The organism is Nocardia terpenica (assembly GCF_013186535.1).
Lineage (GTDB): Bacteria > Actinomycetota > Actinomycetes > Mycobacteriales > Mycobacteriaceae > Nocardia > Nocardia terpenica.
This window is the reverse complement of sequence record NZ_JABMCZ010000002.1, coordinates 1479831-1591976: the sequence shown is the minus strand read 5'-3', so window position 1 is coordinate 1591976 and position 112146 is coordinate 1479831. Positions and strand designations below refer to the sequence as shown.

The 112146-nt window shown below is 66.6% G+C and carries 126 protein-coding genes, 3 tRNA genes and 3 pseudogenes (2 of these 132 running past the window's edge); 67 read left to right on the top strand and 65 right to left on the bottom strand.

All coding sequences use genetic code 11. The features are described 5' to 3' along the window. The 5 genes and pseudogenes from HPY32_RS44670 to HPY32_RS19150 all read right to left on the bottom strand — a co-directional run. Positions 1-648: the 5' portion of a TOBE domain-containing protein gene (locus HPY32_RS44670; protein WP_171982991.1), read on the bottom strand. Its footprint begins 174 nt before the window's first position; the window shows 648 of its 822 coding nt (coding positions 1-648); it begins with the start codon at positions 646-648; its stop codon lies beyond the left edge, outside the window. Continuing rightward, a pseudogene (locus HPY32_RS43925) lies at positions 640-1401 on the bottom strand (sulfate/molybdate ABC transporter ATP-binding protein); the annotation flags it as partial. The gene HPY32_RS44670 and the pseudogene HPY32_RS43925, both read right to left, overlap by 9 nt. Continuing rightward, positions 1401-2261 carry an ABC transporter permease gene (locus HPY32_RS19160; RefSeq protein ID WP_067584743.1) on the bottom strand — a complete coding sequence of 287 codons (861 nt, stop codon included), beginning with the start codon at positions 2259-2261 and terminating at the stop codon, positions 1401-1403. The gene HPY32_RS19160 and the pseudogene HPY32_RS43925, both read right to left, overlap by 1 nt. Positions 2262-2493: 232 nt before the next feature. Then, positions 2494-3252, bottom strand: a complete 759-nt coding sequence (gene modA / locus HPY32_RS19155; RefSeq protein ID WP_067579330.1) for a molybdate ABC transporter substrate-binding protein — start codon at positions 3250-3252, stop codon at positions 2494-2496. Continuing rightward, positions 3249-3647 carry a TOBE domain-containing protein gene (locus HPY32_RS19150; RefSeq protein WP_067579332.1) on the bottom strand — a complete coding sequence of 133 codons (399 nt, stop codon included), beginning with the start codon at positions 3645-3647 and terminating at the stop codon, positions 3249-3251. Before HPY32_RS19150 ends, modA begins: the two co-directional genes overlap by 4 nt. A 139-nt stretch (positions 3648-3786) precedes the next feature. On the opposite strand from HPY32_RS19150, the gene HPY32_RS19145 reads away from it, so the two are divergent. Then, positions 3787-4602, top strand: coding sequence for a hypothetical protein (locus HPY32_RS19145; RefSeq protein WP_067579334.1), 816 nt, complete (start codon positions 3787-3789; stop codon positions 4600-4602). Here the strand turns inward: HPY32_RS19145 and HPY32_RS19140 are convergent. Continuing rightward, on the bottom strand, positions 4599-6014 hold the full coding sequence (locus HPY32_RS19140; RefSeq protein WP_171982990.1) for a CCA tRNA nucleotidyltransferase: 1416 nt from the start codon (positions 6012-6014) through the stop codon (positions 4599-4601). The two genes, HPY32_RS19145 and HPY32_RS19140, sit on opposite strands and share 4 nt — an antisense overlap. Before the next feature lie 192 nt (positions 6015-6206). Between HPY32_RS19140 and HPY32_RS19130 the strand changes: the two genes are divergently transcribed. The 8 genes from HPY32_RS19130 to HPY32_RS19095 all read left to right on the top strand — a co-directional run bounded on the left by HPY32_RS19130 (position 6207) and on the right by HPY32_RS19095 (position 19461). After that, a complete protein-coding gene (locus HPY32_RS19130; RefSeq protein ID WP_231951361.1) occupies positions 6207-6899 on the top strand; it encodes an NUDIX hydrolase in 693 nt (230 codons plus the stop codon). Continuing rightward, positions 6896-9733, top strand: coding sequence for a DUF6049 family protein (locus tag HPY32_RS43920; RefSeq protein WP_067579339.1), 2838 nt, complete (start codon positions 6896-6898; stop codon positions 9731-9733). Before HPY32_RS19130 ends, HPY32_RS43920 begins: the two co-directional genes overlap by 4 nt. A 1015-nt stretch (positions 9734-10748) precedes the next feature. Further along, positions 10749-14747, top strand: coding sequence for a murein biosynthesis integral membrane protein MurJ (gene murJ / locus HPY32_RS19120; protein WP_231951532.1), 3999 nt, complete (start codon positions 10749-10751; stop codon positions 14745-14747). 250 nt (positions 14748-14997) lie between these two features. Continuing rightward, complete coding sequence (gene sigM, locus HPY32_RS19115; RefSeq protein WP_067579341.1) at positions 14998-15576, top strand: RNA polymerase sigma factor SigM; 579 nt, start codon at positions 14998-15000, stop codon at positions 15574-15576. A gap of 178 nt (positions 15577-15754) precedes the next feature. After that, complete coding sequence (locus HPY32_RS19110; protein WP_067579343.1) at positions 15755-16591, top strand: RsmA family anti-sigma factor; 837 nt, start codon at positions 15755-15757, stop codon at positions 16589-16591. 113 nt (positions 16592-16704) lie between these two features. Next, a complete protein-coding gene (gene trxB, locus HPY32_RS19105) occupies positions 16705-17691 on the top strand; it encodes a thioredoxin-disulfide reductase (RefSeq protein WP_067579345.1) in 987 nt (328 codons plus the stop codon). Positions 17692-17714: 23 nt separating this feature from the next. Further along, the gene (gene trxA, locus HPY32_RS19100; RefSeq protein ID WP_067579347.1) at positions 17715-18041 is read left to right on the top strand and encodes a thioredoxin; all 327 of its coding nucleotides are present in this window, start codon (positions 17715-17717) and stop codon (positions 18039-18041) included. Between the two features lie 220 nt (positions 18042-18261). After that, positions 18262-19461, top strand: a complete 1200-nt coding sequence (locus HPY32_RS19095; protein ID WP_067579349.1) for an N-acetylmuramoyl-L-alanine amidase — start codon at positions 18262-18264, stop codon at positions 19459-19461. A gap of 24 nt (positions 19462-19485) precedes the next feature. On the opposite strand, the gene HPY32_RS19090 is transcribed toward HPY32_RS19095, so the two are convergent. From HPY32_RS19090 to rpmH, 9 genes are all read right to left on the bottom strand, one after another. Further along, positions 19486-20232, bottom strand: a complete 747-nt coding sequence (locus HPY32_RS19090; RefSeq protein WP_067579351.1) for a GNAT family N-acetyltransferase — start codon at positions 20230-20232, stop codon at positions 19486-19488. Positions 20233-20451: 219 nt separating this feature from the next. Beyond that, on the bottom strand, positions 20452-21450 hold the full coding sequence (locus tag HPY32_RS19085) for a ParB/RepB/Spo0J family partition protein (RefSeq protein WP_067579354.1): 999 nt from the start codon (positions 21448-21450) through the stop codon (positions 20452-20454). Positions 21451-21454: 4 nt separating this feature from the next. After that, on the bottom strand, positions 21455-22444 hold the full coding sequence (locus HPY32_RS19080; protein WP_373686639.1) for a ParA family protein: 990 nt from the start codon (positions 22442-22444) through the stop codon (positions 21455-21457). Positions 22445-22885: 441 nt separating this feature from the next. Next, positions 22886-23605 (bottom strand): 16S rRNA (guanine(527)-N(7))-methyltransferase RsmG, encoded by a 720-nt coding sequence (rsmG, locus tag HPY32_RS19075; protein ID WP_067579358.1) that lies wholly within the window; start codon positions 23603-23605, stop codon positions 22886-22888. Positions 23606-23718: 113 nt separating this feature from the next. Next, a complete protein-coding gene (locus HPY32_RS19070) occupies positions 23719-24273 on the bottom strand; it encodes a Jag family protein (RefSeq protein WP_067579360.1) in 555 nt (184 codons plus the stop codon). A 76-nt stretch (positions 24274-24349) separates the two neighbouring features. After that, complete coding sequence (yidC, locus tag HPY32_RS19065) at positions 24350-25474, bottom strand: membrane protein insertase YidC (protein WP_067579363.1); 1125 nt, start codon at positions 25472-25474, stop codon at positions 24350-24352. 4 nt (positions 25475-25478) lie between these two features. Next, a complete protein-coding gene (yidD, locus tag HPY32_RS19060) occupies positions 25479-25868 on the bottom strand; it encodes a membrane protein insertion efficiency factor YidD (RefSeq protein WP_082870684.1) in 390 nt (129 codons plus the stop codon). Beyond that, positions 25865-26281: a ribonuclease P protein component gene (gene rnpA, locus HPY32_RS19055; RefSeq protein ID WP_082870685.1), complete on the bottom strand. Its 417-nt coding sequence runs from the start codon at positions 26279-26281 to the stop codon at positions 25865-25867. Before rnpA ends, yidD begins: the two co-directional genes overlap by 4 nt. A gap of 85 nt (positions 26282-26366) precedes the next feature. Continuing rightward, on the bottom strand, positions 26367-26510 hold the full coding sequence (gene rpmH / locus HPY32_RS19050; RefSeq protein ID WP_072754329.1) for a 50S ribosomal protein L34: 144 nt from the start codon (positions 26508-26510) through the stop codon (positions 26367-26369). 679 nt (positions 26511-27189) lie between these two features. Here rpmH and dnaA point away from each other — a divergent pair. From dnaA to HPY32_RS19015, 7 genes are all read left to right on the top strand, one after another. Continuing rightward, a complete protein-coding gene (gene dnaA, locus HPY32_RS19045; protein WP_373686655.1) occupies positions 27190-28836 on the top strand; it encodes a chromosomal replication initiator protein DnaA in 1647 nt (548 codons plus the stop codon). Between the two features lie 756 nt (positions 28837-29592). Beyond that, a complete protein-coding gene (gene dnaN, locus HPY32_RS19040; RefSeq protein ID WP_067579367.1) occupies positions 29593-30762 on the top strand; it encodes a DNA polymerase III subunit beta in 1170 nt (389 codons plus the stop codon). A 45-nt stretch (positions 30763-30807) separates the two neighbouring features. Further along, a complete protein-coding gene (gene recF / locus HPY32_RS19035) occupies positions 30808-32007 on the top strand; it encodes a DNA replication/repair protein RecF (protein WP_067579369.1) in 1200 nt (399 codons plus the stop codon). A gap of 168 nt (positions 32008-32175) precedes the next feature. Continuing rightward, a complete protein-coding gene (locus tag HPY32_RS19030; RefSeq protein WP_373686638.1) occupies positions 32176-32763 on the top strand; it encodes a DUF721 family protein in 588 nt (195 codons plus the stop codon). Between the two features lie 476 nt (positions 32764-33239). After that, entirely contained in the window at positions 33240-35285 is a 2046-nt protein-coding gene (gene gyrB / locus HPY32_RS19025; protein ID WP_067579371.1) for a DNA topoisomerase (ATP-hydrolyzing) subunit B, read from the top strand. A gap of 132 nt (positions 35286-35417) precedes the next feature. Beyond that, positions 35418-37922: a DNA gyrase subunit A gene (gyrA, locus tag HPY32_RS19020; RefSeq protein WP_067579373.1), complete on the top strand. Its 2505-nt coding sequence runs from the start codon at positions 35418-35420 to the stop codon at positions 37920-37922. Between the two features lie 46 nt (positions 37923-37968). Continuing rightward, entirely contained in the window at positions 37969-38919 is a 951-nt protein-coding gene (locus tag HPY32_RS19015; protein ID WP_067579375.1) for a DUF3566 domain-containing protein, read from the top strand. 876 nt (positions 38920-39795) lie between these two features. Here HPY32_RS19015 and HPY32_RS19010 read toward each other — a convergent pair. Together HPY32_RS19010 and HPY32_RS44665 are read right to left on the bottom strand one after the other, a co-directional pair. Further along, positions 39796-40236, bottom strand: a pseudogene (locus tag HPY32_RS19010) (NUDIX hydrolase); the annotation flags it as partial. Positions 40237-40269: 33 nt separating this feature from the next. Then, a pseudogene (locus tag HPY32_RS44665) lies at positions 40270-40440 on the bottom strand (GntR family transcriptional regulator); the annotation flags it as partial. 234 nt (positions 40441-40674) lie between these two features. On the opposite strand from HPY32_RS44665, the gene HPY32_RS19005 reads away from it, so the two are divergent. The 7 genes from HPY32_RS19005 to HPY32_RS18975 all read left to right on the top strand — a co-directional run bounded on the left by HPY32_RS19005 (position 40675) and on the right by HPY32_RS18975 (position 46970). Then, positions 40675-41460: a GntR family transcriptional regulator gene (locus tag HPY32_RS19005; protein ID WP_067584756.1), complete on the top strand. Its 786-nt coding sequence runs from the start codon at positions 40675-40677 to the stop codon at positions 41458-41460. A 234-nt stretch (positions 41461-41694) separates the two neighbouring features. Beyond that, a complete protein-coding gene (locus HPY32_RS19000; RefSeq protein ID WP_156673954.1) occupies positions 41695-42015 on the top strand; it encodes a hypothetical protein in 321 nt (106 codons plus the stop codon). Positions 42016-42400: 385 nt separating this feature from the next. Continuing rightward, positions 42401-44095 carry a replication initiator gene (locus HPY32_RS18995; RefSeq protein WP_309247533.1) on the top strand — a complete coding sequence of 565 codons (1695 nt, stop codon included), beginning with the start codon at positions 42401-42403 and terminating at the stop codon, positions 44093-44095. A 14-nt stretch (positions 44096-44109) separates the two neighbouring features. Beyond that, positions 44110-44307, top strand: a complete 198-nt coding sequence (locus HPY32_RS43915; protein WP_067579381.1) for a helix-turn-helix domain-containing protein — start codon at positions 44110-44112, stop codon at positions 44305-44307. A gap of 4 nt (positions 44308-44311) precedes the next feature. Beyond that, positions 44312-45547, top strand: a complete 1236-nt coding sequence (locus tag HPY32_RS18985) for a tyrosine-type recombinase/integrase (protein ID WP_082870687.1) — start codon at positions 44312-44314, stop codon at positions 45545-45547. A gap of 209 nt (positions 45548-45756) precedes the next feature. Beyond that, positions 45757-45830 (top strand) — tRNA-Ile (locus HPY32_RS18980). A gap of 222 nt (positions 45831-46052) precedes the next feature. Beyond that, entirely contained in the window at positions 46053-46970 is a 918-nt protein-coding gene (locus HPY32_RS18975; protein ID WP_067584762.1) for an alpha/beta hydrolase fold domain-containing protein, read from the top strand. Positions 46971-46984: 14 nt separating this feature from the next. Here the strand turns inward: HPY32_RS18975 and HPY32_RS18970 are convergent. Continuing rightward, positions 46985-47057, bottom strand: a tRNA-Ala gene (locus HPY32_RS18970). Positions 47058-47202: 145 nt separating this feature from the next. Here HPY32_RS18970 and HPY32_RS43910 point away from each other — a divergent pair. From HPY32_RS43910 to HPY32_RS18950, 5 genes are all read left to right on the top strand, one after another. Beyond that, complete coding sequence (locus tag HPY32_RS43910; RefSeq protein WP_216676145.1) at positions 47203-47310, top strand: DLW-39 family protein; 108 nt, start codon at positions 47203-47205, stop codon at positions 47308-47310. 35 nt (positions 47311-47345) lie between these two features. After that, positions 47346-47421, top strand: a tRNA-Ala gene (locus tag HPY32_RS18965). Between the two features lie 131 nt (positions 47422-47552). Continuing rightward, positions 47553-48980: a tyrosine-type recombinase/integrase gene (locus tag HPY32_RS18960; protein ID WP_067579383.1), complete on the top strand. Its 1428-nt coding sequence runs from the start codon at positions 47553-47555 to the stop codon at positions 48978-48980. A 265-nt stretch (positions 48981-49245) separates the two neighbouring features. Then, on the top strand, positions 49246-49863 hold the full coding sequence (locus HPY32_RS18955; protein WP_067579385.1) for a hypothetical protein: 618 nt from the start codon (positions 49246-49248) through the stop codon (positions 49861-49863). A gap of 148 nt (positions 49864-50011) precedes the next feature. After that, positions 50012-51031 (top strand): GAF domain-containing protein, encoded by a 1020-nt coding sequence (locus HPY32_RS18950; protein ID WP_067579387.1) that lies wholly within the window; start codon positions 50012-50014, stop codon positions 51029-51031. 538 nt (positions 51032-51569) lie between these two features. On the opposite strand, the gene HPY32_RS18945 is transcribed toward HPY32_RS18950, so the two are convergent. After that, positions 51570-52280, bottom strand: coding sequence for a helix-turn-helix domain-containing protein (locus HPY32_RS18945; protein WP_156673956.1), 711 nt, complete (start codon positions 52278-52280; stop codon positions 51570-51572). A gap of 146 nt (positions 52281-52426) precedes the next feature. Between HPY32_RS18945 and HPY32_RS18940 the strand changes: the two genes are divergently transcribed. The 9 genes from HPY32_RS18940 to HPY32_RS18905 all read left to right on the top strand — a co-directional run bounded on the left by HPY32_RS18940 (position 52427) and on the right by HPY32_RS18905 (position 55203). Then, positions 52427-52690 carry a helix-turn-helix transcriptional regulator gene (locus HPY32_RS18940; RefSeq protein WP_067579392.1) on the top strand — a complete coding sequence of 88 codons (264 nt, stop codon included), beginning with the start codon at positions 52427-52429 and terminating at the stop codon, positions 52688-52690. Then, on the top strand, positions 52687-52959 hold the full coding sequence (locus HPY32_RS18935) for a hypothetical protein (RefSeq protein WP_067579394.1): 273 nt from the start codon (positions 52687-52689) through the stop codon (positions 52957-52959). The genes HPY32_RS18940 and HPY32_RS18935 overlap by 4 nt, the downstream gene beginning before the upstream one ends. A 191-nt stretch (positions 52960-53150) precedes the next feature. Then, positions 53151-53321, top strand: coding sequence for a hypothetical protein (locus tag HPY32_RS18930; RefSeq protein WP_156673957.1), 171 nt, complete (start codon positions 53151-53153; stop codon positions 53319-53321). Next, entirely contained in the window at positions 53318-53443 is a 126-nt protein-coding gene (locus HPY32_RS45710) for a hypothetical protein (RefSeq protein ID WP_269456470.1), read from the top strand. Before HPY32_RS18930 ends, HPY32_RS45710 begins: the two co-directional genes overlap by 4 nt. Continuing rightward, positions 53440-53964 (top strand): hypothetical protein, encoded by a 525-nt coding sequence (locus tag HPY32_RS18925; RefSeq protein WP_156673958.1) that lies wholly within the window; start codon positions 53440-53442, stop codon positions 53962-53964. The genes HPY32_RS45710 and HPY32_RS18925 overlap by 4 nt, the downstream gene beginning before the upstream one ends. Then, positions 53945-54232 (top strand): helix-turn-helix domain-containing protein, encoded by a 288-nt coding sequence (locus HPY32_RS18920; protein ID WP_082870688.1) that lies wholly within the window; start codon positions 53945-53947, stop codon positions 54230-54232. Before HPY32_RS18925 ends, HPY32_RS18920 begins: the two co-directional genes overlap by 20 nt. Next, a complete protein-coding gene (locus HPY32_RS18915) occupies positions 54232-54588 on the top strand; it encodes a hypothetical protein (protein ID WP_156673959.1) in 357 nt (118 codons plus the stop codon). The genes HPY32_RS18920 and HPY32_RS18915 overlap by 1 nt, the downstream gene beginning before the upstream one ends. Beyond that, positions 54542-54988: a RusA family crossover junction endodeoxyribonuclease gene (locus tag HPY32_RS18910; RefSeq protein WP_067579402.1), complete on the top strand. Its 447-nt coding sequence runs from the start codon at positions 54542-54544 to the stop codon at positions 54986-54988. The genes HPY32_RS18915 and HPY32_RS18910 overlap by 47 nt, the downstream gene beginning before the upstream one ends. Continuing rightward, positions 54988-55203 (top strand): hypothetical protein, encoded by a 216-nt coding sequence (locus tag HPY32_RS18905; RefSeq protein ID WP_067579404.1) that lies wholly within the window; start codon positions 54988-54990, stop codon positions 55201-55203. The genes HPY32_RS18910 and HPY32_RS18905 overlap by 1 nt, the downstream gene beginning before the upstream one ends. Positions 55204-55250: 47 nt before the next feature. Here HPY32_RS18905 and HPY32_RS18900 read toward each other — a convergent pair whose 3' ends face one another. Continuing rightward, positions 55251-55889, bottom strand: a complete 639-nt coding sequence (locus HPY32_RS18900) for a hypothetical protein (RefSeq protein ID WP_067579406.1) — start codon at positions 55887-55889, stop codon at positions 55251-55253. A gap of 651 nt (positions 55890-56540) precedes the next feature. Between HPY32_RS18900 and HPY32_RS46815 the strand changes: the two genes are divergently transcribed. From HPY32_RS46815 to HPY32_RS18875, 4 genes are all read left to right on the top strand, one after another. Beyond that, positions 56541-57613, top strand: a protein-coding gene (locus HPY32_RS46815; RefSeq protein WP_444939652.1) for an IS630 family transposase whose coding sequence is annotated in 2 segments (ribosomal slippage) — positions 56541-57078 and positions 57078-57613 — 1074 coding nt in all. Because the reading frame shifts where the segments join, the coding sequence is not laid out codon by codon here. A 51-nt stretch (positions 57614-57664) separates the two neighbouring features. Then, positions 57665-57832, top strand: coding sequence for a hypothetical protein (locus tag HPY32_RS18885; protein ID WP_156673960.1), 168 nt, complete (start codon positions 57665-57667; stop codon positions 57830-57832). Positions 57833-58210: 378 nt separating this feature from the next. Further along, a complete protein-coding gene (locus HPY32_RS18880; RefSeq protein WP_067579408.1) occupies positions 58211-58852 on the top strand; it encodes a hypothetical protein in 642 nt (213 codons plus the stop codon). A gap of 58 nt (positions 58853-58910) precedes the next feature. Beyond that, positions 58911-59465 carry a hypothetical protein gene (locus HPY32_RS18875; RefSeq protein ID WP_156673961.1) on the top strand — a complete coding sequence of 185 codons (555 nt, stop codon included), beginning with the start codon at positions 58911-58913 and terminating at the stop codon, positions 59463-59465. 52 nt (positions 59466-59517) lie between these two features. Here the strand turns inward: HPY32_RS18875 and HPY32_RS18870 are convergent, their stop codons facing one another. Next, entirely contained in the window at positions 59518-59790 is a 273-nt protein-coding gene (locus HPY32_RS18870) for a hypothetical protein (protein ID WP_067579411.1), read from the bottom strand. An 84-nt stretch (positions 59791-59874) separates the two neighbouring features. Here HPY32_RS18870 and HPY32_RS18865 point away from each other — a divergent pair, with 84 nt between their 5' ends. Then, positions 59875-60066 (top strand): hypothetical protein, encoded by a 192-nt coding sequence (locus tag HPY32_RS18865; protein ID WP_156673962.1) that lies wholly within the window; start codon positions 59875-59877, stop codon positions 60064-60066. Between the two features lie 35 nt (positions 60067-60101). Here HPY32_RS18865 and HPY32_RS18860 read toward each other — a convergent pair whose 3' ends face one another. Further along, entirely contained in the window at positions 60102-60485 is a 384-nt protein-coding gene (locus HPY32_RS18860) for a helix-turn-helix domain-containing protein (RefSeq protein WP_067579415.1), read from the bottom strand. A gap of 455 nt (positions 60486-60940) precedes the next feature. Here HPY32_RS18860 and HPY32_RS18855 point away from each other — a divergent pair, with 455 nt between their 5' ends. The 8 genes from HPY32_RS18855 to HPY32_RS18820 all read left to right on the top strand — a co-directional run bounded on the left by HPY32_RS18855 (position 60941) and on the right by HPY32_RS18820 (position 66154). After that, positions 60941-61084, top strand: coding sequence for a hypothetical protein (locus tag HPY32_RS18855; protein ID WP_156673963.1), 144 nt, complete (start codon positions 60941-60943; stop codon positions 61082-61084). Positions 61085-61089: 5 nt separating this feature from the next. Next, positions 61090-61641: a hypothetical protein gene (locus tag HPY32_RS18850; protein WP_156673964.1), complete on the top strand. Its 552-nt coding sequence runs from the start codon at positions 61090-61092 to the stop codon at positions 61639-61641. Beyond that, positions 61638-61940, top strand: coding sequence for a hypothetical protein (locus HPY32_RS18845; RefSeq protein ID WP_067579418.1), 303 nt, complete (start codon positions 61638-61640; stop codon positions 61938-61940). Before HPY32_RS18850 ends, HPY32_RS18845 begins: the two co-directional genes overlap by 4 nt. A 78-nt stretch (positions 61941-62018) precedes the next feature. Next, positions 62019-63059: a hypothetical protein gene (locus HPY32_RS18840; RefSeq protein ID WP_067579420.1), complete on the top strand. Its 1041-nt coding sequence runs from the start codon at positions 62019-62021 to the stop codon at positions 63057-63059. A 407-nt stretch (positions 63060-63466) separates the two neighbouring features. Then, positions 63467-64432, top strand: coding sequence for a hypothetical protein (locus HPY32_RS18835; RefSeq protein WP_156673965.1), 966 nt, complete (start codon positions 63467-63469; stop codon positions 64430-64432). 130 nt (positions 64433-64562) lie between these two features. Continuing rightward, the gene (locus HPY32_RS18830) at positions 64563-65012 is read left to right on the top strand and encodes a hypothetical protein (protein WP_156673966.1); all 450 of its coding nucleotides are present in this window, start codon (positions 64563-64565) and stop codon (positions 65010-65012) included. Next, entirely contained in the window at positions 64952-65494 is a 543-nt protein-coding gene (locus HPY32_RS18825) for a hypothetical protein (RefSeq protein ID WP_156673967.1), read from the top strand. Before HPY32_RS18830 ends, HPY32_RS18825 begins: the two co-directional genes overlap by 61 nt. Before the next feature lie 159 nt (positions 65495-65653). Next, on the top strand, positions 65654-66154 hold the full coding sequence (locus HPY32_RS18820; RefSeq protein ID WP_067579428.1) for a hypothetical protein: 501 nt from the start codon (positions 65654-65656) through the stop codon (positions 66152-66154). Between the two features lie 80 nt (positions 66155-66234). Here the strand turns inward: HPY32_RS18820 and HPY32_RS18815 are convergent, their stop codons facing one another. From HPY32_RS18815 to HPY32_RS18765, 11 genes are read right to left on the bottom strand one after another with little or no spacing between them, the layout of a single operon-like run. Then, the gene (locus HPY32_RS18815; protein ID WP_082870690.1) at positions 66235-67002 is read right to left on the bottom strand and encodes a PE-PPE domain-containing protein; all 768 of its coding nucleotides are present in this window, start codon (positions 67000-67002) and stop codon (positions 66235-66237) included. 31 nt (positions 67003-67033) lie between these two features. Next, positions 67034-68929: a hypothetical protein gene (locus HPY32_RS18810; RefSeq protein WP_156673968.1), complete on the bottom strand. Its 1896-nt coding sequence runs from the start codon at positions 68927-68929 to the stop codon at positions 67034-67036. 39 nt (positions 68930-68968) lie between these two features. Next, positions 68969-69316: a phage tail fiber protein gene (locus HPY32_RS18805; protein WP_067579434.1), complete on the bottom strand. Its 348-nt coding sequence runs from the start codon at positions 69314-69316 to the stop codon at positions 68969-68971. A 50-nt stretch (positions 69317-69366) separates the two neighbouring features. Next, complete coding sequence (locus tag HPY32_RS18800) at positions 69367-69699, bottom strand: LtfC-like domain-containing protein (RefSeq protein WP_067579437.1); 333 nt, start codon at positions 69697-69699, stop codon at positions 69367-69369. Next, positions 69696-70088, bottom strand: coding sequence for a hypothetical protein (locus HPY32_RS18795; protein ID WP_067579439.1), 393 nt, complete (start codon positions 70086-70088; stop codon positions 69696-69698). The genes HPY32_RS18800 and HPY32_RS18795 overlap by 4 nt, the downstream gene beginning before the upstream one ends. Beyond that, the gene (locus HPY32_RS18790; protein WP_067579442.1) at positions 70089-70409 is read right to left on the bottom strand and encodes a hypothetical protein; all 321 of its coding nucleotides are present in this window, start codon (positions 70407-70409) and stop codon (positions 70089-70091) included. Then, a complete protein-coding gene (locus tag HPY32_RS18785) occupies positions 70409-71302 on the bottom strand; it encodes a glycoside hydrolase family 25 protein (protein ID WP_067579444.1) in 894 nt (297 codons plus the stop codon). The genes HPY32_RS18790 and HPY32_RS18785 overlap by 1 nt, the downstream gene beginning before the upstream one ends. A gap of 41 nt (positions 71303-71343) precedes the next feature. Next, entirely contained in the window at positions 71344-72819 is a 1476-nt protein-coding gene (locus tag HPY32_RS18780; protein ID WP_067579446.1) for a hypothetical protein, read from the bottom strand. After that, complete coding sequence (locus HPY32_RS18775) at positions 72816-73298, bottom strand: phage gene 29 protein family protein (protein WP_067579448.1); 483 nt, start codon at positions 73296-73298, stop codon at positions 72816-72818. Before HPY32_RS18775 ends, HPY32_RS18780 begins: the two co-directional genes overlap by 4 nt. A 40-nt stretch (positions 73299-73338) precedes the next feature. Then, positions 73339-74991 carry a Gp37-like protein gene (locus HPY32_RS18770; RefSeq protein ID WP_067579450.1) on the bottom strand — a complete coding sequence of 551 codons (1653 nt, stop codon included), beginning with the start codon at positions 74989-74991 and terminating at the stop codon, positions 73339-73341. A 39-nt stretch (positions 74992-75030) separates the two neighbouring features. After that, positions 75031-75813, bottom strand: coding sequence for a phage tail protein (locus HPY32_RS18765; RefSeq protein WP_171982925.1), 783 nt, complete (start codon positions 75811-75813; stop codon positions 75031-75033). 82 nt (positions 75814-75895) lie between these two features. Here HPY32_RS18765 and HPY32_RS18760 point away from each other — a divergent pair, with 82 nt between their 5' ends. Further along, positions 75896-76216, top strand: coding sequence for a hypothetical protein (locus HPY32_RS18760; protein ID WP_171982924.1), 321 nt, complete (start codon positions 75896-75898; stop codon positions 76214-76216). Here the strand turns inward: HPY32_RS18760 and HPY32_RS18755 are convergent. From HPY32_RS18755 to HPY32_RS18740, 4 genes are all read right to left on the bottom strand, one after another. Beyond that, positions 76188-80717, bottom strand: coding sequence for a hypothetical protein (locus HPY32_RS18755; RefSeq protein ID WP_067579453.1), 4530 nt, complete (start codon positions 80715-80717; stop codon positions 76188-76190). The two genes, HPY32_RS18760 and HPY32_RS18755, sit on opposite strands and share 29 nt — an antisense overlap. An 86-nt stretch (positions 80718-80803) precedes the next feature. Further along, on the bottom strand, positions 80804-81502 hold the full coding sequence (locus HPY32_RS18750) for a hypothetical protein (RefSeq protein WP_156673971.1): 699 nt from the start codon (positions 81500-81502) through the stop codon (positions 80804-80806). A gap of 167 nt (positions 81503-81669) precedes the next feature. After that, positions 81670-81999 (bottom strand): hypothetical protein, encoded by a 330-nt coding sequence (locus tag HPY32_RS18745; RefSeq protein ID WP_067579457.1) that lies wholly within the window; start codon positions 81997-81999, stop codon positions 81670-81672. A gap of 1 nt (position 82000) precedes the next feature. Next, a complete protein-coding gene (locus tag HPY32_RS18740; RefSeq protein ID WP_067579458.1) occupies positions 82001-82210 on the bottom strand; it encodes a hypothetical protein in 210 nt (69 codons plus the stop codon). A 493-nt stretch (positions 82211-82703) separates the two neighbouring features. Here HPY32_RS18740 and HPY32_RS18735 point away from each other — a divergent pair, with 493 nt between their 5' ends. After that, complete coding sequence (locus HPY32_RS18735) at positions 82704-82895, top strand: hypothetical protein (RefSeq protein WP_067579460.1); 192 nt, start codon at positions 82704-82706, stop codon at positions 82893-82895. On the opposite strand, the gene HPY32_RS46175 is transcribed toward HPY32_RS18735, so the two are convergent. The 21 genes from HPY32_RS46175 to HPY32_RS18640 all read right to left on the bottom strand — a co-directional run bounded on the left by HPY32_RS46175 (position 82896) and on the right by HPY32_RS18640 (position 96530). After that, positions 82896-83819: an Ig-like domain-containing protein gene (locus tag HPY32_RS46175; protein WP_197696348.1), complete on the bottom strand. Its 924-nt coding sequence runs from the start codon at positions 83817-83819 to the stop codon at positions 82896-82898. Between the two features lie 52 nt (positions 83820-83871). After that, entirely contained in the window at positions 83872-84282 is a 411-nt protein-coding gene (locus HPY32_RS18725) for a phage tail termination protein (protein ID WP_444939656.1), read from the bottom strand. Between the two features lie 113 nt (positions 84283-84395). After that, complete coding sequence (locus HPY32_RS18720; protein ID WP_067579467.1) at positions 84396-84707, bottom strand: hypothetical protein; 312 nt, start codon at positions 84705-84707, stop codon at positions 84396-84398. Positions 84708-84737: 30 nt separating this feature from the next. Continuing rightward, positions 84738-85112, bottom strand: coding sequence for a hypothetical protein (locus HPY32_RS18715; protein ID WP_067579468.1), 375 nt, complete (start codon positions 85110-85112; stop codon positions 84738-84740). A 4-nt stretch (positions 85113-85116) separates the two neighbouring features. After that, complete coding sequence (locus HPY32_RS18710; protein ID WP_067579470.1) at positions 85117-85599, bottom strand: hypothetical protein; 483 nt, start codon at positions 85597-85599, stop codon at positions 85117-85119. Between the two features lie 13 nt (positions 85600-85612). Beyond that, positions 85613-85792 carry a DUF7427 family protein gene (locus tag HPY32_RS46810; protein WP_444939653.1) on the bottom strand — a complete coding sequence of 60 codons (180 nt, stop codon included), beginning with the start codon at positions 85790-85792 and terminating at the stop codon, positions 85613-85615. Positions 85793-85888: 96 nt separating this feature from the next. Then, positions 85889-86086 carry a hypothetical protein gene (locus HPY32_RS18705; RefSeq protein ID WP_067579472.1) on the bottom strand — a complete coding sequence of 66 codons (198 nt, stop codon included), beginning with the start codon at positions 86084-86086 and terminating at the stop codon, positions 85889-85891. Further along, positions 86086-87009, bottom strand: a complete 924-nt coding sequence (locus HPY32_RS18700; protein WP_067579473.1) for a major capsid protein — start codon at positions 87007-87009, stop codon at positions 86086-86088. The genes HPY32_RS18705 and HPY32_RS18700 overlap by 1 nt, the downstream gene beginning before the upstream one ends. Positions 87010-87076: 67 nt before the next feature. Next, positions 87077-87916 (bottom strand): hypothetical protein, encoded by an 840-nt coding sequence (locus HPY32_RS18695; protein WP_067579475.1) that lies wholly within the window; start codon positions 87914-87916, stop codon positions 87077-87079. Between the two features lie 154 nt (positions 87917-88070). Next, complete coding sequence (locus tag HPY32_RS18690) at positions 88071-88868, bottom strand: phage minor capsid protein (protein ID WP_156673972.1); 798 nt, start codon at positions 88866-88868, stop codon at positions 88071-88073. A gap of 192 nt (positions 88869-89060) precedes the next feature. Beyond that, positions 89061-90719 (bottom strand): phage portal protein, encoded by a 1659-nt coding sequence (locus tag HPY32_RS18685; RefSeq protein WP_067579478.1) that lies wholly within the window; start codon positions 90717-90719, stop codon positions 89061-89063. Between the two features lie 171 nt (positions 90720-90890). After that, positions 90891-91307 carry a hypothetical protein gene (locus HPY32_RS18680; protein WP_067579480.1) on the bottom strand — a complete coding sequence of 139 codons (417 nt, stop codon included), beginning with the start codon at positions 91305-91307 and terminating at the stop codon, positions 90891-90893. 16 nt (positions 91308-91323) lie between these two features. Beyond that, positions 91324-91869, bottom strand: a complete 546-nt coding sequence (locus tag HPY32_RS18675) for a VIT1/CCC1 transporter family protein (protein WP_067579482.1) — start codon at positions 91867-91869, stop codon at positions 91324-91326. Continuing rightward, positions 91857-92279: a DUF1003 domain-containing protein gene (locus tag HPY32_RS18670; protein ID WP_067579484.1), complete on the bottom strand. Its 423-nt coding sequence runs from the start codon at positions 92277-92279 to the stop codon at positions 91857-91859. The genes HPY32_RS18675 and HPY32_RS18670 overlap by 13 nt, the downstream gene beginning before the upstream one ends. Before the next feature lie 6 nt (positions 92280-92285). Further along, positions 92286-92537, bottom strand: a complete 252-nt coding sequence (locus HPY32_RS18665; RefSeq protein ID WP_067579486.1) for a hypothetical protein — start codon at positions 92535-92537, stop codon at positions 92286-92288. A 391-nt stretch (positions 92538-92928) separates the two neighbouring features. Beyond that, the gene (locus HPY32_RS18660; protein ID WP_067579488.1) at positions 92929-94263 is read right to left on the bottom strand and encodes a PBSX family phage terminase large subunit; all 1335 of its coding nucleotides are present in this window, start codon (positions 94261-94263) and stop codon (positions 92929-92931) included. Beyond that, complete coding sequence (locus tag HPY32_RS18655) at positions 94260-94820, bottom strand: helix-turn-helix domain-containing protein (protein WP_067579490.1); 561 nt, start codon at positions 94818-94820, stop codon at positions 94260-94262. Before HPY32_RS18655 ends, HPY32_RS18660 begins: the two co-directional genes overlap by 4 nt. Then, entirely contained in the window at positions 94820-95161 is a 342-nt protein-coding gene (locus tag HPY32_RS18650; RefSeq protein WP_067579492.1) for a P27 family phage terminase small subunit, read from the bottom strand. Before HPY32_RS18650 ends, HPY32_RS18655 begins: the two co-directional genes overlap by 1 nt. Before the next feature lie 75 nt (positions 95162-95236). After that, the gene (locus HPY32_RS45705; RefSeq protein ID WP_269456471.1) at positions 95237-95359 is read right to left on the bottom strand and encodes a hypothetical protein; all 123 of its coding nucleotides are present in this window, start codon (positions 95357-95359) and stop codon (positions 95237-95239) included. Positions 95360-95443: 84 nt separating this feature from the next. Further along, positions 95444-95833 (bottom strand): hypothetical protein, encoded by a 390-nt coding sequence (locus HPY32_RS18645; protein WP_156673973.1) that lies wholly within the window; start codon positions 95831-95833, stop codon positions 95444-95446. Beyond that, positions 95817-96530: an adenine nucleotide alpha hydrolase family protein gene (locus tag HPY32_RS18640; RefSeq protein ID WP_082870692.1), complete on the bottom strand. Its 714-nt coding sequence runs from the start codon at positions 96528-96530 to the stop codon at positions 95817-95819. Before HPY32_RS18640 ends, HPY32_RS18645 begins: the two co-directional genes overlap by 17 nt. 621 nt (positions 96531-97151) lie before the next feature. Here HPY32_RS18640 and HPY32_RS43900 point away from each other — a divergent pair. From HPY32_RS43900 to HPY32_RS18585, 11 genes are all read left to right on the top strand, one after another. Then, the gene (locus HPY32_RS43900) at positions 97152-97964 is read left to right on the top strand and encodes a hypothetical protein (protein ID WP_067579495.1); all 813 of its coding nucleotides are present in this window, start codon (positions 97152-97154) and stop codon (positions 97962-97964) included. An 84-nt stretch (positions 97965-98048) separates the two neighbouring features. Next, a complete protein-coding gene (locus tag HPY32_RS18630) occupies positions 98049-98780 on the top strand; it encodes a DUF2786 domain-containing protein (protein ID WP_067579497.1) in 732 nt (243 codons plus the stop codon). A gap of 66 nt (positions 98781-98846) precedes the next feature. After that, a complete protein-coding gene (locus HPY32_RS18625) occupies positions 98847-99047 on the top strand; it encodes a hypothetical protein (protein WP_156673974.1) in 201 nt (66 codons plus the stop codon). Continuing rightward, complete coding sequence (locus HPY32_RS18620) at positions 99023-99160, top strand: hypothetical protein (protein WP_156673975.1); 138 nt, start codon at positions 99023-99025, stop codon at positions 99158-99160. Before HPY32_RS18625 ends, HPY32_RS18620 begins: the two co-directional genes overlap by 25 nt. 71 nt (positions 99161-99231) lie before the next feature. Further along, the gene (locus tag HPY32_RS18615; RefSeq protein ID WP_067579498.1) at positions 99232-99462 is read left to right on the top strand and encodes a hypothetical protein; all 231 of its coding nucleotides are present in this window, start codon (positions 99232-99234) and stop codon (positions 99460-99462) included. After that, entirely contained in the window at positions 99462-99683 is a 222-nt protein-coding gene (locus tag HPY32_RS18610) for a hypothetical protein (protein ID WP_067579500.1), read from the top strand. Before HPY32_RS18615 ends, HPY32_RS18610 begins: the two co-directional genes overlap by 1 nt. Positions 99684-100082: 399 nt before the next feature. After that, entirely contained in the window at positions 100083-100346 is a 264-nt protein-coding gene (locus HPY32_RS18605; protein WP_067579502.1) for a hypothetical protein, read from the top strand. A gap of 861 nt (positions 100347-101207) precedes the next feature. Beyond that, on the top strand, positions 101208-101594 hold the full coding sequence (locus HPY32_RS18600) for a WDGH domain-containing protein (RefSeq protein WP_067579503.1): 387 nt from the start codon (positions 101208-101210) through the stop codon (positions 101592-101594). Then, positions 101591-102355, top strand: coding sequence for a hypothetical protein (locus HPY32_RS18595; protein WP_067579505.1), 765 nt, complete (start codon positions 101591-101593; stop codon positions 102353-102355). The genes HPY32_RS18600 and HPY32_RS18595 overlap by 4 nt, the downstream gene beginning before the upstream one ends. A gap of 539 nt (positions 102356-102894) precedes the next feature. Continuing rightward, entirely contained in the window at positions 102895-103227 is a 333-nt protein-coding gene (locus tag HPY32_RS18590) for a hypothetical protein (protein ID WP_067579507.1), read from the top strand. Further along, entirely contained in the window at positions 103224-103583 is a 360-nt protein-coding gene (locus HPY32_RS18585) for a GNAT family N-acetyltransferase (protein ID WP_067579508.1), read from the top strand. The genes HPY32_RS18590 and HPY32_RS18585 overlap by 4 nt, the downstream gene beginning before the upstream one ends. Before the next feature lie 140 nt (positions 103584-103723). Here the strand turns inward: HPY32_RS18585 and HPY32_RS18580 are convergent, their stop codons facing one another. From HPY32_RS18580 to HPY32_RS18565, 4 genes are all read right to left on the bottom strand, one after another. Beyond that, positions 103724-104746 (bottom strand): LpqN/LpqT family lipoprotein, encoded by a 1023-nt coding sequence (locus tag HPY32_RS18580; protein ID WP_067579510.1) that lies wholly within the window; start codon positions 104744-104746, stop codon positions 103724-103726. Continuing rightward, positions 104746-105543 carry a hypothetical protein gene (locus tag HPY32_RS18575; RefSeq protein WP_156673976.1) on the bottom strand — a complete coding sequence of 266 codons (798 nt, stop codon included), beginning with the start codon at positions 105541-105543 and terminating at the stop codon, positions 104746-104748. The genes HPY32_RS18580 and HPY32_RS18575 overlap by 1 nt, the downstream gene beginning before the upstream one ends. A gap of 122 nt (positions 105544-105665) precedes the next feature. Continuing rightward, positions 105666-106730, bottom strand: a complete 1065-nt coding sequence (locus tag HPY32_RS18570; protein WP_067579514.1) for a hypothetical protein — start codon at positions 106728-106730, stop codon at positions 105666-105668. Between the two features lie 6 nt (positions 106731-106736). Beyond that, positions 106737-107105, bottom strand: coding sequence for a hypothetical protein (locus HPY32_RS18565; protein WP_067579516.1), 369 nt, complete (start codon positions 107103-107105; stop codon positions 106737-106739). A 461-nt stretch (positions 107106-107566) separates the two neighbouring features. On the opposite strand from HPY32_RS18565, the gene HPY32_RS18560 reads away from it, so the two are divergent. Genes HPY32_RS18560 through HPY32_RS18545 form a run of 4 tightly spaced genes read left to right on the top strand, consistent with a single transcriptional unit; the run spans position 107567 to position 110811 of the window. Then, positions 107567-107956: a hypothetical protein gene (locus HPY32_RS18560; protein WP_067584768.1), complete on the top strand. Its 390-nt coding sequence runs from the start codon at positions 107567-107569 to the stop codon at positions 107954-107956. Then, on the top strand, positions 107953-108558 hold the full coding sequence (locus tag HPY32_RS18555) for a DUF3558 domain-containing protein (protein ID WP_171982923.1): 606 nt from the start codon (positions 107953-107955) through the stop codon (positions 108556-108558). Before HPY32_RS18560 ends, HPY32_RS18555 begins: the two co-directional genes overlap by 4 nt. An 18-nt stretch (positions 108559-108576) precedes the next feature. Then, on the top strand, positions 108577-110046 hold the full coding sequence (locus HPY32_RS18550) for a hypothetical protein (RefSeq protein ID WP_156673977.1): 1470 nt from the start codon (positions 108577-108579) through the stop codon (positions 110044-110046). After that, positions 110047-110811, top strand: a complete 765-nt coding sequence (locus HPY32_RS18545; protein ID WP_067579522.1) for an ESX secretion-associated protein EspG — start codon at positions 110047-110049, stop codon at positions 110809-110811. A 49-nt stretch (positions 110812-110860) separates the two neighbouring features. Here HPY32_RS18545 and HPY32_RS18540 read toward each other — a convergent pair whose 3' ends face one another. The 3 genes from HPY32_RS18540 to HPY32_RS18530 all read right to left on the bottom strand — a co-directional run. Then, the gene (locus HPY32_RS18540) at positions 110861-111103 is read right to left on the bottom strand and encodes a hypothetical protein (protein ID WP_067579524.1); all 243 of its coding nucleotides are present in this window, start codon (positions 111101-111103) and stop codon (positions 110861-110863) included. Between the two features lie 9 nt (positions 111104-111112). After that, a complete protein-coding gene (locus tag HPY32_RS18535) occupies positions 111113-111283 on the bottom strand; it encodes a hypothetical protein (RefSeq protein ID WP_156673978.1) in 171 nt (56 codons plus the stop codon). Between the two features lie 335 nt (positions 111284-111618). Next, a protein-coding gene (locus HPY32_RS18530; RefSeq protein WP_067579525.1) for a hypothetical protein crosses the window boundary here: on the bottom strand, positions 111619-112146 show its 3' portion. The gene runs 12 nt beyond the window's last position; 528 of the gene's 540 nt are visible here — the last part of the coding sequence; its start codon lies beyond the right edge, outside the window; it ends in the stop codon at positions 111619-111621.

The following is a 112146-nucleotide window of genomic DNA, read 5'->3' as shown; positions in this document are numbered from 1 at the left end:
GGCAACCCGCACCCGAAAAACATTGCGCGGACTACCACCCGGCCACTCCCGATAAACAGCCACCGCAGCAGGCGAAAACACGGCCGCCGCCCGCACCCCCGCAACCCACACCCCTTCACACCGCCCATACACAACCTCGTCACCGGACCTGACAGCACCACCACTCCACCTCCCCGCCCCGGCGCCACCTACACTCCACGTTCCCGACCCAGCGAAATCCGCGCTCCGCGTCCCCGACTCGGCAGCACCCGCACCACGCTCCACCCACTCGGCAGCACCCGCGCCCTGCTCCGCCGACTCGGCAGCACCCGCGCCCTGCTCCACCCACTCGGCAGCACCCGCGCCCTGCTCCGCCGACTCGGCAGCACCCGCGCCCTGCTCCACCCACTCGGCAGCACCCGCGCCCTGCTCCACCCACTCGGCAGCACCCGCGCCCTGCTCCACCCACTCGGCAGCACCCGCGCCCTGCTCCACCCACTCGGCAGCACCCGCGCCCTGCTCCGCCGACTCGGCAGCACTCGTGCGCCGTGTCGCCGAGTCGATACTCCGATCTATGTTCGGCGGAGCGGGTTTCGCGCTCGTAGCGGCGGGTTCGTTGTTGCCGGGGGGACGGGGGGCGCTGGGGATCGGGGCGATTGCGGTGCCCATCAGGAGGTTTACGCCTGCGATGTGGGCGGCGAAGGTGCTGCGGGGGCGGGACAGGACCTCGCCGACGGGGCCCTGTTCGACTATGCGGCCCGCCTCGAGTACCACCACGCGGTCGGCCAGGGTGAGGGCGTCGACAATGTCGTGGGTGACCAGAACGGCGCTGGGGGCGTGGGTGTTTCGGGCGGGCTCGCGCAGGACGCGGTGCAGGAGGGCGCGCATGGCGGGGGCGACGGTGACGTCGAGGGCGGCCATCGGCTCGTCCAGCAGGATCAGCCGGGGCCGCACCGCCAGCGCGCGGGCCAGGGCGACGCGCTGTGCCTGTCCGCCGGACAGCCCGCCCGGCCGTCGCGCGGCCAGATCCGTCGCGTCGACCGCGCGCAGCCACTCCCGCGCGATCTCCGCCGCGGCCCGGCCGCCCACACCTCGGCTGCGCGGGCCGAAGGCGACGTTCGCGGCCACCGACAGGTGCGGGAACAGCAGCGGGTCCTGCGCCAGCAGCGAGACCCCGCGCCGATGCGGCGGCACCGCAATGCCTTTCGCCACGTCGGTCAGCACCCGCCCGGCCAGCCGCACCTCGCCCCCGTCCGGCGGCAGCAGCCCCGCGACGATATCGAGCAGCGTCGACTTCCCCGCCCCGTTCGGCCCCAGCACCGCCAGAACCTCCCCGGGACCGACGGTCAGCTCCACGTCGAGCCCGCGCTCCGCCAGCCGAACGGCCACCCGGAGCCCGGAATTCGCCAGCGCGGGCGGCATCAGTGCTCCTCCCGTAGACTCGCGCGCCCCGAACCGCCCCAGCGCCACAGGCCGCCCACCCATTCGCGATCCTCGGGAACGCCGACGCGGCGGTAGGCGACCAGCACGATGAGGACGGCGATCACCACCAGCAGCAGCGAAAGGGCCACGGCCGCACCGGGATCGTTCTCGCGCTGCAGATAGATCTCCAGCGGCAGGGTGCGGGTGCGGCCCTGCAGGCTGCCCGCGAAGGTGAGGGTGGCGCCGAACTCGCCGAGGGCGCGGGCGAACGACAGCACCGCGCCGGAGATCAGGGCGGGCCGCAGCAGCGGCAGGGTGATCCGCCACCACACCGTGGTCGGGCCCGCGCCCAGGGTGGCGGCAATGCGCTCGTAGCGCTCCCCGGCCGTGCGCATGGCGCCCTCCAGGGTGATCACCAGAAACGGCAGCGCCACGAACGCCTGCGCCAGCACCACCGCGGTGGTGCTGAACGCGATCCGGATCCCGGCCGCCTCCAGATGCCGCCCGAGCAGTCCGTACCGGCCGAACAGATACAGCAGCGCCAGACCGCCCACCACCGGTGGTAATACCAACGGCAGCAGGATCATCGAGCGCAGCACCGGCAGCACCCGCCACCGCACCCGCGCCAGCACCACCGCCATCGGCGCCCCGAGCAGCACGCAGATCGCCGTGCTGGCCAGCGCGGTCCGCAGGCTCAGCGACAGGGCGGCCCGCGACGCGTCGGAGGTGATCAGGGCGAAGAAGTCCGACCACTCCACCCCGCCCGCGAGCGCCACCAGCGGCCCCACCACGAACGCGAATCCGAGGGCGGCGGGCAGCAGCACCCACCCCGGCACCGCAAGCCCGGGGCCCCGCACCACCTTTCGCGCGAACCGCCGCGCCGGGGACTCGTGCGCCGCCCGTCGATCCCCGGCATCGGTGCCGACCGCCGGTTCGCGCGACGCCGTGCGCTGAGCACTCACCGGGCACCGTGCTGTCCGGTCGCCGTACCGCAACGCCGCGCGAGAGCAACCGACGTCATGCGCCGAGCGAGGCGCGCCGCCCGGTCGAGTTGCCCGGTTTCACGTGAATCATCGGTCCGCCCGGCGGATCTCACGGCGCGCCGAACCCCGCCTTGGCCAGCGCGGCGCGACCCTCGGGACCGGTGATCAGGGACTCGAACTGGTGCGCCAGCTCGGCGTGCTTCGAATCGGCCACGGCCGCAATGGGATAGGTGTTGACGGCCCCGGAGGATTCGGGGAAAGCCACGGTACTGACCTTGTTCCCGGCCCCGGCCGCGTCGGTGACGTACACCAGCCCCGCGTCGGCATCGCCGGAGGTGACCTTGGCCAGCACGTCGGTCACCTCGGACTCCTCGCTGACCGGGGCGATCGCCACGTGCGACGCGGTGGTCACCTTCTTGGTCGCGGCGCCGCACGGCACCTGCGGCGCGCACACCACCAGCCGCAGGCCGGGCTCGGCCAGATCCGCCAGGGTCGTCACGTGTTTCGGGTTGCCGGGCGGGGTCACGATGGTCAGCACGTTGGTCGCGAAGTTCTGCGGATGCTCGGTGATGCGGCCGGACTTGACCACCTTGTCCATGTTCGCGGTGTCGGCGGAGGCGAACACGTCCGCGGGCGCGCCCTGATTCAGCTGCGCCGCCAGATCCGACGACCCGGCGAAGGAGAAGGCGACCTTGGTGCCCGGATGCGCGGCCTCGAACGTTTTGCCCAGATCGCCGAACACCTTGTTCAGCGAGGCCGCCGCGAACACCGTCACCGTGGTTGTGCCGCTGCCGGATCCGGAGGAGCCGCACCCGGCCAGCCCCGCGACCAGCGCCGCCGCCGTCACCGCGACGGCCAGCGGCCTCATCGCTCGGCCGTTTCGACGACCACCGTGGTGGCCTTCACGCTCGCCACCGCGACGCTGCCCGGTTCCAGCCCGAGCGCCCGCACCGACTCGCTGCTCATCAACGACACCACCGTGAACGGCCCGCATTGCATCTCCACCTGTGCCATCACCCCGTCGGCCACCACGCGGGTGACCAGTCCGGGAAACCGATTGCGTGCCGAACTGGCACTGCCCACCCGTGCCTGCGGCGGACGCGCGTGCTCGACCGCCAGCGCGGCCAGGGCCGCACCGTCGATCGCCAGCCGTCCCGCGTCGTCGCGGTGCGCGTCGAGGGCGCCGGTATCGATCCACCGGCGCACGGTGTCGTCGCTGACTGCGAGCAGTTCGGCGGCGTCACGGATCCGCAAGCTGGGCACGGCAGCAGCATAGGTCCGCGAATGCGGACCGAACAACGTGGAAACCTCCGAATATGCGGCGGCGGGCGGGGCTCGTCCCGGAGGGTTCACCCACGCGACGCCGGTTCGTTCACTACCCGCCAGTACGCTCTGATCAGTTATGGCCGCCTATTTCGACCCCCGGTTCTGGTCGCCGCTGCGCGCCGTGGACCTCGGGAAACGCCTGATCGAGCCGATGCGGCCGGAGCAGTGGGCGGCCTTTACCACCGCCTGGCTGGATCCGGTGGCCGACCTCGGCTCGGGCACGGTCACCGCGCTGCTGCCGGATGTGCTGATGACCGTGCTCAGCGAGGGCATTCTCGGCCGGTTCGGCGGCCGCGAGGTCACCGCCACCCTGCTCGGCTACGACCTGACCGCCACGCTGCGGACGCTGCGGGCGCGGCGGCGCGGCGCCCACTTCCAGACCAAGACGGTCCTGGCCGACCTGCGCTGGAACGGGCATCCGATCGAGGAGATGACCGTGGTGGCCAACGGGGTCCGGCTCATCCCGGGCGTGCCGACCAAGGTCCGCGCCGCGGGCCTGGAGATCACCGGCACGGTCGCGACCGCGACCCTGATCGAATGGCTCGGCGACCGGGTGCTGGACTGGCGGCTCGCGGTGCGCGCCGACGGCCTGCTCGTCGCCCGGCATCGCCGCCGAAGAATCCACGCCCTGCTGGACGCGACGATCGCGGACAACGAGCTCCGCCTCGCCGTCCACGGGGTCACCTGGTGCGGAATCCGACTGCCGCGGCGACGACTTCGGGTCGCGCCGCTACCGCTCACCGACCTACCGAACGACCTGCGGATCGTGCGCGCCGACCGGGACGGTCACCACGTCCGCTTCCGCATCGACGTCCCCGAGGTCACCGGCTCCTTCGACCTCGCGCAGATCCGCTCCGCCATCGTGACCGGCACGACGCTGATCGTCTTCTAGCTCCCGCCCGCGGTCCACCACGCCCGCAGCGCCTCCTCGGCCTCCTCGCGCGACATCGGGCCGCGGTCCAGCCGCAATTCCTTCAGATAGCGCCACGCCCGGCCGACCTCCGGCCCCGGCGCCAGGCCGAGCAGCTCCATGATCGCGTTGCCGTCCAGGTCCGGCCGCACCCGCGCCAGATCCTCCTGCTGCTGCAGGCGCTCGATGCGCACCTCCAGATCGTCGTAGGTGGACTGCAATTGGGCGGCGCGGCGCTTGTTGCGGGTGGTGCAGTCGGCGCGGACCAGTTTGTGCAGGCGGGGGAGCAACTCGCCCGCGTCGGTCACGTAGCGGCGCACCGCCGAATCGGTCCACTGGCCCTTGCCGTAGCCGTGGAAGCGCAGGTGCAGGTAGACCAGCCGGGCCACGTCCTCGGTGAACTGCTTCGGATACTTCAGGGCGCGCATGCGCTTGCGCACCATCTTGGCGCCGACCACCTCGTGGTGGTGGAAGCTCACCCCGCCGCCGGGCTCGTTGCGCTTGGTCGGCGGCTTGCCGATGTCGTGCAGCAGCGCCGCCCAGCGCAGCACCAGGTCGGGGTCGCTCTCCTCCTGGTCGATCGCCTGCCGCAGCACGGTCAGCGAATGCTGGTAGACGTCCTTGTGCTGGTGGTGCTCATCGATCTCAAGCGACATCGCGGGCACCTCGGGCAGCACCCGCTCGGCCAGACCGGTCTCGCACATGATGTCGATGCCGTCGGTGGGGTACTGGCCGCCGATCAGCTTGTCCAGCTCGGCGCGCACCCGCTCGGCGGTGATCCGGTCGATCTCGCCCGCCATGGCGGCGATCGCCGCGCGCACCCGGGGGGCGGGTTCGAAACCCAGCTGCGACACGAACCGGGCCGCCCGCAGCATGCGCAGCGGATCGTCGTTGAACGAATCCTCCGGCGCCGCAGGCGTATCCAGCACGCCGTCGAGCAGCGCGGACATGCCGTCCAGGGGATCGACGAACTCCAGCGCACCCCCGGCGCCGACCCGCACGGCCATGGCGTTGACCGTGAAATCGCGGCGGACCAGGTCGTCGTCCAGGGTGTCGCCGAAGGTCACCTCCGGATTGCGGGACACCCGGTCGTAGGCGTCGCTGCGGTAGGTGGTGATCTCCAGCTGCCAACCCGCCTTCGACGCGCTGACGGTGCCGAACGCCAAACCGCCGGTGTCCCAGAGATTGTCGGCCCAGCCGCGCAGCAGCCGCTGCACCACCTCGGGCCGGGCGTCGGTGGTGAAGTCCAGATCCGAGGTGAGCCGACCGAGCACCGCGTCGCGCACGCTGCCACCCACCAGGTACAACTCGTGTCCGTGCGCGGCGAACATGTCGCCGAGCGGGGTCAGCACATCAGAGAGCTGACCGAGCGTGATCGCGGCGGCCGCCAGCAATCGGCTGCGGCGATCAGCCGGGGACTGGGGGGCGGGGGCGGATGCGGCGACATCCTCGGACTTCGGCGAAACCACGGGAACGCAGCTTAGTTGGTGACGTGGCCCACCCCGGCGGCGCAGCCCACCCCGGCCGGGCCCACAGCGCCCAGCGCGGCGGCAAGGAGAGCCCGACAACACAGCTAAACTGACCAAGTGTCTCCGGCCGATCGCGCGAACAGTCGTCGCCGCCAGCCCCGGCGCCGCGGTTCGGCCGGTAATGCGACCGATACCAGCGGTAACAGCAGAGGCGGTGGCGGCGGGCGGTCCGGTGCCGTCCACGACCACAGCGGCACCGCCGACGGCAAGGTCGCCGGTGTCAAGGGTGCGAACGCCAAAAACCCTGCCAAGGGCGGTAACGGCGGCGCCAAGAACAACAAGAACCGGCCCCGCATGCGCACCGTGCGCGAGACCTCCGCGGGCGGCCTGGTCGTCGACGGGCTCGACGGCCCGCGGGAGAAGCAGTGCGCCGCGCTCATCGGGCGCACCGACCGCCGCGGCCGACTGCTGTGGTCGCTGCCGAAGGGGCACATCGAGGAGGGCGAGACCGCCGAGCAGACCGCGGTGCGCGAGGTCGCCGAGGAAGCCGGGATCAACGGTACGGTCGTTGCGGAACTCGGCAGTATCGACTACTGGTTCGTGACGGACGGCCGTCGGGTACACAAGACCGTGCATCACTATCTGATGCGCGCGCTCGGCGGTGAGCTGTCCGATGCCGATGTCGAGGTCACCAAGGTCGCCTGGGTGCCACTGGACGAACTCGACTCCCGGCTGGCCTACGCCGACGAGCGGCGACTGGCCGAGGTTGCCAACCGCCTGATCGATCGGATGGAGAACGGCAGACAATGACGCACCGATGGGCGCCGATGCTGCTCGCGCTGGTGCTCGCGGTCCTGGTCGGGCCGTGGACCGTGTCGTTCGCCGGACCGGCCGCCGCGCAGCCGTCGAGCAGCGGCGGATCGTCGACGGCGAAATTCCTGAAGCTCACCCTCGATTCGGTGACCCCGGGCTCGGTGACCACCACCAGCGATTCCGTGCTGACGGTGTCCGGCACGGTGACCAATATCGGCGACCGGTCGGTCAAGGATGTCAGTGTCCGGATCCAGCGCGCGGCCGCGGTGGCCACGCCCAGCGGCCTGCGTTCCACGCTGCGGCTGGACCAGAGCAACTACTCGGTCAACGGCGAATTCCACGATGTCGCAGACCAATTGAGCCCCGGGCAGCGCACGCAGTTCACGCTGCGGATCGGGATCCGGCCGGGCTCCGAGAGCGGTAGCGGCGATCAGGCCGTCACCTCGTCGCTGGACATCACCGACCCGGGCGTGTACCCGCTGCTGCTGAACGTGAACGGCCAGCCCGACTACGGCGGCATGGCCCGGCTCGACGACGCCCGGTTCCTGCTGCCCGTGCTCGGCCTGCCGCCGCTGGGGGGATCGGATGCGAAAGGCCCGGCGGCCCAGGCCGTTCCGGCCTCGACCGAGGCGCCGGTCGCCACCACGCTGATCTGGCCGCTGGCCGACCGCCCGCGCGTGGCCGCCGGGGTGACCGGCTCGGCCGACGGCAAGGTGCTGCTCACCGACGACGAGCTCGCGGGCGAGCTGCGCAGCGGCGGGCGGCTCGATCAGTTGCTCGCCGCCCTGGAAGCGGTGGTGCACCCCGAATCCCCGCGCGGCGGACCGAATCTCACCGGCGCGATCTGCCTGGCCATCGACCCGGATCTGCTGCAGACCGTGTACGCGATGCGGGTCGGCTACAAGGTGCTGGCGAGCCCGTCGGACCCGAGCGGCGCGACCCGCGACGGCACCGGCGCCCAGGCGGCCGCCGCCTGGCTGGACCGCCTGCGCGCCCTGGCCCCCTCGATGTGCACCGTCGCCCTGCCGTTCGCGCAGGTGGACCTGGCCGCGCTGGCGGCCGTGCACGATCCGGACCTGTCCGCGCGGGCGCTGAGCGACCCCGCCGACATCGTGGACCGGATCCTGTCGGTCAAGTCGATGCGCGGGGTCGCCCTGCCCGACTCCGGCAGCATCGACGACGCGGCGGGCACGCTGCTCGCCGCGCACGGCTACACCAGCACCGTGCTCGCCGACACCGCCGTCGCCCCGGCCGATTCCCGCAGTGCCGTCACCGGTTCCGCGGTCTCGCACGGCGGCGGCACCGCCGTCCGCAACACCGCGGCGGTCGCCTCGGCAACCGATACCGCGACACCGGAAACGGTCCGCCTCCCGGGCATCACGCCCCCGGCCCCCGCCCAGCCCTCGCCCGGTTCCCAGTCCACGCCGGGGTCCTCGGGCTCGTCCCAACCTTCGCCCGGTCCCCAGTCGACGTCGGGCTCCCAGCCCTCGGGTTCGTCCCAGCCCTCGTCCGGCGCACAGTCCCCGGGCTCTCCCCAGTCCACATCCGGCACGCGATCTTCGGGCTCCCAGTCCACCCCCGGCTCCGCCTCGTCCCCGCCTGGCTCCGCCTCGTCTGCACCCGGTTCCCCCTCTTCCGCGTCCGGCTCCCCCTCGACTCCGCCCGGCTCTCCCTCGTCCTCGCCCGGCTCTCCCTTGTCCCCGCCGGAGGCGGGGATGCGGGTCACCACCTTCGATATCTGGTCGGCGACCGCGCTGGCCGCGGTCGGCTCCACGCCGCCGACACCGTCGTTCACGCCCGAGGGGGTGCGTTACGACATCGGTAAGGACTCGCGCCCGGCCCGGCTGCAAGACGCGCTCGGGGCGGTGTCCTGGCTGGCCCTGAATCTGGACGCGAACCGACCGCGGTCGCTGCTGCTGATGCCGCCGCAGCAGTGGGCCGCCAACCACGACGAGGCGGCCGCGCTGCTCGACCAGCTCTCGAAGCTGGTCCGCAGCGGACTGGCGGTGCCGCGCTCGTTCCAGGACCTGCTGGCCGCGCCGCCGGACCCGCGCCCGTTCGACCTGGACTACCTGCCCGACACCGCCGATGTCGCGGTGCCCGACCAGTTCGTCGCCCCGATTCAGCAGCAGGAGCATCGCCTCGACGATCTGCTGAACGCGCTGGTGGAAGTGCCGCAACAGGATCCGACGCCGCACGCGTTCCTGGACCCGCTGCGCGAGGATCTGCTGCGCGTGCTGACGCTGTCGGATCGCACCAATCCGAGCGCCCAGGCCGACACCGTCGCCCAGCGCCGGATCGACCTGGTCACCCAGGCCCTGGACAGGGCCTATGGCGCGGTCAAGGTGCTGCCGCCGGGCGGGATGTTCACGCTCGCGTCCGAACAGAGTCCGCTGCTGCTGGTGGCGCGCAACGATCTGCCCGTCGCCGTCCGCGTCCGATTCAAGATCGGCGCGCCCGCCGAGACGAAGATCACCGACATCGGCGAGCAGCAGCTTCCCGCCCAGGGCACGCGCTCGTTCCAGATTCCCAGCCAGGTCAGCGACAGACGCGAGCTGGCCATTCCGATCTCCCTTACCACAGCCGACGGAGTACCCCTGGGCGCTCCCGTCTCGGTCCGAGTGCGGTCGAACGCCTACGGTCAGGTGTTGGCGATAATTACCGCATGTGCCGGTGCACTGCTGTTCCTCCTTGCCGGTCGACGTTTGTGGCGCCGATTCCGAGGGCAGCCCGATCCGGCCGACGAGGGCTTGGACCCGGGGAAGCGCCGCAGGCTGAATCGATACCTGCGCGCGCGGAAGCGGGTGTTGGAACGACAGGAGACACAGTGAGCGACAACGGCTCGAGCATTTCGGGCATCGCCGCTCGGCGCGTCCGGTCGTCGATTTCCAGCATGATCGTGGGTACCGCCGTGTCTTTACCCGTGGGGGAGGCACGGTGAGCGAGTACGACGGCCCCCGTCCCGGACCCGCCGAGGACGACTCCGAGTCCCGGCGCGCCCCCGCCGCCCCGTGGGAGCGCGGTCCGCGCCGGCCGACCCCCCGCGAACAGGCGCCGCCCGAGCCGCCGCCGGGCCAGCAGCTCCCGCCCCTGCGCCAGGTTCCGCTGAGCGGCCCCATTCCCCAGGTCTCCCCGGGCCGCCGTACGCCCCCGAACGGGCCCGTCCCGCCGAACAGACCCCTGCGCCCGGTGCCGCCGCCGCAGGATCAGTACCCTCCGAGCGGCCCCCTACGCCGAGTGCCACCGCCCGGCCCGCACGATCCGTACCCGCCCAGCGGGCCCATGCGCCGGGTGCCACCGAACGCACCCCGCGACCAGTACCCGTCGCCCCCTCCGGACGACCAGCGGCCACCGTCGGTACCCCGCATCCAGTACCCGCCCGGCGGACCCGCCCGCCGGATGCCGCCGCCCCCGCCGCGCGACCAGCATCCGCTGTCGGAGTTCCACGACCAGTACCCGAGCGACCCACGCGCCGCCTCGGGCCCGCGTGATCAGTACCCGTCCGGACCCGACGGCAATCATCCGTCCCCCAGGGCCCGCGACCAGTACCCGAACAGACCCGACGACCGGTATCGGTCGCCCGGCCCGGACGACCGATTCACCGAACCCATGGGGCACAACCGATTTCCTGGTGCTCCGGACGGTCGGCATACATCGCAGGATTCGCCCGGAGCTCACGACCGATACGCGAACCCACCCGGCGGCGACTACGCGCCCGGCATGCGTGACCCCCATCCGAGCGGCCCCGTCGACCGGTACGCACCGGGAGCCCGCGAGCGATACGCGAGCCCGCGGGACCAGTACCCGCTGTCCGAGCCGCGCGATCAGTACCCGCCGAGCGGTCCGATGCGGGCGGTACCCCCGCCGGGGCAGCGGCCGCCTCGGCACGGGCAACCGGGGGAGCGCGGACCGGTTCCGGCACAGGGTTATTCGCCGGAGCGTCGCGCGCAGTCCGAACCCCGCCCGCTGCCGCGCCGCCTGCCCTCCGAGCGCGCCGAGCGTTCGGGCCCGGCACGCACCGCCCAGCAGGTGGCGGTCCGGCCCGAGGCCAAGGGAAACTCGACGGCCAGCCTGGTCCGCGACTCCGGCTCGATCGCGGTGGCGACCCTGATCAGCCGGATCACCGGTTTCGTCAAGCAGCTGCTGCTGGTGACGGTGCTCGGCGCCGCGATCAACAGCTCGTTCACCGTGGCCAGCCAGATCCCGACCATGGTCGAACAGCTGGTGCTCGGCGCGGTGCTGACCGCCTTCGTGGTGCCGACCCTGGTGCGCGCCGAGAAGGAGGACGCCGACGGCGGCGCGGCCTTCGTGCGGCGACTGATCACGATGGCGTTCGTCATCCTGGTGACCGCGGCCGTGCTGTGTACCGCGTCGGCGCCGGTGCTGATCAAGCATTTCTTCCTGCCCGAGGACGGCAAGGTCGACACGCATCTGACCACCGCGCTGGCCTTCATGCTGCTGCCCGCGATCCTGTTCTACGGCATGTCCTCGCTGCTCATGGCCGTGCTGAACACGCACCAGATCTTCAAGCCCGGCGCCTGGGCCCCGGTGCTGAACAACCTGGTCGTGATCGCCGTGCTGGGTATCTACTCGCTCACCCCCGGCCGGATCTCGCTGCATCCGGTCCAGATCAGCGACCCCAAGCTGCTCACCCTGGGCATGGGTGTGACCTTCGGCGTGTTCGTGCAGGTGGCCAGCCTGCTCCCGGCGATCCGGCGGGCCGGGATCGATCTGCGGCCGCTGTGGGGATTCGACACGAGGCTGCGGGAATTCGGCGGCATGGCCACCGCGGTGATCCTGTACGTCATGGTCAGCCAGGTCGGCTTCGTCATCGCCACCCGCGTCTCGTCGCACGCCGACGCCGCCGGACCCACCATCTACAACCAGGCGTGGCTGCTGTTGCAGTTGCCCTACGGCGTGCTGGGCGTCACCGTGCTCACCGCGATCATGCCCCGGCTCAGCCGCAATGCCGCCGCCGACGACACGCCTGCGGTCGTCGACGATCTGTCCGTCGCCACCCGGCTGACCATGATCACCCTGGTGCCGGTGGTCACCTTCCTCACGGTGGCCGGTCATCAGGTCGGCGAGGCGCTCTACGGCTACGGCAACTTCGGCACCGGCGACGCGGGCCGCCTGGGCGAGGCGCTCAGCTGGTCGGCCTTCACGCTGATTCCGTACGCGCTGGTGCTCATCCACCTGCGGGTGTTCTACGCGCGGGAGCAGGCGTGGACGCCGACGTGGATCATCCTGGGCATCACCGTGGTTCGAGTAGTGCTCTCCATCGCCGCGCCCATGGTCTTCCGCGACGATCAGGTCGTCATCGCCCTGGGCGTCGCCACCGGACTGGGCTACGCGGCCGGCGCCGTGATCGGCGGGTGGCTGCTGCACCGCAGCCTCGGCGACCTCCGCATGACCAATGTCGGGCGCACGATCGTCCGGGTGGTGCTGTCCTCCGTCGCGGGCGGCGCGGTGCTGCTGATCGCCGACCAGGTGATCGGCCTGAACCGGCTGTCCGAGTCGTTCGGCGGGCTCGGTTCGCTGGTCCGGGTCGGCATCGACGCCGTGGTCATGTTCGGCGTGGCGTTCGCGCTCATGCGCCTGGCCGGGGTCCCGGAGATCGTCGCCCTCACCGTGGCGGTCTCCCGGCGGCTCGGCCTCACCCCGCCCGCCCCGGATCTGGGCCTGGCCGAGGCCGCCGCCGATCTGCACGACACGACCGTGCTGCCGCGGCCGGAGCTCGATACTCCCTACTACTACCGCTACGACCCGTACATGGACGCGCAGACCATGGTGCTGCCTGTCATTCGGCCCAATGCGGTTGATCGCACCGGGCCGACCGAGTTCCCGTACCCTGTTCGGCAGAGAAACGCAAACGCCGGTTCCGGCACCCGCGCGGAGGCCGAGGCCGGTACCCGCGCGGAACCGGGATACGGACCGACCGGCGACGGGCCCGGTGCTGCGCCGGACCATCGGAGTTCGACACACCAGGGCGAAGGAGGAACGAGGGTGAGCGACGACGCGGCGGGGGGCGTCCCGGCCGCCGATGCTGCTGCCGGCACAGCAGGTGCCGTACGCACCGACAACGTCCCGCCCGCACAGGTTCCGCCGGCCGAGGCCGACGACGCCGAGCCGGACGAGACCGAACAGTACGCCGAGGCGGCACAGCATCCGGCCGAGACCGCACCGCCTACCGGTGAGGAGCAGGCGGTACAGGCGCACGACCAGACCTACGACACCGGCATGCTGCCGGTCGGTTCCCCGGAGATGCCGCCCATGCGGGTGGAATCGGCGAACCGCCGGGTGCAGCGCGGCCCCAAGCTGATCGCGGGCGCGTCGGTGGCCGGTGGTCGCTACCGGCTGCTGGCCGGGCACGGCGGCGCCCGCGGGCTGCGGTTCTGGCAGGCCCTGGACGTCAAGCTCGATCGCGAGGTCGCGCTCACCTTCGTCGACGCCGATCAGAAGGCGAACGACAACGCCGGACACGACGGCCCGCAGGCGATCCTGTCGCGCACCCTGCGGCTGGGCCGCATCAACTCCCCGGGCCTGGCGCGCGTGCTGGACGTGGTCCGCGGCAGCTCCGGCGGCATCGTGGTCGCGGAATGGACCCCGGGCCGCTCGCTGCGCGAGATGGCCGAGACCAGCCCCTCGCCGATCGGCGCCGCCCGGGCGATCCGCGCCCTGGCCGCCGCGGCCGAGCTGGCCCATCGCGGCGGCGGCTCGCTGTCCATCGACCACCCGGACCGGATCCGCATCAGCGCCTCCGGCGACGCGGTGCTGGCCTTCCCCGGCACCCTGGCCGACTCCGACGCGCAGTCGGATGTGCGCGGTCTCGGCGCGATGCTCTACGCCCTGATCACCGCGCGCTGGCCGATCCGCAGCGGCGGCGTCAGCGGCAGCGCGGCCACGGTCGGTGGCCTGCGGCTCGCCGACCTCGGCCCCGACGGCACCCCCGTCGAACCCCGCCAGATCCGGCCGGAGGTGCCGTTCGAGATCTCCGCGGTGGCGGTCCGCTCGCTGGAGTCGAACAAGGGCGTGCGCACCGCCGCGACGGTCCAGCACGTGCTGGAACAGGCGTCGGTGGTGGACCAGAAGACCGACTTCATCCCGGTCCTGCGGCTGGGCCAGCGCTCGCCGTCGGCCCCGGACGAGTCGCTGGCCGATCCGGAGCTGCTGGCCGCCGAGAAGGAACGCTCGCAGCGGATGATGTGGATCCTGGTCGGTCTCGGCGTGCTCGCCGCGCTGGTCGTCGGCGTGATCATCTGGTGGCTGCTGAGCATCTTCGCGCCCAGCTCCTCCAACGCGCCGCTGGACGAACAGCGCAAGCTGGGCCTCACCACCGCCGCGGTCGCGCCGCCCGCCCCGAGCGCGGCGTCCTCGTCGGCCGGCGCGCCGACCACGGGCGGCGGCACCCCGATCCCGGCGGCCGGCGCCACGGTGTTCTCGCCCGAGGGCACCCCGGACAACCCGGGCGGCGCGGCGGCGGTGCTGGACGGCAATCCGGCCACCACCTGGCGCACCGACCAGTACTTCCAGCAGTTCCCGGCGCTCAAGAAGGGCGTGGGGATCCTGGCCACCCTCGGCAGCCCCAGCAAGCTGACCAAGGTCAGCATCGACTCGCCGAGCCCCGGCACGGTCGTGGAGATCCGCACCTCGCCCACGGCCAACCCCACCCTCGACCAGACCCAGCTGATCGGCCAGGCCACCCTGGGCGACGGCAGCACCGACATCGCCGTCCGGGCCGACCAACCGGCCCGGTACGTCCTGGTCTGGATCACCGCGCTGGCCAACTCCGGCGGCCAGTTCCAGTCCTCGATCGGCGAGATTCACTTCGAAGCCGCGCCCTGACATCCGGCACGGCGAGTCCCGCGCGGGCTTTTCAACAAGTCTGCTTGCTGGCCATTCCGCGCACCGGATATGATTCTCAGCGCGCTCTCAGCAGGGGAGCTTCCTAGGATCTGGTCTCTCGGTCCTGGATGATGCGGAAATTCCGACGGCGTCCCGTCATGGGCGCACGCGTCGTCGTGAGCGCTGATCCTAGGGGTTTGTGTTGTCGTTTGATGCGAGCGAGCGAGCAGGTGCCACGGTAGAGACCCCGATGCGCCGTCGCGCGTTCGATCCGGACGAGGCCACCGATCGCGAGCTCCTCGCCGCGCACGCCGCGGGCAACCCACACGCCTTCACCGTGCTGTTCCGCCGCCACTACGACCACCTCTGGCAGCTGGCCGTGCGCACCTCCTACACCACCGAGGACGCCGCCGATTCCCTGCAGGACGCGCTGCTGTCCGCGCACCGCAACGCCGCCACCTTCCGCGGTGAGGCCGAGGTCCACAGCTGGCTGCACCGCATCGTGGTCAACGCCTGCCTGGACCGCATCCGGCGCAACAAGGCCCGGCGCGCGGTGTCGCTGTCGGACGAGAACGTGGCCGAACCCGTCGCCGAACGCGACGACATCGCCGAACTGGAGATGTCCATGGTGGTCGACGCCGCGCTGTTCACCCTGCCGCCGGAACAGCGCACCGCGCTGGTCGCCATCGACATCGAGCGGTATACGGTAGCGGAGGCGGCAGCGATGCTCGGCGTAGCGGAGGGGACCATCAAGAGCCGGTGCGCCCGCGGGCGGGAGCGGCTCAAGCAGCAGTTGGAATTCCTGCGTGAACAGCGGAACCGTACGTAGCGTCGGTACGTCCTACCTAGAGACGAACAATGTTGTCGTACGCGTAGACCCATCGCGATGGGGCGCGGGTACCACACCACAGGCCCGACCCGGAGAGGCGATGGACGACAAGGGCAAAGCCGCTGCGCGGGGGCGCGGGCCCGGGCCGCACCACGGCGAAGACGACTCAGGAGGTGCCATGCCGATCCGTTCGGCGCCGCAGCCTCCGTTCTCCACCGAACTCCTCGCCGACCTGCACGCCGACAATGTCGCGCCGGAGATCTGCGAACAGCTCTGGCCGCAGATCCGCCGTGATCCCGAGGCCCTGCGGTTCCTGCGCTCGCTCGACGACGTCACCGCCGAACTGCGCGCCCTGGGCCGCGATCCGTACATCCTGCATCCGATGCCCGGCGCCGTCGCCGCCCGGCTCGACGGCCTGCTCGACGCCCTGGCCCGCGGCGACGCACCCGCCGACCCCGTGGCCACCGTGCATCGGCTCCCGTTCGCCCGCCCACCGGACGACGAATCCGGCACCCCGCCCTCCACCCGCCCGATGCCCGCGGTCCCCGACCCGGCCGCCACCGAACCACCCCGCCTCGACGAACGCCGCTCCCGCCGACTGCGCTGGATCACCGCCGCGGCGGCCGCGGTAGCCGTCCTGGCGGGCGGCCTGGTGGCCCTGGACACCCTCCGCGGCGGCCGGGACGCCACGCCGAATGCGTTGCCCTTCAAGGACTCCGGCGCACCCACCGCGGTCCCGCTCGACGACGACAGCTCCACGGCGGTCCTGCTGAGCGCCATGGGCCGCACCGACATCACCGGCCCGCTCGCCGGTCCCGGCGCCCTCACCGGCTGCCTGACGGCCAACGGGCTGGACCGCACCGTCCTCGGCTCGATGAACGTCACATTCCACGGCCGCCCCGGTGTCCTGGTCCTGCTCACCGGGCCCAAGCCGCCGAAGATCACCGCCCTCGTCGTCGGAACCGGTTGCGGCCCGGGCAATCCCGATCCCATCAAGATTCGCGACATCGGCTGAGCCGCGCGCTCGGCGGCGGTGTGCCCGCGCCGGAGCGCCACGGGCCCGGGAACAACAGCCATTACCCTGTTGTTGTTCGAATGCCTGTTGACGATCCCCTTCGGAAGGGCCCCATGAGTACGCCAGTACGCGATCTGATCATCGTCGGCTCCGGCCCCGCCGGCTACACCGCCGCCATCTACGCGGCCCGGGCCGAGCTGGAACCGCTGCTGTTCGAGGGCACCCAATTCGGCGGCGCGCTCATGACGACGACCGAGGTGGAGAACTTCCCCGGCTTCCGCGAGGGCATCATGGGCCCCGACCTCATGGAGGAGATGCGCGAGCAGGCCAAGCGGTTCGGCACCGATATCCGCACCGAGGACGTCGAGGCCATCGACCTCTCCGGCCCGATCAAGTCGGTCACCGTGGGCGGCGAGACCTACCGGGCCTACTCGATCATCCTGGCCATGGGCTCCGCGGCCCGCTACCTGAACGTGCCGGGGGAGCAGCGGCTGCTCGGCCGCGGCGTGAGCGCCTGCGCCACCTGTGACGGCTTCTTCTTCAAGGGCCAGGACATCGTGGTGGTCGGCGGCGGCGACTCGGCCATGGAGGAGGCGACCTTCCTCACCAAGTTCGCGGCCAGCGTCACCATCGTGCACCGCCGCGACGAGTTCCGCGCCTCCCGCATCATGCTCGACCGCGCCAAGAACAACGAGAAGATCCGTTTCCTCACCAATACCGAGGTCGCCGAGGTGCACGGCACCGACAGCGTCACCGGCCTGACCCTGCGCGACACCCGCACCGGCGAGACCTCGGAACTGGCCGCGACCGGCCTGTTCATCGCGATCGGGCACGACCCGCGCAGCGAGCTGGTGCGCGGTCAGGTCGAGCTCGACGCGGACGGCTACGTGCAGGTCCAGCACCCGACCACCGCCACCGCGGTACCCGGCGTATTCGCCGTCGGCGACCTGGTCGACCACGTGTACCGCCAGGCCATCACCGCCGCCGGCACCGGCTGCCGCGCGGCCATCGACGCCGAGCACTGGCTCGCCGAGCAGGGCGACATCACCCGCAACACCCTGGACCACGCCGACCGGCCGGTCGAAGTGCCCGCCAACTGATACCCAGTTCGAGGAGTAGGACCATGTCGGAATCGACCAAGACCGTCACCGATGCCACCTTCGCCCAGGACGTGCTGGCCAGCGACAAGCCGGTGCTCGTCGACTTCTGGGCGGATTGGTGCGGTCCGTGCCGGATGGTCGCCCCCGTGCTGGAAGAGATCGCGGCCGCCCACGGCGACAAGCTGACCATCGCCAAGCTGGACGCCGACGCCAACCCGGCCACCTCGCGTGACTACAGCGTCCTGGCGTTGCCTACGATGATCCTGTTCTCCGGGGGGAAGGAGACCAAGCGGATCGTCGGCGCCAAGGGCAAAGCCGCCCTGTTGCGCGAACTCGAGGGCGTCATCTGACGTAGCCGGATACGATTTCGGCGCCGACGGGCCCCGAGGCGGTGGCTGCTGCCGCCTTCGGGCCCCGGTGCTGACGACCGGGGTAGGATCCTCCTGCACCCGGGGAATTGCCGAAATTCGGTCCGGGTCTGAGACAATCGACCGACGCCACGGTCGTGCGACGGTGTGAGCCTTCGCAGTAGTGGGTACCCGGGTTGGCGGAAGGAAAGGGCTCTCACGCATGCACCGACTTCGTCACGGCGATACCGGTCCAGCCGTAGCTGAGGTTCGGAGCACCCTGGCAAGTCTCGGATTCCTGCACATCCATCCCCATGGGACCGACCGGTCCGAACCCGGCGGCGAGTACTGGAAAGACGCCGACGCCGCCTTCGATCACGACCTCGATTCCGCCGTGCGCGCCTTCCAGCAGCATCGCGGCCTGCTGGTCGACGGGGTGGTCGGCCCGGCCACCTATCGCGCGCTCAAGGAGGCGTCCTACCGCCTGGGCGCGCGCACGCTGATCTATCAGCTGTCCGCGCCGCTGTACGGCGACGACGTGGCCACGCTGCAGCGCCGCCTGCAGGACCTCGGCTTCTACGTGCACCGCGTCGACGGCTACTTCGGCCCGCACACCCACGACGGGCTGACCGCGTTCCAGCGCGAGATCGGCCTGTCCGCCGACGGCATCTGCGGCCCGGACACGCTGCGCTCGCTGGAACTGCTCGGCGCCCGCGTCACCGGCGGCAACCCGCACCGGATCGCGGAGGAGGAGGTCGTGCACCGGGCGGGCCCGCAGCTGACCGGGAAGCGGATCGTCATCGATCCCGGGATGGGCGGTCCCGACAAGGGTTTCGCCGTGCCCACCGAGTTCGGCGACGTCTACGAGTCGGAGATCCTCTGGGACCTGGCGAGCCGCCTGGAGGGGCGGATGGCCGCCACCGGCATGGAGACCTTCCTGTCCCGGCCGTGGGGCGCCAATCCGACCGACGCCGACCGCGCCGAGACCTCGAACACCTTCGACGCGGATCTGATGATCTCGCTGCGCTGCGCGACCAATCCCAGCCCGCTGGCCAATGGCGTCGCCAGCTTCCACTTCGGCAATTCGCACGGCTCGGTGTCGATGATCGGTCAGGTGCTGGCCGGTTTCATCCAGCGCGAGATCGTGGCGCGCACCTCGCTGCAGGACTGTCGCACGCATTCGCGCACCTGGGATCTGTTGCGCCTCACCAAGATGCCGACCGTGCAGGTCGACATCGGTTATCTCACCAACGATTACGACGCCTCGGTGCTGACAAATCCACGCATGCGCGACGTGATCGCCGAGGCCATTCTCATTTCGGTCAAGCGGCTGTACCTGCTGGGTCAAGACGATCAACCCACCGGCACATACACTTTCGCCGAACTACTCGCCGAGGAACTGGCCGCGGCCGACCGCATGTGATTCCGGCCCATTGTGGGTCCCGGATCAGGAGCAGCCCACCCGGGGCACCGGGACCGCGGCGGCGGCCAGCAGCTGGTCCAGCGCCCGCTCCACGTCTTCCTTCCAGAGATGGTCGCTGTCGAGCTCGAGCCGCAGTCGCGGGAAACGGTGGTGCGCCGCCACCACCTTGAAGCCCACATCCTCCAGGAAATCGGCGTCGATCATGCAGCTCTCCGGCGAGCAGCTCTCCGATCGGCGGCGCGCCGCCGAGGTGCCCGACAGCGGAATACCGAAGGCGGGCGTATCGATGCGCTGCATGAACAGCATCGAACTGACCGACCGGGATGACAGCATGGTGGTCTCCGGATCGGTCCGCAGCCCGAACGCCTCGATGGCCCGCACGCCGCGACGCATCAGATCGGCCACCACGGCCTGAATCAGCGTGTTCCCCACATCGGTGTTCTGATAGCCGAATTCGGCCCGCAGCGTGGTCAGCAGGACCGCGTCCGGGCTCACGGGGGAGGTGGGGAACAGCCCGGCCCGCGGCACCGCGCTGGGCGGCGCGTACAGCGCGCAGCCGACGGGCCGGCCGTCCACCATGGCGATCTGTCCGCAGGAGCCCCACTCCAGCATGACCGTGGACAGCCATGCCTCCTTCTCGAAGACCGGATCGCTGAATTCCCGGGAGTCCGCCACCACGGCGGGATCCATCTCCCAGAACACGCATCCGCGGGCGTGGGCGGGGAGTTTGTCGAGTCCGCCGAGAGTTAGTGCGGTTACGCTGGTCGACACCGCTCTGCTCAGCCTCCAGCCGTCCGATTCATCTACGCTCACGCCGAATCAATTTCGTCGTCCCAGCAAGAATAAGCGATCATTGCGAACCGCCTCATTTCCATTTCGTCTTCGAGAGCGGCAACCCCGGAATAGGCCAGGCGTCACAGTGACGTTTCGATCCCAGGTCCCAGTATCTCCGGTGAACACGCCGAATTGGACGCGTGCTCACCCGCCGTACTACTGCTGCTTCTCCATCAGGGACACGATGCGCTCCAGGTCGGCAAGATCGCCGAATTCGACCACGATCTTGCCCTTCTTCTTACCCATATTCACCGTGACCCGGGTGTCGAACGTATTGGCCAGCCGCTCCACCAATCGATCCAGGCCGGGGGCGTGCACGGGCTTGCGCTCCGCCGGGGGCTGCTTGTTGCCCTCCGGATAGCGGTTCGCCAGCAGGACCGCCTCCTCCGTGGCCCGCACCGACATGCCTTCGGCGACAATCCGTTCCGCCAACAGCTCCTGCGCCTCCGTCCCGGCCTCCAGGCCGAGCAGGGCGCGGGCGTGACCGGCCGACAGCACGCCGATGGCGACCCGGCTCTGCACCTTCACCGGCAGCTTCAGCAAACGGATCATATTGGTGACGACCGGCCGGGACCGGCCGATGCGCGCCGCGAGTTCCTCGTGGGTGACGCCGAATTCCTCCAGCAGCTGCTGATAGGCGGCCGCCTCCTCCAGCGGGTTGAGCTGCACCCGATGGATGTTCTCCAGCAGGGCGTCGCGCAGCATCGAGTCGTCGGCGGTCTCCCGGACGATCGCCGGGATCGCCTCGAGCTCGGCCACCTGAGCCGCGCGCCAACGCCGCTCGCCCATGACGATCTGATACCGCGGGGTGGGGGAGCCCCCCAGCTCGCGCACCACGATCGGCTGCATCAGGCCGAATTCGCGAATCGAGTGCACCAGTTCGTCCAGCGCCTCGTCGTCGAAGATCTGCCGCGGCTGCTTGGGATTGGGCTCGATGAGATCCGGCGGAATCTCGCGGTACACCGCGCCGGCCTCGGAACCGGGAGCCGGATCGGGGACGCGATGCAGATACGCGGACGCCGGATGCGGTCCGATCGGATCCAGACCGATGACGGCATTCGCGGCGGCGCTGCCGAGCCCCTGCACCTCGGTCGGCCCGGTCGGAATCAGCGCGGCCAGCCCGCGCCCCAGTCCACCCTTCTTCGCCTGACTCATCGGCCTATCGACCCCTTTCCTCTGTCACACCCGCCGCACCGACGGCGGCGTTCTCCGGAGCCGTGCGCGCGAGCGCCGCCCGAGCGGCGATCTCGCGACCGGCATCCAGATAGCTCATCGCACCCCGGGAGCCCGGATCGTATTCGAGCACGGTCATCCCGTACCCGGGCGCCTCGGACACCTTCACACTGCGCGGGATCACCGAGCGCAGCACCACATCGCCGAAGTGCCCGCGCACCTCTTCGGCGACCTGATCCGCCAGCTTGGTGCGCCCGTCGTACATGGTGAGGACGACGGTCGACACGTGCAGCTGCGGATTCAGATGGGCCTGCACCAGACCGATATTGCGGAGCAGCTGTCCCACACCCTCCAGCGCGTAGTACTCGCACTGGATCGGGATCAGCACCTCCTTGGCCGCCACCATCGCGTTGACGGTGAGCAGGCCGAGCGACGGCGGGCAGTCGATCATGACGTAATCGATGTCGTACCCGGCGATATTCGCCTGCTCGATCGCGGCCTTCAGCCGACCCTCGCGGGCCACCATGGAGACGAGCTCGATCTCCGCACCGGCGAGGTCGATGGTCGCCGGAATACACAGCAGCCGTTCGTTGTGCGGGCTCTGCTGGATCGCGTCCTGCACCGAGATCTCGCCGATGAGCAGTTCGTAGCTGGAGGGAATACCGGAGTGGTGTTCGACGCCGAGCGCGGTGCTGGCATTGCCCTGCGGGTCGAGATCGATGACGAGCACCGTCATCCCCTGCAGCGCCAGGGCGGCGGCCAGATTCACCGCGGTGGTGGTCTTGCCGACACCACCCTTCTGGTTCGCGATGGTGATGATGCGTTGTTCGCGGGGCTTCGGGATAGACATCGAACCAGGATGCAACACCTGGCTCGCGCGCTGCGCCTCGGCCGCGATCGGCGTTTCGGCGGGGGAGATGTTGCCGAAGGGGGTCCGACCGAACTCGTCCAAATCGAAGCCGCTCCCGTCCAGCATTCCGGGTACGCGCGACGTTGTTTCCCGTGAAACATTCGCCGGACCGTTCGACATACAGGCTCCTAACCGAGAACTCCAGACACGTGCCCCAGGCAGCGTCAGCGCCGCATGGCTCGAGCAAGCGGAACGCGGCCGCGTCCGGAGACCGATGCCCGTCCTGGCGAGCCCGTCGGGCACCGCGAATCTGCGCTCACGCTCGACGCCACTTAGCTTGCCAGTACCGAAGACAATACGGAAGTTGAACCGCGGCAATCCTTCTGCGACACGCGAATTATCGAAGGATTCCGCGTCGCTTCGGTCCGGATCGCCGCTTTCACGCTCTCATCGACGCTCGAATCCAGGCACGCCGCCGCACTTTTGGTCAGCGGCGCATCGACTTCGCCCGCCCGCCACCGCGCTTCGGCCCCGATGTTTCACATGAAACACGGCGCCGCGCGGCGCTCAACCCTTGCGGTGCCGCCGCGGCCGCCCGCCCACGCGCTCGCTGCGCGGGAGCCGCTCCACGCTCAACACCACCGTCGGCGGCGACACGATCCCGACCCCGCACTCGAGCACCTCGGCATTGCCGCCACCCGCCCGGATCAGGTCCTCGCGATCGCGCTCCAATTCCTCTGCCGCACTGGAACCCTTGAGCGCGAGCATCCGGCCGTGGTCACGCACCAGCGGCAGCGACCACTGCGCGAGCTTCGCCAGCGGCGCGACGGCGCGAGAGGTCACCACATCCGCGCCGCCCGCCTCCTTGCGCACATCCGACTGCTCGGCGCGCCCGCGCACCACCGTCACGCCCAGCCCGATCGACTCGATGAACTCGGCCAGGAAGATGGTCCGGCGCAGCAGCGGCTCGACCAGGGTCACCCGCAGATCCGGGCGCGCGATGGCGAGCGGGATGCCCGGCAGCCCGGCGCCGCTGCCGATATCGACCACCGTGGCCCCCTCGGGAATGAGCTCACCGATCACGGCGCAATTCAGGATGTGCCGCTCCCACATTCGAGGAACCTCCCGCGGCCCGATCAGCCCGCGCTCGACACCCTGCACCGCCAACTCGTCGTGATAGCGCTCGGCGAGCGGCAGCCGATCACCGAAGAGCGTCTCCGCCGCGGCGATGGCGGCGGGGGAGTGGTCTGGGTGGGGGACACCCGTTCCTCGTTCCACGTGAAACATCCTTCCGAACCGATGGGGAATCGATACGGGCGCATGCCCGCGTGCGGCAACCTCCGCACAAGGGTAGGGCCCCCGGTTCGGTGAACCGGGGGCCCTACCCACCTTTACGCCGATCAGGCCGGGAGCACCACCACGTGGCGGTTCGGCTCCACACCCTCGCTCTCGCTGACGACCCCGTCGACCGCGGCCACCGCGTCGTGCACGATCTTGCGCTCGAACGGCGTCATCGCCGACAGCGACTCCGGCTTTCCGGAATCCAGCACCCGCTGCGCGGTGGCGGCGCCGAGCGCGCTCAGCTCCTCCCGACGCTTGGCCCGCCAGCCCGCCACATCGAGCATGAGGCGGCTGCGGACACCGGTCGCCTGCTGCACGGCCAGCCGGGTCAGCTCCTGCAGCGCGTCCAGGACCTCACCGCGCCGGCCCACCAGCTTCGCCAGATCGCGGCCGCCGTCGATGCTCACGACCGCCCGGTCACCCTCGACGTCCAGATCGATGTCACCGTCGAAGTCGAGCACATCCAGCAACTGCTCGAGGTAGTCACCGGCGATCTCGCCCTCCTCGATCAGCGCCTCCTCGGCATCGTTCACATCGTCGCTCACCGCGTCCGGCTCGGCCTCGGCCATCGTCGTCGCCACAGTGGCGTCTCCTCCGTCGGTCTCAACAGTCATGTGTCGTTTCCTTCATCTGCGTCATCCGTCGTGTCCGGCGCCGACCGCGCCGGGATGCCGTATCCGTGCGTGTGATTCAGCGGCGTCGCTTCTGATTCGGGCGCCCACGGTTTCCGGATCGCTTGCGATTGCCCTGGCCGCCCTGCTTGCCGGACGAGCCCGCCGACTTACCGGGAGACGAGGTCGCCTTACCGGTCGTGCCCGTACCGTTCTGCGACTGGGTGGGCGCCGCGCCGTCCGCGTCGACGGGTGCGTCGGTGACCGCCTTCTTCTTCGAATCCACCGGCTTGGCACCGGGTTTCGGCGCGTTCTGCGCGCGGCGCTCCAGGGCCTGCTGCTTCTTCGCTTCCTCTTCCTTCTCGATGCGGCCGAAGACCAGGTGCTGCTGCCCGTAGGTCCAGATGTTGTTGGACACCCAGTAGAGCAGGATGGCGAGCGGGAAGAACGGACCACCGACCACGACACCGAGCGGGAACACCCACAGCGCCAGCTTGTTCATGATCGCGGCCTGCGGGTTGGCCGCCGCCTCCGCGCTCTGCCGGGCGACCGAGGCACGCGCGTTGAAGTGGGTCGCCAGCCCGGCGATGATCATCAGCGGGATGGCCACCGCGGCCATATTGGCCACGTGCGGGATGCCGCCGTAGTCGGCGAAGGCCGCCAGCTGGCTCTTGGGGGTGGTGATGGCGGCCGAGATCGGCGCGCCGAAGATGCGCGCCCGGAGGAACGACTGCACATCGTCGGCGTTGAAGACGTAGTTGGCGGTGTGCGCGTTCTGGTAGGGGGTCATCGCGGCGGTGTGCCCGATGCCGCCGAAGCCGTTCGAACCGGCGACCCGGTTGAACGATCGCAGGACATGGAACAGACCGATGAAGACCGGTACCTGCGCCAGCACGGGCAGGCAGCCCATGAGCGGGTTGAAGCCGTGGTCCTTCTGCAGCTTCTGCATCTCGACCGCCATCTTCTGGCGATCGTTCTTGTACTTGCGCTGCAGTTCCTTGATCTGCGGCTGCAACTCCTGCATCTGCCGGGTGGTGCGCACCTGCTTCACGAACGGCTTGTAGAGCACCAAGCGCAGCGTGAAGACGAGGAACACCACGGCCAGCGCCCAGGCCAGACCGCTGTCCTTGCCCAGCGCGAATCCGAAGACGCGATGCCAGAACCACAAGATCCAGGACACCGGATAGTAGATGAAGTTGAGCACGGCTCTATGTACTCCCGTCGGTCGTGTCGCCGGCCACCGCACGCGGCGACCCATTACAAGGCTTCGGTTGGGCCGCCTCGTCGCCTGCCGGGCTCGGCTCGTCGGTCGACGAGCCCGGCGGCGTCGGTGCAGCGGCTGACCGGTTCCGTCTCGGTTCCGGAACCGGATCCCACCCACCAGGGTGCCAGGGCGCACATTTGGCCAGACGCACGGCCGCCAATCCGAGGCCCACGAACAGGCCCCGGGTGCGCAACGCGGTCACCGCGTACTCGCTACAGGTGGGAGTGAACCGGCAGACCGGCATGCGGGTCGGGGAGACATAGGTGCGATAGAGCTCGATGAGAAAGATCAGAGCATTCGCCGGCAGGCGGGAGACCATCGCGAGACGGCTCATGACGCCCTGCCCGATCCCGGCGTCTCGCCCATCGGCGGCGCCGGATGCGGCGGCTCGGAAACGGCGAGCTCCGGGAACGACTTTCGCAGCGCACCGCGCACCTGCCGATCGAGATCGGCCGAATCCGCCTGCGCCGCACCGGGCATCGCCCGGATCACGACATCCGCCTCGGCGGGCAGCACGCCCACCAGACCGGCACAGATATGACGCAGGCGGCGGGCCACACGGTGCCGAACCACCGCGTTACCCACCGCCTTGCTGACGATCAATCCGAAACGTGGTCCGCCCACGCGAACGGCGTCCGCCGATACCAACACGTGCACGACGAGGTCAGGTCTCCCGATTCGTCGGCCACGCCGCACCGTCCGGGAGAAATCGGCACGATGATGCAGCCGGTACGGCTCAGGCAACACCCGAGTGTCCGAGCGTGTACCGGGCGGACGGGGGGAGCGAGCCGTACGGCGAACGGGACATGACGCCGATGCCGGTACCGAAGGCTCAGGCCGTCAGCGAGGCGCGGCCCTTTTGACGGCGCGCCGACACGATCGCGCGGCCCGCACGGGTGCGCATCCGGAGACGGAACCCGTGGACCCGCGCCCGACGACGGTTGTTCGGCTGGAACGTCCGCTTGCCCTTGGCCACGGTCAACACTCCTCGAGGTGGTGGGCGCCCTGCGGCGCCCGAAGCTGGTCGGTGAAACGTATGTGTTCGCGACGGATGACGACTACCGTCATCGGCACGACCCCTGTCACGGCACAGCGCCCCTGCAGTCGAGGCAGCAGGCAGCCGACACCGCGTCTACGGGTGACTGTACGAGGGTACTGATCGGCTCCGGCCAGGTCAAACTCGGGTCCCCCGATGCGATCCGCGCCACCCGCCGACCCCTGGACGACCGTCCGGTGAACCGCGACACGACATGTGAACCGGACTTGCCATGAATCCGGACGGACACTAACCTGCATAGCCAGGAAGTAGCTGCGGAAGCGCTGGTCGAGGCGCTGGGCGGGGGCTCACGGCAGCGCAACTCACATCACTGTGGTTCTCCACATCTGTGGATAATTGTGTGGAAAGACCCCTGGAGTGGCATATTCGTATGGCCGACGGCCACGCCGGCGTCCGTGCCGAAGGGGGAGGCGGGCGGTGACCGGCCGTCTGCTCCCATCGAACTCTTCCGGGGAGGAAAACGTACGTGGACGACGAGCAGAACGTGTTGACCTCGGTCTGGCCCGAGGTGGTCGCCGAGCTCACCACAGGTTCCGCCGACGGCGCCATCCCGCCGGTGACCAACGCCCAGAAAGCATGGTTGGGCCTGGTCAAACCGCTGACGGTGGCGCAGGGGTTCGCGCTGCTCTCGGTACCCTCCTCCCTCGCGCAGGAGGCGATCGAACGCGATCTGCGCGAGCCGATCCTGCGCTCGCTGGCCCGCCGGCTGGGCCCCCAGGTGGAGGGTCTGGGCGTCCGGATCGCCGCGCCGACCGCCCAGCCGGGTGACCGCCCGGCCGGTCCGCCCCGGCACGCGCGGCTCACCTCGCGCCCGGACCGCGGCCGCGAGGCGCCCCGCGAACCTGTGAATTACGCCGCGCCGCAGGACTATCCGGCCCCCGCCGACTACCCCGCGCCCCGATACCTGAACCCCGCCGACTATCCTGCCCGGCCCGACTATCCCCAGGGCGACTATCCATCCACACCGATGGCCGGAGAATTGCCGGAGCCCGGCGCGCCGGAATCGCCCGCGCCCGCGGGCCGCGAGCTGGACCGGCCGCCGGGCCGCGGCGAGAGCCCGGCGGGACAGGAATCGCTGTTCGCATCCGAGCCGGAGGCGCCCGCGCGTCGCCCCGAACCCCCGGCCGACGACGAACCGGTGGTCAACGTCCGCAACTCCTGGCCGACCTACTTCAGCAAGTCGCCGGAGCCCGCGCCCACCGCGCCCGCCTCCGCGTCGGCCAGCCTGAACGCCAAGTACACCTTCGAGACGTTCGTGATCGGCGCGTCCAACCGCTTCGCGCACGCGGCCGCGGTCGCCATCGCCGAGGCGCCCGCGCGCGCCTACAACCCGCTGTTCGTCTGGGGCGCTTCGGGTTTGGGCAAGACGCATCTGCTGCACGCCGCCGGGCACTACGCGCAGCGGCTGTTCCCCGGCATGCGGGTGAAGTACGTGTCGACCGAGGAGTTCACCAACGACTTCATCAACAGCCTGCGCGACGACCGCAAGGTGGCGTTCAAGCGGCGCTACCGCGAGACCGACATCCTGCTGGTCGACGACATCCAGTTCATCGAGGGCAAGGAAGGCATCCAGGAGGAGTTCTTCCACACCTTCAACACGCTGCACAACGCGAACAAGCAGATCGTGGTCTCCTCCGACCGGCCGCCGAAGCAGCTGGCCACGCTGGAGGAGCGGCTACGCACCCGGTTCGAGTGGGGCCTGATCACCGATGTGCAGCCGCCGGAACTGGAGACGCGCATCGCGATCCTGCGCAAGAAGGCGCGCATGGACCGGCTCGACGTGCCGCACGACGTGCTGGAGCTGATCGCGAGCCGGGTCGAGCGCAATATCCGCGAGCTCGAGGGTGCGCTCATCCGCGTCACCGCGTTCGCCTCGCTGAACGGGCAGCCGCTGGATCTGTCGCTGGCCGAGGTGGTGCTGCGCGACCTGATGCCCGACACCACCACGCTGGAGATCACCGCGTCGACGATCATGGCCGTCACCGCGGAGTACTTCAACACCACGCTGGAGGAGCTGACCGGCCCGGGTAAGGCCCGGCCGCTGGCCCAGGCCCGCCAGATCGCGATGTATCTGTGCCGCGAACTCACCGATCTGTCGCTGCCGAAGATCGGGCAGGCGTTCGGCCGCGACCACACCACCGTCATGTACGCGGAGAAGAAGGTGCGCAAGGAGATGACCGAGCGCCGCCGCGTGTACGACCAGGTTCAGGAACTCACAGCCCGAATCAAACAGCGCTCGCGCTGATTCGCCGCACAGGCCGCTCCACCCCGTCTACCTGGGGGGAGCGGCCTTTTTCGGGTGTGGAGTCCTCGAGGAATCCCTGTGGAGTCCTCGAGGAATTCCACTGTTCTCCACCGGTTTACCCACAGTTCGGCGGGAGGGGGGTTGACGCGTCGACTCACAGCCGGTGGTACACAGTTCCCACAGCCTCGTTCATCCTCGAGCCATGACCTGCGCAGATCGGCTCTACGCCTTGTGGATTCCTCGAGGAGTCCTTGTCAGGTCCTCGAGGAATCCTCGAGTTGTCCACGGCTTTGCGCACAGCTGTGCACAACCCCGCTTCGATGATGGAAGAACTCGAGGATGGCTCGAGGATGAGGGTTGAACAGTTCGGCGGCGTCCACAGTGGCTCGTTGTTCATCCTCGAGTCACCCGCTCGACATCCCCATGTCGCCACGCCCTCCGAGCAGCCGTTTCGCCGGGAGTCCACAGAATCCACAGCGCCTACTACTGCTTCAGTTCTTCTCCTTCAATAAATCTCTTCAAAACAGGGTGTGTGGAAACTCGGTCGGGGAGCGGACGACTCGATCCGATCGGGGTCGGGCGACGCACCGGGAGGGGTGGCGTGGTCTTCCGTCGCGTCCACGGGTACGGTTTGGTGTCGGTCGCCTGTGCCACACTGCGCTGAGAACGACGGCGACCGATCCAGCACTCCTGCATGAGCCAGCGCTGACGAGCCGAACAGATCACGATCGAGACTGGGAGAGGACTTACCGGGCGATGGAGCTTGCAAGCATGAAGTTTCGGGTCGCTCGCGAGGATTTCGCCGAATCCGTCGCCTGGGTGGCCCGCAGCCTGCCGTCGCGCCCGCCGGTGCCGGTGCTCGGTGGCGTCCTGCTGGTGGCGAACGAGGACGGCCTGACCGTCTCCGGATTCGATTACGAGGTCTCCGCGCAGATGCGGGTCGCGGCCGAGGTCGCCGGTCCGGGACAGGTATTGGTGTCGGGCCGCCTGCTGGCCGACATCACCAAGGCGCTGTCCAACAAGCCGGTGGACGTCTCCGTCGACGGCACCCGCGTGCTGATCGCCTGCGGCAGTGCGAAATTCTCGCTGCCGACCATGCCGGTCGAGGACTATCCCCAGCTTCCCGAACTGCCGCCGCAGACCGGTGAACTCGCGGTCGACCTGTTCTCCTCCGCCGTCGGCCAGGTGGCGGTCGCCGCCGGTCGCGACGACACGCTGCCCATGCTCACCGGTATCCGGGTCGAGATCGAGGGCGCCAAGGTCGTGCTCGCGGCCACCGACCGCTTCCGGCTCGCGGTCCGCCACCTCGAATGGCAGCCCGGCCGCGACGACGTCGAGACCGCGGTGCTGGTCCCCGCCCGTACGCTGTCCGAGGCCGCCAAGACGCTCGGCCCGTCCGACGCGCCGGTGCAGCTGGCGTTCGGCACCGGAACCGACGGCCTGCTCGGCATCGTGAACGGCGGCCGCCGCACCACCACCCGGCTGCTCGACGCGGAATTCCCCAAGTTCCGGCAATTGCTCCCCAAGGAGCACACCTCCATCGCGACCCTCCAGGTGAGCGTGCTCATCGAGGCGATCAAGCGCGTGGCGCTGGTGGCCGAGCGCGGCGCCCAGGTGCGGCTGGAATTCTCCGAGCAGGGCCTGCAGCTGTCCGCCGGTGGCGACGACGCCGGCCGCGCCGAGGAGTGGCTGGAGGCCGACTTCCGCGGCGAGCCGCTGACCATCGCGTTCAACCCGGGCTACCTCAACGACGGTCTGGCCGCACTGCATTCGGACCGGGTGACCTTCGGCTTCACCACCCCCAGCCGCCCGGCGGTGCTGTGCCCCACCGCCGAGGAAGATCCGGCCCCCACCGAATCGGGCGCGTACCCCGCGCTGGACAGCGACTACATCTACCTGCTCATGCCGGTCCGCCTGCCGGGCTGATCCGTTTTCTCCACAGGATTCACGGCGGCGACGGTGGGGTGAGCGATGTACGTGCGGGCGCTGACGCTGCGGGACTTTCGCTCCTGGGATCAGGCCGAGCTCGAATTGCCCCCGGGCCGAACGGTTTTCCTGGGTGCGAACGGTAACGGCAAGACCAACCTGGTCGAGGCCCTCGGCTACCTGTCGACGCTCGGCTCGCATCGGGTGTCCACCGACGCGCCGCTGATCCGGATGGGGGCGCAGCGGGCCAGGGTCGGTGCGACGGTGGTGAACACCGGGCGCGAGCTGCGGATCGACATCGAGCTGAACCAGGGGTCGGCGAACCGAGCCCAGATCAACCGGTCGCCGGTGCGGCGGCCGCGGGAGATCCTGGGCATCCTGCAGACGGTGCTGTTCGCGCCGGAGGACCTGGCCCTGGTGCGGGGCGATCCGTCCGAGCGCCGCCGCTTCCTCGACGAGCTGTGCACGGCCCGGCTGCCCCGGCTGGCCGGGGTGCGCTCGGACTACGACCGGGTGCTGCGGCAGCGGTCGGCGCTGTTGAAAACCGCTGGGCGGCAGGCCCGTTCGCGCACCGGATCCGCCGCCGAGCTGAGCACCCTGGACGTCTGGGACGGGCACCTCGCCGCGCACGGCGCCGAGCTGCTGGCACAGCGGCTACGCCTGGTCCACGATCTGTCGCCGTTCCTGGAGCAGTCCTACCGGTCCATCGCGCCGGAATCGCGGACGGCCGCGATCGGGTACCGCAGCGCATACCTGCCGCCCGAATTCCTGACGCCCGAGCGCGAACCCGCGGCCGACGATGTCGCCGTGCTGGAGGCGATCCTGCTGCGCGAGCTGGCCGCGGCGCGCGGCCGGGAGCTCGAGCGCGGCGTGTGCCTGGTCGGCCCGCACCGCGACGACCTGGACCTGATGCTGGGTTCGGCCCCGGCGAAAGGCTTTGCCAGCCACGGCGAGTCGTGGTCGTTCGCGCTGGCCCTGCGCCTGGGGGCGTTCGAACTGCTGCGCAGCGTGGGCACCGATCCGGTGCTGCTGCTCGACGACGTGTTCGCCGAACTCGACCGCCGCCGCCGCGCCGCCCTGGCCGCCGTCGCCGCCACCGCCGAGCAGGTTCTCATCACCGCGGCCGTGCCCGAGGACGTCCCGCCCGAGCTCGAGGCGCATCCGCTGCGGGTCGAGACCGCGGGCGAGGCCGACGAGCGCACCTCCTACATCGAGGGGCGGCCCGCCCCGACGACCGCCGGATGAGCGTGCGCGACAACACACCTCGCGACGGCGTCATCGATGTCACAAGTGGGCCGCACGACACTCGGCCGTGTGGCGGCGGCGAGTCGCGCCCGAGCCGCTAGCCTGTCCCCCAGCATCTTTTCCGGCCGGACGGTACGAATTCCGGTGGCGGATCGACGAGGAGGAGCGGTGGTGGCCGACGCGCACGAGCCCGACGACCACGACGGCACCCACCCCGCGCCGTCCGGCGCGGCCGAATCCGAGCTGCGCGGAGTCGATCTCGCCCGCCGCGCCCTTGAGGAGGCGCGGGCGGCGGCCCGGGCCAGCGGCAAATCCGTCGGGCAGGGCCGGGCCTCGCCGCGCAAGGGCGGGGTGCGCGCGCTGCGGCGGCGCGGCGGCTGGTCCGGCGCCCGCCCCGACGAGCGCGATCCACAGCCGTTGTCGGCCTTGGCCGGTGCGCTGGCCAAGAGCCGCGGCTGGTCCGGCAAGGTCGCCGAGGGCACGCTGTTCGGTCGCTGGGCGGGGGTGGTCGGCGAGGACATCGCCGCGCACGCCACCCCGGTCTCGCTCACCGACGGGGTGCTGAGCATCCAGGCCGAGTCGACCGCGTGGGCGACCCAGTTGCGCATGCTCCAGTCCCAGCTGCTGGCCAAGATCGCCGCGGCGGTCGGGCAGGGGGTGGTCACCTCGCTACGCATCAGCGGCCCCGCCGCCCCCAGCTGGCGCAAGGGAGAACGGCACGTCAAGGGCCGCGGGCCCCGCGACACCTACGGCTGAGCCCGCGCCCGTTTCACGTGGAACCAGACGGTCCGCACACCCGGTGAATGCGATTGCGCACCTGTGGAATTCACCCACATCGATGAACAGCTGTGGGTGAATCTGTGGATGAATCGCGTGCCGTGGGCCGCGCTCGGTCGGGTGATCGCGGACAACTATTCCGCAAACCCGCGCGCAACGGCGCGCGATGGGCCGCTCAGGCTTCCGGGAGCCGGGAGACCTACAACCGGACCCGGCGGCATCCGATTTAACGCACTCACGGCGCTGTCAGGGGTGTCATAGGTGCATCCTGTGCCGGGTGTGCCAGTAGGATGGTGGGGTAACTAGCGGCGATACCTTCGGCGCCTTCCGCGCAGCCCGCGTGTGGACCCGTAATTCTCGAGCAGTGCGTCATCTCGAGCAGAGACCAGTGGGGTCCCCTGTGTGCTGTTCGACGGTGTGCCGAGGGATCAGCAAGTAAGGAGAGCTACCGAGCAGTGGCTGCCAACGACTCCAACGCAAGCGGCACGACCAGGGCGAAAGCGGGCAACCAGGACTACGGTGCCTCCAATATCACGGTTCTCGAGGGGCTCGAGGCGGTCCGCAAGCGTCCCGGTATGTACATCGGCTCCACCGGTGAGCGCGGTCTGCACCATCTGATCTGGGAGGTTGTGGACAACTCCGTCGACGAGGCGATGGCGGGCTTCGCCTCGCGGGTCGATGTCACCCTGCTGGCCGACGGCGGCGTCGAGGTCGTCGACGACGGCCGCGGTATCCCGGTCGAGATGCACTCCCAGGGCATTCCGACGATCGAGGTCGTCATGACCCAGCTGCACGCCGGTGGCAAGTTCGACTCCGACGCCTACGCGGTGTCGGGCGGTCTGCACGGCGTCGGCATCTCCGTGGTGAACGCGCTGTCCACCACGCTGCAGGTGGAGATCGACCGCGACGGCCACCACTGGACCCAGGAGTACAAGGACGCCAAGCCCGGCAAGCTGGTGCAGGGCGACCCGACCCGGCGCACCGGCACCACCGTCCGGTTCTGGGCGGATCCGGACATCTTCGAGACCACCGACTACAACTTCGAGACGGTCGCGCGGCGGCTGCAGGAGATGGCGTTCCTCAACAAGGGACTCACCATCACGCTCACCGATCAGCGGGTGACCGACTCCGAGATCACCGACGAGGTGGTCAGCGAGACCGCCGAGGCGCCCAAGCAGGCCGAGGGCGGCGCCGCGGGCGAGCACAAGGTCAAGACCCGGACCTACCTCTACCCGGGCGGTCTCGAGGATTTCGTCAAGCACATCAACCGGTCCAAGCAGCCCATCCACAACTCGGTGGTGTCGTTCACCGGCAAGGGCGCCGGCCACGAGCTCGAGGTCGCGATGCAGTGGAACTCGGGTTACTCCGAGTCCGTGCACACCTTCGCCAACACCATCAACACCCATGAGGGCGGCACCCACGAGGAGGGGTTCCGGGCGGCGCTGACCTCGGTGGTCAACAAGTACGCCAAGGACAAGAAGCTGCTCAAGGACAAGGACGGCAACCTCACCGGCGACGACATCCGCGAGGGCCTGGCCGCCATCGTCAGCGTGAAGGTCGCCGACCCGCAGTTCGAGGGACAGACCAAGACCAAGCTCGGCAATACCGAGGTCAAGTCGTTCGTGCAGCGCACCTGCAACGAGCACCTGGCGCACTGGTTCGAGGCCAATCCGGCCGACGCGAAAACCATTGTGCAGAAGGCCGTCTCGTCGGCGCAGGCGCGCGTCGCGGCGCGCAAGGCGCGAGAGCTGGTGCGCCGCAAGAGCGCGACGGATCTGGGTGGCCTGCCCGGTAAGCTGGCCGACTGCCGTGCCAAGGATCCGCGCCTGTCGGAGATCTACATCGTGGAGGGCGACTCCGCCGGCGGCTCGGCCAAATCCGGCCGCGACTCCATGTACCAGGCCATCCTCCCCATCCGCGGCAAAATCATCAACGTCGAGAAGGCCCGCATCGACCGCGTCCTCAAAAACAACGAGGTCCAATCCATCATCACCGCCTTCGGCACCGGCATCCACGACGAATTCGACATCGCCAAACTCCGCTACCACAAGATCATCCTCATGGCCGACGCCGACGTCGACGGCCAACACATCACCACCCTGCTGTTGACCCTGCTGTTCCGGTTCATGCGCCCCCTGGTCGAACACGGCCACGTCTACCTGTCCTGCCCCCCGCTCTACAAACTCAAATGGCAGCGCAGCGAACCCGAATTCGCCTACTCCGACCGCGAACGCGACGCCCTGCTCGAACAGGGCCAGGCCGCAGGCAAGAAGATCAACAAAGACGACGGCGTGCAACGCTACAAAGGTCTCGGCGAAATGAACCCCAAAGAACTCTGGGAAACCACCATGGACCCCGAGACCCGCCTGCTGCGCCTGGTCACCCTCGACGACGCGGCCGCCGCCGACGAACTGTTCAGCATCCTCATGGGCGAAGACGTCGAAGCCCGCCGCAGCTTCATCACCCGCAACGCCAAAGACGTCCGCTTCCTCGACCTGTAGGTCCCGGCCAAAAGCGTGCCGGGAAAACGGAGAGCACATGCCGGGAAACGAGGGGCAGAAGCGCCGAACGACGAAGGCTGCGCCGGACGCGCGCCCATGACCACTGAAATGACTTCGTACGGAGACTGACTGATGACCGAGACCACACTGCCTCCCAACGGTGGCGACCGGATCGAACCGGTCGATATCCAGCACGAGATGCAGAACAGCTACATCGATTACGCGATGAGCGTGATCGTGGGCCGCGCGCTGCCCGAGGTGCGCGACGGCCTCAAGCCGGTGCACCGCCGGATCCTGTACGCGATGTACGACAACGGGTATCGGCCCGACCGCGGCTATGTGAAGTCGGCCCGCCCGGTCGCCGAGACGATGGGTAACTACCACCCGCACGGCGACACCGCCATCTACGACACCCTGGTCCGCATGGCGCAGCCCTGGTCGATGCGCTACCCGCTGATCGACCCCCAGGGCAACTTCGGCTCGCGCGGCAACGACGGCCCCGCCGCCATGCGCTACACCGAGTGCCGTCTCACCCCGCTGGCGATGGAGATGCTGCGCGAGATCGACGAGGAGACCGTCGATTTCACGCCGAACTACGACGGCCGCTCCCAGGAGCCGGTGGTTCTCCCCAGCCGCGTGCCCGCCCTGTTGATGAACGGGTCCGGCGGCATCGCGGTCGGCATGGCCACCAACATCCCCCCGCACAACCTGCGCGAGGTGGCCGAGGCGATCTACTGGGCGCTCGAGAACCACGAGGCCGACGAGGAGACCACCCTCGCCGCCTGCATGGAGCGGATCAAGGGCCCGGACTTCCCGACCTACGGCATGATCGTGGGCACCTCCGGCATCCACGACGCGTACCAGACCGGGCGCGGCGCCATCCGCATGCGCGGCGTGGTCGAGATCGAGGAGGACAACCGGGGTCGCACCACGATCGTCATCACCGAGCTGCCGTACCAGGTCAACACCGACAACTTCATCAACTCGATCGCCGAGCAGGTCCGCGACGGCAAGATCGCGGGTGTCTCGGACATCCACGACGAGTCCTCCGACCGTGCCGGTCTGCGCATCGTGGTCACCGTCAAGCGCGACGCGATCGCCAAGGTCGTGCTGAACAACCTGTACAAGCACACCCAGCTGCAGACCAGCTTCGGCGCCAACATGCTGTCCATCGTCGACGGCGTGCCGCGCACGCTGCGGCTGGACCAGATGATCCGGCTCTACGTCACCCATCAGTTGGACGTCATCGTCCGGCGCACCCGCTACCGGCTGCGCAAGGCCGAGGAGCGCGCCCACATCCTGCGCGGCCTGGTCAAGGCGCTCGACGCCCTGGACGAGGTCATCGCGCTGATCCGGCGCTCGGCCGACACCGAGACCGCGCGCACCGGCCTGATGCGCCTGCTCGACATCGACGAGATCCAGGCGACCGCGATCCTGGACATGCAGCTGCGCCGCCTGTCCGCCCTGGAGCGGCAGAAGATCATCGACGAATTGGCCAAGATCGAGCTCGAAATCGCCGATCTGAAGGACATCCTGGCCAAGCCGGAGCGGCAGCGCGCGATCGTCCGCGACGAGCTGAAGGAGATCGTCGACAAGTACGGCGACGACCGCCGCACCCGGATCATCGCGGCCGACGGCGAGGTCAACGACGAGGACCTGATCGCCCGCGAGGACGTGGTCGTCACCATCACCGAGACCGGCTACGCCAAGCGCACCAAGACCGACCTGTACCGCAGCCAGAAGCGCGGCGGCAAGGGCGTGCAGGGCGCCGGCCTCAAGCAGGACGATCTGGTGAAGCACTTCTTCGTCACCTCGACCCACGACTGGCTGCTGTTCTTCACCAACCTGGGCCGGGTGTACCGGGCCAAGGCGTACGAGCTGCCCGAGGCCAACCGCACCGCGCGGGGCCAGCACGTGGCCAATCTGCTGGCCTTCCAGCCCGACGAGAAGATCGCCCAGGTCATCCAGATCAAGTCCTACGAGGACGCGCCGTATCTGGTGCTGGCCACGCGCAACGGCCTGGTGAAGAAGTCGCGGCTGACCGATTTCGACTCCAACCGCTCCGGCGGCATCGTCGCGGTGAATCTGCGCGATCGTGACGAATTGGTCGGCGCGGCACTGTGTTCGGCCGACGACGACCTGCTGCTGGTGTCGGCGCACGGTCAGTCGATCCGGTTCTCCGCCGACGACGAGGTGCTGCGCCCGATGGGCCGCGCCACCTCCGGCGTGCAGGGCATGCGTTTCAACGCCGCCGACGAGCTGTTGTCGCTCAACGTGGTTCGCTCGGACACCTATCTGCTGGTGGCCACCGCGGGAGGCTATGCGAAGCGCACGGCCATCGAGGAATACACTGCTCAGGGTCGTGGCGGTAAAGGTGTATTGACTATTCAGTACGACGAAAAGCGTGGCAGTCTGGTGGGCGCACTCATCGTCGACGACGAGGACGAGCTCTACGCCATCACCTCCGGAGGCGGTGTCATCCGGACGGCGGCGAACCAGGTGCGTAAGGCGGGTCGGCAGACCAAGGGTGTGCGATTGATGAACCTCGGCGAGGGCGATACTTTGCTTGCGATCGCGCGCAACGCCGATGAGCCCGACCAGGTTTCCGGCGAAGACGACACCAGCGGTTCCGAGTAGCAGTAATTTCTCACTAGCGGCGGCACGACGGATCGAAGGATTCCCATTGACCACTCCGAATCAGCCGAATGACGAGCGGCACCACGCGAACGGTGTGACCGAGCGGATCGCACCGTCGCCGATTCCGCCGCGCCCGATTCCGCGTCCCGGCGCATCGGGCGACAACGGGGCGAGCGCAGGGTCGGACACACCCGAGGCAAAGGGCCAGGCCGAGCCCGCGGCGTCCGCCGAGTCGGCGCCGGAGGCCGCCGGCAACTCCGGCGGCGGCTCACGGTTCGAGGAGGGCTGGTCGCAGCTGCCGCAGCGGGAGCCGCAGTCCAACCTGCATCGCCCCGGCCAGCCGCCGGTGACCGGCCGCCCGCCGGCCGCCCCGGCGGGCCTGGGCGGCGGGGTGTCCAACGCCCGCACCACCACGGACCTGGCGGCCAAGGCGGCCCGCAAGGAGGCCGCCATGGTGAAGTCGGTCGGTATCGACGGCCCGACCCGCAGCATCGCCCGGCCGGAGCTGGTCAAGGACATGCCGGACCTGTCGGAACTGCGCCACCCGCTGCCGCACGGCGAAACCGCCGGCGCACAGCCGCATGCGGTCTCGCTCGCCGCCCCGGCGGCGGTGGCCGCGTCGGTCACCTCGGGTGAGCCGCTGCGGGCGACCGTGCAGCTACGCCACATCGACCCCTGGTCGACGCTGAAGGTATCGCTGGTGATCAGCGTGGCCATGTTCTTCGTGTGGATGCTGGCGGTCGGCTTCCTCTACATCGTGCTGTCCGGCATGGGTGTGTGGGACCGGCTCAACAGCACCTTCACCGACATGGTGTCCGACAACGGCTCCTCCGGATCCGGCCTGATCGACGCGGGCGCCGTCTTCGGCTACGCGGCGGTGATCGGCATCATCAACGTGGTGTTGTTCACCGCCCTGTCCACGGTCGGCGTCTTCATCTACAACCAGTGCACCGACCTCGTCGGCGGCATCCAGGTCACCCTGGCCGACCCCGACTAGCCCACGCACACCCCGACGGCCGGACCCCGCTCCCCGCGAGGCCCGGCCGCCGTCGTTCACCCCTCACCCGCAACCCTCCTACCAGCCGTTTTGGTCGATACCACTGGGGTCGGGTAATCTTTGCACTCGGCTCGGGAGTCACCACCCGAATCACCTACGGGCCTATAGCTCAGGCGGTTAGAGCGCTTCGCTGATAACGCGGTTTCGGGGTGGCGCGGAATATCAAACAGTATCGCTGAGCTGCCCGTTTCTGACATTCCGTGCCCTCTCGTATTCGCGAGTATCAAGCCGTTCGCTGCTTTCTCGCTGCCTGCTTTTCGGGGATAGGTTGTCTATCCGCCACCCCCTGACTTCTCCTCCCCACCTTCCTCATACTGGCCGCCCTCAGCGGAAGACGAGCGTGTCAAGGATGCCGATAGGCACCGCGAAGCGGACACCGAAGGTGGTCCTTGACTCGTTCGGCTGGAGCGAGACGATTGGGCCATGAGGAAGGCGGGGAACTCCTGAGCAGACCCGCTGCCCAGCAGATCAGCGTATGGAATCGACGAACCAAAACCGCTGGCTGAATCTCAGACGGGATGTCGTCGTAGTCGCTGCGTCGGCGTGAGGGCGAATGCCAGTGAGCTATCAGGATCTTCGGTGTGATGCGCGGGCCGCGACGCGCCCGACGCTCCGGTGGGCCGGAGCGAAGCGGAGGCCCTTGCCGCAGTGCGGCCGGTTGCGTGGCGCGGCGCGCGCAGCGCGCCGCCTTGATCCTATATAGCTAAATTCGGCAAGAGCCTCGGTGTGAGACGCGAGGAGTGCGCCGATACGAGAGCGGCTGGGACTTCCGTCCGGCGGATGGGCGCGACGGAGAGCCAGCCCATGATCAGTTGGCTACGGCTGCGGTCGACCGTTCTGGACTGCAACGAGGTTCACTCCGTCATGGGCGCGACTGTGAGTGTCGGTATCGAAGGCGTCGAGGACTCGAATTGCGAAGGCGGGGTTCATGGCATCGCGTACTTCGTCGCGAGTCATCCAGCGGACCTCGCGTGCCTCACTAGTTGGATGAGGCTCGCCATACTGTGTGGTGCAGCGGAAGACGAGAGCGACGATGCCGTGGGTGAGGTTCTTGTAAACGCCGGTGAGCCTATCTACGCGAACGTGGACTCCCGTCTCCTCCAGCACTTCTCGCCGAACACCTTCCTCGAATGATTCGTCCAGTTCAAGGACACCTCCCGGTGCTTCCCAATGCCCGTTGTCTTCGCGCCGAATCACGAGGACACGGTTCTGATCGTCGATCACAACACCTGCGACGCTGACGGAGTGCTTCGGCGTGGTCTGCTGCTGGTTGACTGCAACGAATGTCCCTTGATTGGTGGTCCGAACATATCCCTCGGTTCGGAGCTGTGTCAGTGCCTTTGCAGCGGTAGCACTGGCCACGTGCCAGCTCCGGGCCAGCTCAGCGACGGGCGGCAGCTTGGCGTTGTCAGCTAGCTTTCCGCTCTTGATCTGTGTTCGGAAGTGGTCCGCGATCTGCATATAAGCAGGATCAGGACGATTCAGGGTTGGCGACATAAGAAGTAAGCCCTTCCTGAGGTAGCGTGCTAGCTCACATCGGAGGCAATAACCTGCTGTTTGTCCGTTCAAACCACTCGTATACTAGCACGCAGTATGCGATGTGAACGATCTGCGTTGGACTGGGCTGTTCCGGTTTGCTGGCCTAGACTAGGTGGCCTAGACGTGTTGTGGATGCAGGCTGAAGGGGCTAATGCCATGTTGCCGCTCGGGACGGTAGATCGGTCGGACGATCGTCCGCCGTTCCGGCAGATTGCGTCGTTACTGCGGGAAGCAATCCTCATGGGACGGATTGGCCCAGGTGAGAAGTTGCCATCCGAAGCGGAGCTGATCGAACACTTCGGTGTTGCGCGCATGACGGTTCGTCAGGCTGTCCAGGAGCTCCGAGGAGAAGGGCTCGTTCGGTCGGAGCATGGTCGTGGTGTATTCGTACAGCCGCAAGCGCCTATCCGTCGTCTGGCGTCCGACCGGTTCGCTCGGAAACACCGGGCTGGAGCCGATGGTAAGGCGGCGTTTAGCGTCGAGGCCGAGAAGTCTGGGTTCACGGCTAGCGTTGATCGGATTCAGGTGCATCGGGAGAAGGCGAATCCGCTTGCTGCTGAACGTCTTCGGGTTGGGCCAGATCACGAAGTGGTCGTTCGTGCTCGGCGATACCTGGCGAATGGTCGACCAGTGGAGCTGGCCACTTCGTACATTCCGGCCGAGTTCGCGACCGGGACAAAGATCGAACAGGTCGATACCGGTCCGGGTGGCATCTATGCGCGGCTCGAAGAACAAGGTCATCTCCTCGCACGGTTCGTGGAAGAGGTCGGTGCGCGAATGCCTCACCCTGATGAGCGTCGTGAGCTTGAGATTGGTGCTGGCGTACCTGTGATCACCGTGGTTAGAACGGCGTACGACATGAATGACGTGGCCGTCGAGGTGTGCGACACGGTAAAGATCGCGACCGCGTATGTGTTGGAGTACGAGTTCGCCGCTCGCTAGTTCCCTGCTTGTCAGTGTCTAGATAACGATTCGAACCGTCTTCTAACTTGTCTAGACGACTAGGTATCAATGCGTTAGATTGAATCTTGTCTAGAGGAGTTGGAAGCGTAGGAATCGGAGGTCATCGTGCAGGCTCTGAAGATCGCAGCCACGGACGTGCTTCGCCCGGATCGGCTGAACTATGCAGGTTGGTGCATCTATTGCGGTGAACACAACTGCGCCAAGGCGGGGTGTGTGAAGCGGCACGCGGAGTCGTTTTGGGGTCCGTGCAGCGTGTGCGGTGGCTCGCAGCTGCTCGACGTCGAGACCGATCACCTGTGCAACATCTGCATTGGCGGGTTGACCCAGTACGACTCGCAGGAGGAGGCGTTCGAGGCGGACCGCCGTGAGACCGAGGCTCGGAATCGGGTGCGTCGGTTGTCGCTGGTTCGCAACCCGGAGTACGTGGTCACCGAGCCGTCGCGGTGGCGTCCGGCCAGCGATTCGGGGACTCGGGGTGTCGCTCCGTTGACGGTGCGTACGCCGTCCGGTCAGGTCTGCTACGGGGGGCACTGATCATGGTCGGGAACGTGATTCCGCTGCCTGCTCGTGCACCCGAAGTGGTTCGGCCTCCTCGGTTGACCTTCGCAGGGTGCTGCATCTGGTGCGGCAAGGCCAACTGCTCGGACTCGAATTGCATTGAGCTGCAAGAGATCTCGGAATGGTCTGTGTGCGGTCATTGTGGGGGAACCGGGGAAGGGTTCAAGGCAGGGCCGACGGGCTGCACCTGCGCGTTCGGGTTGGTCCTGGTCGCCCCGCAGATCCAACGGCGTCGTCACATAGTGGGGAGTTTCTACGTGATGGATAAGGGCCACTGGTCGGCCTACAACCACGCCACCTACGCCGAACCCGAGACGGTGGCCGCGTACGAGCGAGTGGACCCGGCACCGAGGGCGGTGGCATGAGCGACTCGATGGTAGTCGACCTGGACGAGGTCCGTCCGAACCGAGAGACGGCGGCCGATCGGCGGTCGCGATTGAACTTGGTCGAGCTGGCGCAGGCGACGGCGGAACGGTTCGGGGTGTGTCGCCGTCCGCTGCCGATGCTGGCGACCGATCAGGAGGGCGAGTCGAAATACGTTGGCACGCCCTGCAAATCAACCATGGAGCACGTCTGTCCGGCCTGTGCTGTCCGGGCTCAGCGTCTCCGCCAACACCAGTGCCGCGAAGGGTGGCACATTCAGGAGGAACCAGTGATCGAAAAGAACGAGCCCACCGAGGCGCAAACCGAGCTGTTGGCGGCGCGGGAGGTGCTGGTCGACGAGTACGCCAAGGCCAAATCCGTCGACGACTCCGAGGCCATGGAAGCCATCGCCGAAGTGGTGGCCGAGTTGAATCACGAGCTCCGGGAGTCGGGTATCCGCGGTAAGTTCCCGGACCTGGAACCGACACCGCGAAACGCTCGTAAGCGCTCGACCAGGCGGCGGCAGGCGGAACCGGACCTACCGAGAAGGAAGGTCGAGAAGACCACGGTGGGGAAGGTGTACGCGGGCAAGTACCGGCCCTCGATGTTCATCACCCTCACCCTGCCGTCCTACGGCCGTGTCGACCATGATGACGGGGCCCCAGTGGATCCGGCCAGCTACGACTATCGGCAGGCGGCTCGCGACATCATTCACTTCGCGGCATTGTTCGATCGGTTCGTCCAGAACTACCGGCGCGCGTCTGGCCGTGATATCCAGTACTTCGCCACGGTCGAACCCCAGCGTCGCGGGGCCCCGCACATCCACATCGGCGTCCGGGGCACCGACCCGAGGCAACTGATCAAGGAAGTGGTCGCGGCGACGTATCACCAGGTGTGGTGGCCGCACTTCGATCGCGAGGTGTACGAGCCGGGGCGGATGCCGTTCTGGGACTACGCGGCCGGCCGATTCGTGGACCCGGAGGCGGTGGACCCGGACACGGGGGAGCGGGTGCCTGTTCCGACGTGGGATGAAGCCCTGGACAAGATGGACACCGTAGACGAGCTGGAGCCCGCGCACGTGGTGCGGTTCGGCAAGGTCCTCGACATCAAGGGCATTCTCGGCGGCACCGAGGAAGCAGGGCGGCATATCGGCTACCTGACCAAGTACCTCACCAAGTCCATCGGCGACGTGATCAAGCCCGAATCCCAAGCTGCCGCCGACCACTACGACCAGTTACACGCGGAGCTCGCGATCACGCCGTGTTCTCCGTCGTGCGGGTTGTGGTTCCGCTACGGCATCGTCCCCAAGGGTGCCACGGCGAAGACCATTCCGGGGGTGTGCAAAGGCAAGGCCCATCGGCGAGACACGCTCGGACTGCGGGGGCGTCGGGTGCTGGTGTCGCGCAAGTGGACCGGTAAGGACCTGGCCGACCACAAGGCCGACCGGATCGAGTTCGTTCGGCAACGCCTCGCTGAGGCCGGTATCTCCAAGCCCGAGATCGACCGCTTGAAGATCACTCCAGCCGAACCGGGTGACTCGAACGTGCCACCCCGGGAGCACCTGATCATGACCATGGTCAGCGAGAAGCTTGCGCAAGAGGCCGAATACACCCGGGCCCGACTCGCAGCGGTGGACCCGCCAGCAGAAACCGTCAGGCAGCAGCATGATTCGCGTACATCGGACGCAGCGTAGGAGGGGGAGAGCTGATGCAAGTGATCAACATTGAAGCGGCGACTTACACCGTGGAAGAGGTGGCCGAGTTGCTCGGTCTGTCCAGGGGGAATGCCTACCGTGCCGTTCGGGCTGGCGAGATTCCGGCCAAGCGGATTGGTCGGCGCTGGGTGGTGCCTCGGTCGGCCTTTCACGCCTGGTTGGAGGACTGCCAGCTTCCGGAGGCGGTGTAGCGCAATGGGATTCGTTGACAAGACACCCTCGGGGAAGTTCAAGGCGTATTGGCGGGAACCGTCCGGCTCGCAGCGTTCCAAGACGTTCGGCACGGAGCGGGAGGCGAAGAACTTCCTGGCACAGGTGGACGTGGCCAAGTCGAACGGCACCTACGTGTCTCCGCATGCTGGACGTACCAGGTTCGAGGATCACGCGAAGGAGTGGATGGAGACCTGGAATAACGAGCGGACCACGAAGGCCCGTGACGAGTCGATCATGAACACGCACGTCCTTCCGAAGTGGAAAGGGTGGCAGCTCGGCAAGATCGACCACCTGTCGGTACAGAAGTGGATCACGGCCAAGTCAGATAGCTATTCGCGGGCAACGGTAGCTGAGTGTAAGCGGCTCATGTCCGGGGTGATGCGGTCGGCGGTGCGGAATCGCCTGATCGGAGTCGATCCCACCGAGGGTGTGAAGGTGCCCAAGCGGCGACAGATGGATACCGCCGACGCGCGCATCCTGACTCGGGATGAGGTTCGGCAACTGCTGCTGCCTGAGATCCGGCCTGAGCGATATCGGACCTATGTGGCTGTCGCCGCCTTCGCTGGATTGCGGTGGGGAGAGATCGCCGGACTATGTGCCGACATGGTTCGCGATGGTGACGACGGCATTGTGCTGCACGTGGTCAGGACGGTCACCGAGGTCGCTGGATACACAGAGTTCAAGCCGTTTCCGAAATCGGCAGCGGGTCGACGGGCGGTACCGCTTCCACGCTGGGTGTCCGAGGAACTGCGCGAGTATATGCGCCGGTATCCACGTGGTGACCGGGGTCTGATCTTCACCAACGAAGCGGGTAGTCCGCTGAGGCGGGGGCTGTTCCGTGCACGGGTCTGGCGGCCTGCACTCGTTCGGGCGGGATTCCTCGGGGAGGTCTCGGAGGTCGATGGCCGGTTCGAGGCGGTCTGGATGGATAACCGCGGTGAGGTGAACTCGGAGGTGTTCGATCGATACGACCAGGCGGTACAGCAAGTGGCTCGGCGCGAATCGGGCGGGCTCCGGTTCCACGAGCTCCGGGACTGCTATGGGACCTGGCTTGCGGACGATGGCCTCGAACCGCACAAGCTGGCCAAGGTCATGGGTCATGAGAAGATCACAACCACTATGCAGTTCTACGTGCGTCGTCAGGAAGATCACGACGCGATCCGGGGTCTGCTCGGTGACGACGATGAGGAGGGTGGCGCAGGTGCTCTCGTCAGCTGATCGAACGGTCGTGCTGCCTTTTCGCTGCCTGGTCGGCGCTTTACAGGCCATGCTCACGATGCTGAGGGCGGTTCCGGTCACTGCTGGCGGCACCGATGAACGTCCGATGAGGAAGCGTTCGCAAGCCTCTCACCAGCCGTTTTGGCCGATACTGGTCGGGTCGGGTAACCTTTGCACTCGGCTCGGGTACCACGGGCTATACGAAACACGGGCCTATAGCTCAGGCGGTTAGAGCGCTTCGCTGATAACGAAGAGGTCGGAGGTTCAAGTCCTCCTAGGCCCACTCTTCCTCTTCCCGGCAGCCGAGAGCCACGCACCAGTCGTCGGTATTTCGCTAGGGCCGCTATTCAACCAGTACCGTGTCTTCCGTTCGTTCCTACACCTTGTTTTGATCGACCGGGCCGAACTGGCGGCCATTTCCGTGCCGAATTGGGAACCGGTGTGCCGGAACCGGGTTGCTATGCTCGACGCCACGGATCGGCCGTATGAAACGCGCGGAGGTTCGATGCCCAGCGTCCGCAGTCGATTGGTGGTCGGCTATCTGCGGGTCGGTCGCGTCAACCGCACCTTTGTCAGTGCGGAAGGTGCGTGGGAGCGGATTCGGGAGCGCAGCGTTCGTCCGCGGCCGTTCGGGCCGCCGCGCCGGTTGCGTTCGGACGTTTCGGTTTCCGCGGGACGGTATGCGGGCTGGCCGATCTACACGCTCACTCCCCGGTCCGGCCGAGCGCGCGGCAATGTCGTCTACTGCCACGGCGGCGGGTGGGTGAACGAGGTCGCCCGCCAGCACTGGGCGCTGGCGGCCGAGATCGCGGTCGGAGCCGGAACTACCGTCTCGCTCCCCATCTACCCGCTGATTCCCTTCGGCACGGCCGACCAGGTGATACCGGTGTTCGCGGACCTGGTCCGCGAACACCGCGCCGAATACGGCGAGGTGTGTCTGGCCGGTGATTCGGCGGGCGGCCAGATCGCGCTGTCGACCGCCGTCGTGCTCCGCGACGAGCAGCAACCGAAACTGCCACGCACGGTGCTGATTTCGCCCGCCCTGGACCTCTCGCTCAGCAACCCCGAGATCCCCACCGTGCAGCGCGAAGACCCGTGGCTGGGCCGCCCCGGCGGCCTGGTCCTCGGCGAACAGTGGCGCGGCCCGCTCCCGATCACCGATCCGCGCGTCAGTCCCCTGTTCGCCGACCTGACCGACCTCGGACCGCTCACCGTCTTCTGCGGCACCCGCGACATTCTGGTCCCCGATACCCGTCTGCTGGTCGAGAAGGCCAGGGCCGCAGGCGTCGAGGTCGACTATCACGAAGCCGCAGGGCTCGTACACGTGTACCCCCTGACCCCCACCCCGGAGGCCCGCGCGGCCCGGACCGTCATCATCGACAGCCTGCGCGCAGCGCTCAGCCCGGCAGACTGCCCACGCTGAGGGTTGTGTGTTTGTGGAGCCTACGAGAATCGAACTCGTAACCCCTGCCTTGCAAAGGCAGTGCTCTGCCAATTGAGCTAAGGCCCCGTTGTGGTCGTGCTCGAGGCGAGCGACCGGGGGATACGGTACCGGCTGCGCGGCGGTCCGAGCAAACGGCCCATCCTGCCGCCGCCTCCGTCACGTGACAAGTCCTCCTGGGCCCGCTCCCGAAGATCGCAGTAGTGTGGGTTTCATGAAAATTCTCCTCACGGTCGGCGTCGTGGCAGCTCTCGTCTTTGCGATCAGCAAGTTCCGGCAGCGCAACGAGGCCGATCTCTGGCATGAGGTAACCACCCGCTAGCATCGAAACCGGCCGGGTCTCGCCCGGCCACACCAGGGGCCATAGCTCAATTGGCAGAGCACTGCCTTTGCAAGGCAGGGGTTAGGGGTTCGATTCCCCTTGGCTCCACCAGATAATCCACAGGTCGGGGGCAAGATCTATGATCTTGCTGGTCCTGTGTCCACACTCTGTGTCCACAGGGACGCGGTCCACACGAATCTGAGGGGATTCGGCGCACACTTTCATCAGGAAGAACTGCGCGCATGTCCACCACCCCTCGCCCCCGTGTCCGCGCCGACGGCACGATCGGTTTCCAGGTTCGCTACCGTATTCCCCGCAACGGTGAAATCCGCGCGACCTCACAGACTTTCGACGATTACACCGCCGCGAAGCGCTGGTCGGAACTGCTCGATCGGGTGGGGGCGGTCGAGGCCGAGCGCATCCTCGCCGCCCAACTGGCCGCCGCCGCGCCGATCCTGAGCGTCACCGAATGGTGCACCCGCTACGCCGACCGGCTCACCGGCATCGAAGAGGCCACCCGGCAGCGCTACCACCGCTACATTGTCAACGACATCGGCCCGTTCATGGGGTCGCTGCCCGTCGACGCCGTCACCGAGGAGACCGACGCCGCCTGGGTCGTCCACCTCGAGAACGAGGTCGGCAACGCCGCTAAAACGATCTGGAACAAGCATGGATTCTTCTCCGCAGCGATGGCCGCGGCGGCCCGGCATCGGCCGACCCCGCTCATCCCGGCCAATCCCTGTGCCTACACCCGGCTCCCGCGCTGGGACGGCCCGGAGCTGGACTATCTCGACGACGACGAGTACGAACTGCTCGTCGAGCTGATGGCACCGCGCTGGCACGCGCAGGCCGAGCTCATGGTGATGTCGATGGCCCGGCCCAGCGAGATCGGCGCGCTCACCGTCGGCGACATCGACCGCGACACCGGCGCCGTCTCGATCACCAAGGCGTGGAAGTACGCCGGGGGGAAACTGAAGCTGGGTCCGCCGAAGTCCAAGCGCGGCAACCGGACCGTGTACGTTCCCCTCGAAACCGTGGCCCGGCTCGATCTGGACCGACCCCTCGACGCGCCGCTGATGTGCACCCGCAACGGCACCCCGATCACCGTCGTCTACCTCCACAAGAAGGCATTCGCGCCCGCCGTCAAGCGGCTGCGGGCCCTGGCGGCAGGCGATTTCGCGCCGTTCGACCGCCGCCGGGCTCACTGGGCGGGAACCGATCCCGAGGCACTGCTCGCCCGGTTCTCCACAACAATTCCCAAGCTGGGGACGAAGCGCATCACCCCGTACACGATGCGGCACACCGCGATTTCCTGGCGGCTGCAGGACGGCGTCCCGATCTGGGTGGTGTCGCGCGACGCCGGGCACGAGAGCATCAGCACCACCGACAAGCGGTACGGGCACATCGACGCCTCCGCCAGCGCCGCCGCCGCACAGATCGTCGCCAACCGGTTGCCTCAGCTGCGCCGCGATGTCGTCAACCTGGACCAGGCCCGGCGACGCCGCCAGGTCCGTGCCGGAGATCTCGGCGAAATCTGCGTCGTGCCAGGCGGATTCGAGGCCGTCTGGATGAACCCCGACGGCGAGGTGCTGTCGCAGGTATTCGAGTCCTACGACAACGCGGTCGACCACATCGCGGACCACGAGGCCGGAGACCTGCTGGCCGCGTAAATCCGCGCATTCCAATTCATTTCCTTGCATCCCTCCTGAAATGAAATGAAATCTTATGGCTGGCAGCGATACTCCGCGCCCGTGCAAGTTCCCCCTCGGCCCGGACACGATCTGCGGGCGCCCCGTCGCTCAACGGACCGGTCCCGGCCGTCCTCGGGACTTCTGCGACGATCCCCGGCACAACGCGGTGAACCGGCTCCGCGCCGAGAAACGGATCCGGAACCGGACAGCTACTGAGCCGCCCGAAGCTGGCCCCCAGCGACCGGTGACCGACCGTGCGACCGCTCTCGGTGCCTCGCTGGCCCGGATCGGGGACATCAAGGCCGAGTTGATCGCCGAACTTGCCGATTCCGAGCAGATGGCCGCGGACCTCGTCGACGCCGATCTGATCGCGCTCGAACTGGAGGAAGTCCGTCGCGATGCCGAAGCACGCGTCGCCGAAGCACTCGCGGCCCAGGCCGCTGCCGAACGCGATGCGCTCGCCGCCCGCCGGGAGCGTGACGATGCTTTCCGGCTGCGGCAGGCGGCGCTCGATGCCGCCGAGGAAGCCATCGCCGTGCGCGACGGGGCCGTCGACGCGGTCACGCGGATGCGCACCGACTGCGACCAGGAGGTCGCACGCGTGTTCAAGATCGCTGACACGCAGGTCGATAGGGCACGCGCTGCTGCCGATCGCGAGATCGCTGAACTGAAGGCACGCCTCGACTCCGCCGAGGAGGCCAAGGCTCGGGCCGAATCGGACCGTGACCAGATGCTCGGCGCGGTCGCGGTCCTGCGGACCGACCTCCAGCTACAGGACGACCGGCACAGAGAAGAACTGGCCGCAGTCCGATCGGATTGCCAGCGACACCACGGTGCGATCCTCGGAAGCAGCACACGCTGACCATCGCCCGGCCGACAAGTTCGGTTGGGCATCAGCGCGTCACTCTGGGCCCGATGGCCCCCTTGCAGACGAGTCCGTTCACAGCGCTGCGCTGGCCGTTTGTCCGAAACGGATGGTATCGGCTGCTGCCAGCTGTCAGGCTCAGCCCATGACCGAATGGCTACTTGTCGAATGCATCAGGGAAGAACCCACATTGATGGCGGTAGGGCGAAAGCCGGTGAGGCTCAAGCCCTTCGACGCCATCTTGCGCGGGCCGCTGCGCGGCCCCGCCAAACGCGCTGTCGCGCATGTCCGTGAAACGCGAGAGCGGTACGAAGAGGTCTCGAAGACCAAGGGGGAGAGGATCATTGCCATCCCCATCCTCAACGTAATGGGGATGGTGCACGGTGTTCGTCTGTGGATCGGACCACTCGGCGAGGACGTGCCGGTGCCGTCGCGGTCGGGTGCGTGGGACTGGGACGAGCAGCGGATCACCACACTGGCTACCGAGGAGATGCACGACATCTACGGGGTACCGCGCGAGCGCCGGTTGCCGGAGGTGTCGCGTATCTCCGGGCTGCGACACGTCGAAACCGCCGACGACAAGAGCGCGGCGCTCGCGGCCTCGCTGTCGGGGGAGTTGCTCGCCGACATGGAGAGGGTCATCCAGACGACATGGCAGATCAAACGGGACGACGGCGTTCTCCGCGACATCAATTTCATTGCCCGCGGCGCCTACGTCGACGGTGTTCCGTTCCTGCACGGTCTCACTCACGACATCACTCCCGGCGGTGTGGACGACTCCGCCATCGTCCCGCCGCTCACCTGGTCCGAGGCCCTGATTCAAGGTGAGTTGCGTGAAGAGGGCGTGTGGCCGATCATGGTCGGCCTCCGCAGTTTGACCGGCTACGAGTGGCTACGTGAGCCGATGCCGAATGTCGCGTGGGAGAAGACCGGCGTTGAATCGCGCGACCCGGCACTTCATCCGGACGACTTCGAGCTCGCACGCGAGCTGGCGCGCACACTGCGGCAGTCCGGTCAGGTCGAAGGAACCGTGCGTGTGCGGGCGATCGACGGCACCTGGATGGCGGTCGATCTGACAGCGAAACTCGTGGTCCTGACACGCGAGAGCGAGACCGCTGTCGGGCTGGTCAAGCTTCGGCGATCGGCTGCCTGCGCGGACGATTAGATTTCCCGGAAACTCTTCCGGTCAAACGTGGTAGCTTCAAATTTGTAGCATTCACCCGATACGGTCGGAGTGCCACCCGCGGTACTTGTTTCGTTGGCGAGTCATGCCCTGAGAGGGGCTTCACGGGTGGGATGTGCGTCGATGCGGGAATGTCGTTACTGGTCAACAGGTTTCGTGGTGCTGTGTGCGGGGGTACGGAGGTGAGAGATTCCGAGCCCGCAGGGTTACCGGCCGACAATGGTCGCACTCCCGCTGAGGCGGCGGATCGCAGCGGCGGGAGTGCTCATCGGGAAGCGTTGCGCGAGTTGGGGGTAACCGTTTCCGCCCCGTGGGGGGACGTGGTGATCCGTGGCGGAATGGCCGAAATCGGCACGGTCATCTGGAATCACGGGCAGGTGCGGGTGATTCCGCGAGTGGGGTTGAATGCGGAATGGGAGGCAAAGCTACTCGAGGCTGCCGAACTTGCGTGGCTGCACGGTCCGGGTGAGGGCTGGCGCTGGAACCCAACGTTGGGATGGATCGGCTGTGCCCGGGTAAATCACTCGGCGGTGTTGCCACGATCCCTCAACCGGGCCTCCAGTTCGGCCTCGTGCTCCGACGACGGCGGAGACCATGTGACGCCGCCCCGGGAACCTAGGGCCGGATCGACTTGGACGTCAAGGTTGCCGGGAGTCCGCGCCCAGTTGCTTCGGGGGTCGATGTCATCGGTGATGAAGCGGTGGTCCCAATCGTCGAACCGTTTGCGTCCGAGCTGATCAATGAAGTGTTTGACGGCCTGCCGGTCCTCGGCCGGCAGGTGTCCGACCCGTTCGGATACCCACGCCTTGTCGGCTAGTCGCTGAAGCGCTGTCGACGTGGGGACGTCGCTCCGCAACGCATGCACGTACTCCCACAGGGCATTGACCATTCCGGGGGTGTTCGGTGTGGGGCCGTGGTCGGAGTCGGCGCTCACGTAGGCAAATACATCCTCGGCAAGATCGCGTGAAGTCGCGCGACGACTCGAGGTCACGGCTTTCGCTTCGCCGCCGTCTAGCACGCGGGCCGAGCTGCCGGGTTCCCATCCGATCGCCTGCTCGACGATCGCGTAGGTGGCGGGAGCGAATCCGCGCTTGCCGGTCTCAAGGTCGGATAGCAACCGGTAGCTCAAGTCCACCCTCTTCTCCAGCTCCGCGCGGGTCTTCATGCCCAGCTCCACGCGGCGGTTGACGACGGCATCACCGAGACGCTTCCAATTCGTGCCGGTACTCATACGCCCATCGTGCAGGTTCGTGCAGGAAACGTCCAGAAGCACGGATGTTCGAACCGAGGTGTGCTGAGCAGCGCCTGGTAGATGCAGGTGTCCGGTTCCTGTTTCTTCATTGACGTGTCTTCCTATTCATTCCTAAAATTGCTTGCATGAACTGGAAGGAAGATCCGATCCGGGTGGGCTCGACGATCAGATCCTTACGTGAGGCTTACGGCTGGACGCGGCTGGGGCTGGCGGAGGCGGTCGGCCTGTCGCGGTCGCACCTGAGCAACATCGAAGACGGACGCAAAGTCTGCACCCCGCAGGTCGCGCGCAAGGTTGCCGACGCGCTCGGTGTCCCTCTCGCGGCGATCACCACCGCGCGCACGTCCGACGAGATCGCCGGTCTGCCCACCGAATCGCTGGCGAGATGACCGCACCCGATCAAGTTGAAGTCGCGACCTTTCCCCTGTCCCACGTCGTGCAGACGACCGGCGCGGCTTCCGAGGACTGGCTCATCCGCCGCCTTCGCAAGAAGCAGATCCGTGGCCGATGGACCGGGCGCGAGTGGCGCATGACCGCGAGCGACATGGCCGCACTCGTCGAGTTCATGGCCAATGGGCCCGCCGCGCCTGCCGTGCCCGATGTGACCGGTCTCACTGCCGCCAGCCGTCGACGGCTCGAGCGTCGCTACACCCGCTGAGAACTTCCTCGGCGCGGTGCGCGCTGACGCCACGCCGAGGGCCGCGCGTCCCGGAGAGGGACCGTCGGGGTGCCCCCTCACACCCTGCTCTGCGGGACGCGCATCACCAATCACGAGGAGGTCTCAATGACCGAAATTGCTGGGCGTCAACCCACTTCACGCATCCCCTGCAGTTCAAAGACGGCACTCCGATGACGTCCCACGATGCCGATCTGATCATGCAGGCGCTCGGATTCAACTCCGCAGCCCACGCCGAACAGGTCATCGCCGAAGGCGAGAGCCGACGTCGAGAGCGTAAGCGCGAGCAGGAGCGGATCTCCTCTCACGTCGCTCGACGGACTGCGCTAGCCGGTGCGGCATGAATCTGCCTCCTCGGGACGGCGAAACAGTCGGCCTCCTCATCGATCTCGCTCGCGTGCTGTTGCTGATCGCCGTCGTCGTCGTCCTGTTCGCGATCGTCAACTCCGCGGGAGTGGTGCCGTGAGCATGCTGATCGGAGCTGCATTCACCCTGCTCAGCGGAATCGTTATCGGATGGGTACTGCGTGACGTGTGGGCGGTCCGCGGTATCCGCCGACGGGCTACCGCCAGCCAGGTGCGGCCCGTATCCGAGCGGGGACTCGTTGATGTCTCGACCGCCGAGATCGGCTGCGGTGCTGCGCCTCTCGGTCGCTCGCTGCGTCTCGTTCACTCCGACAACAAGTACATCGAAGCCGTGAAAGGACCGCACGTCATGGGTAGGCACTCCAACCGGACCGCGCATCAGTCCGGACGCAACCGGGTGACCGTGGCCGCCGTGCGTGCGAAGGCCGTCGGCGCGGCGCGGACGTCGAGCGCGATCGTCCTGAATTCCTCACCAGCGGAAGTTGTTTCTGCTGTACCGATGACGAAGTGGATCGTTCCCGGGACGGGCTCGGACGTCACGCGGACACGTTTTGGCCGCGACATCGACACGCTGAATGCGACAGGAGAGGGGATGAGCCGCGATGAGTCGAGCCCCGAGTGACACCGAGCAGCTGTTCGTCGTGAACTTCCGTGCGGCGCGGAAAGCACTGAAGCTGCCCCAGGCTCAGGTCGCCGTGCGAATGCGTCAGCGAGGGTACCGCTGGAGCGAGAGCACAGTATCGCGCATCGAGCACGGTCACCACCGCCCGCAGCTGCGCGAGGCCGCGGCGCTCGCCGAGATCGTCGCTATTCCACTTGATCGAATGGTGACCGATCCGCCGACCCGGATCGTGGCCATCGTGCGCGATTCCAGGGAGCGGGTGCTGTGATGGCCCGTTACACCGACCTGGACCGCTGCGCTTCGGATGCGCTCGAGCTGTGTGAGCGCGTACGAGAACTGGCACCGCTGGACACTTTCCGGCACGTTGCCAGGCAGTGCGTTCGTGACCCCGAACGGATGGCGCAGCTCATCATGACGCTGGCCGCTTTCGTCGATATCCAGGTGCCGATCAGTGTTCTGCGTGCACAGGTCGATGCGATCGTCGAGAGCCGCGTGCAGTCGGCAGCGCGGACGGTGCAACTCCTCGGCGAGAAAGACACCGGCCGCCCCAACCACTGCCCGGTCTGCCGAAATCACCATGCCCGCACGGGCCACCACCACGACGAAACGAGCTGCCGTGCCTGACTGCTGGGTGCCCGGAGTACCAGCTCCGCAAGGAAGCAAGCGGCACGTAGGGCGCGGCATTCTGATCGAATCCTCGAAAGCGGTCGGCCCGTGGCGTGAACGCGTTGCCTTGGCTGTGCACGGTGAGGGGTGGCCGTTGCGCACCGACGCGATCGGGATGCGACTCGACTTCGTGCTCCCCAGACCGCGATCGGCGCCGAAAACCCGAACACTGCTGGCCACCAAGCGGCCCGACGCAGACAAACTCGCTCGCGCTGTTCTCGATGCACTGACCGGCATCGCGTACGTCGACGACTCGCAGGTGATCGACCTGCACAGCCACAAACGCATCGCCGACGCGGGTGAGCGGCCCGGTGTCGCGATCAGTCTGTACAACCCTGTCACCGAAAGGGACTGGTAATGGGCGAATTCACCACGGTCAAGCGCCGCGTCAGAGTGTACGAGGATCGGCTCGACAACGGCAGCGAATGCGGTGCGTTCCGGGTCGTCTCGGTCGATGGCGTCGACTACCGCATCGACTGCGGGCGGTGGACGCGATGGGGACGGCATTTCGGTCGGCATCGCGACATCACCGGCACCGAATGGCGCATGAGCAGGACGGGCGGACGGCGGTGAGCAACAAGCCGCTCAACGCCGTCCGCCGAGTGTCGGTCGGCGGATCGCTATGGCGTCTGCGGCCACACCACACAGTCGAAGATCTTCAGGTACGCAGCGTAATCGCGCCAGCGTTCGGGAACGTACCTGAATTCGTTCGGAGAGAAGATCTCCAGCGTGGCGTCGCGCAGGCTGCCTAGTTCGTAGATCCTGGCCTCGGCATCAGAGTGCCGATCGTAGAGCTGGTCTGCCAACCCGGGGCACCCCGCGACATGCAGATGAAATTGCCACTGGTTGTCGCCCAACAGATTTGGGCCGATGATCACGACTTCGATCATGTTCCTCAGCCTCTTCGTGCGAGCCTGGATGTCCACAGCGGACGGCGAAGGAATGCGCTGCCGTGTTCGCCGGAACGGGCTGGTGCCGAGTGATGAGCGGTCGGCCAAGTCGGCGATCAGCCGCGGTTCTTCGGTACCGAGCCCGACGGCGTCGGTGACGACGGATTCGATGTCGCCGCAGGTGGCTCCTGTCTCGACAGCGATGGCCACGGCTTCGGCGGCCGCGCGCAAACGGGCCGGATACAGCTCACCGGAGTCGGAATGCGCGAGCGTACGGAAGACGAAGGCGACGAAACGCAGGGCACGGTCCTTGGTCGGCGCAGGAATCACGCGGTCCTCCCGGCACCACGCAGCGGCGGGCACACCCATACATCGATGTCTATAAGAAAATCGATCAGCCTAGTGTCGTGATGGTGCAAGATCGTACATTGTCCCGGTCTCGTGGTCCCCGTCTTTCTGAGTACTTCCAACGGGACCCCTGGGGCGATGTTCCCCCGATAGTTCATGAGGCCGTTTATTTCGAGATAGTAGGTGTGCTCTGGGTCGCGAGCGAATTGCGTTTTCCGGTGACCGTTGTTTCCGGTGATATAGGCGATGCGGTGTATTGATCTGTCGGGCATCAGCACCCAGTCGCCTTCCACCGCTCCTCCTCGGGAGAGTTCGTCGCGACACCTCAGACGTGCGGTGATGTCGCGCCGGTTGTCGTCGTCCAGTAGTCGGCGAGTGAACATGGTCTGATGTACCGGAGTTATTGACAGCATGAAATTGTCCTATTGGCGTAGGGTCATTTCTGACTCCAGAAACCCTACTCGCACCGTCTTTTGAAAAGCAATGAAAAAGAACTTATCGACAATGGTGTGTTTGTCTCTGGGTTGGAGTATGTTCTCTGTTGTCAGAAATGACCCCTACGCCAATAGGAGAATTGAATATGGACGTCGAAACGGCGGCCGCTACAGCGGCTGAATTCGTGTTGTCGCTGGGCTTGACGGCCGTGGCTGGTGGGTGGGGTACATCTGGTGGGTGCGGTATCCGCAAGGCGGTGGGCTGACCGCCGAGCGACGGATGTTGCGGGAGCGGTTGCGGCTGGAAGCCGCGGACGCTTTCGCCCGGGGCGAGGACAATGCGGTGATCGCCCACCGGCTGCGAGTCAGCGTGCGGTCGGTGCAACGGTGGCGCCAGGCGTGGGGATCGGCGGGGCGGGAAGCGTTGCGGTCCAAGGGCCCCGCGTCGCTGCCGTTGCTGTCCGACGAACAGTTCCAGGTACTCGAACACGAGCTGGCCAAGGGCCCGGCCGAGCACGGCTGGCCGGACCAGAAATGGACTCTGGCCAGGATCAAGACCGTGATCGGGCGCCGGTTCCACATCTCCTACACGATCAAGGGGGTGTCGTTGTTGTTGCACCGGCACGGGTGGAGCCGTCAGCAACCTGCCCGCCGGGCGGTCGAACGCGACGACGCGGCGGTCGCGACGTGGGTGAAGGACGTGTGGCCGCACGTAAAACCGCCGCGGCGGCGCTCGGAGCCTGGGTCGTGTTCGAAGACGAAGCCGGGTTCACGATGACGCCGCCGACCGCACGGACCTGGGCGCCACGCGGGCACACCCCGATCGTGCGGGTCCGGGGCCGAACCACCCGCCGGATATCGATCGCCGCGCTGACCTGCTACAAGCCCGGCCATCGGTCCCGGCTGATCTGGCGACCGTATCGGCACGACCGAAATAGTTCGGGCAGGAAGAGCTTCGCCTGGACCGACTACCGGGACCTGCTCATCGCCGCCCACCGGCAACTCGGCGGGCCGATCGTGGTCTGCTGGGACAACCTCAACACCCACCTCACCGCCGGCATGCGCCGATTCGTCACCGGCCACGACTGGCTCACTGTCTACCAACTGCCCGCCTACGCGCCCGATCTGAATCCGACCGAAGGCATCTGGTCACTACTGCGGCGAGGCCGGCTGGCCAACCGCATCATCACCGACCCCGACCACCTCATGCGCATCGTGCGCAGCGACCTGCACCGCATCGGCTACCACCCCAACCTGATCGACGGCTGCCTCACCGCAACCGGACTCACACCCACCCCGAAACGATCATGACGACAACACGAAATCAGCCTCTGTAACGGCTGGACCTTTCACCGCACCGATGTGAGCCACTTCTTCGACAAACGCGTTTCAGGTGCCGAATACCTGGTGATCACGCTGCCCTCCAACGCGATATGGCTACGCCTGGATCTCGACGGATACGTCACCGACGGACGTGTCACCGACACACCTGAGATCGCCTTGGACGAGGCCGACCAGGACTCGCGCTGAATAGCCGCTACAGCGGCCAACTCCGATCCGCAAGGACACCTATGTCCGAAAGGTCAGACGAGCTGAAGCCCGGCGATCTCGTCAGATACCACGGGTCGATCCGAGTCGATCACGGTGAATGGGTGGTCCTCGAGGTCACTCGATCCCCGATACGACCGCACATCCGCTACACCTGATCGACCCGGACTACTCCGGCTACCACCGGCTGGAACACGTCCGGCCGGAGTCGGTAACGCCGACCGGCCATCAGCTACAGATCTGCGTCTGCGGCAAAGGGCTTGCAGCGCATCACAACACACCTCCGTCGAGGACGAACCTCGCCGCCTGGTCGGCGTTCGTTCCCTGCGACCCCGCCTATATCACCGAGGAAACGAGATCATGAGCGATCCCAACCATCCCACCATTCTCAGCCGCGCCTACACCATCGCTCGCCACCTCGGCGGCGACTGGGTGGCGACCCAGTCGCTCGCCATGAACGAAGCCGTGTTGCGGGCCGCGATGCGCCGCTGCATGGTCATCAGCGAATACCAGTCTGGTGACCTTCGTATCAGAGCCGTGGTCCCCAACGACCTTCACCGCTTCGTCGGCCCGGATCAGCTCGACCACCACCTGAATATTGCAGCCGACACCCCGGACGACCGGATCTGCGCCCAGATCACCGAAGCGTTCCTCAATAAGGAGGATCCCGCTAGCTACGAATCCATACTGACCACAGCGATCGACGCCGAGGCAGAAGAAACACGCCAAGCCGTGGGGAGTCGAGAACTGGCGGCCAACATCGCCGAGCGCCTCTTCGGGTCAGCGGCAGCTGATGTGTTCGTCGATGCCGGGCGGGTACAGATGACGCTCGACGGTGCTGGCGTGCGATTCGTACAGGCCCTGACCGACCACAGCCTCGGCGGGGATCAGAGCGCCACGGTCATCGACGGCACACGCCTCGTCGTCGATGTGGACCACGCCCACACTCTCGGCCTGGTCGAGCGGATCGCCGCCTACATCTCCGAAACCCGCAGCAACTGACCCACTGCCCGGCGGCGTGCCCAAGCCCGCCGCCGGGCCCGACGATCTGGGAGTACTCATGTCGGACATCACCCTCGCCGAAACATCGATACGGACACCCCGCGGCGACACCGTGCTCGCCGTGTCCGGTCCGATCTGCGGACGAGTCAGCGTCCGCTACGACCCCTACGTCCTGGAAGCCCCGACCGGCGGTGGCTGGCAGCTGTACATCAACTACGCCCCCACCGTGCGCCTGGAGGACGGCACCATCAACCGGAAAATGATCTATCTCGACGGCAGCGATGGCAGCCAGCGCGGCAAATACTCTGGCGCTGCACGGATTTGGGCGGAACTCGATCGATACGACTCCTACCACATTCAGGGCAACATCTATTTTGTCGAGTATCGCCGTCACGGCAGCGTCGAGACCGCCCCGATGCGCAGCCACGCGTCCCTCGAACGACTGGCCGAGGCGGTTCTGAGCTACTGGCACACCCCGCAACGGCTGCATATCGCCAAGCTCGCTCACGCCCGCACCTGCATCGCTGCCATCCGACGGCAGATCACCAGCCAGACCGAATCCCTCCGCGTGGCCTCCGAGTACCTAGAACAACTTGAGCAGATTCAGCACTGACGAGGAACCGCTATGTCCGAAACGCCCAATCCTTGGCGTGCGAGGACATCCGTCAATAGAGGTGCAATGAGTGCCGGATCCGGTCGATCAGCCGTGGAGTGTGCTCGCAGTCTCGGATGCATCGATATGGTGATCCGGTCAGTGAGGGCCAGGTGAGGCGGCTGGCGGCACTGCCGCTGGCGGTGAGTTCACGGCGGGTCGGGGCCTGGATCCGGTCGAGGAGGGTGGTCACCTGGACACCGAGCAGGTCAGCGACAGCAGTCGCATCGACTTCGGCGTCGTCGGAGGCGCTGTCGGCACGGACCGCGGCAAGGAAGGTGTCCATCGTGACCAGTGTTCGGGCGGTGTGACGGCGGATTCGTGCCTCGAAATGCTCGGCCGATTCTCCCCGGCGAGGAAGACGAACATAGTGCTCGATCTGGTGGGTGACGTGGTCGTGGGCTTCGATCTCCGTGAGGTCATCGCCGACGAGGATCACACCGTCTGCGCGCCCGAGCATCGACCCGACGCCTGGACCGAGGTCACCATAGATGATGTCCAGGCCGAGCCGATCGGCTCGGCCGTAGGAGTCGACACGCCGGAAAACACCGTGACCTGCTAATAGGCTGTAGTGGCGATTGCGCGTCATCCGGCGGCTTACTTTCGCTGTGTCGCGCTGCGGAACTCGGCGATTATGTTCCGGATCTGCCGTTGCTGATCCTGGGCCAAGTCACCTAGGTAGACGACCTCGTCGTCGGGAACAAGCGGAGCATGTCCGAACAGACTCAGCACACGGTCGGCGCGGTCTGTGTCGAGCCCGAGAGCAGCGAACCATCGGATCAGCACGCTGCGGCTGGGCCGTGTGGGACGTAGTTCGCCGCGATGATGAGCGCGGCCGTGCTCGATCTGCTCGACTCGCGACGAGGACAGGCGTGCCGCGTCGGCCATCTGTTGCCTCGTCAGGTCGGCTTGGATCCGGGCGTCTTTGAGGATCTGGCCCGCCGCACGCGCCTTATCGAAGTCGGTGACGGTGTCCTCCATACCCACGAGGCTAGCAGTGTTGTGTATCCGTTGGGCTCGTGCACACCGGCGGATCGCCATGCTACCCGCGGATGAAATCTGTCATATCCGCTGGTAGATGCCGATTTTTGAGCTTGGTTGTGTGATGGTTGTGCAATCCAAATCAGAGGGTTATTGTGTGTTGGTTGGTAACTCCAGGTGGGTTGCATCATCAGCTGACGCGACGACGGCCGAGATCAGATCCCAGTCTTACCAGCGAGAACGAGAAAGCCCGACCGCGACATTTCCCTACGCCATAGGGTCGCGGATCGGGCTCTCGATTAACCATGTCGAGAAGAAGGCCCACGCAAATGAACGCCTTGCAATCGACGGGTCGCGCCCATCGTACATCCAGACGCGAACACCGTCATACCTATCTACCACGGCTCGCTCACACGGCGATCGGCGGCGAAGCATTCCGCCCGGACAGCTACTGGATGCCTCGGCGACGAGTTGCCGCAGCCAGTCTCGTCGGGAGCGTTCTTGTCGGCGCGCTCCTGGCGGCCATCGTGATGCTGCTGATCCTGGAGGGGCTCGCCGGGACCGGCCTGGCCGCAGCCGTTGCCCAGCTGGCGCGGTGATGGCCGTGCCCGATCAGTCCGCTCAGCGCGCCGACGAGCTGACACTGCGCATCGCCGTCGCTGGGGTGCTCGGCACCGCCGCCACCGATGTCTTCAGAACGGGAAAGGCTGAGTTCGCACAGTCCCACCTGAGCGGGGAACGCCGAATCGTCACCTCTCACCGCCGGGACAGCAACGGTGACCCGATCCGGCTCGGTGCCGTGTCCGTCGTCGAGGGAAGCACCTCCGTCATGGTTACCGATCCGGCGGCCGTCGTGGCGTGGCTGCGCGACAACTACAACGCAGACCCTGAAGAGGCGCTCGAGATGGTGCCGCAGTTGACCCGGCAGTGGATGAAGACGGTCGAGCAAGCAGCGAAAGCTGCGGCCACAGCGGGCAAACCGCTACCGCCCGGTATCGCCGTCCACGTCGGTGATCCGCATGCCCGTTTCGAACGTCAGAAGGACGTCGACGCGGTCGCCGAGGTCGCCGCCATGATCCGTGACAAGGTCCTCGACCTCACTGCCGTATTGGCGCTGCCCGCCGCACCCCCAGCCTCGGCGGAGGAGACTCCATGACGGGCAAGGAGCGACCGGTCGACCGCCGCAGCGCTGCCCGCCGCGCCCGGGTACTGAGCCGCCGCGCCGAATGCGTCATCGGTGCGAACGGCCGCCGTTTCCATCCCCATGCCCCCTCCCACGGGTACAGCACCTACACCGGGTGGGGCTGCCAGTGCGACACGTGCAGCGCGGATATGACGCGCTACCAGGCTGATTACCAGCATCGCCGCCGGGCCAACGACGGCGAACCGCTCGGCCAGCGGGCCAAGCGCCAGCCAGAACCGCTCCCGCCGACCGAATTGCCCACCGCCGCCTAGACATATCCGACACATCGCATCGGCGTGACCGCCACACGGTCACGCCGGTCCCGACCATGCCTTTCGGAGACCGCATTCATGGCCGACCCCAACGATTTCGGCATCAAGACCCGCAGACCTACTGGCGCCGTGCCCTGGCCGCTGATCCTGCTCGAAGGTGAAGACAAAGCTGGAAAGAGCTGGGCAGCAGCACAATTCACCGCACATGAGGGCCTCGGCGAGAGGTTCTGGATCGATGTCGGCGAAGGAGCCGCCGATGAGTACTACGCCATCCCCGGCGCGGATTACCTCGTGATCGAGCACGACGGCACCTTCGACGACATCCTCGCCCAGGTGCGGGCTGTGCGCCGCCAAGCTGCCAGCGTCGACGTCGCCGACGGCGGAAAACCGACCCTGTTGGTCATCGACTCCATGACCAACATCTGGCAGCAGCTCAAGGAATGGACCCATCAGCGTGCCCAGAAGTCACGTTCGGGCCAGAGGCAGCGCGCCGCCGACCCGGACGCACCGGTCAGGGCCGCGCCCACCTTCTGGAACGACACCCACGCTCGCAACCAGACGCTGATGGATCTGCTGATGACCTTTCCCGGCATCGTCGTGATAACCGCCCGCGGCAAAGAGGTGTCCGCTATCGGGGACGACGGGAATCCGATTGAGGGACAAAGGGAATGGAAGGTAGAAGCATCGAAAAATATCGGGTTCGAGTCCACAGGATGGGTGCGGTTGCGCCGGACAGAGCCACCGACCGTAGTCGGTGTGCGCAGCGTCCACGCAGGAATCCGCCCAGGGGTGGACAAGCCCCTCGTCAAACCCGATTTCTCACTGGAATGGCTGATCTTCGACTACATGCGCTGCGATCCGGCGTCGGCGTACGTTCGCGATCTGAAGGTGTCGGAAGAGTCCACCCTCATGAAGATCGACGCAGCCACCGACCTGGACACCGTCGAAGAGGTCACCAAGGAGTTCCGCGCCATATACGGCCGTCAACTCCGCGTCGAACGTGCGGCAGCACAGCGCTGGCGATACCTGAAGGCACTGCGGGAGCAGGCCGCTGCTGAGGGAGAGTCATCGGGCCACACCGCCGACAGCGACTCCACCGATACCGAGCAGGCGACATGACCTCCACTGTTCTTGCTGTCTTGACCCTAGTCTGCACCGGATTCTGGGCCGGACGACTGTCCGTCGTCGCGTGGCCACCCGCCCGTCACGGACACGGAAAATGGGGAAACCTATGAGTCCCCGCCTGAATCGAGATAGACGCGACATCCGGTACGCGTTATCGACAGGCTGGCGATTCGACGGTCCCACCAAACGAGGGCATCTGCGATTCACGCATCCGCAGACCACCGACGTGCTCGTCCTGTGCAGCAAGACCGGTGATTGGCGCGCTGAGAAGAACGCTATCGCCTGGCTAAAACGGCATAACCCCCGACGAACCGGAACGAGTCGCGGCCTCACCTGAGCGCCTGCGAACAGCGTTCGACCTCGAACCAAAATCTGCACACCAACGAAACACGAGACACGCTATGGGACAACACATCATCGACGACCCGGATATCCGAGCACTCACACCAGCCGGTCAACATCTGCTGCTAATGCTCGATCAGCTCGTGCAGACGCAGACACCCACTCGGCACGCCGGGGTGCTGGTGTGGGAGCCCGATCACCTCGCCCGACTCGCGCACGGCTGGACCGCCGACCAGGTCGTTTCGGCAGCGGCAGAGCTGGAAAGCGCCGGCTTGGTGCTGGTCGACACCGCTGCCCGTGAGCTGTGGTTGACCCGCCATATCGGCACCGGGCTCGCGGTCCGGTCGCCGAAGATGCGGCCCGCCGTCGCGAAAGCGATCGCCCTGATCCGGTCGCCTCGCCTGCGGGCGGCGGCAGTCGCGGTCCTGTCCGGGCTGGCGTCGGCCAACCCGTCGGGATGGTTGCACCCGGATGTCGTTGCGGTACTCCGAATCGGCACCGATACCCCCAGCGATACGGTATATCGAAAGGCTTCTGATACCGTATCGCCCGGTAAATCTCGTGGGATATCCCCTAAAGGGGATACCCCACGAAAAGGAGACAAGAAAACCACTAACGTGGTTTTCTTTCGTAGCGGTCGGCGTGAAAAATTGTCCGACACGCCCCGATCGTCGTTGATTGATTTTGCCCCGTCGATGAAGGCCCGCCGCTGGGCGGCCTGCAAATGCCCATCGGTGGATATCGCGACCGCGACGGCTCAGTGGCGGAATTACAATCTGGCCGCCGGTCGGTCCTACGCCGACCCCGAGCGTGCGTGGTACGGGTGGATGCGCCGTGCTGAACAGCTGGCGAGTGTCCGCGTCAGCACCGGACGGCCGCTGCTGATCACCCATCTTGGTCCGACTCCGACGCCACCCCCAGCAGCGGTGGTTCTCGCCGGAGCCAGGGTCACGCCTGCGTCGACGGAGCACCGGCAAATGATGATGGCTCAGATACGGCGCACCATTTCCGGTATCTCTGCCTGAAAAAGTAATACCGAATTCCGGAATCAATGCGATTGGCTGTATATGTGTGCAATAATTTGAGTGGGTGAAATTTCCTACGCCAATACGGAGAGATTCGGCACCCAAGAATGATATCGAGAAAGGCCCACGCATGACTGAAACCGCCATAGCCGCCACCCGTGATGGAAGATTCGGCAAGGCGAGCTCGAAAAAGTTGGCACCTGTGATCAGCAGTTTGAGTATCGATCTCATCGATCATCTACCCGCCCGCGAGATCGCCGTCCGCCTGGGTGTTCCCCGCCATCCGGACTTGGTAGTCAACGCCGCCTCCACCGACAGTTACTGGCTGCACCTGCGCACAAGCGACGGCGAAGCGGTCACTTGGGAATCCACCTGGACTGCTGCCGATCTGGACGGCGAGACGATCGTGCAGACTGCCAACGGCACCTTCGCTGACCTGGTTGCGAGAATGACCGACATCCTCGGCCGCGCCGACCGTCTGCGCATCCCGGCCCAACCTGTACACCTCGAGATCTCCCGATGGGCGCTGCACTACCAGTTGACCAACGACATTCAGGCGCGGAAAGCGGTCGCGTCGTGATCTTCGAAGCCTCCGACCTGATCTCCCACCTCGCCCTGCATGTGCTGACGACCAATACCGTCGACCAGGATCAGCCGCCGGTGATGTTCGCAGTCCACGGCACCGCCGATCGGCCGTCCTTGGGGTGCAAGGCAAGCATGGCTGATTGCGCGCTCGAAGAACTCGCGGCGATCTTGCCGATTGCCGCGTCGGACATGCGGGACCATGCGGGCAGATGCCCAGCTCATCCCGGCCCGCTGACCGGATTCGGGCTCCGCCTGGAAACACGAGCGATCTGCACAGGGCATGACGACCGTCTCGGCTGTCCTGGCATGCACGATGTCGGGATCGTGTGGGTGGCCACTCGCTGGCGCGGATTCTGGTGGGTCGAACTCGAACACGACACAGGCAAGATCTTCCGCCGACCCTTCACACCGGACAACCTGACCGAGATTCCCCGAGAAATAGCCGACACCCTGACACGGTGTGCCCTCCAGCTCTGACCGACGGCCACACCCCGAAGCAAGCCGCCGACCGACTGTCGGCGCTGATCCGCTCGACCATCCCTCGATGAATCAGCACCGGGCCGCCTACCAGTGGTAGGCGGCCCGCATCAACCATCGCACTTTTGAGGACACCTGATGACCGATACTCCTTGGCCGATGGGCGATCTCGGCCCTGGCCTGTACACCCTGACCTCCCCCGGCGGCACCGGCTTGGCCGTGGTGACCGACGACGGCCGCCTCCTCGTTCAGTTGGACGACGTCGACACGTCGGCGCCGAGCGACAGGTGGGAGGACATGACCCAGATCTACCGAAAAGGCACCCGGTGGTCGTTCGTCAAGCACACGCGACCGCTGCCGGATCGCATGCGTGAGGCTGCGGAAACTCTCGGTGATGCAGAGACTTTCGGCCGCCAACACCTCGATGCGGGCTCATACGATCTCAGACTGTGGACGACGGACGATCTCCTACGGCTCGCCACCGAGTTCGAGAACCTGGACCGAGACCGGCAGCTTGCCTCGAGAGCCATCACCGATCTGCTTGAAGACATTCTCGAAGAACACGAAGACGGCCCGCCCGCACGGCAACAGGCGGAGCGCATCGCCGGAGTCCTAATGGAACACCCCGCCTTGTCGATCCGCCCGATACCACCGTTCTGATCCGTCGCCCTCGTAGACACCAAGAGCGCCTCTGCCGCCCGCACTTTCGAGGGTGGCAGGGGCGCTCTGCGATTCGATGGTCATCGGGGTTGCCAGGCGTTGATTCGGGCGGCGAGCCGGTCGAGGTAGCCGTCCTGGATGTAGGTGCGGATGTGCGCGGTCTGGTCGAGGTAGCCGCGGATACCGGCAGCGGCCTGTCCCCATGTACGGGCGGTCGCGAAGGGATGCATCCACCAGCCAGGATTGCCGGGCTGCCAGCGGTTTCGATTGAACCGATCGGCGAGATCCGTTGTCCACGACAGGTTCGCGAACGTCAACGCGGAGACACCATCGGCCAGCTGCCGCAGCGGCGAATCCGCCGGGCTGGAGGTGATCGCGTCGGCCGGGTTGGCCGCCTCCCACGTCTGGATGTCGGCCGGGTATGCGCTGTGCTGCCCGTTGATCCCGTACCCGAACTCGTTCGAGTCGATCGAATCACCCTCCCGTCGTAGAGGATTGGCGACCGTGGCAGCCCACGCGATCGTGCAATCGGGATACTCGCCGCGGGCTTTCGCCTCGAGGAAACGGGTCACCACCTCGGCCCCGAGGCTGTATCCGAGCAGGCCGACGAGGTCGGGGGTGGCTCGGACGGCAGTAGCGAGCGCAGCCAGCCCGGCTACCACGGATTCGTCCTCCGAGCAGCCGAGGACATCCGCGGTGTGGTTGGCGGGCCCGACCGACGCCGGATAGTCGACGTCGGGGCCGATGACGTATCTTGCGGGATCGAGCTGGCGGGTGACTCCGCGCAGCATGGTGGTTGGTGCGGCCAATGGTTCCCCGGTGCCGCGAACGGTCAATACAGTGATCACAATATCGTCCTGACGGATCCGAGCCCCCGGCTCAAGCCACGCGTACGAAGCCGCCCCCGGCGGTCGGGTTGTAGAAAAGTGAGTTGCTGACGGCCCAGACCGTGATCACGGTGCCCTGCACCACATTCGCGGTTCCGGACACAGATACGGTCGTCGTGCCGGACGGACCGATGGAGACGGGGTTGCTTGTCGCTATCACCGCATTGTCAACCTGGAGTTGCAGCGTGACCGATACCGGGGAGAAGCCGCCTGATCCGGTGAACGGCACCGACGCGGTCACCTGAGCACCAGCCTTTGGTGCCTGCGCGACCAGGCCGTCGCTGGTCACCGCGGATCCCGCGTACCCGGGATCCGGTGCCCACCCGGTGATCTGGGTGTAGCCGGAGGAGCTGAGGGTGTTCCAGGTGCCGGATTTCGTCATCGATGACGGCAGCCACCCCTTCGCCACCGTCGCTGACAAGGTGCCCGTCGCTGACTCGGCATAGGAAGCACTCGCGCGGGGCGTGTAACTCACGGCGGGAGTTCCGGTCGCGGCGGCGGCGTATCCGACCGGCACCGCGGAAACTGTCGCTGCTGTCGCGGTGCCCTCGCTCGTGGATGTGAACGCGGCAGTGATCAGCGAGACCACGGTCAGCGCGCCGGTAGCGGTTCGGGTGTAAGGCACGGGTTCTGCCACGGAGGCCGCCGCCGTCAGCGTGCCGGTGCCGGTCGCTGGGATCGACACTGGCGTGGTGACCATGTACGGGGCGGCTAGTGCACCGGCCGCGTTGAACCAGATGGTCGTGTTACTGAGGCTGCCAACCGTGTTGAACGGGGCCGAGGTCGCGACGATCGAGACGTCCCCGGCCGTGCCCGACGCCGAAAACACGGCCGCGCCTGGTACCGACGCTGTGGCGGCCACCGCCAGCATCGCGCTGCAGCTGCTCGCGGCGAGGACCGGGGCCTGCACGTACGGCCTCCACCCCGCGCACCCGCCGAACGCGGCGGCCAGCGACGCCGACGCGGACAGCCGCCCGATACCGGCGAACGCCGCGATCAGACCCGGCGCCAGCGCGACTGCACCGGCCGCACCGAACCCGGCGATCACACCACCGACCCCGGCCCTCACCGCCAACGAGCCCACACCAGCAATCGGCATCGCGGCAGTACCCGTCGCTGAGATTGCCCCGGTCAGAGCACCGGTCCCGGCTACCGTGCCCGACAGCTCGAGTTGCCCGGTACCCGCTACCGTCCACACTTGCAGGCCGGTGCTGTGGAATGCGACGACAGGCGCCGCCGACCCGGTGACAGTCGCCGTGGCGGTGCCCGATGCGTCGAATCCGGCTGGGACCGCGACGGTCGCCGCCCCCGTGCCGGACGCGGTGAACGCGGGCCATGCCGCGGCCGTTGCTGTGACCGTGACCGATAGCGCACCGCCTGCGCCGCAACCGGTGTCGGAGCGCAGCAGCGTGCCCGCTCCGGAAAATTCAGCTGGGACCAGCACCGCCAGCACCGCCTGGACGGCGGCCGCCAACTGCCCACTCCCGCTCCACTGTCCGGCCGCCGCGACCATGCCACCCGCTGCGCTGAATGATGCGAGAACCGCTGTGGTCGTGGGCATCACGACACCGGTGACCGTCAGCGATCCGGTCGCCGTGAGGTCGCCGGGCACGGTCGCCGACCACACCGTTGGTCCTGTGAGCGTCCCAGATGTGGTGCCTGCGAACACGCCGGTGGCCGTGACGGTCGCCGCCATCGTCACCGTGCCCTCGCTCTGCCATCCCAGGATCGTGGACGGAGGGATGTCGGGGATGGCCGCCCCGTCGATCGTGGCGATCGGTGGCGACGGCAGCACTGCGACAATCACGGGCACGGTGGTGAGCGGCACGGTGATCGTTGGTGGTCCCGGCAGCGGGGCGATCAGGGTTCGAGCGGCCGGGGCTGGCATCGCACTCCTCCTGTCGCGGCCGGGGCTGGGGAACGGTGATCAGCTGATGGTGAACGTGGGCGTAATCAGCAGGGTTCCCTGAGCGCCGAGAGTGGTCGGCGGGATCTGCACCTTGTCCAGGAACGTGCCACCCGAGGCCGCGGTCCACAGGCCCGCCCACCCGTAGGTGCCCGCGGGCAAGTTGATGGTGACCTGACTGCCGGTAATGCTGCCGTTGGCGGCAGCACCCCAGGTGGTGGCCATGCGCGTATACGCCGGGGAACCGTTCTGCGCCTCGCTCGCCCCGGTGGTGCCAGGGTCGCCGGTATGCACGCTGATGTAGGCGCCCAGCTGCGCATACGCAGTGCACAACGCATTCTTCGTCGGGTTGACCACAGCAATGGCCATGGGTCGCACTCCTATTCGGCTATCTGTATTAAGTTGTGGCGCAACATATTTCAGGTGCGCACAATGGCGCCCTCGTACCAGGCGTAGGTGGTCGAGGGGGTGGTGGGGAAGGTTGCCAGCATCGTGTACCGCGTGTTCACCGGGATCGAGTCGGCGGTGATCGACGGCACCGTCCACATAGCGGAGGTGGCGGTGACAGTGGCCCACCAGGTGCCCAGCGCATTGCCGGACGGATCGGTGAGCACGATCCCGATCGCCGTACCGGCCGGGAACACACCACCACTGGACGGCTGGATCGTCTGCACGAACGATGCACCGGTCGTGAGGGTGAGCGGTTCGATGATCGGCCGATACCCCAGGTAACCGGGATCGGAGGAGGTCACGGTGCGGCTCCTCCGTGCTCGACCTCGGCGCGCAGTTCCTCGGACATCTCCAGCGTCGGCAGCTGTCCCTCGCGCACGGCTTCGATGACCACCCGTAGTACGCCCAGCGCTTCGCGGAACAGGCCGGTGACCCGGTGCAGCTCCCGCACGGACTCCTCTTGTGCCGCTTCGACTCTGTCGAGTCGTCCTGTGACGCTGTCGAGTTCGGCGGTGACGCGTTCGAGGGTGGCCAGGGCCATGTCGTTGATGTCCTTGGCGACGGATACCTCTCCGCGCAGATCCTCCATGGGGGCGCGGCGGCGCGTCCGCAACCACGAGAAGAAGGAAGACACGCCGGTGCCGCCGAGGAACGTCGCAGTGGACAGTGCGACAGTCTCGACCAGCGGCATCTACACGTCCCCCGCGACAGCCCCCGCAGCCGCAGGAACGACCGGCGGGATCGGTGGCTGGTGCGCTGCGGCCTGGGCCTTGTCGACGAGATCGCCCACCGCTGCCGCGGCCTGCTCGACGAGCGGTTCGTTGCGCACCAGCCACACGTTCACGCTGCGCAGTACCTCGAGGACGGCGAGCACACCCCCTGCGGATCCCCAGATGTGGACGGGCGTGTACTGGGCCAGCGCGGCCACCGAGACGATCACCGAGAGCACACCCCCGATCGTGGAGACGACGGCTTTCGCGTTACGGGACAACACGGTTGCGGTTCCGCTCATCACGCCGCCTTCGCGTCTGTAGTGCTCGCGACCGGAATGCCGCTGGCCGGGGTCACCGGTGTCGGTGTGGGCGTGTCGGTGCCGAGCAGATGAGCCAGTGCGTCGACGGGGGTCCGGTTCTGACCCAGTGCGTTCTGGCCGAGCTGTGGCCAGCCCTGCGCGTTCGGGCCGCGCAACTGGTCCCAGATGTCGCAGACCTTCGTGTACAGGTCAGTCCACTGGTCGTCGGTGAGTGCCATGGGGTGATCTCCTGGTGTCGTAGGGGAGGGGAAGTCGTGGCAGCCGAGCAGCGCTGCCAGCTCGGCGTGGGTGCCGCGAAATGCGTTGGCGTCCACCGCATGACCGGCGACATCGGCCTTATCGGTGAACTGCAACAGGTCGGGGTTACGGCCGCCGAAACCGTTCCAGAAGTCGGTGTCATCGCCGGGGTACAGCTCGGCGGCGTAGCCGGTGCCGGTGACATAGCTGGACTGGATCAGCCCCGGCGCCGCGGTGAGGTCCGGGCAGCCGATCTGCTGCCAATACCAGCGCGGGATGTAGGACAGCTGGATCTGGTGGCCGCGCGCATTGACGGCGTTGACGAACGCCCAAAATGTAGAGATGTCACCGGAATTCGCTTCGAAGTCGACCATGGCGGCGACCCCGTCACCGAGATGAGAAGTGAACAGGTCGGCTTGGGCGTTGATGTCGCAGTCGCCGCGCAGGTAGTGGTATCCGGCCACCAGTAGCCCCTCGGCGCGGGCCGCGTCCCGGTATACCGGCCAGGTCGAGTCGACGAAGTAATCGCCCTCGGTGACCTTCGCGAAGACGAAGTCGAAGCCCTCTGCCTTCACTTGCGCCATGTCGATGTCAGGGCCGTTGTTGTTGGAGATGTCGATGCCGAACAAGGTCACGGGGTCCTCCGTATTCAGTTGTGCGGGAACAGGAATGGTGGTCAGCCGATGAGGGCGCCGTCGAAGTAGGTGCAGTAGCCCTGCCCGGAGCCCGCGATCTTGAGCGGGTAGTTGCCGGAGTCGGGGGCGAGATACAGGGCGGGGATCAGCTGGTCACCGGGGTTGAGGTAGATGATGTTGGTGGCCGCGACGCCGTAAACGCGGCCTCCGGCCGCTCCGACCGTGTCGGCGAGGTAGCCCATGCGGGTGACCTGGTCGCCGGATGCGCCATTGGGGAGCAGCGAGAAACCGGCCGCCGCCCCTTCGGGCGTATCGGAGGGGAACAACGCGCCCATCGATACCAGGTACCAGCCGGGTTTCTGGATTTTCACGATGCCCTGATCGAATCCGGTGAACGACACGTTCGCCATCTGCCGGACGGTGTCGAAGGTTCCGGCGGGCAACTTGAACCAGCCGGATCCGGTGTTGCCGGTCGAGCTGGGTGTGGCGCTGCCCTTGAAGATCGACCATCCGGTACCGAGAGTCTGCGGCGGGCTGGTGTCGGCGGCCGCGAACGACGCGGCTTCCCAGCCGACGGTGACGTTGCCCCACCCGTCGATCGACTGCCGCGTCAGCAACCCGACGCTGCGCGTGCCCGCGCCGGTCGGCACCTGCCCGATGGTGTCGGTGTGGGTGAGGACCGGTGTCGCGTTGCGGGAGAACGTGTAGGTCGACGCGGACACGGCCAGCGACAACGTATCTCCGGCGGCCAGCAGAAACTGATCGCTGCCGATGGAGGCCCAGTCGGTGAAGGTCCACCGGTTGCCGGTGTAGGTGCCGTAGCCGAGGTTGACGCTGTGGATGAACACGTTCGCGTACACGAAGCTGGACATGTCGGGGGCGGCGCGCACGATCAGCCCGGTGTACGCCTGCGAATTCGGGTCGCCGTACCCACATACCGTGCTGGCCGTGTGGTTGTCGGTGGCCATCACGGTCTGGTGCAGTGCCCACCGGCGCCCTGCGACAGCAACCCTCGGCGGTTGGGCAGCCATCCCTGCCCCGTATTGGTCGGTCATCCAGGGCGCGGTCCCTGCGTCACCGCCGAGGCTCCAGCCCGGCCCCAGCGAGCCGGACAAGCCCGGGGGGAAGCCCGGTACGGTCACGGCATTGCCGCCGGTCTGCTGTTGCTGCTGCTGATTCTGGATCGCGGACACTGCGCTGTTGGCGGTCGCTTGCGCGGCCTGCGACCCCCGCAGCGCCTTCTTCGCCTGGGCATCCAGATTGTCCGCCCATGCGGTCATGAACCCGAACGGTTTGAGGCCGAGGATATCGATGCCGGCGAGCGCGCGGCAGATCAGAGCACCGAACTCGTCGATCGCGTATTCCTGGAAGTTGCCCACCGAGCTGCCGAAGTTGTTCATGGACGCCAGCACCGGTTGCGCCAGCTGCTGCTGCACCGACTGCTGGTTCATCCGCGCCAGCTGCGACAGGCTCGTGTTGGTGTAGCCGCCGTCGGGGTGCGGCCGGTACTGGGTCACCGGCCCGGCTCCCAGCCACTCTCGGACGCATTCACCGGCTCATCGGCCGGTGCGGCCGTGCCGACGCTGGCTTGGCGCAACGCATCGGCCGCACCCGCCTGTCGCGCGGCCTCCAGCAGGTGATTCAGGTTCCCCGCCTGGTGCAGCTGGGCGACCACGGCCGCCCGCTCGTGGTGCGACAGGATCGCCATATCCGGAGCGGTGACGGTCGGCGGCCGCGGCGTCCCGGCCTCGACCCACCGGCCCGCGCCGTTGATCCAATGATTCTGACCGCGCGACGGCGGATGCCACTCGCGGGTCTGGTGTTCCGGGTGATGACGTAATCCCAACTGCCACAAGTGTTCCGACCACTGTTCCAGCACATTCGGATGTACCAGCAGCGGCACATTCTGTTTCGGGCCGGGCAACCCGACCAGTGCCCACACGAACGCTTCGCGCGGATTGCTGGGGTCGCATTCGTGCTGTTCAGGCACGGGCATACCAAATCACTTCCCTACCAACATGTTCCGAGACGAAAAGTCAGGCGACACCGAGGTCGTGCAGGTCTCCCACGACGTCGGACAGCATTCGCAGCGCCTTGCTCATGGGCTCGTCGTCGTTGTTGCTGCCGATCGTGATCTGCCACTCCGGGGCCGAGGTCCGCGACCATGCGCGCACCAGCTCCGACACGCGCTCGACATAGATCTGGCCCGGCGGCATTCCTTTCGCCGTGCTGCCGATCCGGTCGCCGAGGAAAAAGTGACCTTTCCCGGTCTCGCCGACCAGAAACGGGGCGCCGTCGGCGATCGTCATCTTGTGCACGAACCGGCGGCGTGTCTTCCACAACGCCGCGGCGAGCGTCAACACCGACGACAGTGTGTACGCCTTGTCCGGGCTCTGCTCGAAGTACTCGAAGTAGTGAGACCATCCGGCCGTGTACGCGCGGCCTGCGTCTTTGTAGGACATCCAGGCGGCGATGGTGTCCATGTAGAACGGCCGCAGCAGGGTATCGACGATCTGCCCAGCCGCCGCCAGCCCGTACGCCTCGCCGAGGACGGCCGCAGCGGCCAGGTCGATCGAGGCTTGGATCCCCACGGAGATCAACTCGTTGACCATGGACAGGCTGTGGCCGCCGGTCAGCATCTGCACCGCGGTGAACGGCCAGTACTCGAACTGCGAGGACTGGATGCCGGTGTGCGCGCCGGGCCGGTACACCACCCACGGCACGCCCGGCAGGCTGCCAAGCCAGCCGGGGGTGCGGTACTCGTCTGGGGCGTCGGGGTCGGGCAACACATAACTGGATTGCTCGAGGAAGTCGTTCGCGAGCACTTGGGCGGTGTGGACGAGGCCGGTGAAGGCGTCGCCGTGCTCGGCGGTGCCCGACCACGCGTCCTGGGCGATGATGTCGACCACCAGGCAGCCGTTGCGCAGTACCGCGCCGGGCCACGGTGGCGGGTCACCAGCCAGCCAGCGGCGGGTCACGATCCGCAGCTGCGCCATGTCCAGGGTGTCAGCGGCGGCGACCATGAAACTTTTCCACCGTGACCCGAAGACGGTCCACAACGAACCGTCCGCCAAGAAGTCGGTCGGCGTGACCACGATCGGCCACGTCGACTGATCCAAATCGATCCATTGACGCACGTCGAGCGGGTCGTCCGGGACTGCCCAGATCGACGAGGAAAGCCGGAAAATCTGGAGGAACACGGCCGTCTTCAGCGTCCACACCGAGGGCCCGAACAGCACGAATTCGCGCGGCACCTGCACCAGCGCCGGAGTCAGAGGATTGCTCCAGCAGTAAATAAATTTCAGCTCCTGAATCGAATGCAGGAACGTCAATTCAATTGTGGTGACACCTTTGTCGTCGGTTTTGATCGCCGCCTTTTCCAGGCGACCGTCCCATCGAGATCCGTTGCGGTCGTCACAGGTGATGTGCACGTTCTGCTTGGCGCGCCCGTACGGGTCCACTGTCCACTGCGCCAGATGGTGATCCCAGGGCAGCACCACTGTGCCGGTCCCGGCGTCGTTGAGCAGCCAGCGGAACTCGGCCGAGACCTCCCCGGCGATCACGCCGCGCAGATTCCAGTCCCCGTCCCACAGCCGCAGCATCGGCCGGGCGAACCGTGCGGCTTTCCGTCCGGCCTTCACCTGCTGCGCCGCGCAGAAGATCCGGGGAAGATCAGCGACCGCCGTCACCGCGGCACCTCTCCTATTCAATTGTTGTGGGACTCAGACCTACTGAAGGCCCCACGGGCGCGACCAGTTCCGGTTCTGCACCACCATCACCGACGCGCCTGGCAGCGCATACGTCACCGACACCGGCAGCTGCGTGGGCGCCGTCCACGGAGGCACCGGGTACAAGAAGGTGACGCCGTTCATCCAGGCCCACAGCGGGGTACCGTCGGCGGACACGATCATTTCCTCGAGCGGGTCGGTGTCGACGGTGAGGTCCTGGCCGGCGATGGTCAGCGGCAGCGTGATCACCCGATGCGCATCCGCCACTGCCCGGCCTTGGGAGTTGTCGCCGAACGAGAAGTCCGGCAGTGTCCATTTGCCGGGTGCACTGCACACCCACTTCAGCCACATCGGCTGATCGGTCGGATTGCTGATACGGACTGTGCCGGAACCGATCTGGCCGCCGCTGGTGTCGATGTTCGTCGTCCACGTGGCGGTCGCGTCGGCCTCGACCCACCACGGGTTGCCCGCTGTGCAGGTCATCACGACCTGCCCCCACATCTTCAGGTGCGGGTCGTGCACCGGCTTGAACTCCGGCTGCTGAGCCAGCCGCAGCCGCAGCGACCGCGCCCCATATTGGGTGGTGATCGTCAGAATGGAGTCGCGATCGTAGGCCCACGCCTTTCTCCACATCGAATCGACCAATTCCCAAGGCCGACCTGGCATCTCGAAGACGTTGACGCTGAAAATCAAGTCTCTCTTGTTGATTCGATATCCGGCGAAGCTGGACCCGATCTGGAACGCCGACTGCGTCCAAATCGTGGTGACCGGCGCGTCGTACAAGCCTGCTGGGCTGCTGCCCAATTGGACTCCTTCTCGGCCCGAATGCGGACCGGAGACCATCCACTGCGATCCGTCGACCCCGGTGACGGTGATCGTCGCCGCCGTCGGTGCCATACGCGCCCCTCTATTCAGTTGTTGTCAAAGAGTCTCGAATGCCCTGCTGCAGAACCTGTTCCGCGCCGGAACGATCCGTGCGGAGTCAGAGCGAATTCAGATCGAGATCCACAGCAAGGGACCGCTGACACGAATGTTCAGCCGGGCGAAGCTGGGCATTCGACTGCCATCAGGCGTCCGGCTGTTCGGCGGTGACCGGCTGGTCGACGCCACCGGAAATCCGGTGTGCGTCAATCTCGCCGGTCAGCTCGCCTGGCCGCTCACTTTCGCCATACGCCGGTATAGGTGAGCGCCCGGCGCTGGTGGAACAATGCCAGCTGGCTGACGATGTCGTCGCGGTCGATGCCGTGCATGTTCACCGTCATCGAGTGATCGATATGCTGGTCACCGCGACCACCGGGTGTGACCGGTACCGGCCGTGTGGCCAGTTGCTGGGTCCGCAGCAGCCCCAGGAGAGCGGGGTTGCCCTGGCGCAGATCCTCCAGTAGCCCCAGTACGCCGGGGCGGTCGACCACATCGCGGGGGACGACGAACTCGTGATGTTGCAGCAGCGCTGCGTGCCCGTCCCAGCCGTCGGCGGCCGGGTCGTCGACCAGGCCACCGGACCGGTATGCGTGCGGGGTGCGTGCCTTCCACGCCGCCAATGCGGCGCTCGGCGTCCCGTAGCGGCCCTTGATGTACTTCTCCGCGCCGAGCGTCTGCGTGTACGGGTCCGGTGAGTCGGTGCCGGATTTGTCGGCCGACAGTCCGAACAAGCCACCCGCGTGCGACGCTTTCCACTCCGACGAATCGGTGACCAGCTCGTACAACGCTGTCCACTCCGGTCCCTGATCCCAACCATCCGCTGCCACAGCACGTTTCACCGCGTCCACAGCGTCCTGCACCGGGTGCGCGGCGCCGTTGTCGGCTGTGGCTGCCGCATCGGCCGTCGCCTGCGCACGGTTGACGGCGTCGACCATGAGCCCGGTCCGGACGACGCCCGGCAGATCATTCGGCACCTTGGCCACGTTCAGCACATCGCCGAGCATTTCCCCGGCACCATCGGAGAGCGCCTTCGCGAACCCGCCCGCAGCACGCGCGACTGCGGCCTGCGCCAGGTCAGGATGCGCGAATCCCGCGTACCCGCCCGTGGCGCGATACAAGTCACCCAGCACGCCGTCATGACCGGGGTTGCCGAACTGGCTGGCCAACGCATCCGTCGTGGCATCGAACGACGCAGCGTCAGCGCCGCCCGCAGGCAGCGCGCCCTCCGCATCACCGCGAAGGACACGCATCAATCCCAGCTGCGCCCCGTACGAGGCCAGCCCAGTCCACGTAGTCGGCAGCGAATTGAAGTTCGGCCCAACCGGCTGCGACGCGATCTGATCGGTCGTCGAATCCTGCTGGTTCTGAGCAGCCGCCTCCGTCCCGGCACCCCCCGTGCTGGGGCCAGCCGTGTTCGCGGGGGTGGGCTGCCATGGTGGTGAAAACAGCACGGGGTCAACGTGGTACCGGTTCGTGAACTGGGACGAGAACGGTGAGGCCGCCGCTGCGCCCAGCCGTAGCGTCTCGCCTGGCTGGCGTTCCTCGATACTGACACCGAGGATCGACGCCACCATGTGGTCGGCATTCGTACCGATCACGAACAAGTCGCTCGGTGACGCGCCACCGATCACACCCGGCCACTGTCCGGCCAGCAGGCTACTCGTCGTGCCGAGTCGGGTGGTTGGCTGAAGGACACCCATCGACACCTGTTGCAGCATGCCGACTTCACCGGAGCAGTCCGCTCCGGCGGCCGACGAGCCGCCCCACATATACGGCGTGTTCGGATGATCGCGCGCGTATTGTAGGGCGTTCGCCGGACCACCTGTCCCTGTGAACGCACCTGACTGAGGTGGTGCGCTCGCCGCCGGGCTCGGCGGGGCCGGGGTCGACGGTGTGGGGGTGTGGGCGGCGTGGTTGGTCGGCTCGTGCGCGGTTCGCAGGGTAGTGGTGTCGTCGACGAATCCGACTGGGCCGCCGTCCTTCAAGCCTGGCACCAACGCGGCCAGCAGGTGCCGCACTTGCGGCGATACCGTGCCGTTGTTGATCGCCTCGAGCAGTGGCAGCCAGTCGGCGGTCGCGGTTGCTCTGACCACGAATTCGCCATTGGACAGCCGTCGCAGGATCGCGTCGTCACGTGGACCGCCCGGCCCGGCAACGGGGCCGCCGTCGGCGTTGCCAGCAATCACCGGTCCGCCGTCGGCGTGGCCGAAGAAGGTCTCCGACGCCTTGCCGAGCACGGTGCCGATGATGCTGGAACCCAGGTCGGTGACCTTGCTGTGCAGCTTTCCCAGCCAGTCGAAGATCGACGCGAAGAACTCGATCACCTTCGACATCGGTCCAGCCATATCGGCCCACGCCCGAGTCAGCGGGGGCAACACTTCAGCTGCAAGTCGCGCTAGGTCCGGCAGAACGGGCGCGACCGCGACGAACAGATCGGTGAATGCTTTCACCAGACTCGGTAGCTCAGGCAGGATGTTCTGCAACGCTTGGAGCAGCGCTTGCCCGATCTGATCAGCCATTGTGGCGAGAACCGGGGTCAGCTGGCGCATCCCCTCGGCCAGGATCGGGACCACCGGCTGCAGCCCGTCAGCGAGTGCCTGAATGACTGGTAGCGCGGCCTTGGCCAGCGACGACAGGTTCGTCGCCATCGTCGTCAGGATCACCGACGCCAGTTGCGCAAGCGGCGGAATGATCGGCGCGACCGCGGTCGCGATATCGGCGAACGCTTGCGCGATCGGTGGCAGCGAAGGCGCTAGCGCTGTAATCGCTTGCGCCAGTGCGGAGCCCAGCGTTGATACGAGCTGGCCCAAAATCGGCATCACCGGGCGCAGGGCATCGCTGAGCGAGGACATAATCTGGCCGGTGACCGGGAGGATCATGTTCAGCGCGTCGACGAACGCCCTGGTGAATCCGCCGATATTGGTGGATTGCAGCAGCGTGCCGAGGGTGGTGAAGAACTGGCCGAGCCCCGGCCCGGCTTGCACCGTCAGCTGAATGAACGCGTTGGTCAGGCCGGTAACCAGCGGGGCTATCGAGCCGAGCATGGCGCTGACGCTGGCGACGAATTTCTCTGCGACTCCGGTGCTTTCCAGCCGTGTCAGTAGCCCGTCGAGTTCGGCGAACGTTCCCCGGAGGGCTACATTGAGGCCGCTGGCGATCCCGGACAGACCGGTCCGGAACGCAGGAAGCTGATGGTCGGCGAGCTTGTGCAGCGACCCGCCCAACTGGTCGAACAGCGCAGTAGACACGGACTGTTGCAGGTTGTGCCACGCCGGGGCCAGGGAATGCACCTGCTCGAAGAAGTCCCGCGCCGCCGGGGTCAGCTTGGCGAGAGCGACCTGCAACTTGTCCTCGGTCTCGGTCGGCCCCATCGCTCGATGCAGCGCCAAAGCCGCCTCAGCGGCTCGGATTTCGGCTTCCTGCACGCCCTGCACAGCGAGCAGGACCGCGTGCTGTGCGTCGCCGTTGGCGCGAACCGCGTCCTGCACCGTGCGCGATCCCCCCACACCACGCTCGTTGGAGATCGCGGTATCGACTCGCTGATCACCAGTTTTCTGCTCCGACTCCTTGTAGCGCTGCTGTGCCTCACGGAGCCCGAGCTGCGCTTCCTGGATATCCAGAGCTGACGCACCCGGCGTCATCCGGACCTGCGTCAGCCTCTGTCGTGCCCGCGCTACCGCCAGCGCCGAACCTTCCTGCGCCAGTTCGGCATCGGTGAGGGCATCGTTCTGGTCGCGGACCGCGCGGGTGGCGTCCTTGTAGGCATCGGTGAGATTCTGCTGCGCCAGCTTCGCGGCCTCCTGGCTTTCCCCTACCCGGTGATGCGCCTCGGCAAGCTGCTCGTTGGCGTGCCGCACACCGTCGACGGCGTCGCGGATCCGAGCGGCCCGCTCCAGCTGCGCAAGCGGGTCACGGTGCTCCTCGGTCACCGCGGTCTGTGCCTGAAACGCCTCCCGCAAGCCATGCGCGCCGATAACACCGGCCGCGCCAGCAGCAGCGAGCCCCCCACCGAGCGCACCGATCGCACCGACACCGCCACCGACCACGCCCGCGATCGACGCGAACAATGCAGCCGACCGGGCGGCCTCGCTGAATCGATCTGCGACAGACCGGATCTGCTCGATCAGCTGATCGAAGCTCGCCTGACTGGCGTCGTCGGCGGCCTTGCGGAACTTCCGCATACCGTCCTCGGCGTCCTTGAGCCGCTGCCGGGTCTTGTCGGCGTCCTGTTCGGAACGCCTGCGCGCCGCCTCGGCAGCCTTGCGCTGGTCGGCTTCCGCACGTTCTTCCGGCGACATCGACGACCGGGATCTGCGGGAGGTAGGCCGCTGGGGTTCAGTGCCGACGACGACCGGCTCGCTGGCCTTGACTCGTAGTTCGTCGAGCTGCACTTCGGCCACCGAAGTGTCCAGCACGACTGGGATCTCGTAGCGCGGGATCAGCGAATAGAACTCGCTCAGCTGGCTCTCTGCCCGCTTCAAATCCATGTCCGCCGTGATGCGGGAGGATCCCGGCAGCTGGTCGCCGAGCGCCTGGCTGTCGAGTTCGGGCGTGATCTGCACGGGCAGCGTGTGTTTGGCCGCCAGATCCTTCCACCGGTCCTCCATGTCGGTGGCGAAGCGTTCGAGGTCGGCATTGACCCGAACTGGCATCGAATTGATCGCGGCCAGCTCGGCGGCAAGCTTCGCTTCGATGTCGTCGTCGAGCTTGGCTTCGATAGTCAGATAGCCGGTGCCAGCATCGAACGCCGAATAGTCGGCGACCACTGTGGTTTCACCGCCCGTCTGTATTCAGTTGTGGCTCAAGGCATCCTGCAGAAGCTGTCAGATACACAGGAACTTGTCGCCGCGTTTCAACTAACCGTGATCTGTGCGGTCAGGCCCGCGCCGAGGGCAATGCCTGCCCCGTTCTGATGCAGAAGTATGTCGACCACGTCTCCGGAGGCAAGTTGCGGCGCCACGACGACCGGGACGGTGAGCGGGATCTCGGCGCCCAGATTTACGCCCGTCGTGAGAGTGAGTGTCGCGAAGGCAGCGACGACGGAACCGCCGCGGATCTGGCGCACGGTGATGGTGACGTTGTTGGTGGCAGCGCCGGTCACGGTGGCATATCCAGCTGGCGGGCACACCACCACGCTCGACACCGTGACGCCAGTAAAATTCTGCGGTTCGAATACACCAGCAACGGTGATCGCGTCCGCGCCGCCTGCCGCCTGCGCGGGCAAGGTGGCTTCGAAGATCGACATCGGGAATTCCTCTGGATGAGACGGTGGGGTGAACAGATCGATCAACGCCTGCATGGAGGCGGTACGCCGCTGCTCACGAACTCGATCGACGGCAGTCTCCGGCCGCGGCATCGGTGTTACGTGCGGCGGATCCGCTCCGGCCGCGGCGACGATGGCGGCCTGCACGCCCATCAGGGCATCAATGATCGACAGCAGCAGGTACGTATCGATGCTGTAGCCGACCGGCGAGATACCAGCCCGGTCGTGGTCGGTGTCGGCTTCTGCGTCCTCGCGGTTGAGGAGCTGCTGCGCCAGTTCCTCGTCCAAGGCCAGTGCTGACTTGTAGTGGGATTGACGCGGCAGCCGGTCCTTGAACCGCCACACAGTCCGCCAATCACGGGTACGAAGATAACTGGGCCCGAATGCGTCTCGGACATCGATGCCACGCTCGAGCAGGTCGTAGTCGAGCGCGTCGCCGAAGGAGTCCCAGAACTCTACGAGCCCGACGATCCCCCCGGCAGCTCGCGAGCGCCCTGCCCGAAGAAGTGCGCATACAGGTCGTTCTGAAAGGCGAGCCACTCATCCAGCGGTCGGTCGTCGTAGAGCGCGATGATCGCGGCGAAGTGCTCCCCGAGCAGAATCTTCAACTGCTCGTCGTCGCTGTTCGCCTTCCTGATCGCCCGTGACTGCGCCAGGGTGAGCGGGGGAATCGAGATCGCTTCGGTCAGCTGGTACGGGCCGCGGCGCGTCGCCGACAGTTCCTGCTGCAACTCGTAGAAGCGGCCGACCTGGACGTCGGCGCGAGATGTCTTGCGGGCGGCCATATCAGCTGCCGATCCGCCACACACCGGAGCCGTCGACCACCGACACATCGGGGGAGTTGTCGGTCTGGCCTGCGCCGACGCGTGACTGGGCGGGGGACGGGTAGTACTTCGACAACGCGTCCGAGCCGGGATAGATGGTGTGATCGGGAGTGGGAGCGTCGGTGATCGGGGTCGCGTCGGCGCGGGCGGCGGGGATCGCGGTCTGGCTCATTTGTTGTCCTTCACTTCCGTTGCAGGGATGGGAGATACGACCGGGACGGCGGCCGCAGGTGTGGGGACGGTGGTGCGGGTCGATGTCGTCGAGACGGGCGGCGCTTGCGGCGGCTCGGCGAGCGGAGCGACTGGTTTGTGGCCTTGCCCGTAGACGGCGTTGACGTAGGAGGTTGCGTCGAACACCTCGTAGGTGCGGGTTCCATCGCTTACCTGGACCGGGTATTTCGTTGGTACGGCAGGCATAAGGCTCTTTCGTCTGGTAGAAATCCAGGGTGGTATCGAGAATCGCTGCCGCCGTGGCGGTTTCAGCGGCGGCAATCCTGCTGACCGGATGCGGTGGAGGCGGTAGTGGCCATCCGGTCGCCATACCCACATCGGCCACTACCGCTCCGGGGGCTCCTGCGACGCCGCCACCGGTCGAGACGGCCAGTACGTCGGCGGCGGCGAACAGCACTACAACACCGTCCGCCACAACCGAGGGTGCGGCATCGGTGACGCAGTTTCCGTGCTCGAAATACCGTTCGCTGGCGGCGACCTATCGGGAACAGGTGCCGAACGCGAGTGACGCCGAGATCCAGACGTTCATGATCGGGGCGGTACAGCAGTCTCCCGAGTGGGCGACGCTGACAAGCGAACAGCGGCAGCAGGTCGTCGATGCCATTCACGCTGACGTGAACTGCTGATCAGCTGACGGTGACGGTGCAGGTGCCGGTCGCGGTGGCACCGCCCGCGGGGGTATAGGTAGCGGTGATCGTCGCTGTCCCTGCGGCGATACCAGTGACGATCCCGGCGTTGGAGACGGTGGCGGTGGCGGTCGCCGACGATGTCCACGCGATGGTGCCGGTGACAGGGTTGCCGAGTTGGTCGACTACCGTGATCGGTATCGATGGCGCGCCGCCGTGCACGACGGTCAGTGTGTTCGGAGACAGGCTCAGGCTGGTGACCGGATACGGGATACCCGTCTTGGCAAGCAACGCCTTCCAGCCTGCGCCACCAAACCCGTGCGCCACCGCGAACCCGGCGACATCATCCTTGAATGCCGTGAGGGTCAGCTTCTGGCTGGTGAGTCCGGTCGGCACCCAGTTCTCGCCGCCCCACTTGGTGACGGCGACCTTCGGCATCACCTTGTAGATGTAGATCGGGTTCGAATCAGTACCGTCCTTGCCGATCACGATCGCCGAGTAGTAAACGATCTGCGGAGCCGACGGCTGCGCGAACAGCACCTCCCCGTTGATGCCGCTGGCCTGGATGGACTGAAGGGCAGCGTTCGTGGTGAGAGCGATCGTCAACGCGTTGGTCTGCTGCGGCTCGAACTCCAAGGTGGTGGTGTCGTCGACAATGTCATCCCTGGTGGGCTGGAGTTCGCCGTACGACTCGATCGGCGCAGCCGTCACGTTACGCGCGAACGCGACACCACTTTTCTTGTCGATCAGGCCAACCGACAGGTATCCGGTCGGGAGCGGCTGCAACGTCGCTGTGTTGTCGGTGAACGCGGTCGGGGAGGGGGTGTACCACGGTGCGAGGAATACGGCCGCATCCAGGGGTTTCAGCAGCAGGGCGCGTTGTGCGTTCTTCAACGTCGTCAACGAGGTGCCGATACCAGCCACGAAGGGCTCCAATCAGTATTCAGTTATGTATTCAGTTGTGGCGTAGCCGATTTCACAGCTGTCGGCGCGCCTCCATCCGGAACGCGACCTCGACGGTGCGGTTCAACGGGTCGAGATCGGTCACCTCGAGCTGTCCGGACATCTCCTCGACGTAGTCGACGAGTACCCCGTTGACCTGATCTCCGGGGCAGGCGAGCAGTGCTTCACGCACTTGGGAGGCCAACTGCTGCGATAGCGCCCGGGTAGGGGCGAATGCCGTGCATTGCATGAGCGCGGTGTCGGTGATTGCGTTCACGTCCAGACCACCGCCGACTCGGCGCACGAGGACTAGCGGCAACAGGGCATCCAGCGCCTGCATATCCGGTGGCAGAGCCGAGCAGGTGTAAGCGAGCGGCGTCAGCAGGTCGACACACACCTGTTCCCAGTCCAGAAACGCGCCCGGCACCGGATATCGCTCGCTGATCGCGGCCGACAGTCGCCCGGCGCCGTAACCGGCGTCGGGGACCGTCTCCGACACCGCTGTTAGGGTCGTGTCTGTGAGTTGACCAGTCACGGAATGCGTTGCGGGACTGGTCATTACGCTTCCTTGATGATGGGACGGGCACGTAGCAGCACCCGCTCGGGCGCGCGGGGTCCGGCCCGGCTCGATCCCAGCTCACGCCATTTCGCGTAGCGGCCGGAGACATACACGATGCTCTGCTGAGCGCCATTGTCGGGATTGCGGCTGTCGATCACCTGGACATGACTGGCGTTGTATCCGGTCACGATGATGCTGTTGGTGCGCCAGATCCGGGCTCCCGCTTGGGCTTTCCGATGCACGATGGCATGTACCTTCGGGCCGAAGCGGGGTATGTCGCGCAGGTTGTTGCCTTTCGGGTCGTACCGCACGAGGCACCCCTTTCACGAACACGGTGGTGGTCAGCTGTAGAAGACGGCGTGGATCCTGGTGAACGGTTGCCAGCCGGTGAAAGCGTTTGTCGGGCATTCCGGTTCGGCCAAGACGTGCAGCAGCACAGACCCGGCCACGGTGAGCACGCCGGGCGGCACCAGCAGCCGGTCAGCTTTGCGCACATCCGATCCGGGTGGCGCGGTGATGTCGAAAATCGTCTCGTTGCGGAGGTCGCGCGGCCCCGCGGTCCCGTGTGTGGCCTGCCCGGACTGCCAGGCCATCGCGGCCGGTCCGATCATGTGGGACGGCGCGCGATTGGTGTCCCCGTGCACGTCCTGCGCCGGGCCGCGCATCACGCCGAGCATGACGCCGAAGGCGAATGTCAGCGGCAGTGTCTGCGGCATCAGGTCACCACACTTCAGTTCGCAGCGTCATCAATCCGGCGTTGCGGAGGATGTCCACGCTGGCGTCGCACAGCTCGGTGACCGCGGTCTCCAGCCATTGCGCCGAACTGCTGGTGTCGTAGGACACCGAGCTGCCCGGAACCGTCTGCGATGAGATGAACCGCGGTTGTCCAGTCAGCTGCGCATCCGGGTTGATGCCTGCGGTCACCCAGAACACCACCTGCTGACATGTCGCATCGCAAAATGCTTGCGACACAGCCGGATCGGATGGCTTCCCGGTATCGGTGCCCGCCGGTGCGGACGCGGGGGGCGCGCCCCCGGCCGGAAGCGGGTAGGTGAAATACCGATCCAGGCGGGTTGCTCGGGTCACCAGGTTGGAGGCGTGACGCAACAGCAGACCTGCGGTTGCGGGCGTCGACGGCAGCCATGGCGGTGTCCCGTCGGCATGGGATGCGGTGAGATCGACCGCGGTCGCATAGATCAGCACCCCGACTCCGTATTCAGTTGTGTGGGAATCTGTTTCGCCGAAAGGCGACGTTGCGGGCGATGTGCGCCGCCTGCATGAAGGGATCCAGGCGGGGGACACCGACGGCTCGGTACCCGTCGAGCAGGTGCGCAGCCGTGGCCACCACCGTGAGCGTCCACAACACCGGGTGCCGAACGTGGATACGGCGCCGCATCGGTCAGCATCTCCCCGTCTGGAGCCGCCGCGTCATAGGCGATCCAGGCGAGGGTGAACGAGGCGAACACCGCGCCGCCTCGGACCCGTGGCGGTTTCACCGCACGGGCGCGGCAGCCTTCTTGCCACGCGCGCTACCCGAGACAGTTGCCGAGTCCGGTGCCGAGGTGGCGGCCAGCTCATCGAGATTGTCGACCGACACGAATCGTGCCCACTTCTCGAAGTAGGCGCGATGCTCGTCATCGACAGGCTGGTAAACGTTGCCCGTGATGGTGTCGCGATAGTAGTCGGCCATCAGGCGAGCGCTCCCTGGACCAGACAGGCCCGGTTCGGGTCGAGGACCTGGACGCCATAGAGGGTGTCCAAGCTGACGATCGTCTGTTTCTGGAGGATGTCGTACTGGTAGGCGACCCTCACCGACAAGCCGCTGTAGGACTGGACCGATGCGAAGCTGCCGGGAGCCAGCTCCAACGGTGCGGAAGCGAAGCAGAATGCCGACTGGTGAAAGGCGACACCGGCCTCGGTGGTGGGCAATCCGCTACCCGTGGCGGGCGCGCTGGTGGGGGCCTTCACGTTCTGGGTCTGGTAGGCGTCGAACCCGAAAAGGTTCTGCCCGATCGATGCCTTGCGCAGCGCGTCGGTGTTACCCGAGTTCATGACGAACTTGAGCAGCTGGCTGTTGAGCCAGTTGGCTTTCGTGTACGGGCCGGTGACAACGGCACGGCCGTCGACGGGAACCTTGGCCACGTCCAGCACACGGGCCGCGTCGATCAGCACTTCCGGTGCGTTCCAATTTGCGACGTTATTGCCGCCCTGCACGCCGACGGTTTGGGTGATCTGGGAGCGTAGCGACAGGATGTCGCGGTCGATCTTCTCCGCCAGCGCCATACAGGCCGGGGTGAGCAACTGCTCGTCGAAGTTGACGATCGACAGCGTCAGCTCCTGCGAGGTGACCGAGAAACTGACGTCGGCCACCTGGTTGAGCGTGACCGGGATGTTGCCTTCATTGGCAGACTGCAACTGGATCCCGCTGCCCTGCACGAAGTTCTGTGCCTGGAACACAGCGGGCTTCCGAACCATGATGGTGTTGCCCGGTTTCTGCGCGGTGAACTCGGAGCTGATGTCCGTGTAGACGAGCGGCACCATCACCAACGACTCGTACAACGTGGCCAACGCCTGCTGAGCGATGAGCTGCGGGGTCAGAAATTGGTTCGCCACAGCGAATGTCCTCTATTCAGTTGTTTTCAGTTGTGTTGTGCGGCGGTGACCCGTTCCGGGCACGAGCTCAGGACATGACCCAGTCCGGCGGGACCGGCGTCGACATTCCACGGGTGACCCCACCACCGGCGCGGCCCTTCTCGCGGGACTCCGTGCGCAATTGGCGTAGCCGGTTGACGTCGTACTCCTCCTGTCCGGAGGGGTCGCCGTTGCCGCCGGACATGTCCCCGCCGGAGCGTGCCGGTGTGGTGCGTGGCGCTGGTCGTTTGAAGCCAGGGTTCGCATCCACTGCTGCGACGATGTGCTCGGCGATCCTGTCGCCGAAATCTGCTGCGCCAGGGTCGAGTCCCTCGACTCTGGCCATGAACGAGCGGGAATCCAGCAGCGCTCCGGAGTCGACCCCCGCAGCTTCGGCGGCCCGATACAGGGCCAGCTCCACCTGCATGGCGCGTGCCCTCGCGGCGGACGCTTCGGCGGCGGCCTGGGCTTGCTGACGTTTCTGTTCGGCCTGGGCGACGAGTTCGGCCGGATCGACCGGCTTGTCGTCCTCGATCAGGCCCAGTGCCTTGCCGATCGACTCGGCCATTTCGTGTCGCGATCGGTCCGCCGCCTCCTGGGCGGCTCGCTCGGCGTCCGCACGGGCTTCGGCGAGCCCGTCACGAAATTCGGTGCGCAGCTTCGCATTTTCACTGCGCAGCTTCTGCACGTAGTCGGCGCTGAACGTCTTCGGTTCCGCCTCGGGCCGCAGCTGTTCAGCCGTCTCCGGAGGGTCGGCGTCGTCACCGGCGCCGGGAGTGGATTTGCCCTGAAATGCGGGCGGGTTCGGCCGCGGTGACTCCGCGGTGGGATTGGAGTCGGCGGCTGCACCCGCAGTGTCGGCGGTGACATCAACGATGGTGTCGGTCATCGGATTTGCCTTTCTGGCGCGCTCCTGGCGTCGCCTGTACACAAGGCGGCAGCCCGTAAACCATCAGGGTCTCGGGTCACCAGAACAGATACCGCCGATCGGCGGCGACATCAGGCCGTCCCCCGTGCGGGCCAGGCGCAGTGGACGGAAACTTCTATGAGCGGCGCAGCTGCCGAAGGGTGTTGCGCACGACACGGATTCGCTGATCCGCAACATTCCAAGCGGAAGCGGACAATGCGGTCGCGCGGCGGCGGCGCGCCTGCCGCAACCGGCGTACCCACTCGCCGACCGGCGACGCGGAATCACGCGGCCCCGGACCACGTTCCAGCCCGTCGCCGCCCGAACTCCACAGGTTGACGCGGTGACGACAGTTCGGGTGCCACAATCCCGCCTCGCGGGCGTGCTCGACGTTGCACAGCACTGGTGGATCGACCGATAAACCGCTGATCGACAGCACTGCGCCCTCGAACGGCGCGCACACCTCGCACGGCTGCGGCGAGGTGCCGACCACCACCAGGTCATGACCGGCAGCCGACAGCGACCCGGTGAAAACGTCGACACGAGCCCGAGTGGCTAGGGTGCGGACCAGCATCTCGAGGTAGGCGGGCAAACTCCACGCTCGTCCAGCCCGGTCCACCAGGGCGGCAACACCGTTGGTGGTGGCGCCGTCCAGGACACGCTGCGCGACCGCCAGGCGCGCGGCCTCGGTGGCTGCCGAATGAGCGGCAACCGCGGCCGCAACCCGGCGGTAGACGCCCAGCGCCGACTGCTCGGCATGCAGGCCCGCAGCCCGCACAGCGCGGTGTGCAGCGGCGGTGTGGCCGGTGGCCGACCATGGGATCGGGACGATATGCGGTGGCTGGTCGCCGAGTTCGACTACAGCGTCGGCGTGCCCGGAGGCAGCCGCACCGAGGACCGTGTCTGTGGTTGCCAGCACGATGGCACGCGTCATGGTGGCGGTCACTGTGTGCAGGTCACGGTGCAACCGCAGCTCTGGCCTCCATCGGGCCGCGGTTCCGTTCCGGACCGTGGTCAGCACGGCAGCGGTAACGGCCGCGAGCAACGCACGCTCCCACGATTCCGCCTGAGCGGTAACCGATTGCGTATCGACGGGCGCCGGTGCGGTCACTGCGGCTGATCCTGTTCATCGTCCGCCAGCGGGAACGGGGAGGGCGTGCGGGATCTGTGGGGCGGTGCCGTCGTCGACGAATCCGGTTGCGGCAGCCTCGGCTTTGATTCTGGCCACTTCGGCGGTGATGTCTTCGGCCGACCAATTCGGGTGCAGTTCGACCACTTTCTGCTCGGTCGAGATCGCCTGCGCCAGTGCCAGCAACTGCAAGGTCTGCGACAGCTCGGACGGGGACTGCATCGACCGTGTCGGGAACCGGATCTCGGGGATATCCGACAGGGCTGCACCGGTGCCGAACAGGCTGTCATCGATCTGCATCCCGGTGCGGATCAGCGGGCCGACCGCGGCCTTCCACAGGCTGATCTTCTTGGTACGGGTTCTCTCGCTGAGGTTGTCGCGGGAGTCGATCTCGGTCGCGGTTGGTACACCGACCGTCAACGCGGTGTCGGCGAAGCTGCCCGTCGAGATCCCCGCGCCGCGCAGGATCGTGTTCAACAGCTCGGCACACGTCTGGGAGTGTTCCTGCCAGCGGATCGAGAACTGGTTGGCCTGAATGCCGGTCGCGCCTTGCGCCATGGTGCCGAGGCCGCCACGCAGCTTGGTGAAGATCGACTGTTCCCCGTCCCACGCGGCACCCGACCCGGGGCCTTGGGATTGCAACAAGCTCTCGTCGACGAACAGGCGTGCTTTGCCGAGCTCGATGTCGCGCATCCACGACGAGTACGCCTGATCCAGGCTATCGAACAGTGGCTCGAGGCCGTCGTAGTCGGAGCGGCCGAGCACCGACAGGCCAGGGGTGTTGCGCCACACCCGGTTCGGGCGTGCGTTGGGGACATAGCAGGCGGTGAGCTGATCGACACCGGTGTCGATACCGCCGTCGGTGCCGACGACCTCCGCCGCCCAGGCGGTCTCTGGTGATTCGGTGAGCGGGATCTGGCGCCCGAGCTGACCCTGGTCGCCTTCGTAGAGGCCGTGGAAGATGCGGCCGGGCACGTGCTTTTCGAGGTGGCGGATCCAGGTTCCGTTGTCGTTGCTGATGACCCGCCAGAAGGTGACCGCGGCGAGTTGGTTGTACCGCCACACGGGGACGGCGGCGTCGGCGGCGACCGAATCCATCAGCACCCGGTCGGCGAAGGACGTGTCCCACCACAGGCGCAGATAGACGCCGCCGAGGGCGCTGGCCAGCTCGGCGGCCTCCAACATCGCGGCCACGGTGTCGTCACCGCCGAACACGGTCTGCAGGCGCGGATCGGCCTTCGCGGCGTTGCCGGTGTCGCTCTGGGCGAGGGTGATGGTCCACGGCTCGGCGAACAACAGATCGGCGGATGTGCGCGCGAGATCCGACGCGGCGGGCACATGCAGCCGCGGGTTGCTCTGCAAATTTGGACGGCCCCAGAAGAACTTTTGCAGGCGGCCGACCAAGCCGCCGCTGAAAGCCGTTGGCCTGACGCGATTTTGCTGAATGTAGATGTTCTGTAGTTCGGCGATGTCGTTGGCGTACCAGGACGACCAGACGTGGAATTGCTTCTGCGCCACGTTGAATGGCTGCGGCGGCCATTGGGCACCGGACAGGGGAAGGCTGGTGTCGGATTGGATTCCTATCGAGGCGTAGGCGGCGTTCAACCCGTATTGCGGCACCAGCGGGGTGTCGGGGTCGAGCGACAGGCCGAACACGTGTGCTCCGATCAGCGAGCGGGGAAGTGATGAAGGACATGGCGGTTCCGGGAGCGCAGCAACGGCCTCGCCTCCCGCAGAGCAGGAGGGTCATGGGGGTGCTTGCCCTCGGTGTAGATAAGGGTTGTGACGCTCCCGGAACCGCGGTCTCCAGCTACGCGGGGAGACGGGTCAGGAGGCAGCGGGCGGAGTCGGCGTAGTGGTGTCGGCAGCTGGCCCTGTCGTGACTCCGGCGGCGAGCGTGCCCGCCACCGGAGCGGGTGTGGGCTCGGCGGGTGCCGGGGACGCGGGAGCGATCGCAGTAGCCAGGCCCTGGGCGACGTTGTGCAGTGCCGCAGCGTCGTTCTTCAGCTCGGTGAGGTCGATACCGTGCTGCTTCTCCAGGTCGGCGATCTTGGCATGCAGTGTGGTGAATCCGTCGCCGAGCGTCTTCACGTCGGTGGCGATGCCGGTGGCGAGGGCGTTGATGTCGTCTTGAACGGTCATGAGGATCTCCAGGATGTCGAGGATGAAACGGGGGACAGGGAACGGGTGGGTGGCTTCGTGCTCGGCACGCAGCCAGCGCCACAGAGTGAGGGGGGACAACACGATTCGCTCTCCGAGGTCAGAGGCCGGATACGCCGGTGAGATGCCCTACCGTCCAGGTCAGTGCCATCGCAGCTGCGCCACCGGCTACGACCCGGGCTGCGGACCGGCCCACACGGGTGCCAGCCAACCGGGCCGAAACCACACCGGTCAGCGACAGCGCCGCCAGTGTGGCGACCGCCACTACGAGCGCCCGCCAGCGAGCGGACGTGGTGAGGACCGCGAGCAGCGGCAGAGCCGCGCCGCACGCGAACGACGCCGCTGACGCGGCTGCGGCCTGCCATGGCCGGGCCAGGTCGTCGGTCAGCATCCGGCCGGTGGCGATCAACTCTCGCTCGCTGTCGCGTTGCGCGGCCATCGACACGAATTCGCCGAGTCCCATCGACACCGCTCCCGCCGCGACAGCGGCGATCGCTGTGGCGAGGATCGTGGTGCGGTTATCGGTGGCGGCGGCGACGCCGGTGAGAATCCCGGCAACGGACACGATGCCGTCGTTGGCGCCGAGCACTCCGGCGCGCAATCGGTTCAGTTCGCCTGGATGTTTACGGCGGGTCAGTTGCGCCACGAGGGTGCCTTACCGTCGGCACGGTCTTCGAGCAGGTCGATGGCGTGGTCGATAGCCTCCGACAACACTCGCACATCGATCTTGGTTGTCGCCACATCGGTACGAAGTGTCTCGGTGTTGTTGAGGGTGTGCTTGGCGACCTCGGCGGCGATCTGGTCGGCCCGGTTCTGGGCGATCAGGATGATCGACCCCTGGAGGGCGCCCAGTGTCGACAGTACGAGGTTGAGCAGGATGTACGGATAGAGATCGTGTCCGAGCCCGCTGGTGAGTATCCAGGCGCTCATGACCGCGGAGAACGCGAACACGAACACCCAGCTGCCCATGTGGTGGCGCATGAGGTCGGCGGCGCGTTCACCGAAGCTGAGCTGGTTGCCGGTGCGGACGCCGGGGTGGTGGTGCCAATGCTTCACCCGGCCTCACTTGCGTTTGGCATCGCGGACACGCGCCATCTTGACCTGGTCCTGGACGGCGGTGTTGCCGTGGGCGTTGGCCCAGCGGTTGACGTGATTGAGTACCGCGCCGGGCGGCCGGTGCCCGTTGTGGCGCAGGTTGATTGCGTCTTCGGCGCTGGCTTGGTCCCAGATCGGGAACGACCCGTCGGAAAACCCGAACTTCTGGCGGGCGTCGGCGGTAGGTGCGCCGGACGCGGTGCGATTCGCACGGTCCATGAGCGTTGCCTCCTAGATGATGGTGATCGAAGTCGGCACGGACGCCACCGCGGGCACCCGCGGTGACCATGGGCGGGGTGGCGATACCGGGAGACTGCGCCGCCCGATCCGCAGGCCGGTGATGATGCAGGCTCGTGCGAGGTGGTGACGCAGCTGGAACAGGCTGGAGGCCACCATGATCCGGTGATGCCTTTCGGTCGATGGGATGCCCGTCTCCCCGGATCCGCTGCGGGGAGACGGGTTCGGGGAGACGGCGCTATCCAGTTGTGCACGGCATAGTGGTAACCCAGTGCCGCTCTGGGAGTTTGGGTGTGTCAGGCACTCCCGAGCGCGGGCAGCAGGATCGGCAGCAGGTCAGCGGCCAGCTTCAGGATGTCGTCGACGATGGTGATCACGGGGTCACCCCCTCTCGATCGTGGTTGGGCGGCCGGGGCTCGGCAGCGAAGTCGATGTAGGGTCGCCAGCGGCGTTCGGTGGTGGCGATGGCGTAGCGGGCGGCATCCAAGGAGTGGTCAGCGACCTTGATCGGTGCGTCGATGCCCTGTTCGGTGGCCTTGGAATCCCAGCTGTAGCCGGTGACTTCGGACAGGAATCCGGTGCAGCGGGTGGATACCCGCAGCTTCCCTGCGCCCAGGAGCGACGAGACGAGCCGGATCCCGTACAGCACGTCGTTGTCGGCGGCCGCGGTCAGTACGCCGTCTTCGCGCAGTTGCACGCGGAAGGAGGCAGCGGCCGGGTCGACGACGATCGCGCCTGGTGCGCTCGCCTGCACGTGCCCGGTGGCCGGGTGCGGCGGCAAATGCTGTGCGGCAAGCCATGTCCGGATCTGGGCCGACAGCTGGCCGTCGGTGAGCCGGGCGGCGTCGCTGGATGCCTGGTATCGGTATTCGTCGATCAGGTAGAGCACGCCGTCGACGCCGACGCCGAGCAGGATCGCGCTGGTGGGGTTGGTGGTGCCGTAATCGACGCCGACAGCGACCACGTCTTGCATGACCGGCAACCGATCCCAGGCGATCACATGCCGGGTCTCGTCCCACGAGTCGTAGACCGCGCCGTCGGCGGCCACCCATTCGCCGAGCACGAACCGCCGATACCACAGGCCGGTGTACTCACGCTTGTACTGGTTCTTCTTCTCCTCCGACAGTGCCGGGTTGTCGTCGAGAGTGAATCGCCAGGTGCGCCAGTCCGGGAGCTGCCCGGACCGGATGCGGTCGAGATAGTCCTTCTTCAGCCAGTGATTCGGTGAGTCGGGGTTGGTGGTGCCGAACAACTTCGAGGAGTCCAGGCTCATGCGGCCCAAGACCTGCTTGAAGAAATCCTCCTGGATGACGGTGATCTCGTCGAGGTAGGCCCCGGCGACGGTTAGGCCGCGCAGCGACTTCTCCGCTTTCACGTCGGATGCGCCGAGGACGTAGACGCGGCGGCCCAGGATGTTCGCGGTGCCCGCCCCGACGGTGTAGGAGACGCGGTAGGCGAGTGGCCCGAACAGCGCTGGGTCGCGCATGGGCTCGATGACGTTGCGGGCCAGGCTATCTCGGGTGCGGCCCACCATGATCAGCTGTCCGCCGGGCGGTGGGTCGGCGACGAACATCTGCCACCGCAGGATGGAGGAGATGGTCTTGCCGGAGCGGATCGCGCCGTCCCACACGTTCGCCCGAGCGTCGGCTTCGACGATGCTGACCGCCTGCTTACGTGAGATCGGCAGATCTTCCAGCAGACGGTTCATTCCGGTGTCGGTTCCCCTCGAGCGTGGTCGGCCTCGACCGCGGACTTCAGGTTGCGGGCAAGGTCGGCCAGCATGGAGCGGTCGGCGGCGACAGTCTCGTTGGCTTGGCTGTTGACCAGCTCGGTGAGGCTGCGCAGCGCCAGCGACAGGGCGGTGTAGCCGTCGCGGAGGTCCCGCAGTGGTGGCAGGGGCAGTGTGACCGGGATCAGTTCGCCGTCGCCGCGTTCGTAGGTGGTATGCGGGCTCCAGAGCCGCTCGTGCAGGTCATCGATGCGGGCGGCGATCATCTCGGCCATGTCGAGGCGGCGGCCCTTCAGTTGCTCGAGACGGGCGGCTGTCGCCTCGGCGGTGATGGCTTGGTCGAACCGCAGGCCGAGCTTATTCGCCCAGTAGGTGATGGTGCGCGGGTCGACGCCGAGTTCGGCGGCGATCTGGTTGCGGCCCTTCCCGACGGCGTGCAGGTCGATGATGCGTTGCCTGCCGGTGTCGGTGATCTTGCCGGACCCACCCCGCGCCCCGGATCTCTTCGAGCGGGCGTTTCTGGGCTTCGGCGGCATCAGGTGCGGAACCTCGCCGCCCAGGCCGCAATCTTGCGGTCGGCCCGGTCACGCACCGCCGAGATGGGGTTGAGAACCGGTGCGCCGTTGGCGTCGACGATCAGCAGCCCGGTCTCGGACAGGAGTTGCGTGGACTCCTGGAACTCGGCCAATGCTTCGCAGTAGCAGGCGAATTCACCGAGGGCGGTAGGTGTCAGCTCGATCCGCGAGGCCAGCTGCTGCCATACCTGGCGGCCCAGCTCGGTCAGCCATTCAGGCGGCTCCGGTGCCCCGGTCGACGCCGCCATCGGTGTCTGTGACGCGCGGCGCAGGGGGATTACGGGGAAGTCCGCAGCGGTCATGGTCACCTCGTCGGAGTCGATGTCTGCTGGCCATCCCTGCCGGTCCGGGCTGGCAGGGATGGCCAGCGGCGCGGATTACGAGCCGCTCAGGGATGCGCGGCCCGCGGCCGCGGCCTGGCGGCTGCCGCGCAGGCCGGTGGTGGACCGGTTGACGCGGCCCAGTCGGCGACCGGCGCCGGTGAAACGGTTGGCTGCCATGGGGTTTCCCTCCTTCCTGGATGCATGCGAACGCCCTCACCGGCGGCGGGCCGGTGAGGGCGATCAGAGAATGGCTCGGGTTGGTTACTCGCCGGAGTCGAGGTCGATGCCGAGGATGCGTGCGGCTTTTTCGCCGTCGATGTACTTGTCGCCGAGCTGCAGCAACCCGGCTTCGCGGAGGAACCTTTCCTTTTGGGCGCGGCTGCGGAAGCAGATCGCGAACCAGTACTCGGAGTCGTTCATGGCGGCGAATTTGGCCGCCCAGTCCTTGCTGGCCCCGGATAGCCCCTTGCCGAGCGCGTTGAGCATCGCTTTCGTGTCGCCTTCGAGGCTACCGGTGGACTCGTCGCGGACGTTCGCGAGCGGATCAGGGTGCGGTTGCCTGTTCAAGGCGGCCGTGACTTCCTCGCGGGAGGCTTGCATTTTCGCTCTGCCCGCTTTCAGAGCGTTTCGAGCCTCATCGGACAGCGGCATTCATCACCTCGGCGCGGAAGATCTCCAACTCTGCGAGTGGGAACCAGCGGAGAATTGTTTCGTAGTCGTCGGGATAGAAATCGCGGATCGGTCCGAGGTAGTCGTAGCGGATTCCGTCGAGGCTGCGGCCGAACATTTGATAATCCGGTCCCATGAGCCAGCCTTCACGCTTGATCCGAGCCCAGACTTCTTTCGTCGTCCAGTCCCATATCGGGGACTGGCGGCGGGTGCGGTTTTTCACCGGCCCCCACCGTTTGAACGCCATCATCCGCTGGGCGGAATCGGATGCTCGCACGCCATCAGCGATCCAGGTTCCTGGTGTGGCATATTCCTCCCGCATTAGAATGTCCCATTCTTCGCGGGTGGGTACCCACAGGTTGGCGGCTTCGATGATGGCGCATCGGTCCGGTGGCTGGAATACGAAGGCGTCGAGCATCCGCCAGAACGCATCTGCTGGCAGGTCGATGATGCGGGTGTCGAACCGCTGCTCGTAGCGGTCGAGGTCGTCTCGGACGAACTTCAGTCCGGGGACGATGGACTTGTGTATCGGGATGACGTCGATGCCGTGGGCTTCGAGCTCGAACCAGAGGGCGACGGAGTCCTTGCCGCGGGAGAAGTTGAGAATCACCGGATGGTCGGCTGCGGCGAGGGTTTCCAGCATTTCGGTCGACGACGGCATTCCGGGAATCGTGATCACGAGGGTTCTCCGGTACCTGAATGCGTGATGCCGGCCAGTGGCGCTCTTGATCGTGGCGAGTTGTGCATAGGCAATTGTCCTTCACTGTGCAGTGAAGCTTGCAGAGCCTCACTTCCCCACCATAGGGCACCTAGGGAAGGGTTAGAGTCCTGATTCCTGATGGTCCCATCTGGGTACTGAGAACCATCTACAGTACCCCCTGAATTTCCCTGTGAGCCTCTAGTTTCTTCTGAGGTTGAGGGAGTTTGGGTAAGTCATCTCAGGGGCTTGAAGACTGATTCTGAGGGAATTTCAAGAAAGGAGTTACCAACCACTTGACAACCAAGGCTGTGTGTTGTGTGATGGTTGTGAGGGGGTTGAATACCTTCCTCACCTTCAGCCACTTGGGTACCTGACTCTGACTGATTGCCAGGGTTGCCCCAACAATCCGCCTAATGGCACGGCGTACTCATATTGTCTTCTGGGTGAATCCTTTCCCTCGGGGGATGTCGCACACAGCCTTACCCACTGCGTGGCCCCTGTATGTCCTTTGAGAACTCCACAGTGTGATTGCCAGAACAGAGGAATTCTGTTCTTCCATTCTGCGGCGAAATCCGTCGCAGTAGTTCACTGGGAGAAATCATGTCCAACCGCAAGAAGTCCCGTGCCGTCGAGCCGAAGCCCGAAGCCGAAGCCGCCAAGCCGAACCCGTACTGCCAAACGTGCGGCACCCGGCTGGCTCCGGAAGAAGGCGACCCGTTCAAGGGGTCGGCCCTGCTGTACGACAACGACGACTTCGCGAATCTAATGGGTGCACTGTTCCTTTCCGGCTGGTGCTACGAGGTTCTGCAGCGCACTGCCGACGACGGCCGCCCTCGAGTGGTCGTCATCGGAACCCCAGTCGACGCAGGCGGAAACCGCCGCGACAACCGGCGGACTCTGTCGGCCACCTTCGAGCACATCCCCGGAACCGGCTGGGCCTGCATGGCCGAGATGACTGGCTACTTCCACCAGACCACCGGCGCGCTCCAAAACCGGACGCCCGATCAGCTCGTCACCTACATCGGCAACAACACTGCCGAATGGGTGCTGGCACCGATCGACGAACCGGAACCCGAGCCTGAGCAAAAGCCTAAGCGTAAGCGCGGCAAGACAATCAGCGAGCCCGAGCCCGAACCGGAGACCACCGTCAACGGTGAGGACCAGGCGCAGCCGGTGATCGACCCTGAGTCGAAGGGTTTGCCCGCCGGATCCACTCCTCCCGAGACCGAACCGGCCCCCGAAACGGAGGCCGAGCCGGAAACCGAGCCCGAACCGCAACCCGAGCCTGAGCCGGAGGCGGCCGACCCCGAGGTCACCGCCGAAGACGAAGCCGAGGTCGACAGTGAGATCCAGGACCCGGATCTGCTCGGCGAAGAAGTGATCGAGGAAGCACCCGAGACCGTAATGGCCTGACACGTCGAGCCGGACCGAGACAGCTGGAATCTGCCTCGGTCCGGCCCTGGTCAGCCTAATCGCACCAACCAGAGAGCACGAGGAATGGACAACACACAGGCAGACAACGGCGACGGCCTCGACAAGGACAAGCTCGCCGCACGAATCCGGAAACTGTTCAACCAAGCCAACGGCACCGACAACGAGGCCGAGGCGAAAACGTTCCGGGAGCGCGCATTCGAGCTGCTGGCCAAGTACGGCATGGCCGAAACCGACGTACAGACCGCAGGTCTGGGCGGCGGCGACGCGGGCCAGATCATCCGAATCCGCGTCAAGCTCCGCAGCCCGTACCGAGACCAGCGCATCCACCTGCTCGCCGGGATTGGTTACGCCCTGCACTCACGGGCCGTTCTCGAAGGTGACGGAGTGGTCGCCATCGTCGGCGTCCGGCGTCACGTCGAACGGATCAAATTCCTCAAGCCGTTGATCGAGTTGCAGATGATGAACGCCGCCGGGAACCACGTCCCCGACGATCCGTTCGACATCCGCGGCGTGCGAGAGGACCGCAAAGGCTTCATGCGCGGCTACGCCGACGAGGTCGCGGTCCGCATCGCCCAGACCGAACGCGAATCGGCGAAAGGCACCCCATACGAGGCGCTGCTCACCGAAGAGACCGCCCGAGTCGAGACCGCGTTCAAGAAGCTGTACCCGGTCACCGGCAAGTGGACAGCAGAACACGGGAACTCCGACGGCTACCGCGCCGGAGGAGCCCGCGCCCGCACCGCCGACATCGGACAGAACCGGATGGCCGGAGGCAGACAGCAACTAACTCGCTGACACCATGCCCCAGCTCGCTTCGCGGGCTGGGGCATTTCCACCCTCTTCCTAGCGTAAGGAGCACACGTGCCCTCCACTCAGCCCATCGAATTTTCCGACAACGAAGACTCCCGATTGACCATCGTGGAACTCGACGAATGCCTGTATCTCCGAATCCGACCACCGGACGACGCAGATTCCGCTGGATTCGGCTACGACCTCGACGAAGACCAAGCCGAAACCGTCATGGCCGCCATCGCAGCATGGCTGAAACAGCGACGTGGCTGACCACCGATCACCGACCCGACTGGGGCCTGCCGGACATGCGCGGCAGCACCGCCACCCGTCGGCTGGGGCCGGGCCGGTGGGAAGTCGAAGTCCGCTGGCCCATCCGGCACTGACGAACGAAGCCAATCACCGAACCGTAGCTCAGCTCACCCGGCTGGTGCCCCCACCTCGATCGAGAAACGATATGGACCGCAAAGAAACACCTGACCAACTGCTCAACATTCTACGAGACGTGACCCGTACCTGCATTCGTGCCACGACCGACGAGGACGAAGAGATCTACGTCGCCAGCAAAATTCCCGACTTGCTCTACACCATGTGGAAAGCGTTCCACGAGCTCGACAAGGCGCTGACCGTTGGCGAACCGCTCCCGGCAGCATGGCAGCGTGCTGGCCGAATTCCCCAGGCGCGCTGATGGATACCGACGACATGCTGCACAACCTACGCGTGTACGCCGAAGATGTGCTCCGCGAACACGATCAGCTGCTCGCAGCAAACGAACTACCTCAAGGCACGGCCGGGGCATTCGCTCGGCACGCCTACACACTCGCTCACGAATTCGCCGCCCTCGATATCGGACTCTGCGGCGGCAAGCCCATACCCCGAGCCTGGGGCAAAGCGCGAACATCCGAATAGGAGAACCCAGCCGACCTCGATCCCACGCGGGGAGATCGGCTGGGTTCCTCATTCCGGTCACACACACGGGGAAACTGCCGCGCTCAAGAAGAGGGTTGGCGGGCGCGCTGGCTGAGCGAATCCCACCCCGCGTCGCGGCCGGTGAGGGGTTGCCGTGGTGACCGAGCCGCACACCCCCGGACCATCCGGGGCAGACTGCGGCGACGCCGAGAGCGTAACCCCCACTGTCGGACAACTGCATAGCCGACCGACAACCCCTCACCCGCGCGCACGCGCGCATCACCACCCATTCCCCAGGGAAAGACCGTGCGCCGCACCCACAGTGGACTCGGTCTTCGCCGGTCCGTGTACATCACGGATCCAATCACCAACACACACGAGTAGGAAAGACACCTCAGCATGAGTGACGACCTCGACCCCTTGATGAACGCGAGCCCCGCCGACTTGGCTCGAACCGCGTTCATGGGCATCCTGATGGCCGGTATGGTCGCCGTAGGGCCCGAGTTCAAAGCTCCGGAGCCATTGCCCGGACTCAAAGCCGCCATCGTCGAGGCAACCGCCGCCACCATCAAGCTCGCTGCGATGCTCGGTGCGTCGCAGGGCGAGCTGGAGGATGCAATGAACAAGATCATCTGTAAATTCGTTGAAACCCAAGGGAAATGAGGTCGGACAGCGGATTAGAACCGACGACGCGAGCAAGCAGTTCGGCGATCACGACACCGGAATCGGCTACGCCGCTGCGGATGCGGCCGTGGCGCGGGCGCGCAGTGCGGCGCGATGGCAGGTGACGCACAGGCCGCGCGCCCCGTGGACTACGCATTCGGGTTCCTGCTTGGCTTTGGCGCGGGTCGTGAGCGGCCGCTGACACCTGCCGCAATGCGAGGGCCGCGCGGCTGGGGAGGCATGGCCGCGCGCCCGATAGACAGTGCTGTAGCAGCCGCGGCACAACCCGTGCGCCGCATGAGTTACCGCGTTCTTTCCAGCGAAGACGCGTTCGCAACGACGGCACGCCGAGTGGTCGTCTGGGACGGGTGTGCCGAGTAGGGCCAGCAACGCCACGCGGGTGGCATGGTCTCCGGAACAGGCGATCCCGGCCATGACGACACCGGCCGCGGGTTGCTGCTCGAGATCCCAGACGACGGTGCCGATCGTCAGTGCATCTCGCGCGCAAGCACGAAGACGCGGGCAGCGGGTTTTACAGGCGGCTATCGCTCGCTCGGTACGAGGCAGATGCTCCCAATTCGGAGCTTCGCCTGATTGGAGCCAGTCGATCGGGCGGTAAAAGCACGGTGGCTGCCGCGTTTCCTGATGAAACCCCATATCAGTGATTGTGCCGAGCGAGTCTGTCACCTGGCAAGAATTCGTCCTCGTCGGCCCCGGCGTGTGTGCCCCGTTTCACTCGCTGGGGTGCGGAATTCAATATTCCACTTCATCGGCGGGTGTCCGTCGACTATTCACTATCGCATCCGGCGGGGAAAGATCATCGACACTGCCCGCGCGAAATACTGGCAGAGGAGTCCGACATTGAGCGCTGAAACCGGGAAGATCTCGGATGGTTCGCACACGTTCGACGAACTGTACGAGTACCGGTGTCTCTACCACGCGTTCGCCGCCAACCGATGGGCGCAGACCGGCGACTACGAGGTCCACCGCAGCCGTTGTCATCACGACGGCGAACCCTGCGGCGACGGCGAATGGTTCATCGTTGTCGCGGAAACCCCCGAAGGCCAGGTCAACAACCACTACCCCCTCAAACACTGGGACCGCTTCTACCGGGTACCCGAGCGAGACCGCGCCGCTGAATGGGACGGGCACACCCCGGCGCAGGCAGCCGAGCGGCTGGCGAAAATCCTCGCCGCCGAAGCCGCCGCCTACACAGCCCGCACCTGCGCTGCGGAGCAGAGGTCGTGAGCGACAACGCGGGCGAGCCGCTGGTGTTCCTGGACGACGCCCAGCGCATCGAGGTGATGGTTCAGCTGGAGCGGATTCCGGCTCTCCTCCAGGAGCTGGACATCACGCTGACACGCCGGGCACGCTTCACACTGCCCGGTCAGGCCGGAAATCCCGCACGGGCAGGGCAGCATTTGCCGTTCCGTCTCGACGCCTCGCGCGCGATCGACGACCTCGATGTCGTGCTGCGCGTGTACACACACCGGCTCGCCAGTCATCTCAGCGGCACTTGGCCGCCCGAGGACACTGCCGATCGGGCGCGCTGGCTACAACAGGTGCTCCCCGACATCGCAGCCACCGTGCCCGCATTGGACGGGTTCGCCCAGGCTGTCACTACCGCCTACCAGCAGGCGATGCAGGTGATCGACCGGCCACCGGACCGGCTGCACCTCGGCACATGCGAAGGCTGCGGCGTCGGCCTGGACTGCGCACCCGGCGACGACATCGCCGAATGCCGGTGCGGTCTCCGAGTGCCGGTCGCGTCGCGGCGTGCAGAGCTGCTGCGCAGAGCGCATGGCAGGCACGGCAGCGCGGACTACTGGGCGCGGACGCTGCCCTGGTTCGCCGGAATCCAGATCACCGCCGCTGCGGTGGCGAAAGCCGGACAGCGAGGCAAGCTCGCTCGCTACAAGGTCGGCGGCCGATTCGTATACAAGCTCGGTGACATCCTGGACTGGCACGCCGCCCGACTGGCTCGGCTGGCCGGGACAGTCGATGGCTAGCCCGATCGCCGTCGCATACGCGGACTGCATCGACGTGCCCTGCCCGGAATGCCAAGCCCCGCAGAGGCAATGGTGCATGAACCCCATCAACCAACGTCCAAAAGCCATCGCGTGTCTCGCCCGCTACAAAGCGGCCGAAACACCCCGACCGCACTGAATAATCGAACTACCCACCTCCGTAGCGATTTCCGACCTCGGGATGTATTTCGGGAATGGATTGCATAAGTAAATTCCCTGTGTAAGATCACAGATGACCGGAAACGGAGTGGACGCCAACACTCACCGGTCATATCGAGAAGAAACCACGCAAGCACCGGGATTCCGGGAAACGTACAGCACGCGCATTTCCGGTATGCGATCTGCGCCATTCCGATGGTATTGCCGATCGAAACCGGGATATTCGAGCGACAGCGCCATCCGGTCGCAAATAGGCGACGTGAATCTCGGGTGACAATCGAATGAGAGGCCAACTGCATGAAAAAGGCGCTCAAACCTGACGATTTGTTGATCCTGCATGACGCAGGAAAGAAGCGGCAGAAATGACCAAGAACAATAACGTCCACACCGAACTCGTCGCCGAGGTCGAGAAACACAACACCGACGACCTCATCGAAACCCTCGGATTCTTCAACCGTTGGGGAAACCTGACCAACGCTCAGCGCCTGGCCCGCAGCATCCTGCATCGACTCGGCGTGCTGTGGGAAGCAGACGATGTCGCCTACGCCGTCATAGTCCCCACCCTCCGGGCACGCCACCCCGAGATCAACGCCGCATACAAAGCATGGAAGGGGGATAGCTCGACCCGAACCGCTGAAGAAGTAGTAATCGCTGCCGCTCGCGAACTCCCGACCGAACAGCGGCGGCGCCGGTGAGCGAACGCATGATGACGCCCGGATATCGATCGACGGTCTTCAGCTTCGAATCGAAGGCTCGCCAGTACGCATTCCGCGATACACCGGGCATCAACTACGAACGGCATGCCGAAGGCCCACTTGGTGCACACACTGTGATCGATTGCCTGCTGTGGCGGGATGAGGCCGGACTGCTGCGCGGCATCCTCAACTACTATCCGACCGACAGCCGATGGGAGCGGCAGGGTGCCGTGAACGTCTTCGTCGACCCGGACTGTAGGCGGAGAGGAATAGCAGCCGCACTCATTGTGGAAGCGCTGGCGCGCTGGCCGATTGATCTACAGCAGCAGAGATACAGCGCCGCAGGATGGCGCTGAGGGACAAGCTGGAACGGAGGAATCCCAACGCGCTATAACTATGCCACGCAGACGGTTACCTATGGATCGAGTCGCTCGATGCCAGCACGTCCAGTAAGACAACTGGTTGCGCCTCAAGACAAGTCGAGGCGCAACCGGTTTCAGGATTCGAACCAGCCAGTTCGGCGTTTGTATTCGTAGTATTCGTCAGGCTCCGTCCAATCTTCCGGCTGATACGGGTTGGTGGGCTGCGACGAGGTTGGCCGCGAACTGGCTGGTTCGCTGACCGCGATCGGGAATGCCGAATACCTTTGTGGCTGTGGAGGAATGTTGGGCGTTGTCGGAGCATTGACCGTCGGTGGTGCCCACTGGTCATCTGGTCCTGGTGCCTGTAGCGACTTCGGAGTGGCGGGTGGTGCGGGCGGAGGGCTGTTCACCGCTTGCCGGTAGGTGGTGGAGATGAGTTCGGCGAGTCCAGCTGGCCCGCGGGCGAATGCGACTGGGTCGATCCTCAGCGATTGCAGATGTCCCTGCGAATCGACCGACACAGCAACGCCGTCTATCTGTACGGTGCGGCCTGACATGGATTGGTCAGTAACAGTATTCGATTGAGCAGGGGTATTCCTGTGCGAGGCTGCTGTGGCGGATTGGTGTATCGCCAGCGCGTCGGCGATCAATTGTCCGGCGTGGCTGGTGTCAGCGCGTGTTGTGACGGTCAACTGGATCAGGTATCGATCCGCGTCTGTTCCGGTGATGATGTAGCGGGTGTCGGCCCAGAAGGTGAGTGTTTCGATGGTGTAGGTGCCGACGATCGCTGCGGACGGGTAGCCGTTGTAATCGCTTGTGTGGGCGCTGATTTCGTTCCAGCCGGGCATCCGGCGTGAGTCGGTGAACGCGCACCGCAACAGCGCGACGGTGTCTACCGGGCCGGAGAGTCGGCCGACGGCGACGACGGCGTTGTCGGCCCACTCTGCGGTGGGTGCGTCGGGTGGTAGTGCCCACACGCCGTAGGTGTGAGGCAGAACGTCTCGGGCGACTTTGCGCCAGCCGGGGGCGACGGCGAGGGAAACCACAGGGGCGCCGGGGGTTTCGGGTTGGACGGGTGTGCAGTCGACACCGACCGCGGACAGGTATTCGGTCACGCTCGGCAGGGGGTGCGCCGAGGTGCCGGTCGAGGTGGTCATCAGGTGGCTCCGGTGGCGGTGGCCTGGTGGGAGAGTTGGATTTGGGTGCTACGCGGTGGGGGAGCAAACCAGGACGGGGCATCGGGCTGGGCGAGCAGGACTCGCTGCTGTGGATGGGACAGCAGGTATCGCAGCAGGGCCAGCAACGTGTTCGACTCGCATCGCATCAGGTAGACCGGGACCGAGACGCGCTCGGTGGTGTCCCACAGCTTGTGCTGCACCGGCTCCCGAGTGTCCTTCAGCTGCATCCCGATGACGGCGTAGCCGCCGGTCTGCGCGGCACCCTGTACCTTGTCGGGTGCGATCGCGGCCATCTCGTCCCACGCGACGAACTGTTGCTTGCTGCGTCCGAGCAAGGGAAACCGCATGATCCGGCGGACCCCGTCGGGGTAGAGCTCGACGGTCACGGTGAAGTAGGCGATCAGGAAGATCAGGAAGAACACCGCGAGCAGCACGCCGATGACGAGCGCGAACGTCGCTCCGGCGGAGTTGTTCTTCGACAGCGGCAGCAGATCCGACCCGGACCCGGTCTTCCAATCCAGCCATGCCGCGATGCCGTAGCCAGCGCCGCCGCCGAGGATGAACAACAGCGGCAACGTGATCCGGCTGGCCCGCAACTCGACACCGCCGCCGTGGACATCGTCCACCGTGTGGCGCACGCCGGGCAGCCAGGTGTCGAGCAGCCCCGACATGCTCAGAATGGCCACGACAGCACCCGCGACCAGGACGACCGCCGCGACCGAACCGATCACCGTCACCGGGGTGGCGGTGTCGGCGACCGATACTGCCCATGCCACACCGATGACCGCCAACCCGGCCGCAACTATGGCGGGGACGATGCGCCCCGCCGCTGAGCCGCTGACCGGCCAGTGAGGAACCCACTCGACCGGGGGAAACGGTTGGTGTGGCTGTGGTGGGGTCACCATTCCCAGACTTTCTGAATGATCTTGGGTGTGAAGTAGGCGGTCAGTGCGCCGACTCCGGCGCCGACGACGAACCCGACCGCGGTTCCGACACCGGGGACAGCTGAGCCTGCTGCGGCACCGACGAGGGCGTCGGTCCCCGCGGCGGCGAGTGCTGTGGCCGCGGTGCCGGTGGCCATTCCCGCTGCGGTGCCGCCGCTTTCACTGACCACGGCCTCGGTGGGATTCATGCCGCCGTGGATGTCATCGGCGATGGCGGGGACCGTGCCGATCGCGTTGCCGATAATGCCGAACCGGCTCAGCCCGGAGGTGAGGCCCGAGGTCCAATGCCCGTCCTTGCCGTACTGTCCCCAGTTCTCCACCCACTTCAGCACTCCGGCATCACCTGCGTCCTTGGCCGCGCCTTCCAACCCCATGCGGGTGCCTTCAGTCATCGCTCCGGCGATCGTGGATGCGGTTGCGGCGGGGATGTCGGGTGCCCAGAACGAGGCGGGATTCGTCGCGATGGCATCGGAGACCGCTTTCGGGTCTTCCTTCTTGATCCGGGTGATCGCACCGGCTTCCAGCGCCAGCGCGGCCGCCGGTGCCATCCGGTCGATTTCGGTGTTGGCGTCGGCGATCTTCTGCCCCCACTTCGCGTCCGCGGCGAGCAGGGTCGTCGCCAGGCCGGGCAGGCGGGCCAGCTGGACTCCGGCATCGGAGTCGGGGTCGGCGATGTTGTGCACGCTCCAGTCGTCGCCGACGGTCACCGGTGGCTTCACATAGTTCTGGAAGATCGTCTTGATCTCCGAGAGCGGGTGGTCCATCTCGTTGTGCGCGCCGGTGCAGGCGTCGGCGAGATCGTCGTAGGCGGTGGCGACCGCCCGCATCTCGGTCTGTTCCTTATCGGCTTTGCCCTGCGCGGCGTCTTTGGCCTGTCCGGTCCAGGTGAACCCGTCGTGGATCGTGGTTTGCATGGTCGCGGCGGCCTTGACGATCGCGTCGGCGAGACCGGACGCGTTTGCCGCGACCGTCGTCAGACCCGAAAGATCCCAGGCCAGTACTTCTTTCGGCGTGGACATACCCGTCTACTTCCCGGTGTTGTGGCCGGTCGGTCGCGCCGGTGGCATCGGCTTGGGAGCGGGCTTGTGCGGGTCTCCGTTATTGAGATCCCCCACCGTGACCAGCCGCTGCGCCGCATCTTCATCACTGCCGTGGAACGTATTCGCCGACTGGGCAAGCAGCGCAGCGAATTCGTTGAATCGTGCCTTCAGCACATCCTTCGCTGTTGTCGTCACCGAATCGGAACCACCGAGATGTGTCCCGACGATCGAGCCTTTCAATGCCTTCGACACCGGATCGGCTCCCAAATTCGGTGCCTTATCGATATCTTGCGGAAGCAACGCCAGCACCGCAGCCGCTTCACGCAGACTGTCGGGATTCACCTCGAGCGGCATGACCGCGATCCCCCTTCTGTCGTCTTCACCGACCGTACGGCACCGCGAGCCACCGCTCCGCGACACCGACTGGCCCGCACGAGAGCTGTCCAAGCCACCGCAGCATAGCCCACCCACACCTATGATCACGGGCCCTCGCACGTCCTTAACAGGCAACGGAAAGAAAGGCGATCGACCCGCCAGCGAGGCAGCACTCGGCACGTCGTGACCGGACGTCCGCCGCCGGACACTGCGGGGCGCACGGTACGACGAGACGCTCGACGCGGTACCTGGGTCTGGGACCGAGTTCGCCAAGGTCGGTCTGGGAGAACAGATGCCGCCCGCGGCGACGTGGACCGTCTCGGTTGTCGTGCCCGGGTGCTCGACAGCGTTGGCTGCTTCCAACGAACCATCGCTCTGACCTGCGGGTGGTAGCCTCCTTGCCAGGACATAATCACAAGGGGGCAGCAGTGGTACAGACGGTGAATATCGACTACGGCCAAGCCGAGATCGCTGCCTTCAAGGCCGGTGCGCAGAGCGGGAAGATCACGTTCGACCCCCACGTTGTCGACGAGTTGGTCGGGCTGTATGACCACCTCATCGACAGCTTGAAAGAGGAACTCACGCGTATCCAGTCTGTCCTGAGCGTGACCGGCTTCGGAGGCTTCCCGTCGACACAGCAACTCGCCGCCGGATTCAATCGCAAAGCGCATGAATATGCCTCCACGTTGACCCAATTCATCGAGGGCGCGATCAGGATGCAAGAAGCCTTCTTGATCTCGGGTGGAAAGTTCAAGGACGCCGAGGCCAAGAACGCGCAAGCAATCCAATACGCTGGACAGGCCACCGGAACGGAGAAGTCCTCATCGTGAGAACCGCGTTGACGATCGTGCTCGCTGGCGTGAGCGCTCTCGCGTTGACCGCCTGCGGATCCAGTACACCGGCGACAGAGGCCACGACAGCACCGGCAACGAGCACGCCGCCGAGTATCGCCGTTTCGGTCCCGGCGCCGCCTGCTCAGAAAAACAGAACCGGTCGCCCCGCAGTCACGTTCGACCCGTGCACGGGAATCGGGGATGCCGAGATCCAGAAGCTGGGCTTCGATCCCTCGACCCGGAAGCGCGACGATCTCGCCGCCGACACCTACACCTTCCTGGGCTGCAACTTCGGCCAGAAGAACGCAGAGGGCTGGAACACGAGAACGCTGGAAATCAAGGCAAGCAACCTCACCCTCCAGGACTTTCGCACCCGCCCGACCGAGTCGCTGACCAATACGACGATCGCCGGTCGCGACGCGGTCACCTATCTCCTCGCGGGGTCGGCCGTGTCCGGCACCTGCTTCCTGGCCATGGACTCCCCGGTCGGCGTGATCAACCTCCAGCTCGACCTGAACTTGGCCCGTGTTGTAGGCAAACCCTGCGACGAGATACCGGCTCTTGCAACAACCCTTCAGCAGGACCTTCCGAAGCAATAGAACACAGGGGGCGCACCGATGACCGATCCGGGCTCACAGAATCCGCCCGTCGGGAACGTGTTGTTCAGCGGTGTCGTCGACGCGGTCCGGCAGAAAGCGGTGACGTCCCAGGACAACGTCCGCAAGCAGGACCAGGAACTCGGACGCGCCGACGTCGACGCCCCCTATGTGAACGCTCCGGAACCTCCACCGGAGACCATGACCCACCAACAGATCTACCAGGCGGCCAGCAGCATCGATAAGTCTGCTCTGTGGGATCTGGTGACCAACTGGGCCAAGACGTCGACCACCATGGCGAGTATCTTCCAGCTGCATCGCATGGGTGTTGGCCGTGTGCTGGAAGGCCGGTGGGAAGGTGCGTCGGGGGAAGCCGCGCACCTGGCGGCGATGAAGCTCGCTGACGCGGGCGAGCGCATGGGCCATGTCGCCGAATCGGTCGGCTTTCGCCTGGACTCGATGTACAACGCGGCCACCGCGTTCGCCGCCGCCGTGCCACCGCCGCCCGCCCCGAGCGCCCCCAATCCCGACAACCCCGCCGAGTCGGTGCTGCCGAACCTCACCAGCGGGGCCAAGGACCGTGCCGACAACGACGCCGCGACCGCCGCCCGCAAGATAGCCATCGACGCGGTCAATCGGATCTACCTGCCGCTGTGCCCACCCGCCGGGAACAACGTCCCGACCTTCACACCCCCACCCACCATCGGCGGCGGAGACGGCGGCACCACCGGCGGTGGAACCGCAACCCCGCCAGGCGGTTCCGGTGTGGGCGCGGGCACTGGCGGGAGTTCGTCTTCGGGAGATTCAGCGCAGCCGAGCCACCAGGATGCTCAGCAGGAGCAGCAGACGGCTCCGGCCGGTTCCGATCCCGCAGCCACGGCCCCGGCTGCTACCGGTGGGAACGGGCCAGCTGCGCCGCAGAGCGGATCCGGTCCGGCTGGGTCGGGGCAACCGGGGATGGGTGGTGCGGCGACGACTCCTGCGGGTGTCAGCGCGACCGGGCTGGGTGGCCCAGCGGGTGTCGGTTATGGCGTCGGTGGCGGTTACCCGAGCATAGGTGGCCGTGGAACGTACGGGCCGGGCTCGGGGACAAGCGGGCCGGGAACATCGAGGCCGGGTATGCCGGAGCCAGGAGTCTCAGGGGGGCAAGGTGTTACGGCGGCGGCGCGTGCTGCGGGGGTGGGGCCTGCCGGGTCGACGGGCTCGATGCCGCCCGGCGCGCACGGCAAACGCAAGGACGAAGACATCGACCGGACCAAGCCCCTTCCCGACTACCTGAAACGGGTGCAGCCCGAACTGGCCGACCTACCTCCGGCGCCGACCGGGGCGATCGGCGGCGACTACGCCACCTGGCAGTCCCCGGATTCGGCCTCCCCGCCGCAGCAAACTACCCCCGCCGCAACCGATCCCAAGCCCAGCACCGGTGTGCCGGTCAGATACGACGATCCCACTCCAGATTCAGTGCACCCTCCGCAGGAGACGGGGCGCTGAGTGCGGACGCAGACCGTATGGGACTTTACCCCGGACGAATTCGCGTGGGTATGGGCGGAGACTGGGTTAGCAGGGGAGTACCCATATCCGATCAGCCTCATCGAAACACCCGCTCCCCCTGACGAATACGCACATCGTCGAGCGGAGATCAGTGCCCGGTACCCGCATCGCAGCGACCCGGATCTGACCTGGCCGCTGCGTGCGCTGGCGAATCCGGATCTGCGCCTGACCTGCACCGGCAAATTCCACGACTCCCCGAAGCGGGTGCGGTCGCTGGCCGCCGCACACGCCGACCTCGGCGTGATTCTGTTTCAAAAGTCTGGTCCCACACCAGAGTTCGGCGGTGATATTAAGCTCGTGGTGACTCATCGTCAGCATCTCGGCAGGCATCTGGCCGCGACGATGCCGTCCGCCACGCCCGGAGCTGCCGGGCAGATGATCGGCTACACCCCGCGCGTGCGCGGCCACCAGCCGCCCTCGTCGTGGCGAACAGGAGACGACGGTCGCCAGCCCGTCGAGGAACGCATCCGACTGCTGTTACGTGCCCCACGAACCGCGGAAGGGCACCTGTGCATCGAGCGCTATCTGCACGACCGCAACCCGGCGCCCCAGGTCTATCTGAACTGGATCGACATCCGCCAGGGCCACTCCGCGGCCGGCCGGTACCTGATCGCGGTGGACGACAATGACACCTTCGTCACCCCGGCCTCCGAAGAGACGATCGCATCGGGGCTGCATCAGCAGGCAAAACTGCATCAGCTCTGAAACCTCGACGACCGCAACGATTTCCGAACGATAGGGCTTTGCTGCCCCGTTACCGCAGACAGTCGGGTAGGTCGTCGACCCAGACGGGGTCGGCGGTCGGGTCGTCGGTGGCGCGTTGCCACAGCAGCGTGTGCGGTGGGCACGAGTCGGGATGCAACCGGTACCCGGCGCGCTCGGCGGCAGCGACCATCTTGGCCACCCACTCGGTGATCTGTGGATCGTCCACTGGTGGACCGTCGACGCTACGGTCCGCGCTCTGTTCGGGTTCGTTGTCGTGATGGTCGGATTCCATTGCGTTGTTTCACCTTTGGTAGTGGCTGAGGTCGGTGTGGCGGTCTTGGCCGAAGCTGCAATCGAGGGTGTGGATGTGGGTGCGGTAGAGGTGCCGGGCGGTTGCGGTGATGAGTCCGCAGATCATCGCGCCGACGAGGGTGTAGAAGGGCAGGATCATGAGTCGGAGGATCGCGGTCATCTCGGGGTACTCCTTGTGGGCGGATAGCGAAGCGGCTGGGTGTCGATGACTCGTCTGGTGTTGTTCTGGTGGGCGTCTCCGGTCGCTGTCTTTTTCGATATCGTTGTGTAGCAGCGTTTTTCGTGCGCTGTGCTGAGCCGACTCGGGCAACAGGCGATCGTGCTCGCAGATCTCTTTGGAGGCTTCGATCACGTCCTTGACGGTGTCGATGCCGCGCCAGTACCCGAAGATGCGGTAGCCGACCAGATGGCCGCCCGCCGCGAGGTCGGGAAGGTGGGATCCTCGTGGCCACCCTTGTCTGGCAACAGGTCCACAATGCCGGGATTTCTGGGATATCAAGCGTTGTCCGGGGCCAAACGCTCACCTCCCGCCGTGGGGGTCTGCGGCTGCCGGGGCAGTGTGAGTTCGCCGGAGTACAACTGGGCGCAGAGCCGGTTGTAGCCGTCGCAGGTGTCGTGAAGATGCTTGTCGGGATCGCGGACACCGGTGACCTTCTTGCCGTAGCTGATCAGCACGTTGTGAACGATCGCCGAAATCCATTCCCCTGGTTGATAGGCGAGAACACGCGCGTCCGGTGCCGGGGTGATGTGGGCGACTCGCCGGGCGGCGACCGCGTTGACCTCGCGAGTGAGCCGCAGCATGGTGATGGTCGCGGCGGCCAGCTTGTCGGTAGTCGCGCGGATCTGGTCGGCGGTCATCGACACTTCGGGGTGCTTCAGCGTCTCCAGGGCCATGGCTCGATCGTGATGCGGCCGGAAGAACTGCCCGACAGCGATCAGGATCGGGTCGGTGCTGCTGGTTCCGCCGAGGGCGTCGAGCACTGCCACCGAGTTCGGCAGCAGTGGCTGATCGGGTGTTTCAGA

What these genes read in the sequence shown, in the direction of transcription:
- modA (WP_067579330.1), bottom strand. Translation starts at nt 3,252, where the DNA reads ATGAGGCCGCTGGCCGTCGCGGTGACGGCGGCGGCGCTGGTCGCGGGG.
- HPY32_RS19145 (WP_067579334.1), top strand. Translation starts at nt 3,787, where the DNA reads ATGGCCGCCTATTTCGACCCCCGGTTCTGGTCGCCGCTGCGCGCCGTG.
- HPY32_RS43920 (WP_067579339.1), top strand. Translation starts at nt 6,896, where the DNA reads ATGACGCACCGATGGGCGCCGATGCTGCTCGCGCTGGTGCTCGCGGTC.
- murJ (WP_231951532.1), top strand. Translation starts at nt 10,749, where the DNA reads ATGCGGGCGGTACCCCCGCCGGGGCAGCGGCCGCCTCGGCACGGGCAA.
- sigM (WP_067579341.1), top strand. Translation starts at nt 14,998, where the DNA reads ATGCGCCGTCGCGCGTTCGATCCGGACGAGGCCACCGATCGCGAGCTC.
- HPY32_RS19110 (WP_067579343.1), top strand. Translation starts at nt 15,755, where the DNA reads ATGCCGATCCGTTCGGCGCCGCAGCCTCCGTTCTCCACCGAACTCCTC.
- trxB (WP_067579345.1), top strand. Translation starts at nt 16,705, where the DNA reads ATGAGTACGCCAGTACGCGATCTGATCATCGTCGGCTCCGGCCCCGCC.
- trxA (WP_067579347.1), top strand. Translation starts at nt 17,715, where the DNA reads ATGTCGGAATCGACCAAGACCGTCACCGATGCCACCTTCGCCCAGGAC.
- HPY32_RS19095 (WP_067579349.1), top strand. Translation starts at nt 18,262, where the DNA reads ATGCACCGACTTCGTCACGGCGATACCGGTCCAGCCGTAGCTGAGGTT.
- HPY32_RS19085 (WP_067579354.1), bottom strand. Translation starts at nt 21,450, where the DNA reads ATGAGTCAGGCGAAGAAGGGTGGACTGGGGCGCGGGCTGGCCGCGCTG.
- HPY32_RS19080 (WP_373686639.1), bottom strand. Translation starts at nt 22,444, where the DNA reads ATGCTGGACGGGAGCGGCTTCGATTTGGACGAGTTCGGTCGGACCCCC.
- rsmG (WP_067579358.1), bottom strand. Translation starts at nt 23,605, where the DNA reads ATGTTTCACGTGGAACGAGGAACGGGTGTCCCCCACCCAGACCACTCC.
- HPY32_RS19070 (WP_067579360.1), bottom strand. Translation starts at nt 24,273, where the DNA reads ATGACTGTTGAGACCGACGGAGGAGACGCCACTGTGGCGACGACGATG.
- yidD (WP_082870684.1), bottom strand. Translation starts at nt 25,868, where the DNA reads ATGAGCCGTCTCGCGATGGTCTCCCGCCTGCCGGCGAATGCTCTGATC.
- dnaN (WP_067579367.1), top strand. Translation starts at nt 29,593, where the DNA reads ATGGAGCTTGCAAGCATGAAGTTTCGGGTCGCTCGCGAGGATTTCGCC.
- recF (WP_067579369.1), top strand. Translation starts at nt 30,808, where the DNA reads ATGTACGTGCGGGCGCTGACGCTGCGGGACTTTCGCTCCTGGGATCAG.
- gyrA (WP_067579373.1), top strand. Translation starts at nt 35,418, where the DNA reads ATGACCGAGACCACACTGCCTCCCAACGGTGGCGACCGGATCGAACCG.
- HPY32_RS19005 (WP_067584756.1), top strand. Translation starts at nt 40,675, where the DNA reads ATGTTGCCGCTCGGGACGGTAGATCGGTCGGACGATCGTCCGCCGTTC.
- HPY32_RS18995 (WP_309247533.1), top strand. Translation starts at nt 42,401, where the DNA reads ATGAGCGACTCGATGGTAGTCGACCTGGACGAGGTCCGTCCGAACCGA.
- HPY32_RS43915 (WP_067579381.1), top strand. Translation starts at nt 44,110, where the DNA reads ATGCAAGTGATCAACATTGAAGCGGCGACTTACACCGTGGAAGAGGTG.
- HPY32_RS18985 (WP_082870687.1), top strand. Translation starts at nt 44,312, where the DNA reads ATGGGATTCGTTGACAAGACACCCTCGGGGAAGTTCAAGGCGTATTGG.
- HPY32_RS18975 (WP_067584762.1), top strand. Translation starts at nt 46,053, where the DNA reads ATGCCCAGCGTCCGCAGTCGATTGGTGGTCGGCTATCTGCGGGTCGGT.
- HPY32_RS43910 (WP_216676145.1), top strand. Translation starts at nt 47,203, where the DNA reads ATGAAAATTCTCCTCACGGTCGGCGTCGTGGCAGCTCTCGTCTTTGCG.
- HPY32_RS18960 (WP_067579383.1), top strand. Translation starts at nt 47,553, where the DNA reads ATGTCCACCACCCCTCGCCCCCGTGTCCGCGCCGACGGCACGATCGGT.
- HPY32_RS18950 (WP_067579387.1), top strand. Translation starts at nt 50,012, where the DNA reads ATGACCGAATGGCTACTTGTCGAATGCATCAGGGAAGAACCCACATTG.
- HPY32_RS18945 (WP_156673956.1), bottom strand. Translation starts at nt 52,280, where the DNA reads ATGAGTACCGGCACGAATTGGAAGCGTCTCGGTGATGCCGTCGTCAAC.
- HPY32_RS18940 (WP_067579392.1), top strand. Translation starts at nt 52,427, where the DNA reads ATGAACTGGAAGGAAGATCCGATCCGGGTGGGCTCGACGATCAGATCC.
- HPY32_RS18935 (WP_067579394.1), top strand. Translation starts at nt 52,687, where the DNA reads ATGACCGCACCCGATCAAGTTGAAGTCGCGACCTTTCCCCTGTCCCAC.
- HPY32_RS18930 (WP_156673957.1), top strand. Translation starts at nt 53,151, where the DNA reads ATGACGTCCCACGATGCCGATCTGATCATGCAGGCGCTCGGATTCAAC.
- HPY32_RS45710 (WP_269456470.1), top strand. Translation starts at nt 53,318, where the DNA reads ATGAATCTGCCTCCTCGGGACGGCGAAACAGTCGGCCTCCTCATCGAT.
- HPY32_RS18920 (WP_082870688.1), top strand. Translation starts at nt 53,945, where the DNA reads ATGAGTCGAGCCCCGAGTGACACCGAGCAGCTGTTCGTCGTGAACTTC.
- HPY32_RS18915 (WP_156673959.1), top strand. Translation starts at nt 54,232, where the DNA reads ATGGCCCGTTACACCGACCTGGACCGCTGCGCTTCGGATGCGCTCGAG.
- HPY32_RS18910 (WP_067579402.1), top strand. Translation starts at nt 54,542, where the DNA reads ATGCCCGCACGGGCCACCACCACGACGAAACGAGCTGCCGTGCCTGAC.
- HPY32_RS18905 (WP_067579404.1), top strand. Translation starts at nt 54,988, where the DNA reads ATGGGCGAATTCACCACGGTCAAGCGCCGCGTCAGAGTGTACGAGGAT.
- HPY32_RS18900 (WP_067579406.1), bottom strand. Translation starts at nt 55,889, where the DNA reads ATGGGTGTGCCCGCCGCTGCGTGGTGCCGGGAGGACCGCGTGATTCCT.
- HPY32_RS18880 (WP_067579408.1), top strand. Translation starts at nt 58,211, where the DNA reads ATGAGCGATCCCAACCATCCCACCATTCTCAGCCGCGCCTACACCATC.
- HPY32_RS18875 (WP_156673961.1), top strand. Translation starts at nt 58,911, where the DNA reads ATGTCGGACATCACCCTCGCCGAAACATCGATACGGACACCCCGCGGC.
- HPY32_RS18870 (WP_067579411.1), bottom strand. Translation starts at nt 59,790, where the DNA reads ATGGACACCTTCCTTGCCGCGGTCCGTGCCGACAGCGCCTCCGACGAC.
- HPY32_RS18860 (WP_067579415.1), bottom strand. Translation starts at nt 60,485, where the DNA reads ATGGAGGACACCGTCACCGACTTCGATAAGGCGCGTGCGGCGGGCCAG.
- HPY32_RS18855 (WP_156673963.1), top strand. Translation starts at nt 60,941, where the DNA reads ATGCCTCGGCGACGAGTTGCCGCAGCCAGTCTCGTCGGGAGCGTTCTT.
- HPY32_RS18845 (WP_067579418.1), top strand. Translation starts at nt 61,638, where the DNA reads ATGACGGGCAAGGAGCGACCGGTCGACCGCCGCAGCGCTGCCCGCCGC.
- HPY32_RS18840 (WP_067579420.1), top strand. Translation starts at nt 62,019, where the DNA reads ATGGCCGACCCCAACGATTTCGGCATCAAGACCCGCAGACCTACTGGC.
- HPY32_RS18835 (WP_156673965.1), top strand. Translation starts at nt 63,467, where the DNA reads ATGGGACAACACATCATCGACGACCCGGATATCCGAGCACTCACACCA.
- HPY32_RS18830 (WP_156673966.1), top strand. Translation starts at nt 64,563, where the DNA reads ATGACTGAAACCGCCATAGCCGCCACCCGTGATGGAAGATTCGGCAAG.
- HPY32_RS18825 (WP_156673967.1), top strand. Translation starts at nt 64,952, where the DNA reads ATGGGCGCTGCACTACCAGTTGACCAACGACATTCAGGCGCGGAAAGC.
- HPY32_RS18820 (WP_067579428.1), top strand. Translation starts at nt 65,654, where the DNA reads ATGGGCGATCTCGGCCCTGGCCTGTACACCCTGACCTCCCCCGGCGGC.
- HPY32_RS18810 (WP_156673968.1), bottom strand. Translation starts at nt 68,929, where the DNA reads ATGCCAGCCCCGGCCGCTCGAACCCTGATCGCCCCGCTGCCGGGACCA.
- HPY32_RS18805 (WP_067579434.1), bottom strand. Translation starts at nt 69,316, where the DNA reads ATGGCCATTGCTGTGGTCAACCCGACGAAGAATGCGTTGTGCACTGCG.
- HPY32_RS18795 (WP_067579439.1), bottom strand. Translation starts at nt 70,088, where the DNA reads ATGCCGCTGGTCGAGACTGTCGCACTGTCCACTGCGACGTTCCTCGGC.
- HPY32_RS18790 (WP_067579442.1), bottom strand. Translation starts at nt 70,409, where the DNA reads ATGAGCGGAACCGCAACCGTGTTGTCCCGTAACGCGAAAGCCGTCGTC.
- HPY32_RS18775 (WP_067579448.1), bottom strand. Translation starts at nt 73,298, where the DNA reads ATGCCCGTGCCTGAACAGCACGAATGCGACCCCAGCAATCCGCGCGAA.
- HPY32_RS18745 (WP_067579457.1), bottom strand. Translation starts at nt 81,999, where the DNA reads ATGGCCGCCCGCAAGACATCTCGCGCCGACGTCCAGGTCGGCCGCTTC.
- HPY32_RS18740 (WP_067579458.1), bottom strand. Translation starts at nt 82,210, where the DNA reads ATGAGCCAGACCGCGATCCCCGCCGCCCGCGCCGACGCGACCCCGATC.
- HPY32_RS18715 (WP_067579468.1), bottom strand. Translation starts at nt 85,112, where the DNA reads ATGCCGCAGACACTGCCGCTGACATTCGCCTTCGGCGTCATGCTCGGC.
- HPY32_RS46810 (WP_444939653.1), bottom strand. Translation starts at nt 85,792, where the DNA reads ATGCGGCGCCGTATCCACGTTCGGCACCCGGTGTTGTGGACGCTCACG.
- HPY32_RS18705 (WP_067579472.1), bottom strand. Translation starts at nt 86,086, where the DNA reads ATGGCCGACTACTATCGCGACACCATCACGGGCAACGTTTACCAGCCT.
- HPY32_RS18695 (WP_067579475.1), bottom strand. Translation starts at nt 87,916, where the DNA reads ATGACCGACACCATCGTTGATGTCACCGCCGACACTGCGGGTGCAGCC.
- HPY32_RS18690 (WP_156673972.1), bottom strand. Translation starts at nt 88,868, where the DNA reads ATGACGCGTGCCATCGTGCTGGCAACCACAGACACGGTCCTCGGTGCG.
- HPY32_RS18665 (WP_067579486.1), bottom strand. Translation starts at nt 92,537, where the DNA reads ATGGACCGTGCGAATCGCACCGCGTCCGGCGCACCTACCGCCGACGCC.
- HPY32_RS18660 (WP_067579488.1), bottom strand. Translation starts at nt 94,263, where the DNA reads ATGAACCGTCTGCTGGAAGATCTGCCGATCTCACGTAAGCAGGCGGTC.
- HPY32_RS18655 (WP_067579490.1), bottom strand. Translation starts at nt 94,820, where the DNA reads ATGCCGCCGAAGCCCAGAAACGCCCGCTCGAAGAGATCCGGGGCGCGG.
- HPY32_RS18650 (WP_067579492.1), bottom strand. Translation starts at nt 95,161, where the DNA reads ATGACCGCTGCGGACTTCCCCGTAATCCCCCTGCGCCGCGCGTCACAG.
- HPY32_RS45705 (WP_269456471.1), bottom strand. Translation starts at nt 95,359, where the DNA reads ATGGCAGCCAACCGTTTCACCGGCGCCGGTCGCCGACTGGGCCGCGTC.
- HPY32_RS18645 (WP_156673973.1), bottom strand. Translation starts at nt 95,833, where the DNA reads ATGCCGCTGTCCGATGAGGCTCGAAACGCTCTGAAAGCGGGCAGAGCG.
- HPY32_RS43900 (WP_067579495.1), top strand. Translation starts at nt 97,152, where the DNA reads ATGTCCAACCGCAAGAAGTCCCGTGCCGTCGAGCCGAAGCCCGAAGCC.
- HPY32_RS18630 (WP_067579497.1), top strand. Translation starts at nt 98,049, where the DNA reads ATGGACAACACACAGGCAGACAACGGCGACGGCCTCGACAAGGACAAG.
- HPY32_RS18620 (WP_156673975.1), top strand. Translation starts at nt 99,023, where the DNA reads ATGGCTGAAACAGCGACGTGGCTGACCACCGATCACCGACCCGACTGG.
- HPY32_RS18615 (WP_067579498.1), top strand. Translation starts at nt 99,232, where the DNA reads ATGGACCGCAAAGAAACACCTGACCAACTGCTCAACATTCTACGAGAC.
- HPY32_RS18610 (WP_067579500.1), top strand. Translation starts at nt 99,462, where the DNA reads ATGGATACCGACGACATGCTGCACAACCTACGCGTGTACGCCGAAGAT.
- HPY32_RS18605 (WP_067579502.1), top strand. Translation starts at nt 100,083, where the DNA reads ATGAGTGACGACCTCGACCCCTTGATGAACGCGAGCCCCGCCGACTTG.
- HPY32_RS18590 (WP_067579507.1), top strand. Translation starts at nt 102,895, where the DNA reads ATGACCAAGAACAATAACGTCCACACCGAACTCGTCGCCGAGGTCGAG.
- HPY32_RS18580 (WP_067579510.1), bottom strand. Translation starts at nt 104,746, where the DNA reads ATGACCACCTCGACCGGCACCTCGGCGCACCCCCTGCCGAGCGTGACC.
- HPY32_RS18570 (WP_067579514.1), bottom strand. Translation starts at nt 106,730, where the DNA reads ATGTCCACGCCGAAAGAAGTACTGGCCTGGGATCTTTCGGGTCTGACG.
- HPY32_RS18565 (WP_067579516.1), bottom strand. Translation starts at nt 107,105, where the DNA reads ATGCCGCTCGAGGTGAATCCCGACAGTCTGCGTGAAGCGGCTGCGGTG.
- HPY32_RS18550 (WP_156673977.1), top strand. Translation starts at nt 108,577, where the DNA reads ATGACCGATCCGGGCTCACAGAATCCGCCCGTCGGGAACGTGTTGTTC.
- HPY32_RS18540 (WP_067579524.1), bottom strand. Translation starts at nt 111,103, where the DNA reads ATGGAATCCGACCATCACGACAACGAACCCGAACAGAGCGCGGACCGT.
- HPY32_RS18535 (WP_156673978.1), bottom strand. Translation starts at nt 111,283, where the DNA reads ATGACCGCGATCCTCCGACTCATGATCCTGCCCTTCTACACCCTCGTC.